Source organism: Microbacterium sp. ZXT2-5, assembly GCF_055329545.1.
The window spans coordinates 1146162-1261504 of the sequence record NZ_JBUZWD010000001.1 but is presented as its reverse complement, the minus strand read 5'-3'; the positions used below and the strand labels follow the sequence as shown (position 1 = coordinate 1261504).

Annotated in this window: 97 protein-coding genes and 3 tRNA genes (2 of these 100 cut by a window edge); 67 read left to right on the top strand and 33 right to left on the bottom strand. The window is 72.1% G+C overall.

Annotated features, from left to right (window positions below):
• Positions 1–1717, top strand: partial view of a S8 family serine peptidase gene (locus ACZBH1_RS05445; protein ID WP_463645747.1) — the 3' portion only. It extends 1301 nt beyond the left edge of the window; only the last 1717 of its 3018 coding nucleotides appear in the window; its start codon lies beyond the left edge, outside the window; it ends in the stop codon at positions 1715–1717.
• Between the two features lie 189 nt (positions 1718–1906).
• On the opposite strand, the gene ACZBH1_RS05440 is transcribed toward ACZBH1_RS05445, so the two are convergent.
• Both ACZBH1_RS05440 and ACZBH1_RS05435 read right to left on the bottom strand, forming a co-directional pair.
• Positions 1907–2929: a pirin family protein gene (locus ACZBH1_RS05440; protein ID WP_463645746.1), complete on the bottom strand. Its 1023-nt coding sequence runs from the start codon at positions 2927–2929 to the stop codon at positions 1907–1909.
• A 13-nt stretch (positions 2930–2942) separates the two neighbouring features.
• A complete protein-coding gene (locus ACZBH1_RS05435) occupies positions 2943–3260 on the bottom strand; it encodes a GNAT family N-acetyltransferase (RefSeq protein WP_463645745.1) in 318 nt (105 codons plus the stop codon).
• Between the two features lie 201 nt (positions 3261–3461).
• On the opposite strand from ACZBH1_RS05435, the gene ACZBH1_RS05430 reads away from it, so the two are divergent.
• Both ACZBH1_RS05430 and ACZBH1_RS05425 read left to right on the top strand, forming a co-directional pair.
• On the top strand, positions 3462–4325 hold the full coding sequence (locus ACZBH1_RS05430; RefSeq protein ID WP_378879588.1) for an SGNH/GDSL hydrolase family protein: 864 nt from the start codon (positions 3462–3464) through the stop codon (positions 4323–4325).
• A 99-nt stretch (positions 4326–4424) separates the two neighbouring features.
• Positions 4425–6974 (top strand): DEAD/DEAH box helicase, encoded by a 2550-nt coding sequence (locus ACZBH1_RS05425; protein ID WP_442928082.1) that lies wholly within the window; start codon positions 4425–4427, stop codon positions 6972–6974.
• Between the two features lie 34 nt (positions 6975–7008).
• On the opposite strand, the gene ACZBH1_RS05420 is transcribed toward ACZBH1_RS05425, so the two are convergent.
• A complete protein-coding gene (locus ACZBH1_RS05420) occupies positions 7009–7881 on the bottom strand; it encodes an SDR family oxidoreductase (protein WP_452323867.1) in 873 nt (290 codons plus the stop codon).
• Between the two features lie 154 nt (positions 7882–8035).
• On the opposite strand from ACZBH1_RS05420, the gene ACZBH1_RS05415 reads away from it, so the two are divergent.
• Both ACZBH1_RS05415 and recQ read left to right on the top strand, forming a co-directional pair.
• The gene (locus tag ACZBH1_RS05415; protein WP_463645744.1) at positions 8036–8572 is read left to right on the top strand and encodes a DUF1697 domain-containing protein; all 537 of its coding nucleotides are present in this window, start codon (positions 8036–8038) and stop codon (positions 8570–8572) included.
• A gap of 106 nt (positions 8573–8678) precedes the next feature.
• The gene (gene recQ, locus ACZBH1_RS05410; protein ID WP_463645743.1) at positions 8679–10673 is read left to right on the top strand and encodes a DNA helicase RecQ; all 1995 of its coding nucleotides are present in this window, start codon (positions 8679–8681) and stop codon (positions 10671–10673) included.
• A gap of 262 nt (positions 10674–10935) precedes the next feature.
• Here the strand turns inward: recQ and ACZBH1_RS05405 are convergent, their stop codons facing one another.
• Positions 10936–11397 (bottom strand): GNAT family N-acetyltransferase, encoded by a 462-nt coding sequence (locus tag ACZBH1_RS05405; RefSeq protein ID WP_463645742.1) that lies wholly within the window; start codon positions 11395–11397, stop codon positions 10936–10938.
• A gap of 427 nt (positions 11398–11824) precedes the next feature.
• On the opposite strand from ACZBH1_RS05405, the gene ACZBH1_RS05400 reads away from it, so the two are divergent.
• Positions 11825–13510 (top strand): formate--tetrahydrofolate ligase, encoded by a 1686-nt coding sequence (locus tag ACZBH1_RS05400; protein WP_463645741.1) that lies wholly within the window; start codon positions 11825–11827, stop codon positions 13508–13510.
• A 58-nt stretch (positions 13511–13568) separates the two neighbouring features.
• Here the strand turns inward: ACZBH1_RS05400 and ACZBH1_RS05395 are convergent, their stop codons facing one another.
• Together ACZBH1_RS05395 and ACZBH1_RS05390 are read right to left on the bottom strand one after the other, a co-directional pair.
• On the bottom strand, positions 13569–14843 hold the full coding sequence (locus ACZBH1_RS05395; protein ID WP_463645740.1) for a GNAT family N-acetyltransferase: 1275 nt from the start codon (positions 14841–14843) through the stop codon (positions 13569–13571).
• 57 nt (positions 14844–14900) lie between these two features.
• On the bottom strand, positions 14901–15260 hold the full coding sequence (locus ACZBH1_RS05390) for a VOC family protein (RefSeq protein WP_336393859.1): 360 nt from the start codon (positions 15258–15260) through the stop codon (positions 14901–14903).
• Between the two features lie 196 nt (positions 15261–15456).
• Here ACZBH1_RS05390 and ACZBH1_RS05385 point away from each other — a divergent pair, with 196 nt between their 5' ends.
• A complete protein-coding gene (locus tag ACZBH1_RS05385; protein ID WP_336393858.1) occupies positions 15457–17562 on the top strand; it encodes an acyl-CoA dehydrogenase family protein in 2106 nt (701 codons plus the stop codon).
• Between the two features lie 9 nt (positions 17563–17571).
• Here the strand turns inward: ACZBH1_RS05385 and ACZBH1_RS05380 are convergent, their stop codons facing one another.
• Entirely contained in the window at positions 17572–17970 is a 399-nt protein-coding gene (locus ACZBH1_RS05380) for a glucose-6-phosphate dehydrogenase (protein WP_336393857.1), read from the bottom strand.
• Positions 17971–18170: 200 nt separating this feature from the next.
• Complete coding sequence (locus tag ACZBH1_RS05375; protein WP_336393856.1) at positions 18171–18719, bottom strand: type 1 glutamine amidotransferase domain-containing protein; 549 nt, start codon at positions 18717–18719, stop codon at positions 18171–18173.
• A 73-nt stretch (positions 18720–18792) separates the two neighbouring features.
• Between ACZBH1_RS05375 and ACZBH1_RS05370 the strand changes: the two genes are divergently transcribed.
• From ACZBH1_RS05370 to ACZBH1_RS05310, 13 genes are all read left to right on the top strand, one after another.
• A complete protein-coding gene (locus ACZBH1_RS05370) occupies positions 18793–19368 on the top strand; it encodes a DNA-3-methyladenine glycosylase I (RefSeq protein WP_463645739.1) in 576 nt (191 codons plus the stop codon).
• A 31-nt stretch (positions 19369–19399) separates the two neighbouring features.
• Positions 19400–19630, top strand: coding sequence for a hypothetical protein (locus ACZBH1_RS05365; protein ID WP_336393853.1), 231 nt, complete (start codon positions 19400–19402; stop codon positions 19628–19630).
• Positions 19627–20055 carry a TA system VapC family ribonuclease toxin gene (locus tag ACZBH1_RS05360; RefSeq protein WP_336393852.1) on the top strand — a complete coding sequence of 143 codons (429 nt, stop codon included), beginning with the start codon at positions 19627–19629 and terminating at the stop codon, positions 20053–20055. The genes ACZBH1_RS05365 and ACZBH1_RS05360 overlap by 4 nt, the downstream gene beginning before the upstream one ends.
• A gap of 300 nt (positions 20056–20355) precedes the next feature.
• Complete coding sequence (locus ACZBH1_RS05355; protein ID WP_378879628.1) at positions 20356–22704, top strand: ATP-binding cassette domain-containing protein; 2349 nt, start codon at positions 20356–20358, stop codon at positions 22702–22704.
• Between the two features lie 207 nt (positions 22705–22911).
• Positions 22912–28971 (top strand): Ig-like domain-containing protein, encoded by a 6060-nt coding sequence (locus ACZBH1_RS05350; RefSeq protein ID WP_463645738.1) that lies wholly within the window; start codon positions 22912–22914, stop codon positions 28969–28971.
• 49 nt (positions 28972–29020) lie between these two features.
• A complete protein-coding gene (locus ACZBH1_RS05345; RefSeq protein WP_336393849.1) occupies positions 29021–29992 on the top strand; it encodes an AAA family ATPase in 972 nt (323 codons plus the stop codon).
• On the top strand, positions 29992–31254 hold the full coding sequence (locus tag ACZBH1_RS05340) for a DUF58 domain-containing protein (protein WP_463645737.1): 1263 nt from the start codon (positions 29992–29994) through the stop codon (positions 31252–31254). Before ACZBH1_RS05345 ends, ACZBH1_RS05340 begins: the two co-directional genes overlap by 1 nt.
• Positions 31251–33812, top strand: coding sequence for a transglutaminase-like domain-containing protein (locus ACZBH1_RS05335; protein WP_463645736.1), 2562 nt, complete (start codon positions 31251–31253; stop codon positions 33810–33812). The genes ACZBH1_RS05340 and ACZBH1_RS05335 overlap by 4 nt, the downstream gene beginning before the upstream one ends.
• Positions 33809–35224 (top strand): RDD family protein, encoded by a 1416-nt coding sequence (locus ACZBH1_RS05330; protein WP_463645735.1) that lies wholly within the window; start codon positions 33809–33811, stop codon positions 35222–35224. Before ACZBH1_RS05335 ends, ACZBH1_RS05330 begins: the two co-directional genes overlap by 4 nt.
• Positions 35221–36075 (top strand): PP2C family protein-serine/threonine phosphatase, encoded by an 855-nt coding sequence (locus tag ACZBH1_RS05325; RefSeq protein ID WP_336393845.1) that lies wholly within the window; start codon positions 35221–35223, stop codon positions 36073–36075. The genes ACZBH1_RS05330 and ACZBH1_RS05325 overlap by 4 nt, the downstream gene beginning before the upstream one ends.
• Positions 36075–37565, top strand: coding sequence for an FHA domain-containing protein (locus ACZBH1_RS05320; RefSeq protein WP_463645734.1), 1491 nt, complete (start codon positions 36075–36077; stop codon positions 37563–37565). Before ACZBH1_RS05325 ends, ACZBH1_RS05320 begins: the two co-directional genes overlap by 1 nt.
• A complete protein-coding gene (locus ACZBH1_RS05315) occupies positions 37562–39229 on the top strand; it encodes a serine/threonine-protein kinase (protein WP_463645733.1) in 1668 nt (555 codons plus the stop codon). Before ACZBH1_RS05320 ends, ACZBH1_RS05315 begins: the two co-directional genes overlap by 4 nt.
• A complete protein-coding gene (locus ACZBH1_RS05310) occupies positions 39226–39975 on the top strand; it encodes a hypothetical protein (protein ID WP_336393842.1) in 750 nt (249 codons plus the stop codon). The genes ACZBH1_RS05315 and ACZBH1_RS05310 overlap by 4 nt, the downstream gene beginning before the upstream one ends.
• 45 nt (positions 39976–40020) lie before the next feature.
• Here ACZBH1_RS05310 and ACZBH1_RS05305 read toward each other — a convergent pair whose 3' ends face one another.
• Both ACZBH1_RS05305 and ACZBH1_RS05300 read right to left on the bottom strand, forming a co-directional pair.
• Positions 40021–40512: a recombinase family protein gene (locus tag ACZBH1_RS05305; protein WP_336393841.1), complete on the bottom strand. Its 492-nt coding sequence runs from the start codon at positions 40510–40512 to the stop codon at positions 40021–40023.
• 128 nt (positions 40513–40640) lie between these two features.
• Positions 40641–41675, bottom strand: coding sequence for a malate dehydrogenase (locus ACZBH1_RS05300; protein ID WP_463645732.1), 1035 nt, complete (start codon positions 41673–41675; stop codon positions 40641–40643).
• A 92-nt stretch (positions 41676–41767) separates the two neighbouring features.
• On the opposite strand from ACZBH1_RS05300, the gene ypfJ reads away from it, so the two are divergent.
• From ypfJ to ACZBH1_RS05285, 3 genes are all read left to right on the top strand, one after another.
• A complete protein-coding gene (gene ypfJ / locus ACZBH1_RS05295) occupies positions 41768–42634 on the top strand; it encodes a KPN_02809 family neutral zinc metallopeptidase (protein ID WP_452323886.1) in 867 nt (288 codons plus the stop codon).
• Entirely contained in the window at positions 42631–43749 is a 1119-nt protein-coding gene (gene pip / locus ACZBH1_RS05290; RefSeq protein WP_463645731.1) for a prolyl aminopeptidase, read from the top strand. Before ypfJ ends, pip begins: the two co-directional genes overlap by 4 nt.
• A 212-nt stretch (positions 43750–43961) precedes the next feature.
• Positions 43962–45548 carry a DEAD/DEAH box helicase gene (locus ACZBH1_RS05285; protein WP_463645730.1) on the top strand — a complete coding sequence of 529 codons (1587 nt, stop codon included), beginning with the start codon at positions 43962–43964 and terminating at the stop codon, positions 45546–45548.
• Positions 45549–45791: 243 nt separating this feature from the next.
• Here the strand turns inward: ACZBH1_RS05285 and ACZBH1_RS05280 are convergent, their stop codons facing one another.
• From ACZBH1_RS05280 to ACZBH1_RS05255, 6 genes are all read right to left on the bottom strand, one after another.
• The gene (locus tag ACZBH1_RS05280) at positions 45792–47408 is read right to left on the bottom strand and encodes a GMC family oxidoreductase (protein ID WP_463646659.1); all 1617 of its coding nucleotides are present in this window, start codon (positions 47406–47408) and stop codon (positions 45792–45794) included.
• A gap of 71 nt (positions 47409–47479) precedes the next feature.
• Positions 47480–49300 carry an aldehyde dehydrogenase family protein gene (locus ACZBH1_RS05275; protein ID WP_463645729.1) on the bottom strand — a complete coding sequence of 607 codons (1821 nt, stop codon included), beginning with the start codon at positions 49298–49300 and terminating at the stop codon, positions 47480–47482.
• 163 nt (positions 49301–49463) lie between these two features.
• On the bottom strand, positions 49464–50837 hold the full coding sequence (locus ACZBH1_RS05270) for a kynureninase (RefSeq protein WP_463645728.1): 1374 nt from the start codon (positions 50835–50837) through the stop codon (positions 49464–49466).
• Positions 50824–51804 carry a hypothetical protein gene (locus ACZBH1_RS05265; protein ID WP_463645727.1) on the bottom strand — a complete coding sequence of 327 codons (981 nt, stop codon included), beginning with the start codon at positions 51802–51804 and terminating at the stop codon, positions 50824–50826. The genes ACZBH1_RS05270 and ACZBH1_RS05265 overlap by 14 nt, the downstream gene beginning before the upstream one ends.
• The gene (gene kynA / locus ACZBH1_RS05260) at positions 51804–52652 is read right to left on the bottom strand and encodes a tryptophan 2,3-dioxygenase (RefSeq protein ID WP_463645726.1); all 849 of its coding nucleotides are present in this window, start codon (positions 52650–52652) and stop codon (positions 51804–51806) included. Before kynA ends, ACZBH1_RS05265 begins: the two co-directional genes overlap by 1 nt.
• Before the next feature lie 56 nt (positions 52653–52708).
• Positions 52709–52966, bottom strand: coding sequence for a glutaredoxin family protein (locus ACZBH1_RS05255; protein WP_336393831.1), 258 nt, complete (start codon positions 52964–52966; stop codon positions 52709–52711).
• 125 nt (positions 52967–53091) lie between these two features.
• Here ACZBH1_RS05255 and ACZBH1_RS05250 point away from each other — a divergent pair, with 125 nt between their 5' ends.
• Positions 53092–54249: a glycosyltransferase gene (locus ACZBH1_RS05250; protein ID WP_336393830.1), complete on the top strand. Its 1158-nt coding sequence runs from the start codon at positions 53092–53094 to the stop codon at positions 54247–54249.
• Between the two features lie 31 nt (positions 54250–54280).
• Here ACZBH1_RS05250 and ACZBH1_RS05245 read toward each other — a convergent pair whose 3' ends face one another.
• Entirely contained in the window at positions 54281–55444 is a 1164-nt protein-coding gene (locus ACZBH1_RS05245; RefSeq protein ID WP_463645725.1) for a polysaccharide deacetylase family protein, read from the bottom strand.
• A gap of 150 nt (positions 55445–55594) precedes the next feature.
• On the opposite strand from ACZBH1_RS05245, the gene ACZBH1_RS05240 reads away from it, so the two are divergent.
• Positions 55595–55963: a hypothetical protein gene (locus ACZBH1_RS05240; RefSeq protein WP_336393828.1), complete on the top strand. Its 369-nt coding sequence runs from the start codon at positions 55595–55597 to the stop codon at positions 55961–55963.
• 71 nt (positions 55964–56034) lie between these two features.
• On the top strand, positions 56035–56547 hold the full coding sequence (locus tag ACZBH1_RS05235) for a glycine cleavage system transcriptional repressor (RefSeq protein ID WP_336393827.1): 513 nt from the start codon (positions 56035–56037) through the stop codon (positions 56545–56547).
• A 121-nt stretch (positions 56548–56668) separates the two neighbouring features.
• On the opposite strand, the gene ACZBH1_RS05230 is transcribed toward ACZBH1_RS05235, so the two are convergent.
• Entirely contained in the window at positions 56669–58630 is a 1962-nt protein-coding gene (locus tag ACZBH1_RS05230; protein ID WP_463645724.1) for an acid phosphatase, read from the bottom strand.
• A 226-nt stretch (positions 58631–58856) separates the two neighbouring features.
• On the opposite strand from ACZBH1_RS05230, the gene ACZBH1_RS05225 reads away from it, so the two are divergent.
• Positions 58857–59414 carry a dihydrofolate reductase family protein gene (locus ACZBH1_RS05225; protein WP_463645723.1) on the top strand — a complete coding sequence of 186 codons (558 nt, stop codon included), beginning with the start codon at positions 58857–58859 and terminating at the stop codon, positions 59412–59414.
• Between the two features lie 85 nt (positions 59415–59499).
• Here the strand turns inward: ACZBH1_RS05225 and ACZBH1_RS05220 are convergent, their stop codons facing one another.
• Together ACZBH1_RS05220 and ACZBH1_RS05215 are read right to left on the bottom strand one after the other, a co-directional pair.
• Positions 59500–60381, bottom strand: a complete 882-nt coding sequence (locus ACZBH1_RS05220; RefSeq protein ID WP_463645722.1) for a nucleoside hydrolase — start codon at positions 60379–60381, stop codon at positions 59500–59502.
• Position 60382: 1 nt separating this feature from the next.
• Positions 60383–61384, bottom strand: a complete 1002-nt coding sequence (locus tag ACZBH1_RS05215; protein WP_336393823.1) for a LacI family DNA-binding transcriptional regulator — start codon at positions 61382–61384, stop codon at positions 60383–60385.
• 270 nt (positions 61385–61654) lie between these two features.
• Between ACZBH1_RS05215 and ACZBH1_RS05210 the strand changes: the two genes are divergently transcribed.
• The 6 genes from ACZBH1_RS05210 to ACZBH1_RS05185 all read left to right on the top strand — a co-directional run bounded on the left by ACZBH1_RS05210 (position 61655) and on the right by ACZBH1_RS05185 (position 69074).
• Positions 61655–62935: an ABC transporter substrate-binding protein gene (locus ACZBH1_RS05210; protein ID WP_378879698.1), complete on the top strand. Its 1281-nt coding sequence runs from the start codon at positions 61655–61657 to the stop codon at positions 62933–62935.
• A 62-nt stretch (positions 62936–62997) separates the two neighbouring features.
• The gene (locus ACZBH1_RS05205) at positions 62998–63975 is read left to right on the top strand and encodes a carbohydrate ABC transporter permease (RefSeq protein ID WP_336393821.1); all 978 of its coding nucleotides are present in this window, start codon (positions 62998–63000) and stop codon (positions 63973–63975) included.
• Positions 63975–64883 carry a carbohydrate ABC transporter permease gene (locus tag ACZBH1_RS05200; RefSeq protein WP_336393820.1) on the top strand — a complete coding sequence of 303 codons (909 nt, stop codon included), beginning with the start codon at positions 63975–63977 and terminating at the stop codon, positions 64881–64883. The genes ACZBH1_RS05205 and ACZBH1_RS05200 overlap by 1 nt, the downstream gene beginning before the upstream one ends.
• A complete protein-coding gene (locus ACZBH1_RS05195; protein WP_463645721.1) occupies positions 64883–67204 on the top strand; it encodes a beta-glucosidase family protein in 2322 nt (773 codons plus the stop codon). The genes ACZBH1_RS05200 and ACZBH1_RS05195 overlap by 1 nt, the downstream gene beginning before the upstream one ends.
• A complete protein-coding gene (locus tag ACZBH1_RS05190; protein WP_463645720.1) occupies positions 67201–67995 on the top strand; it encodes a ThuA domain-containing protein in 795 nt (264 codons plus the stop codon). Before ACZBH1_RS05195 ends, ACZBH1_RS05190 begins: the two co-directional genes overlap by 4 nt.
• Complete coding sequence (locus ACZBH1_RS05185; RefSeq protein ID WP_463645719.1) at positions 67992–69074, top strand: Gfo/Idh/MocA family protein; 1083 nt, start codon at positions 67992–67994, stop codon at positions 69072–69074. Before ACZBH1_RS05190 ends, ACZBH1_RS05185 begins: the two co-directional genes overlap by 4 nt.
• A gap of 6 nt (positions 69075–69080) precedes the next feature.
• Here the strand turns inward: ACZBH1_RS05185 and ACZBH1_RS05180 are convergent, their stop codons facing one another.
• Positions 69081–71267, bottom strand: a complete 2187-nt coding sequence (locus ACZBH1_RS05180; protein ID WP_463645718.1) for an alpha-galactosidase — start codon at positions 71265–71267, stop codon at positions 69081–69083.
• 67 nt (positions 71268–71334) lie between these two features.
• Here ACZBH1_RS05180 and ACZBH1_RS05175 point away from each other — a divergent pair, with 67 nt between their 5' ends.
• Positions 71335–73218 (top strand): beta-L-arabinofuranosidase domain-containing protein, encoded by a 1884-nt coding sequence (locus tag ACZBH1_RS05175; protein ID WP_463645717.1) that lies wholly within the window; start codon positions 71335–71337, stop codon positions 73216–73218.
• Positions 73219–73228: 10 nt separating this feature from the next.
• Here ACZBH1_RS05175 and ACZBH1_RS05170 read toward each other — a convergent pair whose 3' ends face one another.
• On the bottom strand, positions 73229–74248 hold the full coding sequence (locus ACZBH1_RS05170; RefSeq protein ID WP_463645716.1) for a LacI family DNA-binding transcriptional regulator: 1020 nt from the start codon (positions 74246–74248) through the stop codon (positions 73229–73231).
• Positions 74249–74338: 90 nt separating this feature from the next.
• Between ACZBH1_RS05170 and ACZBH1_RS05165 the strand changes: the two genes are divergently transcribed.
• Positions 74339–75052 carry a ThuA domain-containing protein gene (locus tag ACZBH1_RS05165; protein ID WP_463645715.1) on the top strand — a complete coding sequence of 238 codons (714 nt, stop codon included), beginning with the start codon at positions 74339–74341 and terminating at the stop codon, positions 75050–75052.
• Between the two features lie 86 nt (positions 75053–75138).
• On the opposite strand, the gene ACZBH1_RS05160 is transcribed toward ACZBH1_RS05165, so the two are convergent.
• The 3 genes from ACZBH1_RS05160 to ACZBH1_RS05150 form a co-directional block, all read right to left on the bottom strand.
• A tRNA-Phe gene (locus ACZBH1_RS05160) sits at positions 75139–75211 on the bottom strand.
• Positions 75212–75289: 78 nt separating this feature from the next.
• Positions 75290–75363, bottom strand: a tRNA-Asp gene (locus tag ACZBH1_RS05155).
• Positions 75364–75385: 22 nt separating this feature from the next.
• A tRNA-Glu gene (locus tag ACZBH1_RS05150) sits at positions 75386–75458 on the bottom strand.
• A gap of 218 nt (positions 75459–75676) precedes the next feature.
• On the opposite strand from ACZBH1_RS05150, the gene ACZBH1_RS05145 reads away from it, so the two are divergent.
• Positions 75677–77098 carry a M23 family metallopeptidase gene (locus ACZBH1_RS05145; RefSeq protein ID WP_378879719.1) on the top strand — a complete coding sequence of 474 codons (1422 nt, stop codon included), beginning with the start codon at positions 75677–75679 and terminating at the stop codon, positions 77096–77098.
• A 65-nt stretch (positions 77099–77163) separates the two neighbouring features.
• Here ACZBH1_RS05145 and ppa read toward each other — a convergent pair whose 3' ends face one another.
• The gene (gene ppa, locus ACZBH1_RS05140; protein ID WP_336393812.1) at positions 77164–77697 is read right to left on the bottom strand and encodes an inorganic diphosphatase; all 534 of its coding nucleotides are present in this window, start codon (positions 77695–77697) and stop codon (positions 77164–77166) included.
• 170 nt (positions 77698–77867) lie between these two features.
• Here ppa and tilS point away from each other — a divergent pair, with 170 nt between their 5' ends.
• The 17 genes from tilS to lysS all read left to right on the top strand — a co-directional run bounded on the left by tilS (position 77868) and on the right by lysS (position 93572).
• Positions 77868–78863: a tRNA lysidine(34) synthetase TilS gene (tilS, locus tag ACZBH1_RS05135; RefSeq protein WP_452323903.1), complete on the top strand. Its 996-nt coding sequence runs from the start codon at positions 77868–77870 to the stop codon at positions 78861–78863.
• Positions 78864–78955: 92 nt separating this feature from the next.
• A complete protein-coding gene (locus tag ACZBH1_RS05130; RefSeq protein WP_452323904.1) occupies positions 78956–79225 on the top strand; it encodes a hypothetical protein in 270 nt (89 codons plus the stop codon).
• On the top strand, positions 79222–81120 hold the full coding sequence (locus tag ACZBH1_RS05125; RefSeq protein ID WP_452323905.1) for an alpha/beta hydrolase family protein: 1899 nt from the start codon (positions 79222–79224) through the stop codon (positions 81118–81120). The genes ACZBH1_RS05130 and ACZBH1_RS05125 overlap by 4 nt, the downstream gene beginning before the upstream one ends.
• Positions 81121–81186: 66 nt before the next feature.
• A complete protein-coding gene (locus ACZBH1_RS05120; RefSeq protein WP_378879728.1) occupies positions 81187–81639 on the top strand; it encodes a hypothetical protein in 453 nt (150 codons plus the stop codon).
• Between the two features lie 9 nt (positions 81640–81648).
• Positions 81649–82200 (top strand): hypoxanthine phosphoribosyltransferase, encoded by a 552-nt coding sequence (gene hpt / locus ACZBH1_RS05115; protein ID WP_463645714.1) that lies wholly within the window; start codon positions 81649–81651, stop codon positions 82198–82200.
• A gap of 136 nt (positions 82201–82336) precedes the next feature.
• The gene (gene ftsH, locus ACZBH1_RS05110; RefSeq protein ID WP_336393806.1) at positions 82337–84343 is read left to right on the top strand and encodes an ATP-dependent zinc metalloprotease FtsH; all 2007 of its coding nucleotides are present in this window, start codon (positions 82337–82339) and stop codon (positions 84341–84343) included.
• Positions 84344–84352: 9 nt separating this feature from the next.
• Positions 84353–84955, top strand: a complete 603-nt coding sequence (gene folE / locus ACZBH1_RS05105) for a GTP cyclohydrolase I (RefSeq protein ID WP_336393805.1) — start codon at positions 84353–84355, stop codon at positions 84953–84955.
• Positions 84952–85788 carry a dihydropteroate synthase gene (folP, locus tag ACZBH1_RS05100; protein WP_378879734.1) on the top strand — a complete coding sequence of 279 codons (837 nt, stop codon included), beginning with the start codon at positions 84952–84954 and terminating at the stop codon, positions 85786–85788. The genes folE and folP overlap by 4 nt, the downstream gene beginning before the upstream one ends.
• Entirely contained in the window at positions 85761–86156 is a 396-nt protein-coding gene (gene folB / locus ACZBH1_RS05095; protein WP_378879737.1) for a dihydroneopterin aldolase, read from the top strand. The genes folP and folB overlap by 28 nt, the downstream gene beginning before the upstream one ends.
• Positions 86153–86734, top strand: a complete 582-nt coding sequence (gene folK / locus ACZBH1_RS05090) for a 2-amino-4-hydroxy-6-hydroxymethyldihydropteridine diphosphokinase (RefSeq protein WP_336393802.1) — start codon at positions 86153–86155, stop codon at positions 86732–86734. Before folB ends, folK begins: the two co-directional genes overlap by 4 nt.
• A complete protein-coding gene (locus ACZBH1_RS05085; protein WP_463645713.1) occupies positions 86731–87228 on the top strand; it encodes a DUF3180 domain-containing protein in 498 nt (165 codons plus the stop codon). The genes folK and ACZBH1_RS05085 overlap by 4 nt, the downstream gene beginning before the upstream one ends.
• The gene (locus tag ACZBH1_RS05080) at positions 87170–87748 is read left to right on the top strand and encodes a PH domain-containing protein (protein ID WP_336393800.1); all 579 of its coding nucleotides are present in this window, start codon (positions 87170–87172) and stop codon (positions 87746–87748) included. Before ACZBH1_RS05085 ends, ACZBH1_RS05080 begins: the two co-directional genes overlap by 59 nt.
• Positions 87745–89388 (top strand): PH domain-containing protein, encoded by a 1644-nt coding sequence (locus ACZBH1_RS05075; protein WP_463645712.1) that lies wholly within the window; start codon positions 87745–87747, stop codon positions 89386–89388. Before ACZBH1_RS05080 ends, ACZBH1_RS05075 begins: the two co-directional genes overlap by 4 nt.
• Entirely contained in the window at positions 89385–90101 is a 717-nt protein-coding gene (locus tag ACZBH1_RS05070; protein ID WP_463645711.1) for a DUF2520 domain-containing protein, read from the top strand. Before ACZBH1_RS05075 ends, ACZBH1_RS05070 begins: the two co-directional genes overlap by 4 nt.
• Positions 90098–90943 carry a pantoate--beta-alanine ligase gene (gene panC / locus ACZBH1_RS05065; RefSeq protein ID WP_463645710.1) on the top strand — a complete coding sequence of 282 codons (846 nt, stop codon included), beginning with the start codon at positions 90098–90100 and terminating at the stop codon, positions 90941–90943. Before ACZBH1_RS05070 ends, panC begins: the two co-directional genes overlap by 4 nt.
• A gap of 136 nt (positions 90944–91079) precedes the next feature.
• On the top strand, positions 91080–91976 hold the full coding sequence (locus ACZBH1_RS05060) for a glycosyltransferase (RefSeq protein ID WP_463645709.1): 897 nt from the start codon (positions 91080–91082) through the stop codon (positions 91974–91976).
• Positions 91977–92057: 81 nt separating this feature from the next.
• Entirely contained in the window at positions 92058–93572 is a 1515-nt protein-coding gene (gene lysS / locus ACZBH1_RS05055; protein ID WP_463645708.1) for a lysine--tRNA ligase, read from the top strand.
• Between the two features lie 34 nt (positions 93573–93606).
• Here lysS and ACZBH1_RS05050 read toward each other — a convergent pair whose 3' ends face one another.
• Entirely contained in the window at positions 93607–94917 is a 1311-nt protein-coding gene (locus tag ACZBH1_RS05050) for a DUF4192 family protein (RefSeq protein WP_452323910.1), read from the bottom strand.
• A 151-nt stretch (positions 94918–95068) separates the two neighbouring features.
• On the opposite strand from ACZBH1_RS05050, the gene ACZBH1_RS05045 reads away from it, so the two are divergent.
• Together ACZBH1_RS05045 and cls are read left to right on the top strand one after the other, a co-directional pair.
• Entirely contained in the window at positions 95069–95263 is a 195-nt protein-coding gene (locus tag ACZBH1_RS05045; protein ID WP_463645707.1) for a hypothetical protein, read from the top strand.
• Positions 95264–95458: 195 nt separating this feature from the next.
• The gene (gene cls, locus ACZBH1_RS05040; protein WP_336393791.1) at positions 95459–96925 is read left to right on the top strand and encodes a cardiolipin synthase; all 1467 of its coding nucleotides are present in this window, start codon (positions 95459–95461) and stop codon (positions 96923–96925) included.
• Here the strand turns inward: cls and ACZBH1_RS05035 are convergent.
• Positions 96906–98015 carry a hypothetical protein gene (locus tag ACZBH1_RS05035; RefSeq protein ID WP_336393790.1) on the bottom strand — a complete coding sequence of 370 codons (1110 nt, stop codon included), beginning with the start codon at positions 98013–98015 and terminating at the stop codon, positions 96906–96908. The genes cls and ACZBH1_RS05035 overlap by 20 nt on opposite strands.
• Before the next feature lie 90 nt (positions 98016–98105).
• On the opposite strand from ACZBH1_RS05035, the gene ACZBH1_RS05030 reads away from it, so the two are divergent.
• Both ACZBH1_RS05030 and ACZBH1_RS05025 read left to right on the top strand, forming a co-directional pair.
• Positions 98106–99362 carry an acyltransferase family protein gene (locus tag ACZBH1_RS05030; RefSeq protein ID WP_463645706.1) on the top strand — a complete coding sequence of 419 codons (1257 nt, stop codon included), beginning with the start codon at positions 98106–98108 and terminating at the stop codon, positions 99360–99362.
• Positions 99363–99375: 13 nt separating this feature from the next.
• Positions 99376–100215, top strand: a complete 840-nt coding sequence (locus ACZBH1_RS05025; RefSeq protein ID WP_463645705.1) for a glycosyltransferase family 2 protein — start codon at positions 99376–99378, stop codon at positions 100213–100215.
• Between the two features lie 15 nt (positions 100216–100230).
• Here the strand turns inward: ACZBH1_RS05025 and ACZBH1_RS05020 are convergent, their stop codons facing one another.
• Both ACZBH1_RS05020 and ACZBH1_RS05015 read right to left on the bottom strand, forming a co-directional pair.
• Positions 100231–101241: a polysaccharide pyruvyl transferase family protein gene (locus ACZBH1_RS05020; protein ID WP_463645704.1), complete on the bottom strand. Its 1011-nt coding sequence runs from the start codon at positions 101239–101241 to the stop codon at positions 100231–100233.
• Entirely contained in the window at positions 101238–102140 is a 903-nt protein-coding gene (locus ACZBH1_RS05015) for a glycosyltransferase family 2 protein (RefSeq protein WP_463645703.1), read from the bottom strand. The genes ACZBH1_RS05020 and ACZBH1_RS05015 overlap by 4 nt, the downstream gene beginning before the upstream one ends.
• 77 nt (positions 102141–102217) lie before the next feature.
• On the opposite strand from ACZBH1_RS05015, the gene ACZBH1_RS05010 reads away from it, so the two are divergent.
• The 8 genes from ACZBH1_RS05010 (at position 102218) to ACZBH1_RS04975 (ending at position 110637) form a co-directional block, all read left to right on the top strand.
• The gene (locus ACZBH1_RS05010) at positions 102218–103129 is read left to right on the top strand and encodes an alpha-1,2-fucosyltransferase (RefSeq protein ID WP_452323914.1); all 912 of its coding nucleotides are present in this window, start codon (positions 102218–102220) and stop codon (positions 103127–103129) included.
• Between the two features lie 9 nt (positions 103130–103138).
• Positions 103139–104008, top strand: a complete 870-nt coding sequence (locus ACZBH1_RS05005; protein ID WP_336393784.1) for a 2-nitropropane dioxygenase — start codon at positions 103139–103141, stop codon at positions 104006–104008.
• The gene (locus tag ACZBH1_RS05000) at positions 104008–104268 is read left to right on the top strand and encodes a PqqD family protein (RefSeq protein ID WP_336395015.1); all 261 of its coding nucleotides are present in this window, start codon (positions 104008–104010) and stop codon (positions 104266–104268) included. Before ACZBH1_RS05005 ends, ACZBH1_RS05000 begins: the two co-directional genes overlap by 1 nt.
• Positions 104265–105470: a glycosyltransferase family protein gene (locus tag ACZBH1_RS04995; RefSeq protein WP_463645702.1), complete on the top strand. Its 1206-nt coding sequence runs from the start codon at positions 104265–104267 to the stop codon at positions 105468–105470. Before ACZBH1_RS05000 ends, ACZBH1_RS04995 begins: the two co-directional genes overlap by 4 nt.
• Positions 105471–105544: 74 nt before the next feature.
• Positions 105545–106924, top strand: a complete 1380-nt coding sequence (locus ACZBH1_RS04990) for an O-antigen ligase family protein (protein WP_378879781.1) — start codon at positions 105545–105547, stop codon at positions 106922–106924.
• On the top strand, positions 106911–108575 hold the full coding sequence (locus ACZBH1_RS04985) for a tyrosine-protein kinase domain-containing protein (protein WP_463645701.1): 1665 nt from the start codon (positions 106911–106913) through the stop codon (positions 108573–108575). The genes ACZBH1_RS04990 and ACZBH1_RS04985 overlap by 14 nt, the downstream gene beginning before the upstream one ends.
• 8 nt (positions 108576–108583) lie before the next feature.
• The gene (locus ACZBH1_RS04980) at positions 108584–109750 is read left to right on the top strand and encodes a glycosyltransferase family 4 protein (protein WP_463645700.1); all 1167 of its coding nucleotides are present in this window, start codon (positions 108584–108586) and stop codon (positions 109748–109750) included.
• Positions 109747–110637, top strand: coding sequence for a polysaccharide pyruvyl transferase family protein (locus ACZBH1_RS04975; protein ID WP_463645699.1), 891 nt, complete (start codon positions 109747–109749; stop codon positions 110635–110637). The genes ACZBH1_RS04980 and ACZBH1_RS04975 overlap by 4 nt, the downstream gene beginning before the upstream one ends.
• Before the next feature lie 6 nt (positions 110638–110643).
• On the opposite strand, the gene ACZBH1_RS04970 is transcribed toward ACZBH1_RS04975, so the two are convergent.
• Both ACZBH1_RS04970 and ACZBH1_RS04965 read right to left on the bottom strand, forming a co-directional pair.
• Positions 110644–111474, bottom strand: a complete 831-nt coding sequence (locus ACZBH1_RS04970; protein WP_463645698.1) for a glycosyltransferase family 2 protein — start codon at positions 111472–111474, stop codon at positions 110644–110646.
• 8 nt (positions 111475–111482) lie between these two features.
• Positions 111483–112496: a glycosyltransferase gene (locus ACZBH1_RS04965; protein ID WP_463645697.1), complete on the bottom strand. Its 1014-nt coding sequence runs from the start codon at positions 112494–112496 to the stop codon at positions 111483–111485.
• Between the two features lie 166 nt (positions 112497–112662).
• On the opposite strand from ACZBH1_RS04965, the gene ACZBH1_RS04960 reads away from it, so the two are divergent.
• Together ACZBH1_RS04960 and ACZBH1_RS04955 are read left to right on the top strand one after the other, a co-directional pair.
• Complete coding sequence (locus ACZBH1_RS04960) at positions 112663–113616, top strand: glycosyltransferase family 2 protein (protein WP_463645696.1); 954 nt, start codon at positions 112663–112665, stop codon at positions 113614–113616.
• A complete protein-coding gene (locus tag ACZBH1_RS04955; RefSeq protein ID WP_463645695.1) occupies positions 113613–114464 on the top strand; it encodes a glycosyltransferase family protein in 852 nt (283 codons plus the stop codon). The genes ACZBH1_RS04960 and ACZBH1_RS04955 overlap by 4 nt, the downstream gene beginning before the upstream one ends.
• A 3-nt stretch (positions 114465–114467) precedes the next feature.
• Here the strand turns inward: ACZBH1_RS04955 and ACZBH1_RS04950 are convergent, their stop codons facing one another.
• Positions 114468–115343 carry the end of an ABC transporter ATP-binding protein gene (locus tag ACZBH1_RS04950; protein WP_463645694.1) on the bottom strand. 936 nt of this gene lie beyond the right edge of the window, so 876 of the gene's 1812 nt are visible here — the last part of the coding sequence; the start codon falls outside the window, past its right edge; its stop codon occupies positions 114468–114470.

Below are 115343 nucleotides of genomic sequence, written 5' to 3'. Positions count from 1 at the left end.
GCCGTTCGGCGAGAGCCTGACCGGTCCGGTCGTGTACTCGGGCGACGTCGCCAAGGCGGGCGCCGCTCCGAACGAGGCGGCCCTGTGCTTCCTCGGCACGCTCGACCCGGCCAAGGTCGCCGGCAAGATCGTGGTCTGCGACCGCGGCACGAACGCTCGCGTCGAGAAGTCGCAGGAGGTCGCCGCTGCCGGCGGCACGGGCATGATCCTCGTGAACGTGACCCCGGGCTCGCTCGACAACGACTTCCACTCGGTCCCCACCGTGCACATCGACGCGCAGCACCGCACGGCGCTGCTGGACTACGTGCGCGGCACCGCGGACGCCACGGCGACCCTCGTGGGTGACAACATCACCGGCAAGGAGACCCCGACCCCGCAGGTCGCGGGCTTCTCGAGCCGCGGTCCGATGCTCGCCGACGGCGCCGACGTCATCAAGCCCGACGTCTCGGCTCCGGGTGTCGCGATCGTCGCCGCCACCCACAACGGTCCGACCGAGGCGCCGACGTTCGGCTTCAAGTCGGGCACGTCGATGTCGTCGCCGCACGTCGCCGGCCTCGGCGCGCTGTACCTCGGTGAGCGCCCGACGGCCACGCCGGCCGAGATCAAGTCCGCGCTCATGACGACCGCGTACAACACGGTCAAGGCCGACGGCACCGACAGCACCGACCCGTTCGCGCAGGGTGCCGGCCACGTCGACCCGACGAAGTACTTCGAGCCCGGGCTGCTGTACCTCAACGGTCCCGCGGACTGGGCGGGGTACCTCGAGGGCGCGCTCGGCGAGGACCTCTTCGGCGAGATCGAGCCCACCGATCCCAGCGACCTGAACCTCGCGTCGTTCGGCATCGGCACCCTCCCCGGCCCGCAGACGGTGACCCGCACGGTCACCGCGACGCAGGCCGGCACGTTCACCGCCGAGGCATCCGTCCCCGGCATGAACGTGACCGTCGAGCCGAGCACGCTGACCTTCGGCGCGGCGGGCGAGACGCAGTCGTTCACGGTCTCCTTCGCGAAGGGCGACGCCCCGGTCGAGCAGTGGGCCACCGGCTTCCTCACCTGGACGTCGGGCGAGACCGAGGTGCGCTCGCCGATCGCGGTGTTCCCGGTGACGGCCGCCGCTCCCGCGCAGGTCGAGGGCGAGGGTGCCGACGGCAGCGTCGACATCGAGATCACGCCGGGCATCACGGGCGACCTCCCGCTGAACCTGGCCGGCCTCGCTCGCGAGGACGTGCTGATCGACGGCACCGAGGCCACCGGTGCCGAGGATGACGGGTACACCTACGAGCTGGTCCAGGTGGCCGCCGGGACCGAGCTGGCGCGCTTCGCGCTCGACTCGTCCGACGACACCGGGTCCGATCTCGACCTCACGGTCTACCGTGTGGTGGGCCCCACCGATCTGCGCTACTACGAGAACTGGCAGTCCGCGTCGGCTTCGGCCGACGAGGCCGTCCAGATCGTGGCGCCGACCGCGGGCTACTACCTCATCGAGGCGCACGTGTACTCGTACACGGACCCCTTCACCTGGCAGGCCACCTCGGCTCTCGTCACGCCGGACGGACTCGGATCGCTCACCGCGACCCCGAACCCGCTGCCGGTGACCGAGGCCACGCCGACGGAGTTCCAGCTGTCATGGTCGGGACTCGAGAGCGGAAGCTACCTGGGTGTCGTGCGCTACGGCGACTCGCAGGTGCGCACGGTCGTCTCGGTCGACGTGCCGTAACCGTTCCACACCGAAGAGGCGTCCGGGCTGCGGCCCGGGCGCCTCTTCGCGTGCCGGGGCGGGGTCGCCACGACGCGTGCACAGAATCGGAGGCTTCGGGCGGCGCGCCGGGCGACGGATGCCTCGCCCCGACGTGTCGGCGAAAACCTCCGACGCTGTGCACGGCAGGCGATGCCGAGGCCGAAGGGGCTAGAGCCGTCGCCGACGCCGCGTGAGCCTCACGGCGGGCAGCGGCGGGGCGGGGATGCGCTCGTCGCCATGATCGACGACCCGGCCGAACCGCTCCGAGCCGGCCTCCCACGCCTCGCGCGCCTCGACGATCTCCTCGTGGGAGCGGCCGACGAAGTTCCACCACATCACGACGTCGTCCTCGAACGGCTCGCCGCCGAGCAGGAAGAGCGTCGCGCCGGCCGCGCTCGACAGCACGACGTCGTCGCGCTGGGTTCCGAGGTACAGCAGGTGCTCGGTGTCCAGGACGACGACGGTGCCGGTCCCGTCGCCGACGGCGGACGCCACCTCGGCCTCGCCCGCCACGGCGATGAGCGCGTGCTCCCACGCCGCCTGCAGGGGAACGCGGACCGTCGCGCCGGGCGGGATGCGCAGCTCCGCCCCGACGATCGGCGTGTACACGGTGGCCGGCGACGCGACCCCGGCGAGCTCGCCGAGCACGACGGTCGCCGCGCCCGGGGAGCCGAGGAGCGCCGGAAGCTCGACGTCGGGCAGCACGTCGTGCTGCTCGAACGCCGGCGCGCCGTGGCGGCGGGACTCCGGCAGTGCGATCCACAGCTGCAGCGCGTCGAGCGGGGTGGGGCCGTCGCCGACGGAGTACTCGGAGTGGGAGATGCCCGCGCCGCTGGTCATGAGGTTGAGCGCCCCGCGGCGGACGACGACGTCGCTGCCCACCGAGTCGCGGTGGCGCACATCGCCGAGGTACGGCCACGTCACCGTCTGCAGCCCGATGTGCGGATGCGGCTCCACCCGCATGCGGGCGTCCTGCGGACCGAACCGGTCGAGGAAGCACCAGGCGCCGACCAGCGGCAGGTCGCGCTGCGGCAGCGAGCGATGCACCGACATGGCGCGGACGCCCCCGAGCGGGACCTCCCTCGATTCGAGGAGCAGCGTGCGCGGGCCGGAGCATTCGACGGCGGATGCCACCTCCATCGCGTCCGGACGGAGGCCGCCGGCGGTCGACGAGGCGTCGAGGCGGGTCATCGCCCTGGTCCGCTCACTCGGGGTGCGGCTGGCCGGGCCACTCGATCGTGAGCCCGGGGACCTCGTTCTCGCGCAGGTACTTGGCCACGACAGGGCAGTGCGGCACGACGGTCTCGCCGCGGCGCGCGGCATCCGTCATCGCCTCCGACACGACCGCCTGCGCGAGTCCGCGTCCGCGGAACGCCGGGTCGACCTCGGTGTGCGGGAAGAGCAGGTGCCCGCGGGAGTCGATGCGGAACGTCGTGAAGCCGGCGAGGACGTCTCCGACGTGCACCTCGTAGCGATGCTCCTCGTCGTTGCGGGTCACGGTGATCTGTTCGGTGTCGGTCACTCGGATTCCTTCCGTCGTTCCCTTCAACGTACGTGTCGTGCGCGTGATTCCGCCAGCGCGCGCGGGGGCCTCTGGCGGGACGGATGCCGCGGGTCTATCGTCGGCATCAACTGCGGCGTCCCTCGGGCGAGAAGACGGCGACGAGGCAGCAGCCGATTCACGGGGGAATCGATCGGAACGCTGGGGATTCGAAGGGGAATCATGAAACGACGCATTCTCGCCGCGGTCGCGGCGATGGCACTCGGAATCGGCCTGATCGGAGCGGGAGCGGCAAGCGCGACGGCCGCGCCGCCGCAGCCGGTGGCGAAGTACGTGGCTCTCGGCGACTCAATCGCGGCGGGCCAGGGCGGAGGAGTCCCCCTGGACTCGTGCGTTCGCACCGACGGGGGCTACGCCGCCCAGCTCGACGATGTGCCCAGGATCAATCTGCTCCGCAACCCGGGCTGCTCCGGCGCCACGATCGAAGAGACCTGGGCCCAGCTGTCGCAGGTGAACCGCGGCACCACCCTCGTCACGCTCACCGTGGGCGCGAACGATCTCGGTCTCGATGCGGTGTACGCGCAGTGTGCGGCGGTTCCCGCCGGCGGCGACCTCAATGCGTGCCTGATGGCGGTTCAGACCGTCATCGACGACGCGCCCGGCCTCGTTCAACCGCTCGCGATGCTGATCGGCGAGATCGCGCAGCGCGCGCCCAACGCCACCATCGTCGTCACCGGTTACCCGCACCTGCTCGAGCCGGTCGATGTGCAGGCGTGCGCGCTGGTCGCACCGGTCGAGCAGTGCTTGGCGCTGGCCGCCCTCGCCCAGGCCGTCAACACAGCCACGGACGCCCTCAACGCCGTGATCCAGGCAGCGGTGGCGCTGGCCGCCGCGAACGGTGCGAACGTGGTCTACGCCGATGTCGTCGAGGCGTTCCTCGGGCACGGCGTGCAGCTGGTGCCCGGCGCGCCGAGCGATCCCTGGTTCGGACTGGACCCGGTGAACGATCCGGCCGGCTTCCTCCACCCGACCTACGCGGGGTACACCGCGTACACCCAGGTGATCCAGGCCGTGCTCGCGGGCTGATGACGGTGACGGATGCCGCGGCCCGCGGCATCCGTCCCGCCCCTGCCGTCGGGACGGGAGCGGCCCGCGCCGGCGGCAACGTCGGGCAGACTCGATCGGGTGACGCTACTCGAGACGATCGCGGCCGCGGCCGAGGCATCCGGATCCCCCGACGGCCCGGACGCCGACGCCCTGTACGACGCGTTCGTGGAGTGGGCGGGCGATCGGGGCTTCGCGCTGTACCCCGCGCAGGACGAGGCCGTCATCGAGATCGTGTCGGGCTCGCACGTGATCCTGTCGACGCCGACCGGGACCGGCAAGTCGCTGGTCGCCGTCGCCGCGCACGCCGCGTGCGTCGCCCGCGGCGGTCGCACCTACTACACCGCCCCGATCAAGGCGCTGGTGAGCGAGAAGTTCTTCGCGCTCGTCGACATCTTCGGCGCGGCGAACGTCGGCATGGTCACCGGCGACTCGTCGGTGAATCCCGACGCTCCCATCGTGTGCTGCACCGCGGAGATCCTCGCGAACCTCGCGCTGCGGCAGGGTGCCGACGCCGCCGTCGACCAGGTCGTGATGGACGAGTTCCACTACTACGGCGACCCCGAGCGCGGCTGGGCATGGCAGGTGCCCCTGCTCCTGCTGCCGAGGGCGCAGTTCGTGCTCATGTCGGCCACGCTCGGCGACGTCACGGCGATCGCCGAGGACCTCGAGCGCCGCACCGGCCGCACGGTGTCGCGCATCACCGGCGTGGAGCGCCCCGTGCCGCTGCACTTCTCGTATGCCCGCACGCCCATCCACGAGACCGTCGAGGAGCTGCTGCAGACCGGCGAGTCCCCGGTGTACGTCGTGCACTTCTCGCAGGCCGCCGCGATGGAGCGCGCGCAGGCGCTGTCGTCCATCAAGATCGTGAGCCGCGAGCAGCGCGACGCCATCGCCGAGGCCATCGGCGGCTTCCGGTTCACGACGGCCTTCGGGCGCACCCTCTCGCGCTACGTCCGCGCGGGCATCGGCGTGCACCACGCCGGCATGCTGCCGCGCTACCGCCGCCTCGTCGAGACCCTCGCGCAGCGCGGCCTCCTCCGGGTCATCTGCGGCACCGACACCCTGGGCGTCGGGATCAACGTGCCGATCCGCACCGTGCTCATCACGGCGCTGTCGAAGTTCGACGGCACCCGCATGCGGCAGCTGTCGGCACGCGAGTTCCACCAGGTCGCCGGTCGCGCCGGCCGCGCCGGGTTCGACACATCCGGAACCGTCGTCGTGATGGCGCCGGAGTGGGAGATCGAGAACGAGGCTGCGCTGCGCAAGGCGGGCGACGACCCCGCGAAGCGCAAGAAGATCGTGCGGAAGAAGGCGCCGACCGGCGTCGTGAACTGGGGCATCGGCTCGTTCGAGCGGCTCGTCGACGCCGAACCCGAACCCCTCGTGCCGCACCTCCAGCTCACCGCGGCGATGCTCATCAACGTGATCGCGCGCGGCGGCGACGTGTTCGAGCACGTCCGCTCGCTCGTGTTCGACAACCACGAGCCCCGCGCCCGGCGCTACGAGCTCGCCCGGCGGGCGATCGCGATCTTCCGCACGCTCGTCACCGCCGGCGTCGTCCAGGTCGACCGCAGCGGAGCGGATGCCGCGGCGCCCGGCATCCGTCTCACCGTCGATCTGCAGCCGAACTTCGCACTCAACCAGCCGCTGTCGCCGTTCGCGCTCGCTGCGATCGAGCTCCTCGACCCGGAGGACACCGCCGGTGCCGCCGGGACGGGGCACTACGCGCTGGACGTGGTCAGCGTCATCGAGGCGACGCTCGACGACCCGAGGCCGATCCTCGCGCAGCAGGAGTTCAAGGCGCGCGGCGAGGCGGTGGCCGCGATGAAGCAGGACGGGATCGAGTACGACGAGCGCATGGCGCTGCTCGAGGAGGTCACGTACCCCAAGCCGCTCGAGGAGCTGCTGACCCAGGCGTACGAGGTGTTCGCGGCGAGCCAGCCGTGGGTGCGCGACTTCGCGCTGTCGCCGAAGTCCGTCGTGCGCGACATGTTCGAGCGCGCGCTGTCGTTCTCGGAGCTCATCTCGCAGTACCAGCTGGCCCGCAGCGAGGGCCTCGTCCTGCGCTACCTCTCGGACGCCTATCGCGCCATCCGGCAGACGGTGCCCGCCGAGGCGCAGACCGAGGATCTGCACGACCTCGTCGCGTGGCTCGGCGAGGTGGTGCGGCAGGTCGACTCCAGCCTCGTGGACGAGTGGGAGGCGCTGGTCAATCCCGTCGACGACCCCGCCGCGCCGGTCGTCCCGCCCGCGCCGCCGTCGGTGCTCACCAACCGCCGCGCCTTCCTCGTGCTGGTGCGCAACGAGCTGTTCCGGCGCGTGCAGCTGGCCGCGCTGCAGCGCGACGACGAGCTCGTCGAGCTCGATCCCGACGTCGACTGGCCGGCCGCGCTCGACGCGTACTTCGACGAGCACGACGAGATCCTGACGGGCGGCGCCGCGCGGTCGCCGCGCCTGGTGACGGTGGATGAGACGGATGCCGCGGCATCCGGTCTCTGGCGCGTCGAGCAGACCGTCGACGACCCGGCCGGCGACCACGACTGGCGCATCCGCGGTGTGGTGGACCTGCCCGCCTCGGAGGAGGCGGGGACGGCCGTCGTACGCATCACCGAGGTCGTGCGGCTGTAGCCGACGCGCCGAGGCGTCGTCGACGAGCCCGTCGTCAGCCGAGCCCGAGCCCGCCGTCCGTGGAGAGCACCTGCCCCACGACCCACGCGCCGTCGGGGCTCGCGAGCCAGCCGATCAGGCGCGCCGGGTCGGCCGGCTCGCCGTAGCGGCCGAAGGGCGTCGAGCGCATCCAGGCCTCGATCTCGTCGAGCGGCCGGTCGGTCGTCTCCGGGTCGAGGTAGCCGGTGTTGACGGGGCCGGGGTCGATCGTGTTGAGGATGATGCCGAGCTCGAGCAGCTCCGCCGCCACCGTCTTGGTGATGCCCGCCAGCACCGCCTTGCTCGCGGCGTAGGCGACCTCGCCGCGCATCGGGCCGTGGATCTGGCCGGAGGTCATCCAGAACACCCGGCCGGTGGGCTCGGCGAACGGTCCGCGCCGCTCGATGCGCTCGCCGGGTCGCGCACCCGGTCCGTCGCCGGCGTGGAGGGCGGCGAACTCGCGGGTCAGCAGGATCGTCGAGCGCGCGTTGGCCTGCCAGAACCCGTCGAGCCGGTCCGCGGTCATGTCGAGGATCGACCCGTCGTCGCCGGACTGCGCGTGGTTGCACACGAGGATGTCGAGCCGGCCGGTCAGTGCGCGGGCCGCCTCGATGACACGGGGAACGGATGCCGCGTCCCGCAGGTCCGCGCCGAGGTCGCCGAGCAGGGCGCCGGGGGTGAGCTCGGCACGCAGCGCGTCGCGCACCGCGTCCAGGTCGTCGCCGCCCCACGGCAGGACGGTGTCGTGCGGGCGGAAGTGGTGGATGAAGACGTCGGCGCCGAGGCGCGCGAGCTGCGACGCGACGGCGAACCCGATGCCGCGCCGGCGTGAGACGCCGGTGACGAGGGCGGTCCTGCCGCGCAGCGGCAGGGAGGAGGAGGGGAACATGCGATGCCTTTCGTGGACGCCGTGTCGCGGCATCCGGATCATGCGCCCGCGCGGATCGCAGCGGGCGGCAGGGTGACGGAAGCGGCTCACCGGCATTGCATGACGACGACGATAACGGATGCCGGGTGTCGCCGGCATCCGGAATGATGACGTCATGCCCACCTACGTGGCCTTCCTGCGGGCGATCAACCTCGGCGCGAACCGGAAGTTCCCGAAGGACGACATCCGCCGCGTCGTCGAGGGCGTCGGATTCACCGATGTCGAGACCCACATCAACACCGGCAACGTGCGCTTCACGACGCCGATGCGCTCGCGCGCGAAGATCGAGGCGGTCCTCGAGCGGGCGTTCGCGGCCGACCGCGGCTTCGAGGTCCCCGCGATCGTGTTCACGACGGCGGAGCTCGCCGAGATCGCCCGGGGCGCCACGGCGCTGAGCGCCGAGCGTCCCGGGCTGGAGCGGCACTACGTGTACCTGTTGAAGGACGAGCCGCCGGCGGACGCGGTGGCGCGGATCGAGGCGCTCGCGTCGGCCGAGGGCGAGATGGTCGTGCGCGGGCGGGCCGCGCACGCCCTCCTGGGTCCGGGATACCAGGCGGGGTCCGTCGACCCGCTGAACGCGGCGAAGCTGCTGGGGGTCGCGACCAACCGCAACCTCACGGTGGTCACGGCCCTCGCCGCGAAGTGGTGCTGACGCGGCTTCCTCCACAGGTCACGCCGGGTGCGACGGCCGGCACCGGTTCCCGCCGCATCCGCGGGCGGGCGGTCCCGCGTCGGGGGCCGCGGTTACCCTGGAAGCGATGACGATCCCGCAGGGCGACCCGTACGCCGATCTCGCGTGGGAGGCCGACGAGGTCGCGCCTCCGCCGGACGACTCCTGGGCGCCCCCGGAGGACGGGTGGATGCCTCCGTCCGACCCCCTCGCGGCCGGGTCGGCGCCGATCGATCCCTTCGCCGACGCGGGGCCCCGCCGGGACTTCACCGGCACCGACGCGCGCGCCGTGCTGCGCGAGGTGTACGGCTACGACGCCTTCCGCGGCGAGCAGGACGCCATCGTCGACCACGTGATCGCCGGCGGGGACGCCGTCGTGCTGATGCCCACGGGCGGCGGCAAGAGCGTCTGCTACCAGGTGCCCGCGCTCGTGCGCCCCGGCACCGGCCTCGTCGTCAGCCCGCTCATCGCGCTCATGCACGACCAGGTCGACGCCCTCGTCGCCAACGGCGTCCGGGCGGCCTACCTCAACTCGACCCAGGCGCCCGCGGAGCGGGCGGCGGTCGAACGCGCCTTCCTCGCGGGCGAGCTCGACCTGCTGTACGTCGCCCCGGAGCGGCTCAACACCGAGACGACGCTGCGCTTCCTCGCCCGGGGCCGGCTGAGCGTGATCGCGATCGACGAGGCCCACTGCGTGTCGCAGTGGGGCCACGACTTCCGGCCCGACTACCTCGCGCTGGGCGCGCTCGCCGAGCGGTTCCCCGGCGTCCCGCGTCTCGCGCTGACCGCGACGGCGACCCCTGCCACGCATCGCGAGATGACCGAGCGGCTGCAGCTGCCCCGCGCGCGCCACTTCGTGGCGAGCTTCGACCGCCCGAACATCCAGTACCGCATCGAGGCGAAGTCCGACCCGCGCCGTCAGCTCGTCGCCTTCATCCGCTCCCAGGGCGCCGGTGCCGCCGGCATCGTCTACGCGCTCAGCCGCAAGTCGGTGGAGCAGACGGCCGAGTTCCTCTCCGCGCAGGGCGTCGACGCGCTGCCGTACCACGCGGGCCTGCCGGCCGAGACGCGCAGCGCGAACCAGTCGCGGTTCCTGCGCGAGGACGGCGTGGTCATGGTCGCCACCATCGCGTTCGGCATGGGCATCGACAAGCCCGACGTCCGCTTCGTCGCCCACATCGACCTGCCGAAGTCGGTCGAGGGCTACTACCAGGAGACGGGTCGGGCCGGCCGTGACGGCGAGGCATCCGTCGCCTGGATGGCCTACGGGCTCGGCGACGTCGTGCAGCAGCGCCGCATGATCGACCAGTCGCCCGGCGATCGGGCGTTCAAGACCCGGCTGGGCCAGCACCTCGACGCGATGCTCGGCCTGTGCGAGACGGTCGGATGCCGCCGCCAGAACCTGCTCGCGTACTTCGGCGAGCCCTCCCAGCCGTGCGGCAACTGCGACACCTGCCTCGAGGCTCCCGAGACGTGGGACGGTCTCGTCCCCGCGCAGAAGCTGCTCTCGACGATCGTGCGCCTGCAGCGCGAGCGCGGTCAGGCCTTCGGCGCGGGACATCTCATCGACATCCTTCGCGGCGCCCAGAACGACCGCATCCGCCAGCAGGGGCACGACGCCCTGTCGACCTATGGGCTGGGCGCCGACCTCAGCGAGCAGGACTGGCGCAGCGTGGTCCGTCAGCTGCTGGCGCGCGGCATCCTGGTCGCCCGCGGCGAATACGGCACCCTCGCCCTCGGTGAGCCTGCCGCCGGCGTCCTGCGCGGCGAGACCCCGGTGCCGCTGCGTCGCGACGTGATGGGACGCTCCGGCGGCGTCGCCCGGGTGCGCAAGACCAACGCGCCCGACAGCCTCAACCCGGCCGATGTCGGCGTGTTCGAGGCGCTGCGCGCCTGGCGGGCCGGCGTCGCGAAGGACCTCGGCGTGCCGGCGTACATCGTGTTCGGCGATGCGACGCTGCGAGCTCTCGCCGAGCGGCGGCCCGGATCGCTCGCCGACCTCGATGGGGTCGCGGGCATCGGCGCGAAGAAGCGCGAGGCGTACGGCGAGGCCGTGCTCGGCGTCATCCGCGAGGCCGCGTAGGGCGGCGGCGGACGCTCGTCCCAGCGCTTCGGGTGGCGGCATCCGTCCCCTCCGCCGACCGCATTCCGATGAGGTGCTGGTCGTCGTCGGACCCAACCGCCTCCTGGCGACCGGTGACGACGCCGAGGCGGTCGCGGCCGCGGCGCTGGAGCTCCTGGCGGGCTAGGCCGGTGCGATCGCGGCGTCGGCGGGCGGCATCCGTCAACGTCGCCGAGGTCCGCGCGGCGCGGCTCGCACCGGGCGCTGCGGCGGGCCGTGCGGGTCACAGCTCCTGCGAGAAGTAGAAGGCCCGTTCACCGGTGCCGGGGTCCGCCCCGAGGAATCCATGGCGCTCGTAGAAGCGCTGCGCGTCGACGTCGCCCTCGTCGACGTTGATCTCGATCGCCGACACCCCGCCCCGGCGGCACTCCGCCACGAGACGGTCGACGATCGCGCCGCCGATCCCCGCGCCGCGTGCATGCGGCGCGACGTACATCTCGTCGAGCAGCGCGACCGGTCCGGGGTACCAGACGTTGGAACGCAGCGTCACGAGCGCGACGCCGACCGCGGGGTTGCCGCCGAGCAGCGCGAACGTGTGCGGCTCGGCCAGCAGCTCACGCAGCCGCTCGGCCAGCGCGGGCGCGCCCGGGGACGGCGTGTCGAACTCGGTGTTGAAGGCGTGGAGCAGCTCGGCGACGAGATCGGCGTCGTCGACGGCGGCCCTGCGCACGACTCGATCGGGCATGCCCCCACCGTAGGCCTCGTCCCCCGCCGGCCCCACCCCCTCAGCCCCGTATCCCTCCTGCCCCTCCTGCCCCCTCCTGCCCCCTCCTGCCCCCCGTTTCCGCCGACGAACCGCGATCTCGTCGAACAGCCACGTTGTCGGCGCCGACAGCGGGGCTACTCGCCGACATCGCGGTATCTCGGCGAGGGGGTGGGGGCCCGCGGCAGCCCGGGGTTTCTCGCCGACATCGCGGTTTCTCGTCGAAGAACCACGTCCTCGGCGCCGACAGCGGGGTTACTCGGCGACATCGCGGTTTCTCGGCGCGGGGGTGGGGGCCGCGGCAGCCCGGGCGGGGGGTCGGCGAGACCGCGGTTTCTCGGCGCGGGGGGCGCCCCGCGGTAGCCTGACGCGCAGGAGCGGGCGACGGCGCCCGCCGACGGGGAGCGACGTGGCCACGAGCAACATCGAGATCGCACAGCAGGCCGACCTCTGGCCGATCGCCCGGATCGCCGAGGGCCTCGGCATCCCCGACGACGAGCTCGAGCCGTACGGCCGGTACAAGGCCAAGGTGTCGCTGCGGCACCTGCGCACGCTGCGCGACAAGCCCCGCGGCCGCCTCGTGCTCATGACCGCCGTGTCGCCGACGCCGGCCGGCGAGGGCAAGACGACCACGACGGTGGGCCTGGGCGACGCGCTCACCCGGATCGGCGAGCGCGCCATGATCTGCCTGCGCGAGCCTGCCCTCGGTCCGGTGTTCGGCATGAAGGGCGGCGCCGCCGGCGGCGGATACGCCCAGGTCGTGCCGATGGAAGACATCAACCTCCACTTCACGGGCGACTTCTCGGCCATCGCCATCGCCACGAATCTGCTCGCCGCGCTCATCGACAACCACGTGCACCACGGCAACGAGCTCGGCATCGACGTGCGCCGCGTGACCTGGCGCCGCGTGCTCGACGTGAACGACCGCGCCCTGCGCGACACCGTCGTGGGGCTCGGCGGACCCTCCAACGGCTACCCGCGCGAGGCGGGGTTCGACATCGTCGTGGCCAGCGAGGTGATGGCGATCTTCTGCCTGGCCACCGACCTCGCCGACCTCAAGGAACGGCTCGGTGAGATCGTCGTCGCCTACACGCGCGACCGCCGTGCGATCCGCGCGCGCGACCTGCAAGCGCACGGCGCCATGGCCGCGGTGCTGCGCGACGCGCTCGCGCCCAACCTGGTGCAGACGCTCGAGCACACGCCCGCCTTCGTGCACGGCGGACCGTTCGCCAACATCGCGCACGGCTGCAACTCGTACCTCGCGACGGATTCGGCGCTGCGACTGGCGGACTACGTCGTCACCGAGGCCGGCTTCGGCGCGGATCTCGGCGCCGAGAAGTTCGTCGACATCCTCTGCCGCACCACGGGCCTCCGGCCGGACGTCGCCGTCATCGTCGCGACGGTGCGCGCGATGAAGTACCACGGCGGCGTCGAGGTCGCCGACCTGCCGCACGAGAACGTGGCGGCGCTCCGGCGCGGCACGGCCAACCTCGTCCGGCACCTCGAGACGGTGCGCGACACGTGGGGCATCCCCGCGGTCGTCGCGATCAACCATCGCGCGGAGGACACGGATGCCGAGATCGCGGCGCTCATCGCCGCCGCCGAGGCGGTCGGGGCGAAGGCGGTCGTCGCGAGGCACTTCGCCGAGGGCGGCGCCGGGGCCGAGGACCTCGCCCGCGAGGTCGTGCGGATCTGCGAGGAGCCGCGCGCCGAGGCATCCGCTCTGCACTTCACGTATCCCGACGACGCGACGCTGTGGCAGAAGATGACGGCGATCGCGACGCGGATCTACGGGGCGTCCGAGGTCACCGCATCGACGGCGGTGCGCGCCCAGATCAAGCGCCTGCAGGACGAGGGGTACGGGGGCTACCCGGTGTGCGTCGCCAAGACGCAGTACTCCTTCTCGACCGACCCGAAGCTGCGCGGGGCCCCGACCGGCCACGCCGTCGACATCCGCGAGGTGCGCCTCGCGGCCGGCGCCCGGTTCGTCGTCATGGTGTGCGGCGACATCATGACCATGCCCGGCCTGCCCGCCGTGCCGGCGGCGAACAGCATCGACGTCGACGACGACGGCCGGATCGTCGGGCTCTTCTGACGCGAGTCACGCGCTTCGGTCGTGTCAGGCCCGCGGATGCACGCGGCGCGAGCCGGTTTCAGGCCGGCGGGAAGGACCGCACCCGCTGCACGCGCAGCGCGTGGGGGAGCGCCGCGGCGTCGCGCGTGCCGTCGGCCCGCGGGAACTCGTAGACGTCGAGCATGAGCTGCACCGGGTAGTCGATGGACTGCGCCGCCGTCTTGACCCAGCGCCCATCGACGAAGAAGCGCAGCCGGTCACCCGTCCACTCCACCGCGTAGTCGTGGAACTCGGTGAGGTCGGCGTCGACGCGGATCTTCTCGAAGTCCTCGCGAAGCCGGGGGTCGTTCTGGGGCTTGACGCCGACGCCGACCCAGCCTCCACCTTCGTCGATCTCGCTGCCGAAGATCTCGGCGATGCAGATCTCGCCGCAGTCGTCGGGGCGCTCCTCGAAGCCGATCGGCCAGAACGCCACCATCGCGTCCGGATGCCGGATCGCGGCGAGCCGCACCTCGATGACGCCGTGGTGCACGAGCCACAGCCGGTGCTGCGGCTGCTCCTGGCGCACCCTGAGTCCCGGGCGGAAGCGATGCTGCCCGATCCCGGTGCCGAGGGGGCCCGAGAACTGCCCGGTCTGCAGATGCGAGACGCGCAGGTCGCCGTCGAGGTCGGGCGCCCAGGGTGCGGTGTCGGCGTCGATCCTCAGCTCGAGTCCGCCGGTGTCGACGCGCCACCGCGCGGCCGCCGCATCCCGCGACGACCAGTGCGGTGTGTAGAACGGCCACCAGCGCTCCGCGTCCAGAGCGGGCGACGCGAACGTCTCGTCGACGTCGGGCACACGGCCGGCGAGGTCGAGGGGAGACATGTCGAGCACCCAGACGTTGAAGGCCAGCTCGCCGCCGCGCCAGGGCCCGGTGCCGGTGCCGCGATGCTCGAATCCGGCAGAGCGGCACAGCGCATTCGAGGCGGGATTGTCGACGCCCGGGTATGCCACGAGCAGTTCGCGGTCATCGCGCCGTGCGACCTCGCGGACGACGAGCCGCAGCGCCGCCCGCGCGAGGCCCTGTCCCTGCCATTCGGGGAACACGTTCCATCCGGTCTCCCACGCCGGCGCGCCGTCGTGCTCGACCGGCCAGTACCCGATGCCGCCGACAGCCACCCCGTCGGCCTCGATGCGGTACATCGCCGCGGTGCCCTCGGCGGTCAGGCGCAGATACCGTGCGTGGCGCTCCTCGAGCTCGGCCGGCGTCTCGGGGCCGCCGAGGTACGCGGTCATCTCCGGCGTGTTGGCGCGCTCGAGCAGGGGCAGGTCGTCGGGTCCCCACGGCTCCAGCGTCACGATGCGGTCGGCCATCCGGTCCATTGTCGCCGCCGCTCCCGACACTCCGGGCTCCCACCAGGCCCGGCTGCCTCAGCGGTCGGTGACGAGGAGGGTGTTGCCGTCGGGGTCGGTCGCCGTGAAGAACAGGCACCGCGCCGGATCCCCGAGCACGTCGCCCGGGTGCGCGCCGAGTCGGGCGAGGCGCTCGCGGGCCACGGCGAGGTCGTCGACGCGGAAGTTGCAGGTCGCCCAGCGGAGGCCGGGCGCGGTGTGGATGCCGCTCGCCGGCCCCATCAGGGTCACCTGGCCATGCGAGCCGGCCACGACGCTCGACGCGTCCGACGACTCGACGACGTCGAGCTCGAACGCGTCGGCGTACCAGAGCGCCCCGGCGCGAGGGTCGTGCACCGGGATGAAGGCCGTCGTGATGGCGGTCGGCGGAGGCGTCATGCCGACGAGCCTAGGACTCCCCGGCCCGAGGGGGGAGGCCTGCGACCGGCACGCACCTGTGCGTCTCGCACAACCCGGGCGCGCGACGCCTGGCCCTCGGATTGTAGATATCCACCAGCGGCTTTGATGACCGCTTGTGGGAGTCCTACGGTCGGAGAGAACTTGCTCCTGTCCATTGCACCGAGAGGTGATGCACATGGCCGACGCCGCCGTCCGCACCAAGAAGCCCGCCACCAGCAAGCGCACGCCCGCCGGCGGCGCCCCCACCGCGCCGCACACAGCGGCTGAGGCATCCGAGCCCCGCATCGACGTCGCCGCCGTCACCGATCTGCTGCTGGGCACATGGGGCGAGACCCGCCGCGAGGCCCGCGAGATGATCAAGGACCCGGCGTTCTGGCGCATCGACGGCCTGCCGATGGCCGAGCACCGCGAGCGCGTCCTGACGCAGCTGCACCTGCTCGTCGAGCACGGCGGCTCGCGCCGCGCGATGCCCGAGAAGTTCGGCGGCCTGAACGACAACGGCGCTAACATCGCCGGCTTCCAGGAGCTCGTGCTCGCCGACCCGAGCCTTCAGATCAAGTCGGGCGTGCAGTGGGGCCTCTTCGGGTCCGCGATCTTCCAGCTGGGCACCGAGAAGCACCACGAGGAGTGGCTGCCCGGCGTCATCGACATGTCGCTGCCGGGCGCGTTCGCGATGACCGAGACCGGCCACGGCTCGGACGTCGCCGCCATCGGCACGACGGCCACCTACGACCCCGCCGCCGAGGAGTTCGTGATCCACACGCCGTTCCGCGGCGCGTACAAGGACTACCTCGGCAACGCCGCGCTGCACGGCAGAGCCGCGACGGTTTTCGCGCAGCTCATCACGGGCGGCGTCAACTACGGCGTGCACTGCTTCTTCGTGCCGATCCGCGACGACGAGGGCAACATGCTCCCCGGCATCGTCAGCGAGGACGACGGCGTCAAGGGCGGCCTGAACGGCATCGACAACGGCCGGCTCGCGTTCGACCACGTCCGGGTGCCGCGCTTCAACCTGCTCGACCGCTACGGGCAGGTCGCGGCCGACGGCTCGTACACGTCCGAGATCCCGAGCCCCGGCCGCCGCTTCTTCACCATGCTCGGCGCGCTCGTGCAGGGCCGCGTGTCGCTGGACGGCGCCGCGACGACCGGCACCGCGCTCGCCCTGTACATCGCCCTGACGTACGCGAACCAGCGCCGGCAGTTCGACTCGGGCACCGGCACCGAAGAGGTCGTGCTGCTGGACTACGGCAAGCACCAGCGGCGCCTGCTGCCCCTGCTCGCCCAGAACTACGCGCAGTTCTTCAGCCACGACGAGCTGCTGAAGAAGTTCGACGGCGTCTTCTCGGGCCGCCACGACACCCCCGAGGAGCGCGAGGACCTCGAGACGCTGGCCGCGGCGCTCAAGCCCCTGTCGACGTGGAACGCGCTGGACACCATCCAGGAGGCCCGCGAGGCCTGCGGCGGCTCGGGCTTCCTCGCCGAGAACCGCATGGTGGGGCTGCACCAGGACCTCGACGTCTACGTGACGTTCGAGGGCGACAACAACGTCCTGCTCCAGCTGGTCGGCAAGCGGCTGCTGGCCGACTACGCCAAGCAGTTCAAGGGAGCGGATGCCGCGACCCTCGCCCGCTTCGCCGTCGGGCAGACCGCGGGCAAGCTTTTCCACGGCGCGGGCCTGCGGCAGCTGGGTCAGGCGGTGGCCGACTTCGGCTCCACCGCACGCTCGGTGGAGCTGGGCCTGCGGGCCGACCAGCAGCACGAGCTGCTCGCCGGGCGCGTGCAGCAGATGGTGGCCGACGTGGCCGCGGCCCTGCGCCCCGCGTCCAAGCTGCCGCAGTCCGAGGCCGCGGCCCTGTTCAACAGTCACCAGGCCGAGCTCATCGAGGCTGCTCGGGCGCACGCCGAGCTGCTGCAGTGGGAGGCGTTCACAGACGGCGTGAACCGCGTCTCCGACGAGGGCACGAAGCACGTCCTGCGGTGGCTGCGCGATCTCTTCGGCCTGCACCTGATCGAGAAGCACCTCGCGTGGTACCTCATCAACGGGAGGCTGTCGACGCAGCGTGCGGCATCCGTCTCGCGCTACATCGACCGGCTCGCCGCGCGGCTGCGTCCGCACGCTCAGGATCTCGTGGACGCCTTCGGCTTCGCCCCCGAGCATGTGCGCGCGCCGATCGCGTCGGGGGCCGAGCGCAAGCGCCAGGACGAGGCGCGGGAGTACTACCGCGCGCTCGCGGCGTCCGGCGAGGCGCCGGTGCCGGAGAAGTCCCTCAAGAAGAAGTAGCCCCGGGCCTCAGTCGGCCGACCAGCCGCAGATGCCGCACTCGCCCGTCGCCGACACCTCGACGAAGCAGTTCGGGCACATCGCCCGCTGCCGTTCGGGGATGACGGGCTTGGCGGGGCGCCGCTCGGCTGCGGGGCGCGACGCCCGTGCGCGGGTCGCCGGCGTCGTGGCCGGCTCCGGCCGGCGCTGCGCCTGCGGGACGTGTGCGGCGCAGTAGAACCGCACGTAGCCGTCGTGGTTCTTGGGGTGGCGGTGCTTGAAGGCCCACAGCTCGGTGCGCGCAAGCGGCGCGGAATCCGCCCCGCACGTGAAGCACCGCGTCGGCTCGCCAGGAACGACGTCTGCGACGAGGACCGGGGTCTCGAAGGGGACGGCGTCCCGCCAATCCGATGACGCGACGATCCTCATGCTGTTCCCTCCCGCCGGGGCGAGCGGTGGCCGCCCGACATTCCACCGTAAGCGACGTGCGGCCCGCTCGGGCAATCGCGGGATGACGACCGGGTGGCGAACGGATGCCGCGACCCCGCGATCCCCTCCGGGGTACGCCATCGCGCGGCGGGCGAGCGCCGCCGCACGACTGCCCGTGCAGCGGCGGCCCGTGCCGGGGGTCAGACGGTCTGGCCCGAGTGCGTGCCTTCAGCGATCTCTTCGACGACCTTGGCGTTGAAGGCCGGCAGGTCGTCGGGCGTCCGGCTCGACACGAGTCCCTGGTCGACCACGACCTCCTCGTCCACCCACGTCGCACCCGCGTTGCGCAGGTCGGTCTTGAGGCTCGGATAGCTCGTCAGCGTTCGACCGCCGACGACGTCGGCCTCGACGAGCAGCCAGCCGCCATGGCAGATCACGCCGACAGGCTTGTGCTGCTCGAAGAACGCCCGGCCGAACGCGACGGCGTCCACGTCCATCCGCAGGTGGTCGGCGTTCACGACGCCGCCGGGAAGCACGAGCGCGTCGTACTCGGCGGCGTCCGCCTGCGACGCCGAGAGGTCCACCGACTGCCGGTGTCCGTTCTTGCCCTCGATCTCGCCGCCCTCCGGTGCCACCATCACGGCGGTAGCGCCGGCAGAGGTGACGGCCTCCCAGGGGGAGGTGAGCTCACTGTCTTCGTATCCGTTCGTCGCGAGGAACGCGACCTTCTTTCCGGTGAGATCAGTCATGGCCGCCACGTTACGTGCGGCACCGTTCTCCCCAGAGGGGCTTGACAGTCCAGGCCGGCCCTAGGCTGGCGCGGTGAGCACCGACGTCCGCCTCGGCGCCGACGGCCGCGCGCGCTGCGCGTGGGTCGGCGACGACCTCGAGTACGCCCGCTACCACGACGAGGAGTGGGGCGTCGCGCTCCACGGCGACCGCGCGCTGTTCGAGAAGATGAGCCTCGAGGGGTTCCAGGCCGGCCTGTCGTGGATCACGATCCTGCGCAAGCGACCGCGATTCCGCGAGGTGTTCGCCGGCTTCGAGCCCGAGGTCGTGGCCGCATTCGGCGAGGGTGACGTCGCGCGGTTGATGACGGATGCCGGCATCATCCGCAACCGCGCCAAGATCGAGGCCACGATCTCCAACGCCCGCCTGGTCGCCGACCTCGCGCCGGGGGAGCTCGACGAGTTCATGTGGTCGTTCGCACCGGCATCCCACCGCCGTCCCGTCACCTTCGCGGACGTGCCCGCCACGACCGCCGCGTCCGACGCGCTCAGCAAGGCGCTGCGCAAGCGCGGGTTCCGGTTCGTGGGGCCGACCACGATGTACGCGCTCATGCAATCGGCCGGCATGGTCGACGACCACGTCGGGGGGTGCTGGCGGGCCGCCCGTTGACGCATGATGCGTGATGCATGATGATCGATGCATGCGCACCACTCTCACGATCGACGACGACGTGCTCGCCGCGGCGAAGCAATTCGCGGACGCGCGGGGCATCACGCTCGGCGAGGCCGTGTCGCAGCTGGCCCGGGCGACGCTGACCGAGCGGCAGCGCCACGGCGGCACCCGCAACGGCATCGTGCTGCTGCCCACGCCGCCCGGGGCGGGACGCGCCACCCTGGACGACGTCAACGAGCTGCGGGACGACTCCGCGTGACCCGCCACCTGCTCGACGTGAACGCGGTGATCGCGCTCATCGACCCCCTGCACGTGCACCACGAGCGCGCGCACCGCTGGTTCGCGTCGCGCGGCGGCGCGCCGTGGCACACCTGCCCGCTGGTGCAGAACGGCGTCGTCCGGGTCGTGAGCCACCCGAAGTACTCCAACAGCCAGCCGGCGCCGGTCGTGCTGGCCAGCCTCGCGAGCCTCGCCGCGCGAGAGGACCATGCGTTCCTCCCCGACACCGTCAGCCTGCTCGACAGCTCCGTCCACACCGAGCGGCTGCTGGCCAGCTCGCAGGTGACCGACACCTACCTGCTGCACCTCGCGGCCTCGAACGACGCGCTGCTGGCCACCTTCGACACCCGCATCGTCACGTCGGCGGTCCCGTCAGGGGCGACGGTGCTCTTCCCGATCCCGTAGCCGACCGGGCGTCCGGGCGCCCGTTCTCCCGGGTTTGGGGCGCACCCCGGACGTTCGGGCGCACGCAGCGCGCCCCGAACGGTCGCGACGCGCCCCAAACCCGGAAGAGGGGCCAGGGCGCGGCCACCTGAGCCGCGGCATCCGTCTCCCGTCCTTTCCGGGTTCGGGGCGCATGCCGCGCATTCGGGGCGCACGCCGCGCGCCCCGAACGGTCGCGACGCGCCCCGAACCCGGTGGCGACCCGGGACCGAGCAGGATCGAGGAAGCGGGGTGTCCGGGTCGCCCGGCATACTCGTGCGCATGGCATCCCATATCGCTGACTCGCATGAGGTCATCCGGGTGGTCGGCGCGCGAGAGAACAACCTCAAGAACGTGTCGGTCGAGATCCCCAAGCGGCGGCTCACCGTCTTCACCGGCGTCAGCGGCTCGGGCAAGTCCTCGCTCGTCTTCGGCACCATCGCGAGCGAGTCGCAGCGCCTCATCAACGAGACGTATCCGACCTTCGTGCAGCAGTTCATGGGACAGCTGAGCCGACCCGAGGTCGACGCGCTCGAGAACGTCAGCCCGGCGATCATCGTCGACCAGGAGCGCATGGGCTCCAACGCCCGCTCGACGGTGGGCACCGCGACGGACGCGCACGCGATGCTGCGCCTGCTGTTCAGCCGCATCGGCGTGCCGCACGTCGGCTCGCCGCAGGCCTTCTCGTTCAACATCCCGTCCGTGTCGGGCGCCGGTGCCATCACCCTCGAGAAGGGCGGCAAGAAGGTCAAGGAGCGCCGGTCATTCGAGATCACGGGCGGCATGTGCCCGCGCTGCGAGGGCCTGGGCGAGGTCAGCGACGTCGACCTGGACGAGCTCTACGACAAGACGAAGTCGCTCGCCGACGGGGCCCTGAAGATCCCGGGCTACAGCGTCGACGGGTGGATGGTGAAGGGGTTCACCGAGTCCGGGTTCGTCGACCCCGCCAAGCCGATCCAGGACTACACCGAGCAGGAGCTCGCCGACTTCCTCCACAAGGAGCCGACGAAGGTCAAGATCGCCGGCATCAACATGACCTACGAGGGCCTGGTGCCCAAGATCACCAAGTCGATGCTGCAGAAGGACCGCGACTCGCTGCAGCCGCACATCCGCGCGTTCGTGGATCGCGCCGTGAAGTTCATGCCGTGCCCCGGCTGCGGAGGCACCCGGCTCAACGAGGGCGCCCGCTCGTCGAAGATCGACGGGACCAGCATCGCGGATGCCGCGGCCATGCAGATCACCGATCTGGCGACGTGGCTCGACACGGTCGACGATCCGTCGGTCGCCCCGCTCATGGCGGGACTGCGCCAGACCATCGCCTCGTTCATCGACATCGGCCTCGGCTATCTCTCGCTGGACCGCGCGTCGGGCACGCTGTCGGGCGGCGAGGCACAGCGCACCAAGATGATCCGGCACCTGGGCTCGCCTCTCACCGACATCAGCTACGTCTTCGACGAGCCCACCGCGGGACTGCACCCCCACGACATCGCCCGGATGAACCGTCTGCTGCAGCAGCTGCGCGACAAGGGGAACACCGTCCTGGTCGTGGAGCACAAGCCCGAGGTCATCGAGATCGCCGACCACGTCGTCGACCTCGGCCCCGGAGCCGGCCGCGCGGGCGGCGAGGTGCAGTACGAGGGCGACGTCGCCGGTCTGCGCGCCTCGGGCACCATCACCGGGCGCCACCTCGACGACCGCGCGCGCCTGAAGGCGACGACCCGGCCGGCGAAGGGCGCGCTCGAGATCCGGGGGGCGACCCAGCACAACCTGAAGGACGTCGACGTCGACATCCCGCTCGGCATCCTGACGGTCGTCACGGGGGTCGCCGGGTCGGGCAAGTCGTCGCTCATCCACGGCAACGTCCCGGCGTTCGACGACGTCGTGGTCGTCGACCAGTCGCCCATCAAGGGCAACCGACGGTCGAGTCCGGCGACCTACACCGGCATCCTCGACACGATCCGCTCGGCCTTCGCCAAGGCCAACGGCGTCAAGCCCGCCCTGTTCAGCGCGAACTCCGAAGGCGCCTGCCCGGCGTGCCGGGGTCTCGGCGTCATCATCACCAACCTCGGGTTCACCCAGACGGTCGAGACGCTGTGCGAGCTGTGCGACGGCACCGGCTTCAGCGACGAGGTGCTGGAGTTCACCCTCGACGGGAAGAACATCGCCGAGGTGCTGGCGATGTCGGCGGCGGAGGCATCCGTCTTCTTCTCCAAGGGTCCCGCCCACACCACCCTGACCCGCATGATCGACGTGGGGCTCGGCTACCTCACCCTCGGGCAGGCGCTCAACACGCTGTCGGGCGGCGAGCGGCAGCGGCTCAAGCTCGCCATCTCGATGGCGAAGAAGGGCGCGATCTACGTGCTCGACGAGCCGACGACGGGCCTGCACCTGGCCGACGTCGAGAACATGCTCGGGATGCTCGACCGCCTCGTCGAGGCCGGCAACAGCGTCATCGTCATCGAGCACCACCAGGCGGTGATGGCCCACGCGGACTGGATCATCGATCTCGGCCCTGGTGCCGGGCACGACGGCGGCGCGATCGTGTTCGAAGGGACGCCCGCCGACCTCGTCGCGTCCGCGGACACCCTCACCGCCCACCATCTGCGCGAGTACGTCGCCGCCGTACGCTGAGTCCGCCGGAGGGTGGGTGATTGTCCCCATCGTTAGCCTCTGACCTGGGCGATTAGCATCGACACGATGGCACTGCCCGTCCCATCCCCGTGGTGGCCCGGGTTAGGCTGAATCGTCCCCAGGTCTTCTGTGTGAGCGCCCGATGCCCCACGTCGGGTCCCGACGCCACGTAAAGACGCACGACACCCCGGAGGAGGCCGAGGTTCGATGAGGTCTTTCGCATGGCTTCGTGCGCGCCCGCGCGCATTCGCGTCCGCAGGCGCCGTCACGGCCGCCGCGGTCACGCTGACCACCCTCGCCTTCGTCTACCAGGGCGTTCCCACCACCGAGGTCGACCTCCACGACGGCGGTGTCTGGGTCACGAAGCAGTCGAGCCTCATGGTCGGCCACTTCAACCACGAGTCGCAGGTGCTGGACGGCGGGCTGCGCACCACGAGCGACGACTACGACATCCTGCAGTCCGGCTCGGACGTGCTCCTCGTCGACAGGGCGAACTCCGCCGTCAGCGTGATCGACCCCGGCATGGTCGCCCTCGCGGGGGCCGCAAGCCTGCCGGGCGACGCCGAGGTCGCCCTGGGCGGGTCTACCGTCGCCATCCTCGACCGCGCGTCAGGAGACATCTGGGCGCTCCCCGTGGAGGGCGCGGGCACCTTCCAGATCGAGGGCTCCGACCCCGTCGCCAATGCCGGCAAGGGAGCGGACGTCGCGGTCGGCGTGGACGGCGTCGTCTACGCGGCATCCTCCGAGACCGCCGAGCTCATCACCATCCGCCTGGGGACCGACGACACCCCGGAGGAGCCGGTGCGGACCGGCCTTCCCGGCATCGACGAGAAGGCGGAGCTGACGGTCACGGCCGTCGCCGACAAGCCCGTGGTGCTCGACGCGGCGACCGGCACGGTCATCGTGGACGGTCGCGAGACCCTCGTCGAGGGCGGTCGCAGCGCCGTGCTGCAGCAGCCGTCCGCCGCGGCGGACGCCGTCTCGCTGTCGACCGAGTCCGCGTTCCTTCGCGTGCCCCTCGACGGCTCGGAGCCGACCGCGATCCCCGCGGGCGGCGAGGGCGCGCCCGCGGAGCCGGTGTGGCTCGAGGGCTGCGGCTACGCGGCATGGACGGGTTCCGGCCGCTTCGTGCGCGACTGCGCGGGTGAGGCGGACGACCTCGCCGTCGACATCGAGGGCGTCGAGCCGACGTCCCTGCTGAAGTTCCGCGTCAACCGCGACGTCGTGGTGCTCAACGACATCATCGGCGGCGCCACCTGGATGGCCGCGGAAGACATGCAGCGCGTCGACAACTGGGACGAGATCACCCCGCCCGAGGGCGAGACCGAAGACACCGAGCAGACGACCGAGGAGACCACCGAGACGGTCCTGCCGGAGCGGTCCGAGGTCAACACCCCGCCCGACGCGAACGACGACGACCTCGGCGTGCGACCCGGGCGCACCACGATCCTGCCCATCATGGACAACGACAGCGACCCCGACGGCGACGTGCTTACCGCGCGGGTGCTGGAGGGCGGTCCCTCGGTCGGTGAGGTGCAGTCGATCGACAACGGCCGTTCGCTGCAGATCGCCGTACCCGAGGACGCCTCCGGGTCGGCATCCTTCACCTACGAGGTCTCGGACGGCCGCGGCGGCACCGACACCGCGCGGGTCTCCCTCGCGGTGCGCGGCTGGGACGTCAACGCGGCTCCCGAGCAGAAGCGGGTCACGACGGTGGCCGTCGAGGCCGGCGGCACGATCACCTACAACGTGCTGCCCGACTGGATCGACCCCGACGGCGACGACATCTTCCTCGGCTCGGTCACCCCCGCCGAAGGGGACGAGGCCGACTACACGTCCGACGGCCGCATCACCTATCGTGCGGTCGGCGGCACGCAGGGTCGCAAGGACGTCGAGATCACGGTGTCCGACGGCTCCGACGTCGCCGTGGGCATCATCCGCTTCGACGTGCGACCGGTCGGGTCGATCGACCCGGTCACCAACGCCGACTACATCGCCGTGCGCGCGGGGCAGACCGCGACCGTCGCGCCGCTGGCCAACGACGTCGGCGCCGGCCGCGAGCCGCTGCGCCTCGCCCGGGTCGATCCGGTGTCGGGCGCCGACATCGTTCCGGACTACGCCAACAAGACCTTCACCTTCCGCTCCTCGGCTCCGGGCACCTACTACGTGCAGTACATGGTCGCGGCGGGCGCCGCGGGCGTGCCGGGCATCGTGCGCGTCGACGTGCTTGCCGAGGGCGAGACCGACCTCCCGCCCGTCGCGGTGCGCGACGTCGCCCTTCTGCCGAGCGGCGGGGAGGTGCTCGTGAACGTGCTCACGAACGACTCCGACCCCTCCGGCGGCATCCTCGTCGTGCAGTCCGTGACGGTCGAGCCGAACTCAGGCATCGCGGTGGCTGTGCTCAATCACGAGACGCTCCGCATCAGCGACCAGGCTGCGCTCTCGGAGCAGGTGCGGATCTCGTACCGCATCTCCAACGGATCCAAGTCCGCCGAGGGCGACGTCATCGTCATCCCGATCCCGGCGCCGTCGCAGCTGCGACCGCCCGTGGCCAACGACGACCAGGTCGTGGTGCGCGCCGGCGACGTCGTGACGATCCCCGTGCTCGACAACGACTACCACCCCAACGGCGACACCATCCATGTCGCGCCCGACCTCGTCCCGCCCCTGGTCGAGCCCGAGGACGGCGAGATCTTCGTCTCGCAGGACACCGTCCGCTTCCGCGCCTCGGACGAGCCGGGCACGGTGTACGCCACGTACGAGGCGGTGGACAGCACGGGTCAGAAGGACGCCGGCTACATCACCATCCAGGTGCTGCCGGTGGACGCCGACACCAACGCCGCCCCGCGCCCGCGCGACCTGACGGCCCGCGTGCTCGGCGGCAGCCGCGTCCGTATCGCCGTGCCGCTGGACGGCATCGACTCCGACGGCGACTCCGTCGAGCTCATGGGCCTGGCGTCGTCGCCCGGCAAGGGCCGCGTCGTCGAGACCGGCTCGGACTACCTCATCTACGAGGCGTTCGACGAGACCGCGGGGGTCGACACCTTCACCTACCGCGTGCGCGACCGCCTCGGCGCCGAGGCCACAGCGTCCATCCGCGTCGGCATCGCCCCGCCAGAGGGCGTCAACCAGGCGCCGTACGCCGTCAAGGACGCCGTCGTGATGCGTCCGGGGCGCGCCGTCGCCGTGCCCGTGCTCGCGAACGACTCCGACCCGGACGGCGATGAGTTCGGCCTCGTCCGCGACGGCCTGATCCTCCCCGACGTCTCGGGTCTCAAGGCGAAGGTGGACGGCAACCGGGTGGTCGTCACATCGCCCTCCGAACCGGTGGAGACGTCGCTCCAGTACACGATCCGCGACGCGCGCGGCGCCGAGTCGAAGGCGGTGCTGCAGATCACCGTCGCCGAGGACGTCCCGCTGCAGCGGCCGATCGCGCGGGACGACTACGTCCGCGCCGCCGACGTCGAGGACGGCGTCGTCGACCTCGAAGTGCTCGCGAACGACGAGGATCCGGACGGCACGGTGGACGACCTCGAGCTCACCGTCGACGACGCTGACTCGCGCGTCCTCTCGGACGGCACCGTGCGCATCACGCTCGGCGACCGCGGTCGCCTCGCCGGCTACACCATCACCGACCGCGACGGGAACGAGGCATCCGCCTTCATCCACATCCCCGCGCTGTCGTCGCTGCCGCCCACGCTCGTGAGCGTGAAGCCGGTCGAGGTCAAGAGCGGCGAGACGGTCGAGCTCTCGCTGGACGAGCACGTGCGCGCCGCAGGCGGGGGCCCCGTCATCATCACCGAGGCGGCGAAGGTCACCGCGGCCCACAGCGACGGCTCGTCTCTGGTGAAGGACCAGACGACGCTCGTCTACACCTCCTCCGCGGGCTACTTCGGCCCCGACGCGATCACCTTCGAGGTGACCGACGGATCGGGTCCCGACGACCCCGAGGGCCGCAAGGCGACGCTGACGCTGCCGATCACGGTGCTGCCGCCCGAGAACCAGCAGCCGACGTTCGTCAACGGGCAGATGGACGTCGCGCCCGGCGAGGACGCGGCGGTGCTCGACCTCGCGGGCCTCACGACCGACCCCGACCCCGAGGACGCCGACAAGCTGCGGTTCGAGATCGTCGGCGGGTCGCCGAGCGGCATGTCGGCGCAGATCGAACGGGGCGAGCTGCGCGTGAGCGCGGCGGCCGACACCAAGAAGGGAACCGCCGCGACGATCGAGCTGCGCATCACCGACGGCACGACCGATCCCATCGAGGGCTCCGTCAGCGTGCGTGTCATCGCATCGACGCGCGAGCTGCCGACCGCGAACGACGACATCGTCGACGAGGCGCACCAGGGCAAGACCGTCTCGGTGCCCGTGCTCGGCAACGACGTCAACCCATTCCCCGAGACGCCCCTGAAGATCACCACGGCGGTCATGGAGACCGGCCAGGGCGACGCGGAGGTGTCGGGCAGTGAGGTCCGGGTCACTCCCGACGCCGAGTTCTTCGGCACGATGGTCGTCCGCTACCGCGTGCAGGATGCGACCGGCGACCCCGACCGCGAGGTCGAGGGGCGCATCCGCCTGACGGTGCAGGGCAAGCCCGACGCACCGGGGACCCCGGTCGTCTCGAGCGTGCAGGATCGCACCGTCGTGCTGTCGTGGACGCCGCCGGCGAACAACGGCGCCGAGATCGAGCGCTACCTCGTGAGCTCCACCGCAGGAAACTACGAGAAGGAGTGCCTCGCGACGACGTGCACGCTCGACGGCCTGACCAACAACGTCGAGTACAACTTCGTCGTCGTCGCCGAGAACCGCGTCGGCCCGTCCGACCTGTCGGCACCGTCCGAGACCGCGCGTCCCGACGCACGGCCCGACACCCCGGCGGCCCCCGCGCTGCAGTTCGGCGACCAGAGCCTCACTGTCTCGTGGGTCACCCCCACCACGCCCGGTTCGCCGGTCGAGAAGTACTCGCTCGAGATCTCGCCGGCTCCGCCGTCGGGGATCAGCCAGAAGACCGACGTCGTCGGCAACTCGCTGGTGTGGGACGGACTGCAGAACGGCGTCGCGTACCAGGTGCGCGTGCAGGCGCACAACCGCGCGCCCGAGCCGTCGAGCTGGAGCCCGTGGTCGGTGAGCGAGATCCCGGCCCGCGCGCCCGACGCGCCCGGTGCGCCCTCGGTCAACCGCCTCGACCCGGTCGGCGACCAGGCGCAGCTCGAGGTCGTGTGGAACCCGCCCGCCGACAACGGCGATGCCATCTCGGGCTACGAGCTGCAGGTGATGCAGGGCTCGTCCGTCGTGCGGACGATCACCGGCATCCCCGGTTCGCAGACCCGCCAGGCCGTCAACGTCACCACCTCGACGACGGACTACACGTTCCGCGTCCGCGCCTCGAACAAGGCCGGCTGGGGCGAGTGGGGCGCGTCCTCCGCTCCGCGCCGCGCCTTCGGCGTGCCGGGCGCCCCGACGAACGTGCAGGCGACGACCCCGCGCGGCGACAGCACCATCGACGTGACGTTCACGCCCGCTCCCGGAAACGGCGCGAACGCCGGTGAACTGCAGTACGAGTACTCGCTCAACGGCGGTGGATGGCAGGCGTTCAGCGGCCGCACGATCGGCGGCGTCAGCAACGGCACGACGTACACCGTGCGTCTGCGGGCGTACACCGCGATGGACGGCGTGCGCTACAACGGCGACCCCTCGGCGCAGTCGAACGGAGCGGTCCCGTACGGACCGGTGCGCAACCCCGGTGTCTCGGCGACGCGCGACGGCACGAGCATCACGTTCCAATGGAGCGCACCCGCCGAGAACGGTCGCAAGATCACGCAGATGCAGATCCGCATCGACGGCGGCGGCTGGCAGAACGTGGCGAACAACGGCTCGCGCACGAACAATTACGGCTACAGCGAGCGCCACACGATCGACGCCCGCGCGCAGGACGCCGAAGGCCAGTGGAGCAACGTCGTCTCGGATGCCGCCACCACCGTCGATCGTCCGCGGCCGACCGCGCAGACGGTCAAGGGCGCGTCGGGGAGCTGGAGCGACTGCGGGTCGGCATCGTGCGCCTATATGGCTGTCGACGTGACGAACTTCCCGGCCGGCAACTACGCGCTGCGCTGCAACGACGGCAACAGCTCGTGGGGTGGCGGCAGCACGACGTGGGTGCCGGAGAACGGCCGGGCCCGCGCGAACTGCTACCACGGCTACCCCGGCGCCCGCGTCTGGGTGACCATCGTGGGCTGGGGCGACGCCGCGCCGATGAACTGGTACTAGCCGCGGCATCCGCCATCACCACTTCACGCAACGAGAGAACGAGACGAACATGACGATGACCCCCGAACAGGCGGCCTGGTTCCAGGGCACCTTCTCACGCCTGGTCGACAACGTCGACCAGGCCCTGATGGGCAAGCGCGAGGTCGTGGGACTGGTGCTCTCGGCGATGCTCGCCGAGGGCCACGTGCTGCTCGAGGATGCCCCGGGCACCGGCAAGACGAGCCTTGCGAAGGCGCTGGCCGCCACCGTGCAGGGCACGAGCAGCCGCATCCAGTTCACGCCCGACCTGCTCCCCTCGGACGTGACGGGCGTCACGATCTACGACCAGGCCTCGCACCGCTTCGAGTTCCACCGTGGTCCGGTCTTCGCGTCGATCGTCCTCGCGGACGAGATCAACCGCGCGTCGCCGAAGACCCAGTCGGCGCTGCTGGAGGTCATGGAGGAGTCGCGGGTCACGGTCGACGGCGTCGCGCACGATGTGGGCCGCCCCTTCCTGGTCATCGCGACGCAGAACCCCATCGAGCAGGCGGGCACCTACAAGCTCCCCGAGGCGCAGCTCGACCGCTTCCTCGTGAAGACCTCGATCGGGTACCCCGACCTCGCGGTGGCCGAGCGCATCCTCGCCGGTGCGGCCGACCGCAACCCGTCGGCGCACCTGCCGGCGATCATCACCACGGGCGCCGTCGCCGACATGGCCGACCTCGCCGGCACGGTGCACGTCGACCCCGCCGTGCTCCGGTACACCGCGCAGCTCGCCGAGGCCACCCGCAACGACCCGGCCACGCGCCTGGGCGTCTCGGTGCGCGGCTCGCTGGCGATGATCCGCGTCGCCAAGGTGTACGCCGCGGCGCAGGGCCGCCACTTCGTGCTGCCCGATGACATCAAGGCGCTCGTGGCTCCGGTGTGGACCCACCGCATCGTGCTCGACCCCGAGGCCGAGTTCGCCGGCACGACGGCCGAGGCGGTCGTCGCGCGCGTGCTCGACGCCGTCGCCGCGCCGCAGGCGAGGTCCGCGGCCTGATGGCGACGGAGGCACTCGGGCAGGCGACGGCCGCGGAGGATCGGCGGGCGCAGTACGGCGAGCTGGCGCTCGCGGTGCTGCGGCCCGCCGGTGCGGCGCTCGGCCGCGTCTTCGGGGTCGTGCGCCCCGCCGCCTGGGTGCTGATCGCCGGCGCCGTCGCACTGTGGATCGCGGGGCAGGCGCTCGGATGGTGGGAGCTGACCGTGGCGGCCGTCGTGGTCGCCGCCGTGCTCGTGCTGTGCCTGCTGTTCCTCATCGGTCGCACCGCGTACGACGTGTCGCTCGACCTCAACCGCACGCGGGTCGTCGTCGGGGAGCGCGCTGTGGGGGCGCTGACGCTCGCCAACACGGGGTCCCGCGCGATCCTGCCGTCGCGCGTGCTGCTGCCCGTGGGCAACGGCCGTGGCGTGTTCGACGTCGACCGGCTCGCAGCCGGCCAGTCCGCCGAGGAGCTCTTCGCCATCCCCACCTCCCGCCGGGCGGTGGTGAAGGTCGGTCCGGTCAGCGTCGTGCGCGGCGATCCGCTCGGGCTGTTCGAGCGCGTGCACCGCCGCGACGAGCCCGTCGACCTCTTCGTCCATCCGCGGACCGTGCTCTTCGACGGCCAGTCGCTGGGTTTCCTCCGCGACCTCGAGGGGCTTCCCGCCACCGATCTCTCGCCCGACGACGTCTCGTTCCACGCCCTGCGCGAGTACCAGCCCGGCGACGATCTGCGCCACGTGCACTGGAAGTCGACGGCGCGCACCGGCCGCATGATGGTCCGCCAGTACGAGGAGACCCGTCGCTCGCACTTCGTCATCGGCCTGTCCACGAGCCCCGCCGACTACCGCGACGACGAGGAGTTCGAGCTCGCGATCTCGGCAGCCGGGTCGCTGGGCCTGCGTGCCCTCCGCGACTCCCACCGCGTCGAGGTGCGGGTGCAGGAGCGCGCGCTGCCGTCCGGAACGGGCAAGCAGTTCCTCGACTCGCTCTCGGCGCTGGAGAAGTCCAAGCCCCGGGCCGGCGGCATCGTCGAGCTCGCCGGGTCGGTCGCCGCGACGCTGCCGCTGGCGAGCGTCGTCGTGCTGGTATGCGGCAGCCGGGTCGACACCGGCGACCTGCGCACCGCGTGCAGTCGCCTGCCGTTCGGTGCGCGTGCGCTCGCCGTCGTGGCGGCCTCCGCCGCGGCATCGCCGACACTGCGCCGCATCGGCGATGCGGACGTCGTGACGCTCGGAGCGCTCGAGCAGCTGCCGAACGCGCTGCGGAAGGTGCTCGCATGACCGCCCCCGCGCCCCTGCGCCCCCGCCGCTCCCGCGCGGAGCGCCCGGAGCCGGTCGCCGCACCGGTCGCCGCGCCGGCGTCGCGAACCGCGCGGCCGGAGGCCGAGGCGCTCCCGGTGCGCCGCTGGGTGCTCGACCTCGGGGCGGTGCTCGCCCTCCTGCTGGTGCCGATCATCGGGTTCCAGCCGACCTTCGACAGTCCGCTGTACCTTGTGGCGGCGCTGGGCGGACTCGTCCTCGGCATGTCGCTGGCGGTGCTGGGCCGCGCCTTGCGGTGGGGCATCCTGCTCATCGCGGCCGCGACCGTCGTGGTGTACTTCCTGTTCGGCGGCGCCCTCGCCCTGCCGCACACCACCGTCGCCGGCGTCATCCCCACCCTGGAGACGATCCGCCTCCTCGGGCTCGGCACGTTCATGTCGTGGAAGCAGCTGCTGACCACGGTCGCACCCGTGGCGACCGACGGCGGACACCTCATCGTGCCGTTCCTCCTGGCGCTCGTCGCCGCAGTCCTGACGGCATCGCTGGCGCTGCGCCTGCGCAGCGCCGCGTGGGCGCTCATCCCGGCCGCCGCCTTCCTCGCGATCGAGATCGCGCTGGGCACCTCCGAGCCCATCGTGCCGGTCGTACAGGGCATCGTCTTCGGCCTGGTGGCCGTGGCGTGGCTCGCCGTGCGTCAGGCGTGGCAGCCCCAGACGGCGGCGATCTCGGTGGGCGAGGGCTCGGCAGCGCGCGGCGCCGGCGTCCGCCGGCTGCTGATGGGAGCGGCGGTGATCGCGATCGCCGCGCTCGTCGGCGTGGCCACCAGCGCTTTCGCCGCACCCTCCTCCCCCCGGTACGTGCTGCGCGACGTCGTGATCCCGCCGTTCGACATCCGCGAGTTCCCGAGTCCCCTGCAGTCGTTCCGCGCGTACGTGCGCGACCACCCCGACGAGGCGCTCTTCACCGCGCGCGGTCTGCCGGAAGGTGCGCGCGTGCGCCTGGCGACCATGGACGCCTACAACGGCACCGTCTACAACGTGTCCGACTCGGGCACCGGCACCTCCAGCGCGTTCACGCCTGCTCGCACGAACATGTCCGCCGACGCCGAGGGCACGCCGGCGACGGTCCACGTCGAGATCGGCGCGCTGGAGGGGGTGTGGATGCCGGAGGCCGGCGCCGTCCGCAGCGTCACGTTCGACGGCGACCGTGCCGACGACCTCCGCCGCACCGCGCACTACAACGAGTCGACCACGACCGGTGTGGTGACCGCCGGTCTGCAAGAGGGCGACGAGTACACCCTCCAGGCCGTCATTCCCGAGGTCCCGAGCGACGAGCAGCTGGGCGACCAGTCCTTCGCGCCGCTGAAGATGCCCAAGCAGGAGGGCGTGCCCGAGTCCCTCGCCGAGATCGCGGCGGAGGCCGTCGCAGAGGCCGAGACGCCCGTCGAGCAGGCCCGCGCACTTCAGCAGATGCTCTCGGAGGGCGGCTACTTCAGCCACGGCCTCGCGGGCCAGCCTCTCTCGCGGGCGGGCCACGGCGCCGAGCGCATCCAGACGCTCCTGGGATCGCAGCAGATGGTCGGCGACGATGAGCAGTATGCGACGGCGATGGCGCTGCTGGCCGGTCAGCTCGGCATCCCCGCGCGGGTCGTCATGGGCTTCTACCCCGCGGAGGACGAGGCGGCGGAGAGCTCCTTCACGGCCACCGGCGACACCCTGCACGCCTGGGTCGAGGTCGCGTTCGAGGACGCCGGCTGGGTGCCGTTCGATCCGACCCCGCCCGAGGATCAGGTCCCGAGCGATCAGACGACCAAGCCCAAGGCCGACCCCAAGCCGCAGGTGCTGCAGCCGCCGCCTCCGCCGCAGGAGCAGGTGGACCTGCCGCCCACCGTCGCCGACGACCGCGGGTCCGAGGACGAGAACGGGTTCGATGCGGCGCTGCTGTGGACCATCGTCACCATCGGCGTCGGCGTGCTCGGCATCCTCGCCGTGCTGCTCGCCCCGTTCATCGTCATCGGTGCGCTGAAGGCTGCCCGCCGCCGTCAGCGCCGCGAGGCCGCTCGCGCCGCGGACCGCATCTCGGGCGGCTGGGACGAGCTCGTCGACAGGGCGTCCGACTACGGCGCTCCGGTGCGCGCCGGATCGACCCGTCAAGAGGACGCGGGCGTGCTCACGGCGGCGCTGGCGGAGCCGCGCGTGGCGACGCTCGCCACGCGGGCCGATGCCCAGGTGTTCGGCCCGGTCGAGCCGACGCCCGATGACATCGAGGCGTTCTGGACGCAGGTCGACGAGATCGTCGGCGGCATGGGCAGCGGAAGATCGCTGTGGCAGCGCCTGCGGGCGCGGCTCAGCGTCCGCTCGCTCCTGGAGGGCACGCGGTTCGAGCTGCCTGCGCGGGTGCCGCGCACCGCGTCGCGTCCGCCGGAGGCGGCGGCATCCTCCGGGCCGGCGGCCGCGACGGCGGACGACCCGACGGCGACCGCCGCCGACAGGCCGTCGACGCGCGCATCCCGCCGCCGTGCCGACAAGTCGCGGGGTGCATCGGAGCACTCCGCCCGCCCCGCACAGGAGTCCGAATGACCGTGAGTCCGCCCGGCGACGCCCCCTCGGGCACCATCGGACGCCGCGTCGGGGCGTTCGCGATCGACATCGCCCTCGCGTATCTCGTCGCCGGCGTGATCGTCGGCATCGTGGCCGGTGTCACGGTCGCCCTCGCACGCGCCCTGCAGCCCGACGAGCTCGCGGCGGTCATGCTGTTCGCCTGGTCGGGCCTGGTTCTGCTGCTCCTCGGGTGGTGGCTGGTCTACTCCGGGATGCAGGGCGGGCACGGCTCCATCGGACAGCGTCTGCTCGGCCTGCGGCTGGCGGACGCGGGGTCGGGGGAGCCGATCGGCTTCTGGCGCGCCGTGTGGCGCAACATCGTCTTCGGGCTGGCCGCATCGATCGTCGTCGGCTACTTCACTCCGCTGTTCGACGCGTCTGCGCGCCGGCAGGGTTGGCACGACATGGCCTCCGGCGCGGTCGTCGTCGACGTGCGCGCAGCCCGCGCCGTCGGCTCGGCCGCCTCCCGCCGGCCGACCGGAGCGCCGGCGGCCGCCGGCATCCCGAGCCCCGTCCCGCCGGCACCCGCGCTGCCGATACCGGCGCCGGCGAGCCCACTGCTCGCGGACTGCACCGCGACGGCCTCGCCCGCCTGGCCGCCGGCGACCGCGTCCGCCACGCCGGGATGGCCGTCCGCGTCCGCCGTGCCGGGATGGCCGCCCGCCACCGCGTCCGCTGCGCCGGCGTGGCCGTCGGCGACCGCCGACCGCCCCGCGGCGCCCCCGCTGTCCACCGCCCATCAGCCGACCGGGCCGGTCGCCGATCTGTCGTGGCTGTTTCGCGGCGACGAGGCGGCGCCCGCGGAGCCGGCCACGCGTGCGGAGCCCGTCGACGCGTTCCCGAGCGTCACGACGCCGTTCCCCGCCGCGACGACCACAGAGCCGTTCGGCGCGGCCGTCCCACGCCGGCTCTCACCGGCGGTGACGACCGACGCGCGCCCCGCGCCGCAGCCGGCCATGGCGGCCGCGGGTACGACCATGCTGGCGTGGGCACCCGCCGACGACGTGGACGCCACCCGCGCGGCCGTGCCGCCGCCCGCGCAGCGCGCCGCCCTGTACGCCGATGCCCCCGTGATCGCGGTCCTCACGTGGGACGACGGCACGCGGATGGCCGTCTACGGCCGGACGCTGTACGGCCGCAACCCCGCGTCCGAGCAGGGCGCCGTCGCGATCGCGGTGCGCGACGAGACGCTGTCCCTGTCGAAGACGCATTTCGAGATCGGCGGCGACGTCGCAGGCGCGTGGATCGCCGACCGTCATTCGACGAACGGCACCACGCTCGTGCGCGACGGCAGCCGCATCCCGCTCGTGCCGGGCCTGCCCACGTCCCTCCGTGCGGGTGACAGCCTCGAGCTCGGCGATCGCCGCGTCACGGTGGGAGCAGGCCGATGACCGCCGCGGCGACCCCGATCACGCTGGCCTTCGGGGCGGCGACCGATCCCGGGCTGCGACGGCGGATCAACGAGGACTCGTACCTCGCCGCCGCCCCGCTGTTCCTCGTCGCCGACGGCATGGGCGGACACAACGCGGGCGAGATCGCCAGCGCGACGGTGATCCACGAGTTCGCCGCGCTCGTGGGCCGCGAGAGCCTCGCCATCGACGACGTCCACACCGCCGTGGCGACCGCTCGCCGCCGCGTCGCCGCGCTTCCGGCGGGCGGGGGCGCGGGCGCCGGCACCACGCTGGCCGGCGTGGTCGTCGCCGACGTCGACGGCGAGGGGTACTGGCTGGCGGTCAACCTGGGCGACTCGCGCACCTACCGCCTCAGCGACGGCCGGCTCGAGCAGGTGAGCGTGGACCACTCGGTCGTGCAGGAGCTCGTGGACAGCGGCGAGCTCGCCGCCGACGCCGCGCAGCGCGATGCGCGTCGCAACGTCATCACGCGCGCGATCGGCGCCGGCAGCGACGCCGATCCGGACTACTGGCTGATCCCCGCCGAAGACGGCGACCGTATCCTGGTCTGCTCCGACGGGCTCTCGGGCGAGCTCGAGAAGGACGCGATCCACGGCATCCTCCTCGCCGAGCCCGATCCGCAGGCGGCGGCCACGCGGCTCGTGCACGAGGCCATGGTGCGCGGCGGGCGCGACAACATCACGGCCATCGTCGTCGATGCGCTCTCGGTGCGCAGCCGCGCGAACCGGTCGGTCGAACACGATACGGTGCCGGTGAGCGCCCCCACCGCTCCCGTCGTCGACATCGACGGAGACACGCTGCCGCGCGCAGCGGTCACAGGAGGTCTCTGATGCCGACGCTGTACGCACCCGGCGCCACGCCGGTCGCCGTCACGACGCGCGGGTTCGCCGCGCTCGAAGCGGGCGCCTCGGCGGCGCTGCTCGGGCGGATCCGGTCGCTCCTCGCCGACGGGCGCGGCCTCGGCGGCGTCATCGAGGCGCTCACGGGCGCGTACGGCGCCTCGCTCACCGCCATCCCCGGCTTCGCCGTCGCGCTCGTGGAGGGCGAGAGCGTCCGCGTCGCCGTGCGCGGCGACTTCGCGTTCGAGGTGGCCGCGGGAGCGGCCGAGCGCGTGTCGGGCGCCGGTGTCACGACGTGGACCGAGCGCGTGATCCCCGCGGTCCAGCGCGTCACGCTCACCTCGTCCGAGCCGGATGCCGCGCCCGCCGAGTTCGAGATCGCCGACGGCATCGTTCTCGCCGGAACCATCGTCTGGGATGCCGCGCCCGTGCGCTCCGTCGCGGCCGCGGCCGCCGACGCGCCGGCCCCCGCCGACGCGCCGGCCCCCGCCGACGCGCCGGCCCCCACCGAGGCGCCGGCTCCCACCGCCGCGCCCGCTCCCGCCGACGAGCCTCGGCTTGCCGCCGACGTGCCCGCTCCCGCCCGCCCTGGCGAGCCCGAGGGCCAGGACGATCCGGCCGAGCCGAGCCCCGACGGCGAGGAGGAGCCCGCCGCGCCGGCTCCGGGCCCGCGGCGCGCCGCGCCCCCCGCTGTCGCGGCAGCGTCGGGCATGCTGATCGACTCGAGCTCCGTGCCGTCGGTGGCGGACGCCGAGACGCTGCTGCCCTTCGACTCCGCGCTGCACCCCGTCGCGGTGCCCCCCGGTGCACCGGACACCGCCGGCGCCCAGCCTGATGACTCGGACGACGCCGCGGGCTTCGACGCCGAGGTCGGCGCCACCGTGCTGCGACCCCTCGACGAGCAGGGTTCGCCCCGCGACGCCACCGCGGGCATACCCGGCGTCCCCGCGCCCGTGCCGGGCATCCCGGCCCCCGTCCCGGGCGTCCCTGCGACCGTGATCGGCGACCACGACGGCGCCACCATCTCCCTCGCCCAGGCGCGGGCGCTGCGCGCCGGTGCGTCCGAGGACGCGGCGGGCGCGGCATCCGCTCTCCCGGCCGATTCGGCCCCGGCGCCGCTGGCCCCGCCCCGTCCGCCCGCGCCCGGCCGCGTGCGGCTCTCGACCGGCCAGGTCGTCGCGCTCGACCGCACCGTCGTCATCGGCCGCCGTCCGCGCTCGACTCGCGTCAGCGGCACCGACCTGCCGCACCTCGTCGCCGTCGACAGCCCGCAGCAGGACATCTCCCGCAGCCACGTCGAGCTGCGGGTCGAGGGCGAGAGCATCGTCGCGACCGACCTGCGCACGACCAACGGCACGACGCTGCTGCGGTCCGGCGCCGATCCGGTGCGGCTGCACCCGGGCGAGGGGACCGTCGTCGTCCCGGGCGACGTGCTCGACCTCGGCGACGGCGTGACGGTCCACATCGAGGCGCCGTCGTGAGCGCCAAGCGCGCGCCCATGGCGCCGCCGGACCTCCCCGGCTTCACGTACGTCGACCTGCTCGGCTCCGGCGGCTTCGCCGACGTGTACCTGTACGAGCAGCAGCTGCCGAAGCGGCGCGTCGCGGTCAAGGTGCTGCTCACCGAGCGCATGTCCAGCGGGTCGGTCGAGGAGTTCACCGCCGAGGCAAACGTCATGGCGATGCTCTCGACCCACCCGGCGATCGTCACGATCTACCAGGCGGGCGTGGCCGGCGACGGCCGGCCGTACCTCGTCATGGAGTACTGCCCGCGGCCCAACCTCCAGGTGCGGTACCGGCGGGAGGCGTTCTCGATCGCGGAGTCGCTGCGGGTCGGGGTGCAGGTCGCGGCGGCGGTCGAGACCGCACACCGCGCGGGGGTGCTCCACCGCGACATCAAGCCGGCCAACATCCTGGTGACGGAGTACAACCGGCCGGCGCTGACCGACTTCGGCATCGCCTCGACGACGAGCGCCGCCGCCGAATCGGCGGGACTGTCCATCCCGTGGTCGCCGCCGGAGTCGTTCGCGGACGTACCCCGCAGCGATCCGCGTTCGGACGTCTGGGCGCTCGGGGCCACCGTGTACACCCTGCTCGCCGGCCGCTCGCCGTTCGAGCTGCCCGGTCAGCGCAACGGCGCCGCCGAGCTCATCCATCGCATCGAGTCCCAGCCGCTGCCCGCCCTCGGCCGCGCTGATGTACCGGCGTCGCTGCAGCGCGCGCTCGAGCGGGCGATGGCCAAGAACCCGGCCGATCGGCACGAGAGCGCGCTCGCCTTCGCCCGCGCTCTGCAGACCGTCCAGATCGAGCTGTCGCACTCGGTGACGCCGATCGACATACTCGACGACCAGCTTCCCGAAGACATCGAGGCCGACGAGGACGACGGACTGACGCGGGTGCGCGGCGTCGTCAGCATCAGCCCCGAGACCGCGCCCGCCGCGGGGGCGACCCGCCCCTCGGCGAAGACGGCGCCGAGCGCCGGATACGCCCCGGTGTTCGAACCGGCTGCGATCGACACCGAGACGGTGCTGCGCGCGACGCCCGCGGCGGCCATCGAGCAGACCGTCCGCCGCCGGAGCCCGGGGGAGGCGCTTCCCGACGAGACGATCCTGCGGGCACCGGCGGCACCGCCCGCGGCATCCGTCCCCGTGCCGGCGCCGACCGCGTTCGAGACCGTCGCCGCGCCGGAGGAGGTGACGGGCACGGATGCCGCGCCCCGGCGTCCGCGCACCGGGCTGTGGATCGGGCTCGGCGCCGTCGCCCTCGTCATCGTCGCGGTGATCGTGGCGGTCTCGCTTCCCGGCATGCTCTCCGGGACGGGCCCGTCCACGAGCGAGCCGACGGCCTCGTCGCGCCCGCAGGACCCGATCGCGGCGATCGTCCCGCCGGTCGAGCAGGTCACGGGCACGCCGGTCGAGGGCGGCGTGAGATTCACGTGGACCAACGCCGATCCGCAGGACGGCGACTTCTACATCGTCGAGATCGTCGACCTCGCCGACAGCACGCCCGTCGTCGAGACGGTCGAGACCGCTGAGATCACCGTGCCCGCCGCCGCATCGGCTCAGACCTGCGTCGACGTCACGCTCGTCCGCGCCAACGGCACGCAGCAGCAGGATCCCGAGAAGACCAGGGGGTGCACGCCATGACCGTCGCGGAAGCCGACGCGCTCACCGTCGAGTTCGCCGGCGAGGAGTTCTCGGTCGAGCCCGACACGGTGTTCACGGTGGGCCGCGAGGGCGACCTCGCCATCGACGACAACCTCTTCCTGCATCGCAACTTCCTCACGATCCAGAACGTCGACGGCCTGTGGCTGCTGTCGAACGTCGGATCGCGGCTGTCGGCCACCGTCACCGACTCCGGTGGGCGGGTGCAGGCCTGGCTCGCACCCGGTGCGCGCCTCCCGCTCGTCTTCGCCGCGACATCCGTCATCTTCAGCGCCGGTCCGACGACGTACGAGCTCACGATCCACGCGTCGGAGCCGACGTTCCGCGAGTCGCAGCCCCCGGCCGACGACGAGGGCCTCAGCACCATCGGCGAGGTGCCGCTCACCCACAGTCAGCGCGTCATGATCCTGGCTCTCGCCGAGCCGGTGCTGCGACGCGACGGGACGGGCATGAGCGAGCTGCCCACCTCGGCGCAGGCAGCCGAGCGCCTGGGCTGGACGCTGACCCGCTTCAACCGCAAGCTCGACAACGTGTGCGACAAGCTCGACAAGATCGGCGTGCCCGGCATGCGCGGCGGGGTGCGCTCCTACGCCACCAACCGCCGGGTGCGCCTCGTCGAGCACGCGATCGCCGCGCGCCTCGTCACCCGCGACGACCTCCCGCTGCTCGACATCGAGCGCGAGGACTCGCGCAACGGCGTGAGCGGGAACGCGGACGACGACGCCTGATCCGCCCGCCCGGCGATCCCGCAAGCGGCGCGCCGCAGCGTCGGCTCAGCGCCCCGCGTCGTAGAGGTGGCGTCCGCCATGGCTGACGACCTTGACCACCACGCCGCGGCGGTGGAGCTCGGCGACCGTGCGGGTCTCCTCGTCGATGTCGCGGCCGAGCGCGTGCACGTTGGCGACGACGAGCACGTCGCCCCGCACGAGCGTGCCGAAGAGGCGCACCAGCCGCTCCTCCCACGACTCGAGGGTCTCGGGGGCCGGGTGGCGGAAGCCCTCGATCGGCACACCGAAACGCGTGAGATCGTTGCGCTGCTCGACGACGGAGGGCATGTCGTCGCGGGAGATCACCAGGCCCACCAGGCGCGAGCCGGCGGGCTGGGCCAGCCACCAGTTGCGGTCCTGCTGCAGCTCGGTGAAGCACTTCGGGCACTCGGCGGCGGGGTGGGGGAGGTGCAGCGGCGCGGTGTCGGCGCCGACGGACTGCGCGGTCGCGGCGGCGTGCGTGCGCGCGGCATCCGGCGTCTTCGTCGTGTCGGTCATGGGGGCCCCTTCGCTCGCCCCATTGTCTCACCCGGCGGCGTCAGTCCTGGTCCCCGAGCCGCAGCTCGAAGCTGAGCCGATCCGCGTCGAGCTCGGCCAGCGCGTGCCGCAGCGACTGCCGCCGGGCGTCAGAGTGCGCCGAGCTCCCGCACCGCGTCGCGCTCGGCGACCAGTTCGTCGACGGATGCCGCGAGCCGGCCCCGTGCGCGCTCGTCGAGGTCGAGCCCCTCCACCACCTCGTAGCCGTCCCCCCGCGAGGTCACCGGGAACGAGCACACGATCCCCTCCGGCACGCCGTACTCGCCGCGGGAGACCACGGCCGCCGACGTCCAGCCCCCGCGCGTCCCCTGCTGCTCATCGCGCACGTGGTCGATCGCGGCGTTGGCGGCGGACGCGACCGACGACGAGCCGCGGACCTCGATGATCTCCGCGCCGCGCTTGGCGACGCGCGGGATGAAGACCTCGTCGAGCCACGACGTCGCCGCGTCGCGGCCGCCGAGGCGCTCGGCGAGCACCTCGAGGAGCGGCGTCCGTCCTCCCGATCCCTCCGCCGGCGGCACGGTCGCGTGCGAGACGTCGGGGAACTGCGTCGCCGAGTGGTTGCCCCAGATGGCGACGTCCTCGATCTCGCCGGCCCCGATCCGGAGCGTCTCGGCGAGCTGACCCACGGCCCGGTTGTGGTCGAGGCGGGTGAGCGCGCTGAAGCGCTCCACGGGCACGTCCGGGCCGGCGGATGCCGCCGCGATGAGCGCGTTGGTGTTCGCGGGGTTGCCCACCACGACGACCCGGACGTCGTCGTCGGCGACCGCGCCGATCGCCGCCCCCTGGGGGCCGAAGATGCCGGCGTTCGCCGCGAGGAGGTCCCCGCGCTCCATGCCGGCCGAACGGGGCCGGGCGCCCACGAGCATCGCGATGTGCGTGCCGTCGAACGCGGTGAGGGGATCGTCGGCGATGTCGACCTCGCGCAGCAGCGGGAACGCGCAGTCCTGCAGTTCGAGCGCCGCACCCTCGGCCGAGCGCATCCCCTGCGGGATCTCGAGCAGGCGCAGGCGGATCGGCACGTCGGGGCCGAGCATGTCGCCCGCGGCGATGCGGAACATGAGGGCGTAGCCGATCTGTCCGCCGCCGCCGGTGATGGTCACGGTCCTGGGCGTGTTCGTCATGGCTCGAGCCTATGCCCGCGGCATTTTACCCTTTCGCGGGGATACGGGGAGGCTCCTCGGCGGGAGGCGTGCATCGGGGTACCGTGACTGCCATGACGTTCAATGAGAACGCCAACGTCGGGGGGAACCGGGCGAGGCGTCGGGGAGCCGGGGCGGCGGTCGCCGGCGGCGGCATCGCGGGTATCGGCGCGATCGCGGTGCTGCTGTTCCAGCTGTTCACCGGGCAGGACCTGTCGGGCCTCGTGCCCGCACCGCAGACGGGGTCGGGCACCGAGTCCGAGATCCAGCAGTGCGAGACCGGGGCCGACGCCAACCGCGACGACGCCTGCCGTCTCGCAGCGGGCAGCGTCGTGCTCGACGAGTACTGGGAGACGCAGGTGCAGGGCTATCGGGCGCCCCAGCTCGTCATCGTCGACGGGCAGACCGGCACGCAGTGCGGCACGGCCTCCAACCAGACCGGACCGTTCTACTGCCCGCCCGAGGAGACCGTCTACATCGACCCGACCTTCTTCGGCCTGCTGCGCCAGCAGTTCGACGCCTCCGCGGGCGACCTCGCCCAGCTGTACGTGCTCGCGCACGAGTACGGGCATCACGTCCAGTACATCACCGGCGTCATGGAGCAGCACCCGAACAACGGCACGGGCCCCGACAGCAACGGCGTGCGCACCGAGCTGCAGGCCGACTGCTTCGCCGGGGCCTGGGTCGGCGACATGACCGAGCTGGAGGACGACAACGGGGTGCCGTATCTGAAGGCGCCGACGCAGCAGCAGATCGCCGACGCGATCAACGCCGCGGGGACGGTGGGCGACGACCACATCCAGCAGGAAACCGGCGGCACGGTGAACCCCGAGAGCTGGACCCACGGGTCCAGCGAGCAGCGGCAGCGGTGGTTCGAGACGGGCTACCAGAGCGGTCCGTCCGCCTGCGACACCTTCGGCGTCGCCGGGGGAAGTCTGTGAACGAGCACCTCGACGAGATCCTCTACCCCGCCATCGAGCCCTACGACACCGGCACCCTGATCGCCGGCGAGGGGAACCGCATCTACTACGAGCAGTGCGGCAACCCCGACGGCAAGCCCGTGGTGTTCCTGCACGGCGGCCCGGGGGCCGGGGCATCCGCGTGGCACCGTCGCTTCTTCGACCCGGAGCGCTACCGCATCATCCTCATCGACCAGCGCGGCTGCGGCCGGTCGACTCCGCATGCGAGCGACCCGCACGCCGACCTGCGGCACAACACGACGTGGCACCTCGTGGCCGACATCGAGCTGCTGCGCCGCAACCTCGGCATCGCCAAGTGGCAGGTCTTCGGCGGCTCGTGGGGCAGCGCGCTGGCTCTCGCCTACACCCAGGCGCACCCGCGCGCGGTCAGCGAGATCGTGCTGCGCGGCATCTTCACGCTGCGCCGCCACGAGCTGGAGTGGTTCTACGAGGGTGGCGCCGCGTCGATCGTCCCGGATCTGTGGGAGGACTTCGTCGCCCCCATCCCGATCCTCGAGCGGTCGCAGATGATGCAGGCTTATCACCGCCGCCTCACCGACCCGGACCCCGAGGTGCACGTGCCCGCCGCGATCGCCTGGTCGCGCTGGGAGGCCGCGAACCTCACCCTTCTTCCCGATCCCGCACTGATCGAGTCGATGACCGAGCCTCGCGCGGCCGTCGCGTTCGCACGCATCGAGAACCACTACTTCCTCCACGGCGGCTGGTTCGACGAGGGCCAGCTCATCGCCGGCGTCGAGCGCATCCGGCACATCCCCGCCGTGATCGTGCAGGGCCGGTACGACCTGTGCACGCCCGCGATGACGGCGTGGGACCTTCACCGCGCGTGGCCCGAGGCCGAGTTCACGATGGTTCCGGATGCCGCGCACGCGGCGTCCGAGCCCGGCATCGCCGCCGCCCTGCGCGCCGCCACCGACCGGTTCGCCGCGGACGCGCACGACGCGCACGGCGCCGTCGAGGGCGATGATCCGCGCGACGAGCATGACGACGCCGCGGTCGAGGACGAGGTCGCGGGCGAGGCATCCGTCGCCCCCGGCATCGACACGACGGAACCCGCGCGCGAGTCCGGCGCCGCATAGCCCTGCCTCCGGGCGGCGGGCAACGCTCAGGTGCGCACTGGTAGGGTGGGTAGCCTTGCAGCGCTCCGATGCGCTTCTCGCGTCGTAGAACGCTTCCTTTCCGCCGCCGCGCCCCGCGCGATGCCGGTGATGACATTCGTACGGCGACCCGTGGGCGAGATCCGCCCCCGGCCACCGACAGGGCACCACTGTGCCCGGAGATGTAACCATCCATGACTGAAACCTCCTTCGGCGCGCTCGGCGTGCCGCAGCCCCTCGTCGACGCGCTGGCCGCCGACGGCAAGACCACCGCGTTCCCGATCCAGGTCGACACGCTCCCCGACACCCTCTCCGGCCGCGACGTGCTCGGCCGCGGCAAGACCGGCTCGGGCAAGACCCTGGCCTTCTCGATCCCCATGGCCGCGCGCCTGGGCGGCAAGCTCGCCGGCGGCAACCGCCGCAAGGGCCGCCCGCTCGGCCTCGTGCTCGCGCCGACGCGCGAGCTCGCGACCCAGATCGACGCGGTCCTCGCCCCGCTCGCCAAGGCGTACGGCCTCACGACCACCACGATCTTCGGCGGCGTGAACCAGAACCGCCAGGTGAACGCCCTCAACGCCGGCGTCGACATCGTCGTGGCGTGCCCTGGTCGCCTCGAGGACCTCATGAAGCAGGGCTTCGTGCGCCTCGACGCGGTCGAGATGACCGTCATCGACGAGGCGGACCACATGGCCGACCTCGGCTTCCTGCCGGGCGTCACGCGCATCCTGAACGCCACGCCGGCCGGCGGCCAGCGGCTGCTGTTCAGCGCGACCCTCGACAACGGGGTCGACAAGCTCGTGAACCGCTTCCTGCAGAACGAGGTGCTGCACTCCGTCGACGAGGCGCACTCGCCCGTCGCCGCGATGACGCACCACGTCTTCACGCTGGCCGACGCCGACGCCAAGAAGGACGTCGTCAAGGCGCTCGCCTCCGGCACCGGCCGGCGCATCCTGTTCATGCGCACCAAGCACCAGGCCAAGAAGCTCGCGAAGCAGCTGACCGGCGAGGGCATCCCCGCCGTCGACCTGCACGGCAACCTGTCGCAGGCCGCCCGCGACCGCAACCTCGCGGCGTTCTCGGCGGGCAGCGTCAAGGTGCTCGTCGCGACGGACGTCGCCGCCCGCGGCGTGCACGTCGACGACGTCGAGCTCGTCATCCACGTCGACCCCCCGACCGAGCACAAGGCGTACCTGCACCGCTCCGGCCGCACCGCCCGCGCCGGTGCCGAGGGCGCCGTCGTCACCCTCGTGCTCCCCGAGCAGCGGCGCGACGTGTCGCAGCTGCTGCGCAAGGCCGCGATCTCGGTCGAGCCCGTCGCCGTGACGGCCTCCTCGCCCGAGGTCGTCGAGCTCGTCGGCCAGGTCGCACCGTACGTCAAGCCCGTTCCGGTCGCCGAGACCCCGCGCGGCACCAGCCAGGGTGCGAACGCGCAGCGCAAGCGCGCGGCTCGTGACGCACGCGACACGGATGCCGGCACCCGCTCGGGCGGCTCGGGTTCGGGTGGCTCGGGTTCGGGCGGCGGTCGTCGTCGCCGCGGCTCCGGCCAGGGCGCTCCCGCCGCCGCGGGTCAGCGCACCGGCGCGCCGCGCCGCGATGCCGCCACGGCACGCGACAAGGCCGCGCACCAGCGCCACGACCAGAGCGCCGGTCACACCCGGTCGGCTCAGCCCGCCGGCAACCCGCGCACGCCCGGCCGCCGCGCCTCCTCGGCCGGCACCGGCAAGCTCATGGTCGGCTCGGTCGTCCGCCCCAACGGCACCAACCGCCGCGGCGGCCGCTGACCCGCAGCCAGAACCCCTCGCCCCTGATGGGGCGGGGGGTTCTGTCGTCCCCCGCGCTTCCCCGCGCTTCCGTCGGCGGGGTCGTCGCGCCCTCGGCATCCCAGGGTGAACACCACATCCGCGACGAGACACCGCGATGCAGCGTGGTGTCTCGCCGCGGATGCGGTGTTTCGGGTAAAACGAACGGGCGCGGGGGCCGCAGGGTGGCGGGGCCGCGGCGCGGGTCGCAGGGCGGGGGACGGGTCAGCGGCGGCCGCGCAGCAGGTCGGCGGCGACCTCGCCGATGACGATCGCGGGGGCGTTGGTGTGGCCGCGGATGACGGTGGGCATGACGGATGCGTCGGCCACACGCAGGCCCGTGACCCCGCGGACGCGGAGCTCGGGGTCGACGACGGAGGCGGCATCCGTCCCCATCCGCGCCGTCCCGACCGGGTGGTAGAGCGTATGGGAGTAGCGGCGGAGCGACAGCTCGGCGCGCTCGGCGGCGGTCATGCGCTCGCCTCCCTCGGGCTGCACCCAGCCGCCCGTCGTGACGGCGCGCAGCGCGTCGGTGTCGAGGAGCCGCTCGCACTCCGCCAGGCCCGCGAGCATCGTGGCCTCGTCGAGGCCGTCCGGATCCGACAGGTACGCGGGGTCGATGAGCGGCTTGTCGGCGGGATCGCCCGACGCGAGGCGGATCGTCCCGCGGCTGCGCGGACGCAGCAGGATCGCGCCGACGGTGATGCCGTGGCCGGGTGAGGGCACGAGCCCCTCGCCGATGTAGGGGACCGCCGCGAAGATGAGCTCGATGTCGGGCAGCCCCTCGGGAGTGCCGGACCGCTCGGCGACCTCCGTCCGCACGAACCCGTACGCTTCGGCGACGTTGGAGGTCAGCATCCCTCGCCGCCGCGTGACGTACTTCACCAGCTCGGCGACGCGATCGGCGTCGTGCAGCGTGCCGGCGTCGACGGCGGGGGCGAGGCCGGCCACGAGGTGGTCCTGCAGATTCGCGCCGACGCCCGGCGCGTCGACGACGACGCCGATCCCGTGCTCGGCGAGGTGATCGGCCGGCCCGATCCCGCTCAGCATCAGCAGCTGCGGCGTGTTGATCGCGCCGGCGCACAGCACGACCTCGCGCCGCGCCCGCACGTGACGCGTCACGCCGCCGATGTCGAGGTACACGCCGCTCGCGCGCCGCTCGTCGCCGGCACCACGGGTGCCGAACGTGACGCGGCGCACCAGCGCACCGGTCAGCACCCGCAGGTTGCGGCGCGCGGCGGCCGGCCGCAGGTACGCGTCGGCGGTCGACGCGCGTGCACCGCGGCGCTGGGTCACCATCGTCTGCGAGAAGCCCTGACCGGCGGGCAGGTTGGGAGGAGTGAGCGGATGCCCCGCCTCCGCGGCCGCCGCCAGGAACGCCGCCGTGTGGGGTCGCGGGTCGCGCTGGGGCTCGACGGGCTGTGCGCCGTCGGTGCCCTGCGACGGATCGGCCGGGTCGGTCGTGCGCTCGACGCGCCGGAAGTAGGGGACCAGCGCGTCCCACGACCAGGCTGGGCCGGCGGCATCCGCCCATTCGTCGTAGTCCGCCGCGAACCCGCGGATCCACATGAGCGCGTTGAGCGACGACGAGCCGCCGAGCGTCTTGCCGCGCGGCCAGTAGACGGTGCGGCCGTCGAGCCCGGGCTGCGGCACGGTGTCGTAGCTCCAGTCGTACGGGCCGCGGAACAGTCGCGAGAACGCCGCCGGCACGTGCAGCTCGATCGCCCTGTCGGGCCCACCGGCCTCGAGCAGCAGCACCGAGACCGACGGATCCTCGCTCAGCCGTGCGGCCAGGGCGGCACCGGCGGAACCGGCACCGACGACGACGTAGTCCGCTTCCAGCCCGTCGCGGCCGAAGGCGCCGACGTCCCACCGCCGGGCTGCCCGCCGGCGCGGGGTGGCCACCGCCCCGGTCACGCCCGCATGGCCTTCGCGAGCGTCCTCACGAGCCCGCGGACCCGGCCGTCGATCAGGTAGCGCGTGAGGCCGGCGCTGACCTCGGCGCCGGTGCGCGAGCTCACGAACCACGGCGGCGTGGGCAGCACCGTGCGCCGGGCCAGGCGCACCCGCCGCAGGGTGTCGCCCATCGATCGGGGGAAGGGACGGAACGGACCGCGGCCGATCGAGCGCTCCACCCGGTCCAGCAGCAGCGCGTTGTGCACGATCCCGATTCCGCTCGAGACGTCGGCGAGCGTGGCGCCCGGGAACCCGCCCCACGTGAGACGCGCGGTGAGGAAGTTGAACGCCGTCCACGTGTTGATCGCGATGTCGCCGTAGCGGAGGTCGGCGATGGCGCGCTCGAAACCGTCCCCGAGGGCCTCCTCGGTCGCGGGGTCAATGAGCACGTTGGCGCCGAGGGTCCCGGTCAGCTTCTCGTTGGCGTGGGCGACCGCGGCGTCGAGGAACTCCTGCCCGGTTCCTCTCACCTCCACGACCCCGAGGATGGGCGCGAAGTACTCGACGGTCTCGATCGCGGTGGCATCGGCGTGCGGCCCGACCTCGACGAGGGCGCGGGTGCCGTCCGCGCTCCACACCGCGTCGGGATAGTCGGATGCCGCGGCCGCGAGCCGCTCGTCGCTGCGGGGATACCACACCGGGCGCACGGGGGCGGCGGTGTAGGCGGCGTGGAGCTCGCGCAGGAACTCCTCTCGCTGGGGCCAGTCCGCGCTCAGGATCACCACCTGCCCGGCGATGCAGTTGTGGCCGGCGTTGACCAGGCGCATCGTCGCGACGTGCTGGGCCTGGTATCTCAGGTCGGCGGCCGACCAGCGTCCGGGCACCACGATGATGGGCGACACCCCGCCGAGCTCCGCCGTGATCGGCACGGTGAGCGACGGTTCGCCCTTCTGCGCCGCCGCCGTCGTCCCGGCACCGGCGTCCGAGTCGCTCGCCGGGCGTGCCGGATCGCCCCACACGATCGCGTCGAACGTGCCGGCGGATCCGGTGATGTGCACGTGCGCGATGCCCGGGTGCGACGTCAGGTAGGCGCCGGTCGCGGCGCCGCCGCGCACGATGCGCAGGAAGCCGGGCTCGATGAGCGGCGCGAGGGCCTGCTCGAAGACCGGCAGGAGGGTGTCCTGGGTGGGATTGAGCTTCAGCAGCGCGACGCGGTTGGCGGCGACGAGCTCGTACAGCACGTCGGCGGCCGGGATCGAGGCCACATTCCCGGCGCCGAGGACGAGCCCGACGCCCGCAGGCTCGGTGGGCGTCAGCTGGGCGAGTCCCGCCTCGCGCCGGGCGTCGGCGGCCGTCACCCCCGGTTGGAACCACACCTCGCCGGTGAAGCCGGACAGGAGGAGACGCTCGGTGCCGTTGAGCGGGAAGGTGTGCGCGCGGAGGCGCCCTCCCGGAGCCGTGTCGAGCCTCACGCCGTCGAGCGGGTTCCCGCCCTTCGACAGTGTCTGCAGCGTCTCGCGCAGGGCGTCGAGGAGGCTGATGATCGCGTACGGCCCGCCGAGCCATTCCTCCGCGGACAGCGGATGCCCCGGCTCCAGGCCCTTCGAGGTCGTGGCGATGTCGGCCCAGTCCTCGGCGGCCGCTCCGACGGCGTCGCGCACGCGGCCGAGCAGTCGTGCCCGCTGGTCGAGGGTGAGCGCGGCCCACACGCGCGAGCCGTCCTCCAGACGGGCGATCGCCTCGTCGAGGGCGGCGCGCTCGGCGGCGGGGAGCGCCGCCGGCGTCGCACCCGGGGCGTCACCCGTCGTCTCCGCCTCGGCGGGGGCGCTGCCGGCCATGTGCTCTCCTTCGACGCAGAGGGTGACGGCGCGCGGGGGCGTCCGTCTCGGGCATCCTACGTCACGTCGACCCAGCGACAGGACGCAGTCTCACCCTGCCTGGCACGCGGTCTCGCCGCTGCCTCCGCGTGCCGGGAGACGGCGGCGGGCCCCGCGCGCCGGGTCAGGCCTCGGCCCGGACGGCGGCCTCGACGGCTCGCAGACCCGCGAGCGTCTCGGCGAACGAGGTCGACAGCGGCGACAGGCCGACGCGCAGGCCGCCGGGGTCGCGGTAGTCGGGGATGACGTCCTCGGTCCACAGCCGGGCGGTCACCGCGCGCATCCGCGGGTGCGACAGCGTCACGTGCCCGCCGCGGAGGTTCGGGTCGCGAGGAGACGCGATCTGGACGCCGAGCGGAGAGAGCAGCTCGTCGGCGGCGCGCACGGCGAACTCGGTCAGCGCGACCGACTTCGACCGGACAGCCTCGATCCCCACCTCCTCGATGAGGGCCAGGGTGTCCTGCATCGCCAGCATGCCGACGATCGGCGGCGTGCCCGACAGGAATCGCCGCATGCCCGCGGCCGGCCGGTACTGCGGTCCCATGGCGAACACGTCGGCGGTGCCCATCCAGCCGTGGATCGGCTGGGCGAGGCGATCCTGCAGCCGCGTCGCCACGTAGGCGAACGCCGGCGAGCCGGGACCGCCGTTGAGGTACTTGTACGTGCAGCCGACCGCGACGTCGAATCCCCAGGCGTCCGCCTCGACGGGGACGGAGCCGGCCGAGTGGCACAGGTCCCACACGATGAGCGCGCCGGCGTCATGGGCGATGCGGGTGAGAGCCGGGGCATCCGCCAGATGTCCCGAGCGGTACGCGACGTGCGAGAGAAGCACGACCGCCGTCTCGGGCCCGACCGCCGCCCGCAGGGCCTCGGCCGTCACGCCCGACGCGAGGTCGACCTCGATCCAGCGCACCCGGCCGCCGCGCTCGGCGGCGATGCCCTCGACGAGGTACCGGTCGGTGGGGAAGTTGTCGCGGTCGACGACGATCTCGACTCTGCCGGGGTCGGCCGCCACCGCGGCGTCGAACGCCGCGCGCAGGAGCTTGTACAGCATCACGGTGGTCGAGTCGCCGATGACGGTCTGCCCCGGGGCCGCGCCGATCGCGGCGCGCCCGACGGCGTCGCCGATCTCGAAGGGGAGGTGCATCCAGGACTCGTCCCACCCTCGGATGAGCCGGCCGCCCCATTCGTCGCGCGTGAACGCCGCGAGCCGGTCGACGGTCGCCCGCAGCGGCCGGCCGAGCGAATTGCCGTCGAAGTAGACCAGCGACGACTCGGCTCCGACGAACCCTTCGCGGTGCGTCCGCAGGGGATCGGCCGCGTCGAGGGCCGCGGCATCCGTTTCGAGGTCCGCCGCCGCGCCGGTCCCGGTCCGACCGGGGGTTCGGGGCGCGTCCCGCACGTTCGGGGCGTGCGGCACGCGCCCCGAACGTCCGTCGTGCGCCCCGAACCCGGAAGAGGCCGGGTCCGACGATGCGGCGGGATCAGTGGTCGTCATGGACGAGCTCCTCGGTGGGGACGACGGTCGCGCCGCGCAGCCACTCGGCGACCTCGTCGAGCTGGCCGGGCGGCGGACCCGGGACGAACGTGCGGACGCCCGACGGCGGCTCGGCGAACGGCCACGGGTCGGACATCGCGCGGATCAGCGCCGCTCCGCGCACACCGGCCCGGTCCAGCGCCGAGACCTCCTCGGCGTTCACCCCCAGCGGCTGCTCCCCGTTGCCGAGGTCCGTGCCATAGAGCACGCGTCCGCCGGCCGCGGCGAAGCCCGCCAGATTCACCCGCGCGAACTCCGCCGCCTCGGCGTCGTCCCGGTGGATCGCCAGCGTCGAGATCCACACGTGCCCGGCCGCGGCGGCGTGTGCGACGAAGGCGCGCCCGACGTACTCGCTGAACGGCGTGTGGGCGAAGCCGCTCACTCCGGCATCGAACGCGAGGCGCGGCATCCCCTCGCCCTCGGCGTGCGCGATCACGGGGAGCCCGCGCTCGCGGGCCACCTCGACGACGGCGGACAGCGTCGCCGGATCGAACACGGGCCCTGCAGCGCTGTTGAGCGACGCCTTGATGACGGATGCCCCGAACGAGGCCTGCTCGTCGACCGCGGTGGCGGCGCTCCCGGGAACGCCGGGGTGGGTGGAGGGATCGCTGACCTCGCGGGCGATCTCGGCCGGCGCCCAGGACCGGCCGACGGGGTAGCCGCCGGGGGCGGTCAGGAACGCGCCGGCGTATGCCACGCGGGGAATGCTGTGGTTCTCGCGGCGGGCGAGGGCCACCGGATCGCCGCCGAGGTCCACGACGCCCGCGATCCCGCCCGCCGCGAGGCGGGTCTCGTCGATGAGGTGCAGGTGCACGTGGTGATCGGTGAACGGGGGCAGCGAGACGCCGTGCTCTCCGGTGATCGCCCGGTGGCAGAGGCCTGCCTCGTCGCCGAGGAGGGCGCGGAGCGCATGAGGATCGTGGTTCATCACAGCTCCGTCCGCACCGCGTACAGCTCGGGGAAGAAGGTGAGGTCGAGCGCGCGCTGCAGGAACGGCACACCGCTGGAGCCGCCGGTCCCGGTCTTCAGGCCGATGATCCGCTCGACGGTCTTGAGGTGGCGGAACCGCCAGAGCTGGAAGTTGTCCTCGAGGTCGACCAGCTCCTCGCACGTCTCGTACGCCGCCCAGTGCGCGCCGGGGTCGCGGTAGATGTCCACGAAGACCGGCACGAGCTCGGGCGAGTAGGTCCAGGCGGTGGTCACGTCGCGGTCGAGGAGCGCGGCGGGGACGGGGTAGCCCGAGCGGGCCAGGAGCCGCAGGAACTCGTCGTAGAGGCTCGGCGCCTCCAGCGCCGCCTTCACGAGCGCGTGGGCGCCGGGGTCGGACTCGAAGACCCGCAGCATGCCGGCGTTCTTGTTGCCGAGCGTGAACTCCACCGCGCGGTACTGCGCCGACTGGAAGCCGCTCGCGTTGCCCAGCACGCCCCGGAACTGGCCGTACTCGGCGGGTGTGAGCGTCGCAAGCACCGACCACTGCTCGGTGAGGGTCTTCTGGATGTGCTTCACCCGGGCGATGCACTTGAGCGCGGGGGCGAGCTGATCCTCGCGCAGCAGCCGGCAGGCGGCGCCGAGCTCGTGCAGCACGAGCTTCAGCCACAGCTCGGTGGTCTGGTGCTGCACGATGAACAGCAGCTCATCGTGGTGCTCGGGGTCGCTGAGGGGACGTTGCGCCGACAGCAGCGTGGCGAGTTCGAGGTACCCGCCGTAGCTCATGCGGTCCTGGAAGTCGGTGACCACCGACCCCTCGATCGCCCGGGTGTTGCGTTCGACGCTCACGGCCTCAGCCTAATGAGGAGCGGCGTCGCGCCGTCAGGCCCGTGCGTCGATCCGTGTCAGATGAGGGACAGCTCGCGGAGCTTCGCCTCGACGTCGGAGTTGGACGGCTCGACGTGGTGCGAGGCGTCGGGGTAGACCACGACGGGGATGTTGGTGCGGCCGGAGATGTCACGCGCGACGTCGGCGGCGGACGGGTCGGCGACGAGGTCGACGTACGTGTACGAGACGCCCAGCTCGTCGAGCTGCTTCTTCGTGCGGACGCAGTCGCGGCACCAGTCCGCGCCGAACATGGTGATGGTCGTGGGGGAGGTCATCGTTCCATTCTCCCCCGGGAATCCTGGGTGGGCGCCGCATGCGGGGGCCGGCCCAGCCGCGGTTGCGGCATCCATCTCGCAGAACGTTCACGCCTGATTAGCGGCACGTGGGAGGATATGCGGCAATGCAGCTGTCGATCATCGTCCCGACGTACAACGAGGCTCCGAACGTCACGGAGCTCGTGCGTCGCATCGCGGCCGCGATCGGCGAGGTGCCCGGCGGCGTCGAAGCCGAGATCCTCTTCGTGGACGACAGCACGGATGCCACGCCCGACGTGATCCGCACGGTGGCGGCATCCGCTCCCGTGCCGGTCAGGCTCATCCATCGAGACAGGCCCACCGGCGGTCTCGGCGGTGCCGTGATCCAGGGGCTCGCCGAGGCGGCGGCCGACGCGTGCCTCGTCATAGACGGCGATCTGCAGCATCCGCCCGAGAAGATCCCCGAGATGTGGGAGCGCTTCTCGCACGGCGACGTCGACGTCGTCATCGCGTCGCGGTACGCAGGGGGCGGCACCGCCCACGGCCTCGCCGACCGCACGCGCGTACTGGTCTCCAAGGCCTCGACCGCCCTCACGCGCGCGATGTTCCCCGTCCGCCTGCGCGAGGTCAGCGATCCCATGACCGGCTTCTTCCTGATCGACCGGCGAAGCGTCGATCAGGCGCTGCTGCGACCGCGCGGCTTCAAGATCCTGCTCGAGATCCTCGCGCGGCGTCCGATGCGCATCGCGGAGGTGCCGTTCGACTTCGCCGACCGCCATGCCGGCGAGTCCAAGGCGTCCATCCGGCAGGGCGTGCACTTCCTCACCCAGCTCACCGCGCTGCGCTTCGGCAAGATGTCGCTCTTCGCCGTCATCGGCGGGCTGGGGGCTGTCGCCAACGTGGCGATCGTGTGGGCGCTCACCGGACTCGGGGTCGACTACATCATCGCGGCGATCGTCGCCGCCGAAGTGACGATCATCGGGAACTTCCTGCTGCTCGAGCGCTTCGTCTTCCATGACATGCGCGACCAGGCGTCGGGCGGCTGGGTGCGCTTCGCGAAGTCGTTCACCTTCAACAACGCCGAGGCGCTCATCCGCATCCCGATCATCGCGCTGATGGTCGAGTCGTGGCATTTCTCCGCCGTGGTGGCCACGGCCATCACGCTCGTGGTGGCGTTCTTCGTGCGGTTCGTGTTCCACTCGCTGGTCGTCTACGCGCCCCGCAGGCCCGGAGTCGCGCCCAGCCCTGCGCGGCGCTTCGTCGACGAGCTGGACGCGCAGGCCACGGCGCCCGGCGAGCTCTAGCAGCGGCCCGGCCGGAGGCGCCGGTCGCCCGCTACCCGATGAGGCCGACGAGGGCGTCCAGGCCCATGCCGTAGTTGATGCGCACCGTCGGAAGGGCGAGCTTGTCGGTGCCGATCGTGACGGAGCCCGGCTCGATGGTCCGCGCCATCTCGAAGCCGGCCTGGCGCAGCCCCTCTTTCGCGGTGTCGTCGTAGTGGCCGAACGGATAGGCCATCACCTGCTTGACGCCCAGCACCGCCGCCGAGGCCTCCATGTCGGCGACGATCTCCGGCACCGAGAGGTTCACGATGCGGCCGTCCCCGTCGTCGCCCGCGCGGTGCATGTCGTGCGTGTGCGATCGCTGCTGCACGTAGGGGGAGGGCGAGGGACCCGTCCCGTCGATGGTGATGCAGAAGGCGGTGGTCAGCACCTTCTTCTCGACCACGATCGGAACAGCCATCTGCAGCCACGTCATGTCGCAGTCGTCGTCGGTCACGATCACCGAGTGCGGCGGCAGGAACAGGCGCCCGTCGATGAACGCCGAGAGCTCGTCCCACGTCGGCAGGTAGAACCCGGTCGTCGCGATGTGGTTCATGTGGGCGTCGAAGTCGCCGATGTAGGCGTAGTTGCCGCGCAGCCACCCGCTCTCGCCCTCGGGCTTCGCGGTGAACTGGTGGTACATCAGGATCGGGATGCGGGAATCCGCTGCCGCGTTCTGCTCCGGGCTCATCCACGCGCCGTGCAGCGTCGCGCGCCGATCTGTGCACACCACGGTCTCCGAGCCGTTGATGCGGCCGGGCACGGCCAGCGCCGCCGCATCCTCGGGGTTCGCATACCACCCGGCGAAGACGAGGCCCTCGCGCGCGGGGATCGGCAGGTCGGCGTAGAGCGCCCCCTGCGTCTGCAGCATCGGGGCGTCGGCGACGCCCTCCCCTGTGAAGCTGACGACGCACGCCGCGGGGTCGGAGGTGGTGGCGAGCAGCTCGTGCTCGGGCGTCAGCGGGGTCGGCTCCGGCGTCGCCTCGGGGCTCGGCGCCGTCGGCGGTGCCGCTGCCTGGGTCGCGCGAGCCTCTGCGCCGGCGCGCGCGAAGCTCACGGCCGCGATCGTGCCGCCGACGGCGGCGAGCACGACGACGGCGCCGGCGACGCCTGCGAACAGGCGCCGACGACGAACCCGCGCCGACGGACGGGCGGGACCGGTACCGAATGTGGCCATGCGACTCCCCCAGGAGTCCGCGCCGCGCGTCCCCACGCACGACTCTCGACGCCGATCGTATCGGGATGCCGCGACCGCCGCCCGATGGAACCGCGGGTTGTGGGGAACCGGCGTGACGCCGGGCGGATGCGCTCGCTACGCTCGGATGTCGTGCTGCCTGCCGACTGGATCGAACATCGTCGCGCCGACGGCGAGCTGCTGGGATGGATGCTGCCGCACGGCGAGGGCTTCCGCGTCTTCGACCTGCTCGGGCGCGAGCGCACACCGGCGGGTGCCGAAGGGCCACTGGACTGGCTCGTTGCCGAGGAGCTCCTCGAGGAGCTCGGCATCGGCTACCTCGCGGACCGGTGGACGCTGCGCCTGCCCGACGGCACCGAGCGTCCGGTACGGATCGCCGAGGCGAGCTCCCGCGGCGTCACCGTGGTCGCCGACGAGTACGGGGCGGCGTCGGCTGTCGGCGCGGACCCGGAGCGCTTCCGCCTGCCGTTCCCCGTGACCGACGAGCTCCGCCCCGCCTGAGGCGCGGCGGTCCCGGAGTGCGCCCCGCAACTCCTCTGCACCCGGCGACCCCGGCTGGCTACAGTGAACGCATGACGACGCTCGTGCTCACCGTGGTCGGCGACGACCGCGTCGGACTCGTGGCCGCGGTCGCCGACGTCGTGGACGACCACGGCGGCAACTGGGAGAACAGCCAGCTCGCCGAGCTGGCGGGCGCATTCGCGGGCATCATCGAGGTCTCCGTCGCGCCCGAGCGCGCCACCGAGCTGCGCGAGGCGCTCGCCGTCCTCGACGGCCTGCTCGAGGTCACGGTGCACCCCGGATCGGCCGAGCCGCCGGCGGGGGCGGCGCGACTGCTGCACCTGAAGGTCATCGGCAACGACCATCCCGGGATCGTGCGCGACATCTCCGCGGTCCTTCACCGCCACGACGTCTCGATCGACCGTCTCACCACCACGACGACCGACGCGGCGATGTACGGCGGCCGGCTCTTCGAGGCGTCGGTCGTCGCCCGGGTTCCGGCATCCGTCGACCTGGACGCTCTGACGGCCGAGCTCGAGCGTCTCGCGGCCGAGATCCAGGTCGACGTCACGCTCGAGCCCTGATCCGGCGCCCGGTCGATACCTCCCCCACGCCGGCGGGCCGGCCGAACCGGAGCGGCCCCGCCTCCGGCGCGAACGGGGGCGGGGCCGGCTCCTGTGGGAGCTGCCGCGGTGAGGCGCGGCGCTACGCGATCAACCGCACGGCGCGCGGCAGACCGGGCTCACCGGCGGCTGCCGGCGCGGCGCCCGGAGTAGCGTCAGCCTGTCCGCGCGGTGCGACGGCCACCACGTACACCCCGTCCTTGCGGTAGTCCACGGTGTACTGGGTGCCCTCGGCGCCCCCGGTCACGGCCACCGACGCGAACCGTCCGTTGGACCGGTCGTGCTCGATGACGCGCACGCCGTCCGCCGACGCGCCGAGGCCCGCCACGTCGACCTCGAGCGTGCCCGCGTAGCGCGCCGTCCCCTCGACGGCGAGCGCCGGTGCGGACGCGGTCTCCTGGGTGAGCCGCAGGGTCGCGTCGCGTCCCTGGACGTACGCGTCCGCCACCTGGACCGTCTCTGCGGCGGTGTCGACCAGCGCGCCGGCGCGCACCTCGACCGCGCCCGCGCCGAGCGACTCGGCGAGCGTCGCGACCACGTCGCCGCCCGCCACGAGCACGCCGCCCGCGAACGAGTTCTCTCCGGCCAGGGTGAGGCTGCCGGTGCCGTGCTTAGTCAGCCCGCCCGCGCCGTCGATGTCGTTGAGCCACACATCGGCGGCGGCGGTGCCGCCGGCCGCGGCATCCATCGTCACGCTCACATCGCGGTCGAGCGTGCCGAAGCCGTGGACGGCCGAGTAGAGGTCGATGCGCCCCCATCCTTCGGCGTCGCCCACGAGCGGCAGCGACGAGTCGACGGCGGTCGAGTACAGCACCCAGCGCAGCTGATCGTCACTCAGATACGGGAACCGGGAGCGAAGCAGCGATTCCGCACCCGCCGGCACGTGCACGGGCTCGCCCGAGGCGCCGACCGGGGTGAGCCCGAAGGTCGTCAGGTCGTGATAGCGCGCGAGCTCCGCCTGGTACGCCTCGCGGTCGGCGTCGAGCTGCGGCGTCAGATCGAGCAGCTCGCGGGTGTCGGTCCGCGCCTGGGCGATGAGCGCGGAGTTCTCCGGGTCGGCCAGCGTCGCGCCGGCGAGGCCTGTCGCGAGGATGCGGCCGCCGATCACGTCCAGCGGCGAATGCATGCCCGAGACGACCCGCGTGCGTCCGAGGTCGGCAGCCGTCATGAGCAACTCGTCGTAGTGCTCCGGCGCCGAAGAGGCGAGCGCGAGGCCCGCGATGAAGGCGGCATTGGTGTGGCCGCTCGGGAACCCGCCGTCGGAGGCGGCGTCGGCCTCGGGCACGAGGCGCACGACGAGCTCGGGCACGACCTCCACGTCGGAGCTCCAGCGGAAGGGCCGCATGTACTGGTAGTGGAACTTCGCGTGGTTGCCCGACGCGTACGGGCCGCGCAGCGTGTTCACGAGGCGCACGGCGGAACCGAGGGGCGAGTCGGCGTCGGCCCAGACGCCGTTGGCGTTGCCCTCGTCGCTGTAGCGGACGGTGAGCGCATCGGCCGGCACCTCCGTGATCGTCGTGCCGGCGCCGGTCAGCGACGCGAACTCCTCAGCGTCCTCGCCGAGGCCCGCGATCAGCGAGTAGCTCTGGTGGCGGCGGTCATCGATCCACGCCTGGTCGGACTCGGCGTCGGTGCGGTTCCGGGTGATGTCCTCGACGATGCCGATGTTCTCGGCGTGGAGCTGCGCGTTCAGCACCGTCCCGTCGTTCCATGAGGAGCCCGGGGTGAAGTAGTCGAGCATGGGCGTCAACACCCCGATGGCGGGATTGGCCTGCGGGGTGTCGTTCGCGGAGACGTTCTGACGATAGTTGTCGGTGAACGTGCCGTAGACGCCTGGCCGCGGTTCGATCGCGGTCGCCGGGGTGAACGCGGCCGGGTCTCCGGAGCCGGCAGCCCGTGGCGCGCTGGAATGGGCGGGAGGAGCGGCAGCCCCGGCATGCGCGGCGGCGGGCGGCAGCACCAGCGACGTCAGCACGACGCACCCGACGGTGGTGGCGACGGCGCGTCGCGGGGATCGAGGCCGGTGGGGGGTGGTTCTCACCACGTCAACTCCTTCGTTCGACAGACTCCCGTGACGCGCCGTTGCACGCCGAAGAGGACCCCGGCGAGGTCGTCACGGGGAGGAGATGCGACCTCGTCGTCCTGTCTTCGGCAAGCGCCTTCCGACAACCTAGCCCGGCTTTGTGCGTATGTTCAATAGTCCTGACAAGACTGACTGCCTCTCCCCGGGTGGTGACGCCGCCGATCGGCGGCGAGTAGCGTGCCGACTCATGGGCTCGCTCGTGTATTTCAACTCCGCCTCGCTCGACGGCTACATCGCCGGTCCGGACGGCCGCTGGGACTGGGCCGTGCCCGATGAGGAAGTGCACTCGTTCGTCAACGACCTCGTCGCGCCCGCCCGCACGCACCTGTACGGCCGCAGGGTCTACGACGTGATGAAGGTGTGGGACGAGCTCGACCTCGACGAGCTGTCGCCGCCGGAGCGCGCGTTCGCGCTCGAGTGGCGCGGGAGCGACAAGATCGTGTACTCACGCACGCTCGACGCGGTCACGACGAGCCGCACCGCGCTGCGGCCGGACTTCGACGTGGCCGAGGTGCGACGGATGGCGGATGCCTCGCCCGCACCCGTCGCGATCGGCGGCGGGCGGCTCGGCTCGGCGGCCGCGCGCGCCGGCATCCTCGACGAGGTGCACGTCGTGGTGTCGCCGGCCGTGGTCGGCGGCGGCATCCGATTCCTCGACGAGGGGCTGCGACTCGACCTCGAGCTGATCGACGAGCGCCGCTTCGGCAACGGGGCTGTGTACCTCGGCTACCGCGTTCGGCGGTGACGCGAATCGACCTCGTCCCTCGGCCGCTCCCCGTCATCCCGCCCGCATCATCGATCCAGGCGCGAGAAGGGGGCTGGCGGAACGATCAATCGGGTGTCTCGCGACGGCCGAAGGCCCGCAGCTTGGCGAACATGTCCTCGATGAGCCAGCGGGTGTCGACGGCCTCGCACACGCGGATGCGACGTGAGGCGTCGATGGTGCCGATCACCTCGCCGTCGGCGCTGAACCGCGGCGGCGGGCGGAGGCTCCACCGAGCGCCGAGCGGATTGAGCAGCGCGCCGATGGCCGGGCTGTCGCCGAGCGAGCGGAAGTCCATGGGACCGTAGTCGACCTGCGCGTTGAAGGCGATGACACGCTCGACCAAGTAGTCCGCGAGCGCCCCCGTACCGCCGAGGCGTTCGACGAGCTCCGCGTGCCCGACCCCGATCATCGTGTAGACGGGCATCGGAACCTGCCATACCTCGACGCCGGAGGCCATCACCACGTTCGGCGCGGCGACGTCGTTCGACAGGTTGAACTCGGGTGAGTACCCGACGACGCCCTCGTACGGCGGGCCGCCGATCCACACGATCAGGGGGTCAGCGTCTACGAGTGCCGGGTCCTCGAGCAGCGCAGACGCGACATCGGTGAGCGGCCCCAGCACCGCGATGCGCAGGCGCCGGTCGTCGGATCGCGCCTCGTGCCGGATCAGGGCCGAGGCCGCCGACGGGCGCGGCGTCCGCTCATCCGGGAGCGCCGCGTCCGCGCCGTCGGCGACGACACGGTGCCCGGCGGCTCCGAGCAGCGAGTGCAGGAGGTCCACCTCGGCGCGGGACTCGGCGCAGCTGCCCTCTCGTCCGAAGTGAGCCGGCAGGATCCCCCGCACGTCGAGGACGGGCGAGAGCAGAGCATGCACGACGGCGAACTGGTCGTCGACCTCGTTCGCGGCATCCGTGCTGATGAGCACCTTGTGCGGCGGGACGGGCATCTCAGAGCGACTCGCGACGGACGAGCGACGTGGGCAGCAGCTGCTCCTTCTCGGCAGGCAGTCCCCGGATGGTGGCGAGGAGCGTGTCGGCCGCCGCGCGGCCCATCTCTTCCAAGGGCTGCCGGACCGTCGTGAGCGGGGGGTCGGACGTGCTCGCGATGAGCACGTCGTCGAAGCCGACGACCGACACGTCCGTCGGCACGCGACGACCCGCCGCCTGCAGGACGCGCATCGCACCGGCGGCCATCAGGTCGGACGACGCGAAGACCCCGTCGAGATCGGGGTCGCGCTGAAGCAGACGCGCCATCGCCGCGGTGCCGCTGTCGAGCGTGAAGTCGCCGTGGACGATCGGGCCGGGCTGGATGCCGTGACGGGCGAGTTCGTCCGTCCATCCGCGCGTCCGCTCGCGAGCCTGCTCGAGATCGAGCGGACCGGTGATGATGCCGATCGAACGCCGCCCGCGCTCGACGAGCGCACGCGCGGCGAGGACGCCGCCCCCGTAGTTGTCGGAGTCGATCACGATCGGGTCGGGGCCGATGTCGGCGTGCGGTCTGCCCACCCAGGCGACCGGGATCGGCGACTGGGCGAGGCTCTCGACGAGATGGGTGATCTCGTGCTGCAGGATGACGATCACGCCGTCGAGTGCTCCCGAGCGCAGGAACCGCGGGATCCGATCGAGGTCCTCATGATCGGCGGGAAGCAGAACCGGCTGCACCTCGCCGGCCGACAGGCCCTTCGCCGCCCCCTTGAGCACGGCCGTGAAGAACGTGCCACTGAGACTGCCGAGCTCGTCGAAGGCGATGACCAGGCCGATCGAGCCGGCCCTTCCGCCGCGCAGCACCCGTGCGGCGAAGTTGGTCTCGTAGCCCAGTCGCCGAGCCTCGCGCGCTACGGCCTCCGTCATCGCCGGGTCGACGTTCGTCGCCCCGGCGAGCACGCGAGCGGCGGTGGCGCGTGAGACGCCCGCCGCCTGGGCGACGTCGACGATGGTGGGTCGGGCCATGGCTTCCCCTCCGAAGAAATGCACATCCGCCGTAGATCGATCTCACGATCACGTCGATCATTGCACGTACGCGTGCTCGGGACGTGCTGCGTTCTGACAGCCGCGCCGTGGAAAGGCACCGAACGTCTCTGAGAAGCGCTTTCCGTGAGCAGGCTTGCGCTTTTCAACGTTGCATCGCTACTGTGGCTCGCGGACGAGAGAACGATCTCTCGCACGGTGAGATTCCGTCATCTCCCGCACTCACATGTCCCCCAAGGAAGAGGAGCAGTTGTGAATCGTCGCAAACTGGCCCTGCCCATCGCCGCCGTCGGCGCACTCGCGCTGCTGATCTCAGGATGCTCAGGAGGCTCCGGCTCCGGCTCCGAGGCCGGAGACCCGAACGCCGAGTTCGAGTTCTGGTCATTCACCGGAATCGGTCAGAAGGACTCGGTCGACCGGTACCTCGAGAAGAACCCCGACGCGAAGGTCAAGCTTTCGGAGGTCGGCAGTACCACCGAGACGGCGACCGCGCTGACGGCCGCCCTGGCAGGCGGTCGGGTGCCCGACCTGGTCATGATCCAGAACGACGACCTGCCGAAGTTCGTCGAGAACCCCGGCAACTTCGTCGACCTGCGCACGCTCGGCGGGGACGACATCGGCGACGGATACCTCGACTGGGCCATCGAGGGAGCCACCGCCGAGGACGGATCGATCATCGGCATCCCGACCGACGTCGGCGGCCTGGCCTTCGCCTACCGCGCGGACCTTTTCGAGCAGGCGGGCCTGCCCACCGACCCGGCGGAGGTGGCGGAGATGTGGTCGACGTGGGATGACTTCATCGCCATGGGCGAGCAGTACACCGAGGCCACCGGCGAGCCGTTCGTCGACAACGTCGAGACCTCGGTCTTCTTCTCCACGGTGAACCAGGTGAGCGAGAAGTACTACACGCCTGAAGGGGAGCTCGTCTACGACACCAACCCCGAGGTCGAGGAAGCCTTCGACGTCGCGGTGCGCGCCTACGAGGCCGGTATCAGCGCCGACATCCCGGCATGGTCCTCGGGCTGGGCGCCCGGCAAGGCCAACGGCGCGTTCGCCGTCACCACGGCGCCGTCCTGGATCCTCTCGGGCCTCAAGAACGACGCCCCCGACACCGAGGGCAAGTGGCGCATCGCCTCGATCCCCGGCGTCGGCGGCAACTGGGGCGGCAGCGTCATCGCCATCCCCGCCCGTGCTGAGAACAAAGAGGCGGCCTGGCAGTACATCGAGACGATGCTGTCGCCCGAGGGTCAGACCGAGCACTTCGCCGAGACGGGCACCTTCCCCGCGGCCGAGGCGGCGCTCGAGAGCGACGAGGTCAAGAGCTACACCGACCCGTTCTACGGCGACTCTCCGATCGGTCAGATCATGAGCGACTCGGTGATGAACTTCCAGTCGTTCTACAACGGTCCCGACACCAGTGCTATCGGCGGTGCGCTGCTGAACGCGCTCGTGGACATGCAGGCGGGCAACGTCGCGCCCGAGGATGCCTGGCAGACAGGCCTCGACAGCGCGAAAGCAGCCATCGGGGGCTGACCCCCTTCGACAGACGGTGGCCCGGCGCGCCCGGGCCACCGTCCCGACCGAGGCAGAGGAAGATGACCGTCACCGCTCCCGCGACCGAAACCGCCACCCTCATCTCCGTGCGCAAGACCCGCCGAGCTGACCGACCGCCGTCGCGCATCCGGCAGAGCTTCGGCGAGCGCATCGCGCCGTACGTCTATATCGCGCCGTTCTTCGTCATCTTCGCGATCTTCGGGCTGTTCCCGCTCGTCTTCACCTTCTACGTGGCGCTGTTCGACTGGAACCCCATCGGCGAGCAGACCTTCGTCGGACTCGCCAACTTCGAGCGGCTGTTCCAGGACCCCCGCTTCTGGAACGCGTTCGTGAACACGTTCGGCATCTTCCTCATCTCCACGATCCCGCAGCTCCTGCTGGCGCTCGGGCTCGCCCACCTGCTCAACCACGCCATGCTCAAGTGGGCGAACTTCTTCCGCATGGCCCTGCTGGTGCCCTACATCACCTCGGTGGCGGCCACCGCGCTCGTCTTCGCCCAGATCTTCGACCGCAACTTCGGCCTCATCAACTGGGTGCTCGGCATCTTCGGCATCCCCGCGGTCAATTTCCTGTCCTCGCAGGTCGGGTCGTGGATCGTCATCTCGTCGATGGTGATGTGGCGCTGGTTCGGCTACAACACGCTGCTCTACCTCGCGGGGCTCCAGGCGCTCCCGCGGGAGATGTACGAGGCGGCCTCGGTCGACGGGGCATCCGGGTGGCAGCAGTTCATCCACCTCACCATCCCGTCTCTGCGCCCGATCATCATCTTCACCGTCATCATGTCGACGATCGGCGGGCTGCAGATCTTCACCGAGCCGCTTCTCGTGGCACCCGAGTCCGGACTCACCTGCGGTGGCGGACGCCAGTGCCAGACCCTCGCGCTGTTCCTCTACGAGCAGGGCTTCGGGCAGTTCGAGTTCGGCTACGGCTCGGCGATCGGCGTCGCACTGTTCCTCATCGTCGTCGTCGTGTCGCTCATCAACTTCTACCTGACCACTCGCACCCGGAAGGCGCGCTGATGTCCGACGTCATCGATCAGGCGGTCCCGCAGGCGGGCCAGGAGGCGCTCACTCGTCCGCAGAAGCGTCGCCCCGGGCGCGGGGCCCGGGCAGGCCGCGTGTCGTGGCCCGTCTACCTGATGCTCATCATCGCGGTGCTCGTCAGCGTCTTCCCGCTGTACTACATGTTCGTCATCGCGTCGGTGGGGGCCTCGGCGGTCACCTCGATCCCCCCGCGCCTCTACCCCGGGTTCAACTTCTTCGAAATCGCCGGCAAGGTCTTCGACACCGTGCCGTTCTTCCAATCGCTGCTCAACAGCGTGATCGTGTCGCTGTCGATCGCGGTGATCGCCTCGCTGCTGTGCGCACTGGCCGGCTTCGCCTTCGCCAAACTGCAGTTCCCTGGCCGCAACGCACTGTTCCTGATCGTGCTGCTCACCATGACGGTGCCGGCGCAGCTCAGTGTGATCCCGCAGTACCTGATCATCTCGTGGCTCGACTGGGTCGACACGCTGCAGGCGATCATCGTTCCGGGGCTGGCGAGCGCCTTCGGCATCTTCTGGATGCGTCAGCACATGGCCACGACGCTGAACGACGAGCTCATGCAGGCCGCGCGCATCGACGGGGCCAACAGCTGGCAGATCTTCTGGCGCATCGGCTTCCCCGTCGTGCGTCCGGCGGCGTTCGTGCTCGGGCTCATCACCTTCACGGCGGTGTGGAACGACTTCATGTGGCCGTTCATCGTGCTGAAGTCGCCCGAGCTGTTCACGGTCCAGATCGTGCTGAAGCAGCTGCAGGCCAACCGTACGATCGACCTGGCGCTGACGATGGGCGGGTCGTTCATGGCCACCCTGCCGCTGCTGATCGTCTTCTTCTTCGTCGGCCGTCGCATGGTCGCCGGGATCATGGACGGAGCGTTCAAGGGCTGATGAGCGTGAACGCAGGCGTCGTCGACGAGGGTCGGTGGCGCGATACGACGCTGAGCGCGCGAGAGCGCGCCCAGGCACTCGTCGACGAACTGACTCTGGAAGAGAAGGTCGCGCAGCTGGGGTCGGTGTGGCTCACCGATTCCGCCGACGCCTTCGCCCCCAAGCTCGAGGGCGACGCCGACGCCTCCGACGCCGGTGACCCCTTCACCCACGGCCTGGGCCAGCTGACCCGCGTGTACGGCACGGCGCCGGTGACCGTGCCCGAGGGCGTGGCCCGGCTACGCGAGCTGCAGCGGAAGGTGATCGCGCAGCAGCGGCTCGGCATTCCGGCGCTGGTGCACGAGGAGTGCCTCACCGGTCTCGCCGCGCTCGGCGCCACCGCCTTCCCCACCCCGCTCGCGTGGGCCGCGAGCTTCGACGAAGATCTGGTGCGCGAGATGGCTCGCGCCATCGGCGAGGACATGCGTGCGATCGGCGTGCACCAGGGACTCGCCCCGGTCCTGGACGTCGTGCGCGACTACCGCTGGGGCCGCGTCGAGGAGACCCTCGGCGAGGACCCGTACGTCGTCGGTCAGATCGGTGCGGCCTACGTCGCGGGGCTCGAGAGCGCCGGCGTCATCGCCACACTCAAGCACTTCGCCGGGTACGCCGCCTCGCGCGGAGCCCGCAACCACGCTCCGGTCAGCATGGGCCCGCGCGAATTCGCCGACACGGTGCTGCCCCCGTTCGAAACGGCGCTCCGGCAGGGCGGGGCCCGCAGCGTCATGACCTCGTACACCGACGTCGACGGCATGCCGAGCACCGCCAACCGCGAGCTGCTGGACGGCGTGCTGCGCACCGAGTGGGGTTTCGACGGCACGGTGGTCGCCGACTACTGGGCCGTGCCGTTCCTGGTGTCGATGCACCGGGTGGCCGCCGACGCCGCGGCCGCCGGTGCGCTGGCCCTCCGGGCGGGCGTGGATGTCGAGCTGCCCTCGACGGTGGCATACGCCGCCCTGCCGCGTCTGGTGCGCGAGGGGCTGGTGGACGAGAGTGACATCGACCGTGCCGCCGTCCGGCACCTGCGCCACAAGATCGAGGCGGGACTCCTCGACGGCGGGGCGATCGTCCCGGACGGTGCGGAACAGGTATGCCTGGACGGCGACCGCAATCGCGCGCTGTCGTCGCGGCTGGCCGAGGAATCGATCGTCCTGCTCAAGGACGACGGCACGGTCCCGCTGCGACCGGGGGCGCAGATCGGCCTCATCGGCCCGGCCGCCGCTGAGTACCGCAGCCTGCTCGGCTGCTACGCCTTCCCCAACCACGTCCTCACCAAGTACCCCGGACACGACCCCGGCATCGCGATCCCCACGATCGACGAGGCGGTGCGCGCCGAGTTCGAGGCATCCGTCGTCGTCACCGAGCCCGGGTGCGCGATCGTGGGCGACGAGAACGCCCGGATCGCGCATGCCGTGGACCTGGCCCGCGACAGCGATGCGGTGATCCTCGTCGTCGGCGACGTGGCGGGGCTCTTCGGCGCCGGCACCTCTGGCGAGGGATGCGACGCCGACGATCTGCGACTGCCCGGCCGCCAAGACGAACTCGTGCGGGCGGTCCTCGCGACGGGCACACCGACCGCGCTCGTCGTCGTGTCGGGCCGGCCGTACGCCCTCGGTGACTACGGTGCGGCGGGCATGATCGTGCAGGCGTTCTTCCCCGGAGCCGAGGGGGCCGCCGCCGTCGCCGGGGTCCTCTCGGGGCGTGTGGCCCCGAGCGGAAGGCTGCCGGTGCAGATCCCGCGGTCGCCCGCCGCCGCCGGCACCTACCTGCAGCCGCCTCTGGGCCGGCACAATGCGGGCATCACGGTGGCCGACCCCACCCCGCTGTACCCGTTCGGCTTCGGCATCACTCCCGGTCGGATCGCCTATGAGGACCTCTCCACGCCGCTCATCGTCCCCACGACGGGAGCAGCCGAGGTGGCGGTGACCGTCGGCAACAGCGGCGAGGACTGCATCGAGGTCGTTCAGCTCTACGCATCCTTCCCGTCGTCGTCCGTGGTGCGCCCCGACGTGCAGCTGGTCGGGTTCGCCCGCATCCACGTGCCCGCCGGGCAGCGGCGCACCGTGCGCTTCACCCTCGAGGCGGCACGGCTGGCCGCCACCGGCGCCGATGGCCGCCTGGCCGTCGACCCCGGTGTCGTGGTGCTCTCGGCGGGGCCGTCGGCCGCCGATCGGCCCGTCGAGGCGCGGGTGCGTCTGTCCGGAGACCGGTGCATCCTCCTCGCCCGGGCGGGCCGGACCGCGTGGGCTGAGGACGGCAAGGAAGGAAGGTCAGCGCAGTGACATCAGGACGGACGACATCAGCACCGGACCCAGGGATCCGCGTGCTCGTGTGGGGCGAGAATCACCACGACAAGCACGACGAGACGACGCAGCGGCTGTACCCCGACACCATGCACGGCACGATCGCGGCGGGGCTCCGCCGGCTGCTGCCGGACGACGCGGTCGTCGAGACCGCCACGCTCGACGACCCCGAGCACGGCCTGACCGAGGAGCGACTCGCCGCGACCGACGTGCTGTTCTGGTGGGGTCATCTGCGCCACGACGCGGTCGACGACGTCGTGGTCGAGCGCGTCCAGCGTCACGTCCTCGCCGGGATGGGGCTCGTCGTGCTGCACTCGGGCCATTTCTCGAAGATCTTCATCCGCCTCATGGGCACGACGTGCTCGCTGCGCTGGCGGCAGGGGGACGACCGCGAGCTGGTGTGGACGGTCGCGCCGACGCATCCGATCGCCGTCGGCGTCCCGCATCCGATCGTGATCCCCTCGCAGGAGATGTACGGCGAGTTCTTCGACGTGCCCGTCCCCGACGAGCTGGTGTTCGTCTCCACGTTCACCGGCGGAGAGGTCTTCCGCTCGGGCATGACGTTCTCGCGCGGTCACGGGCGCATCTTCTACTTCTCGCCCGGCGACCAGGAGTACCCCGTCTACCACCAGCCAGAGATCCAGCGGGTGCTCGCCAACGCGGCGGCGTGGGCCAGGCAGGAGCGCCCCCGCGTCGTCCCGCGCCTCACGATGCACCGCGCCGGCGAGTTCGACACGCCCCGCGAGTGGGACGGCGAGGTGCTCGCATGAGGGACGTCGTCGTCGTCGGCGCCGGCGGGATGGGACGCGCGTGGCTCGACACCGTCGCCCGCCGCGACGACCTCCGCGTGAGCGCGATCGTGGACGTATCGGTAGAGACCGCACGTGCGGCCGCCGGCGAGCGCGGATGGGACATCCCGTGCGTCGCGTCGGTCGACGAGGCCTTCGCGGCGGCAGGACACCCGGGGATGCTGCTGAACGTCACCATCCCCGAGGCGCACCGCGCGGTCAGCGAAGCCGCCCTTCGGCAGGGCGTCCCGGTGCTCAGCGAGAAGCCCGTCACTCCGACGGTGTCGGACGCGCTCGCGCTCGCCGCGGTGAGCGAGCTCACCGGTGTGCTGCTCGCCACCAGCCAGTCCCGGCGGTACTCCGCCGGCATCCGCGCCTTCCGCGACGAGGTGGCCGCCGCCGGGGGCGCGGCGCAGCTGACAGCGCTGTTCTTCCAGAACCCGCGCTTCGGCGGATTCCGAGACGAGATGGAATCGCCCCTCCTCATCGACATGGCCATCCACACCTTCGATCAGGCGCGATACGTGCTCGGCGCCGACCCCGTCTCGGTGTACTGCGACGAGTTCTCGCCGCCGTGGAGCTGGTACCGCGGGGGCGCGGCGGCAGAAGCGGTGTTCCGCTTCGACGACGGCGCCCGCTTCTCCTACTCGGGCAGCTGGTGCGCCGACGGCCTGACGACCTCGTGGAACGGATCGTGGCGCGCGAGCGCCGCCGCCGGCTCGGTGACGTGGGACGGCGAAGCCGGGGTGAGCGCCCAGGGTCGCGACGGAGAGCCGCGGACGGTGCCGGTCGGGGACGGGGACGAAGGGCTCGATGCCGCGCTGGCCGAGTTCGTCGCCGCGCTGGACGGCGGCCCGGTCCCCTCCGGCGAAGTGCGGGCCAACATCTGGAGCCTCGCGATGGTCGAGGCCGCCCTCGCCTCGGCTCGGTCCGGTGAGTCGGTGCGCCTCGACGACGTCTTCGCCGCGGCATCCGCACACGCCGCCGAAGCGGCGCGGGGAGCGGGCGACCACGCCGTCGCCGAGGCGATCACGCGCTGGCGCGGGGCACCGCCGCGCTGACGCCCTTCAGTCGACCACCTCGACGTGCAGGACGGCCGCGCGCTCGGGGTGGAAGACGGGGAAGTCGAGCCCCACGATCCCGAGCGCGGCCCCGCTGAGCACGGGCGCCGCGGCGTCGTCGTCGCCGTCGAGCGTCGCCGCGTCGAGCCAGGCCGGCACCTGCCAGGGCGGACCCAGCGACTCGGGCGCGCTCGCCCTCAGCCGGTAGCGGCGGCTCGGGTCCAGCCCGGGAAGACGCAGGTGCGCCATCGCGTCGGCGCTGGTGGCCGGCGTGACGACGGTGTAGATCGCCTCGTCGCCGGTGGGCGACACGACGCCCCGCAGCGACGGGGCGGCGAGGTCGCTCGAGCCCGACACGGCTCGTCCGGTGGAGATGAGGTCGCGGTGACGACGCCAGCGCGCGATCCACATCGAGAGCACCTCCCGCTCGTCGTCGGTCAGCTCGCGGATGTCCCACTCGATGCCGAAGTGCCCGAGGAACGCCACGGCACAGCGATACGCGAGCGTGGAGGTGCGTCCGGTGGTGCTCGAGACCGCCGAGGCCACGTGCGATCCCATCATCTCCGGCGGCACGAGCAGGCCCGTCCAGCCGAGGATGTGGAAACGGTCGACGGGGTCGTGACTGTCGGAGGGATGGATGCGGTCGGTGCGCTCGAGGATGCCGAGGTCGACCCGCCCTCCGCCCGACGCGCAGCTCTCGATCTCGAGCTGTGGATGCCGGTGCCGCAGCTCGTCGAGGAGCCGGTACACCGCCAGAGTCTGCTCGTGGACCGCCGGGGCGCCGGTGGCCGGATGCCCGGCGTCGACGAGATCGCGGTTGTGGTCCCACTTCAGATAGCTCACGCCGATCTCGGTGACGAGGGCGTCCAGCCGGCCGAGGATGTGCGCGTACGCGTCGGGATTGGTGAGGTCCAGCACCTGCTGGAAGCGGTAGCGTGCGGGCAGGGTGTCGCGGGCGCGGAGGATCCAGTCGGGATGGGCGCGGGCGAGGTCGGAGTCCTCGTTGATCATCTCGGGCTCGACCCACAGCCCGAACTCCATCCCCAGCGAGCGCACCCGATCGGCGAGGGGCCGGAGCCCGTCCGGCCACGCGTGCGGATCCGGCTCCCAGTCGCCGAGGCCGGCGCGGTCGTCCCGTCGCCCGCGGAACCAGCCGTCGTCCAGCACGAACCGTTCGACGCCGAGGGCGGCGCCCTGTTCGGCCAGCTCGGTGATGGTTGCGGCATCCTGATCGAAGTACACCGCCTCCCACACGTTCAGGGTGACCGGTCGCGGACGCGTGCCGGCGCGATTGCGCTCCCGCAGGTAGGCGTGGAACCGAGCGGATGCCGCGTCCCACCCGTCGCCGTAGGCGCCGAAGATCCACGGGGACACGTACTGGTCACCGGCCTTCAGGCGCACCTCCCCGGGAAGGAGCAGTTCGCCGCCGCGGAACGCCAGGAAGCCGTCCGTGCGCTCCACGGCGTGCTCGTGGTCGCCGCTGAACCCCACGTGACAGAGCCATGTCTCACCGGTGTCGGCGGCGAATCCCGGCACGCCGAGGGCGAGGACGGTGGTGGCGTCCAGTCCCGTGCGGCCGCGGCGCGAGACCCGCGCATGGGTGCCGCGGACCACGGGGTGACGCTGCGGAATGCGCTCGTGAGCCCATCTGCCGCTGAAGTCGAGGATCTCGCTCGCACGCAGGGGCACCGGGAGTGCGAGCAGCGCTTCGACGACGTCCACCTCGCCCGCTCCGGTGCCGGTGTTGCGCACCCCTACACGTGTGCGCAGCAGGCCGCCAGCAGTGAGATCGATCTCCATGGTGACCGCGATGCCGGCCCACTCGTCGCTCGCCTCGACGGTGATGCCCGCCGCTCCGAGCGAGGTCGCGCCGACGGCGGCCGCGGTTCCCGCCACATGAATCGGCGCGGCGCGGAAGCGCGGAGACCATGCGCGACCCCCGCGGTGCACGCTCAGCCCGGGTCGTCCGAACCAGCCGCGCGAGTGCTCCGGGAGCACGCTGGGTCGGTACGGCACGTCGGAATCCGCCGACAATCCCGGCCGATCGTCGATGGTGGCGAGGGTGCGCAGGTCGTCGTCCGACACGTCCAGGCGTGCGCCCCAGTGCACGATCGCCGGCAGCTCGTCCTCGCGCTGGGCCACCACCAGTGACACGTCGGCGGATGACAGGTGGACCACGCGAAGTTCGCTCATACCGACCATTGTGGTGGTCGAGGTGCAGAGGAGTACAGTCAGAGATCGATCTCACCGAGGAGAAATCGTGACTGCGAACCCTGCCGCGCACCGCTCGGCCGCGCCCCGCCCTGCCGCCGACGCCCCTGGCTCGTCCGCTCCGTCCGCCACCGCCCTCGAGCCCGGCCGGATCCGGCTCACGTCCGGAACGTTCGAGAACCGCCGACGCCTCAACCGCGAGTACGTCGCGTCACTGACCGAGCGGAATCTGCTGCAGAATCACCTTCTCGAGGCCGGAGTCACCGATCAGGCGTGGCACCTGCATCCGTCGCGCGCCGACCTCGCCGACCGCGGCCTCGATCGCCACTGGGGCTGGGAGACCCCGGGGTCGCTCCTGCGCGGGCACTTCCTCGGGCACTGGATGTCGGCCGCGGCGCGCGAGGTCGCCACCACGGGCGACCCGCTGCTGCGCGGTCGCCTCGAGAACGTGGTGGCGGGGCTGGAGCGGTGCCAGGACGAGAACGGCGGCGAGTGGGTGTTCGCCACCCCCGAGTCGTTCCTGCGGCGACTGGGTGAGGGTCGCGAGACGTGGGCACCCCAGTACGCGATCCACAAGACGTTGATGGGACTGGTCGACGTGTGGCGCGATGTGGGTGATGAGCGCGCGCTGGGGATCGCGCACCGCGCGGCGGGGGCGATCGCACGGTGGGCGCGCGGGTTCGACCCCGGGAGATTCCAGCAGATCCTGGACGTCGAGACCGGCGGGATGCTGGAGGTCTGGGCCGATCTCCTCGAGGCCACCGGCGACGAGCGGTACCGGGACCTGCTCGACCGCTACTGGCACGGCACCCTCTTCGACCCGCTTCGGGCCGGAGAGGACGTGCTCACCAACATGCACGCCAACACCACGATTCCCGAGGTGCTCGGAGCCGCTCGCGCGTACGAGGTCACCGGCGACGAGCGGTGGCGCGAGGTCGTTACCGCCTACTGGCGGTCGGCGGTCGTCGAGCGCGGCACCTTCTGCACCGGCGGCCAGACCTCGGGTGAGATCTGGACGCCGCCCTTCGCTTTCGCCGCCCGTCGGGGGCCGAAGACCCAGGAGCACTGCTCGGTGTACAACATGATCCGGCTGGCGGACGTGATCTTCCGCTGGACCGGAGACGTCGAGGCGCTGGACTACATCGAGACCAACCTGCACAACGGCCTGCTCGCCCAGCAGAACCCGCGCACCGGCATGGTGGCGTACTTCCTCCCGTTCGAAGGCGGCGCGCGCAAGGAGTGGGGCAGCCCCACCGAGGACTTCTGGTGCTGCCACGGCACGCTCGTCCAGGCGCACACCCGTCATGCACAGTCAGCGGTGTACGCCGGACCGGGCGCCGCCGTGACGGTGGCGCAGTACGTGCCTGTCCGAGCCGAAATCCCCGAGCGCGACGCGCGCATCGACATCGTCCTCCTCGACGACGCGCGGTACGTCGGCCCCGACGCCAATGCCGGACCCGGCGGCGACCGCCATCGTCCGCGCGCGCTGCGCGTGCGCGTCACCGTCACGGGACGCGCGAACCGGGTGCGTCTGCGCGTGCCGGCGTGGATTTCGGCCGCGCCCCGCGTGCACACCGAGGCGTCTTGGCACCATGCCGACCGGTGGCTCGAGATCGATCATCCCGGGGGCGAGACCGAGATCGCCGTGGAGTTCCCCTTCGCCGTGCGGACGGTGCCGATTCCCGACGAGCCGTCGACGGTCGCCTTCGTCGAGGGCCCGACCGTCCTGGCGGGCCTGGTCGATCGCGAGGTGTCGCTCATCGGGGATTCCGAGGATGCGGCCACGATGCTCGCGCCCGACGACGAGCGGCAGTGGACCCAGTGGCTCGTGCGCTATCGCAGTGTGGGGCAGCCGCAGGCGATCCGGTTCGTGCCGCTGCACGAGGTGGTCGACGAGCGCTACTCGGTGTACTTCCCGGTGCGCCCGGCGTAACCACGGCGATCTAGGTCGCGGCGCGGGTGGAGCCCCGCTCGACGAGCTCGGTCGGCATGACGATCGCGTCGGGTGCCACCTCTTCGCCGGCGGCGGCGCGCGCGAGGAGCCGCACCGCGGTCGCGGCCATCTCGCGGATCGGCTGGCGGATCGTCGTGAGAGACGGATGCAGCCACCGTGCGCCTCGAACATCGTCGAAGCCGACCACGAGCACGTCGCGGGGGATGGTGAGCCTGCTGTCGGCGACGGCCCGATAGGCGCCGGCCGCCATCTCGTCCGAGCAGGCGAAGATCCCCACCGGCCCCTCGCCGCCGAGCTCCGACAGCGCCCGTGCACACGCGCGGCGAGCGTCCCACGCGCTCCAGTCCGCGCTCGTCCGCACGCACGGCGCCTGGGGCGCGAGCTCGCCCAGGGTGGCGGTGAACCCCTCGACGCGCGCTCGGCCGTAGCGGTAGGAGGGGGCGCCGCCGATGACGACGAAGCGACGGGCTCCCCGCGAGATGAGGTGCTCGGCGGCCGCCGAGCCTCCTGCCCGGTCGGTCGTGCGGACGCTCGGCAGGGGCCTCGACGCCTCGGACGGCGGCTCCATCAGCACCAGGGGGATGCCGGCGCGCTGCATCGCGACGATCTGCGCGCTCGTGGGGGTGATGAGACCGGTGACGACGCCGGCGGAGCCGCGGGAGCGGATGCGTTCGGGCCAGTCGTCGGCCGGGTCGTCCCGCTCAGCTGTCAGGACGAGGTCGTAGCCGAGCGACGAGGCGGTGGTGCGGGCGCCGGCGGTGATCTCCTCGGTGTACGGGTCGTGGAAGTGCCCGAGCACGAGGTCGAACATCAACGCGGTGCCGCGGCGCGGTCGGCCCCTCCCTCCGCCGGTGCCGGGATAGCCGAGCTCGGCGGCCGCGCGGAAGACCCTCGCTCGCGTGTCGGCGGACATCTCGCCGCGCGCGCGCAGCGCCCGCGAGGCCGTGGCGATGCTCACCCCCGCGCGCTGGGCCACCGCGCTGAGGGTCACTCGTGCGCCATCGGTCATGCAACCATTTTGCGCAAACTTCATCCGTTTCGTTTTCGTCGGCTGGCATTGTGACGGCGTAGCACCCGTCGATGCGGAGGGATGATGTCGATGACGACGACTCACGAGGGACGCCGCGCCTTGATCGTGCGCGGGGGATGGGAGGGTCACCGACCCGTCGAGGCGACCGAGGTGTTTCTTCCGTTCCTCGAGCAGCGGGGCTTCGACGTGCGCATAGAGGAGTCGAACGAGGTCTACGCCGACCGCGACGAGATGGACCGCACCGACCTGATCGTGCAGTGCGTGACGATGTCCGAGATCTCGGCCGATGCGCTCAAGGGCCTGCGCGGCGCCGTCGAGCGGGGCACGGGACTGGCCGGGTGGCACGGCGGCATCGCCGACTCGTATCGCGACAGCTCCGACTACCTGCAGCTGATCGGCGGTCAGTTCGCCACCCATCCGTCCAAGCACCCCGATGCGCGTGAGGGTGACGAGCGCGACAACTTCCTCTGCTACACCGTGGATCTCACCGAGCTCGGGCGCTCGCACGAGATCATGGCCGGCGTGGAGGACTTCACCCTTCGCACCGAGCAGTACTGGGTGCTGAGCGACGACCTCAACGACGTGCTGGCCACGACCACGCACCCCGTCCAGCCGTATCACCCCTGGCAGCGCCCCATCACCTCGCCGGCCGTGTGGACGCGCGAGTGGGGGCAGGGCCGCGTCTTCGTCGCGACTCCCGGCCACAGCCTGTCGGTCCTCCGCGACGTCAGCGTTCGCACGATCATCGAAAGAGGGATGCTGTGGGCGACTCGCAGCTCCTGACGTCGGCCCGGCTGCGGGAAAAGCGAAACCCCCGCGATGTAGAAGCTACGCGAGGGTTCCTGGGGTGACTGTAACGATCACCCTTGTGGCTCCGACCGGCATCGATCCGGTGACCTTTCGATTTTCAGTCGAACGCTCTACCAACTGAGCTACAGAGCCGCACGGTGGTTTCTCTTGCAAGACCTGCCGCGTCCTAGACGAAAGGCCCTCTTCGAGAAAAGGGCCCGTCGCTCGGAGCGACCCTGACGGGACTTGAACCCGCGACCTCCGCCGTGACAGGGCGGCACGCTAACCAACTGCGCTACAGGGCCATGCTTATTGATTTGTGTGGAGTGACCCCAACGGGATTCGAACCCGTGCTACCGCCGTGAAAGGGCGGCGTCCTAGGCCGCTAAACGATGGGGCCGGGTGAACCTTGGGGGCTCACTGCCGAGGACCAAGCATACGTAATCGCCGGGCAAAACGCGAATCGAGGGCGCGCCGCTCTTGTGGAACGTGCGGCGGAGGCGGAGACTTGCGCAGTGACCGCTGCCCGAAGCGGCGGCGGACGTGCGCAGGTGGGGGTTTGCGCATGTTACCGATGTTGCTAGTGTGAAAAGAGTGACGCCGCGAGGGGAGGGTCCGGTGCAGCTCGACGAAGTCACCGCGAAAGCCTCATCCGACGATGCCGTCGACGACTGCGGCTGCGCTCCCACTCCGCTCGAGCAGCGTCGGCTGTGGCCCTCGATGAACCGCCGCACCGCGCTCGGACTCGGCATCCTCGGCGTCGCCGCGCTCAGCGCAGGCGGCGCAGTGCTCGGGCCGCTCGTGAGCCCCGCGTTCGCCGCGGACTACCCTTCGTGGGACGACGTGGCCGCGGCCAGGGCGAACGAGGCCGCGAAGGCCGCCGAGATCGTCAACATCCAGAACCTGATCGCCGGGCTCGAGGCCGATGTCGCCTCGAAGCGGCAGATCGCGCAGCAGCTGGCCGACGAGTTCTACGTGGCGCAGCAGGAGTACTTCGATGCGGCCCTCCGCGCCGACCAGCTCCAGCAGCAGGCCGACGAGCAGGCGGCGGCTGCGCTGGACGCCACCAACAAGGCCGGACGCGTCGCCGCGCAGCTGTACCGCAACGGCGGCGACGACACGTCGCTCGAGCTCTTCTTCGCCGGGTCGGCCTCCTCGGCCGACGATCTGCTCGCGCGCCTGGGCACGATGGACAAGCTCGTCCAGCGCAACCAGGCGGTGTACGCCCAGGCCGTCACGGCACGGGATTCGGCACAGAGCCTCAGTGACCAGGCCGCCGTGCAGCGCACAGAGCGCGACCGCCTGCAGAAGATCGCCGAAGAGAAGATGGCGGCAGCCCAGAAGGCCGCCGACGAGGCGCAGGCCGCCCTCGACGCACAGAACGCCAAGCGCGGCGAGCTCGAGGCGCAGCTGGCCGCCCTCCAGGACACCACCGCCAAGACGGTCGCCCAGTACGAAGAGGGCGAGCGCGTGCGCAAGGCGGCGGAGGAAGCAGCCCGCGCCGCCGCGGCCGCAGCCGCGCGCGCCGAGGCCGAGCGCATCGCGCGCGAGCAGGCGGCCGCCGGAGGCGGGGGCGGTGGAGGCGGCGGAGGCGGCGGCGGCGGCGGCGGCGCGGTCATCGGGACCGGATGGGCTCGCCCGTCCTCCGGATGGCGCAGCTCCGGATACGGCCCGCGCACCGTGCAGTGCGGCAACAGCTACTGCTCGAGCGGATTCCACTACGGCGTCGACCTCGCCGCCGGGTGCGGGGCCGGCATCTACGCGGCATCAGCAGGACGCGTCGTCTACGCGGGCTGGAACGGCGGCTACGGCAACTACATCAAGATCGACCACGGCGGCGGCATCGGCACCGGCTATGCCCACATCCGCTCGGGCGGCATCTTCGTCGGCGTCGGCCAGTGGGTCGGCGCGGGGCAGCTCATCGCGAGCGAGGGCAACACCGGCAACTCGTTCGGCTGCCACCTCCACTTCGAGACGTACTGGAACGGCTACCCCGTCAACCCGATCTACTTCATGGCCGACCGCGGCATCTCGGTCTGAACCGCAGACCCCCCAGAACGACGAAGAGCGGATGCCTCGGCATCCGCTCTCCGCATGTGCACAGGTCAGAGCGTGTTCGGCGCGACGCCCTCACCCTGGGTCTTGGTCTGGCCTTCGTGCTCGGCGAACCGTGCGAAGGCCTCGTCGACGAGCCGCTCGGCCTCGGCCGCGTCCGCCCACTCGTCGACCTTGACCCACTTGCCGGGCTCGAGATCCTTGTAGTGCTCGAAGAAGTGCGTGATCTCTTTCTGGGTGTACTCCGGGATGTCGGCGACGTCCTGGATGTGCGCCCAGCGCGGGTCCTTGGCGAGCACGGCCACGACCTTGTCGTCACCGCCGGCCTCGTCGCTCATCTTCAGCACGCCGACGGGGCGAACCTGCGCGAGGATGCCGGGGGCCAGGTCGTGGTCGAGCAGCACGAGCACGTCGAGCGGGTCGCCGTCCTCGCCGAGGGTGTTCTCGAAGAAGCCGTAGTTGGTCGGGTAGCCCATCGGCGTGTACAGGATGCGGTCGAGGAACACCCGGCCCGTGCCGTGGTCGACCTCGTACTTGATCTTGCTGTTGCGCGGGATCTCGATGACGGCGTCGTACGCGCCCATAGCGGTGCTCCTTCGAAGACTGTGGATTGCCGCGACAAGCCTAGTTCCGGTGCTCGGCCGGTCCCTAACTGCTCAACGTCGTCGCGAATCCGGGCGACACGCCGGTGCGCACCCCCGCGACGCACGGATCCTCGCGAGCGCGCGCGGCCTCGGCCGGTACCGTGGGTCGCGTGACCGACCGCCGACCCGGACTCGACCCCGCCGTCGCCGAGGTGCGACTGGCGGTCCGCCGCGCCCTCACCGGCCTCGCGCAGGGCTCGACGGTGATCGTGGCGCTGTCCGGCGGGGCCGACTCGCTCGCGCTGGCCGCCGCGACGGCGTTCGAGGCGCCGAAGCTCGGGCTGCGGGTGGCCGCGGTGATCGTGGACCACAGGCTTCAGGACGGATCGGCGGATGCCGCGGCCGCCGCGGCCCGGCAGGCCGAGGCGCTCGGGCTCGGGGCGCACGTCACCCGGGTCGAGGTCGGAGACGCGGGCGGGCCGGAGGCGGCTGCCCGCGACGCGCGCTACGGCGCGCTGCGCGCCCACGCCCGCGCGGCGGGGGCCACGGCCATCCTCACCGGTCACACGCTCGACGACCAGGCCGAGACGGTGCTGCTGGGCCTCGCGCGGGGTGCCGGGGCCACGAGTCTGCAGGGGATGGCGGATGCCGCGGATCTCGACGGCGTCGCGCTCCTGCGCCCGCTGCTGGGCGTGCGGCGGGCCACCACGCACGCGGCCTGCGCGGCCGCGGGGCTGACGCCCTGGCACGACCCGCACAATGCCGACGCCCGCTACGCGCGGGTGCGCGTGCGCCAGACGGTGCTGCCGGTGCTGGAGGCCGAGCTCGGGCCGGGCATCGCCGAGGCGCTCGCGCGCACCGCGGCCCAGCTGCGCGAGGACGCGGAGGCCTTCGACGAGATGATCGACGAGACCATCGAAGACCTCGTCGAGCATGCGGAGGCCGGCATCTCGGTCTCGGCCGCGGCCCTCGCCGCGAATCCCGCCGCTCTCCGCCACCGCATCATCCGTCATGTCGTGTCCAGCGAGTTCCACGAGAGCCTGACGCGCACCCAGACCCTCGAGGTCGCACGGCTCGTGACCGACTGGACGGGTCAGGGCCCGATCGATCTGCCCGGATGCCGCGCCCGCCGCGTGGGCGGCCGGATAGAGTTCACCGCCCGCTGACGCCGCGATCGCGGGGCCGGCGCTACGCCTGCGGACATGGGGAAATGTACCCCTCGGCCGCTGGATCCGACCCCGCTAGCGTGTGTCGAGACATGGCCGACGTCGCATTCGAAGACTCCGACTTCGCCGCGGCGACCTCGCACCTCACGCGGGCGGGAGTCGCCCCGGTCGACCCGTTCTGCCCGTCGCTCGCCGCCGTCGGCTCCGACGTCGTGGCGTCCGCGGTCGGCGACGTCGACGCACTGATCCGCCAGGCCATGAGCGCGCTGGCCGGGGTCGCGGCGGAGCTGTCGGCGGACGTCGACACCGTGCACACCGAGCTGCGCGCCCTGGATGCCCGGATGGCGGGGGCCGGCGCATGAGCCTCCCGGGCCTCGCCGCCGATCCCGGCGAAGGAAGCGTCGACGCCATCCGCGACCTCGCGGGGCTCTTCCGGGGCCGCGCGGCCGTCGAACGGGACCAGAGCGCATCCGCCCGCGCGGCGCTCGCGGCGCTCGCCGCCGTGACGGCTCGGAGCGTCGACGCGCTGCGGCCGCGCGTCACGGTCGCCCAGGGGCGGTTCACGGCCGTCGCCGACGCGGCCGACGAGGCGGCGGGGGTGCTCGACGGCTACGCCGACGCCGTCGCCGACCTCCAGCGCCGCGCGGAAGCCGCGCTCCAGCGGGCCGCGGCCGACCACGCGGCGATCGGCTCGCGGCGGGAGGCGGCTCTCGATGCGGCGTCGGAGTTCGTGGTCGGGTGGGCACTGGACTGGGACGACGTGCTGCCGTCGTGGCTGTACATCGACGACCCGTCGCTGCTCCACAGCTGGCAGGCCGCGATCGACGACTACCGGTCGTCGCGCGCCGCGTACAACGCTCTGCGCGAGGAGCGGGACCGGCTCGACGACGACACGGCCGCCCGGCTCGCGGCGATCCCGCTCATCACCGAGCTCACGCACGACGGCGCGGTGGGCAGGGGCGGGTTCGTGGCGGCGACCGCGCTGTGGGCGGGTGACACCGACGCCGTGACGGCGGAGCAGATCGCCGCGCTCGCCGATCCGGGTCTCGTGCGGCAGGTGTGGGACAGCCTCAGTCACGCCGAGCGGGAAGCGCTGATCGCCGGCGCCCCGCACGTCATCGGCAACCTCGACGGGGTCCCCATCGGCGACCGCGTCGCCGCGAACCGCCTGAACATCGAGGACGAGATCGCCGCCCGGCGCGCCGAGATCGAACGGCTGCAAGCCGCCCGCGACGCGGCGCTCGGCCGCGCGTATCACAGCCGCGACGCCGTCGAGCAGGCGTACGGGGCGCTCATCGCCGAGCAGCAGCGCCTCATCGACGCGTACGAGGGCCTCCTCACGCAGGAGATCCAGGTCATCGACGCGTCCGGTGCGAGCCGCACCGAGATCGGCGCCCGCGTCGTGGTCTTCGACCCGGCGCGTCAGGCGATCGCCACGTATCACGGCCCGCTCGACCCGGTCACCGGTGACATCCCGGCGTGGGTCACGTCCGTCGCCGTCTCGGTTCCCGGCACCGGCTCGGACATGACCGCGTTCGGAGACGCCCGCGCGGCCGACCTGCAGGCGGCGGCCGGTCGCACGTCGGCGGTGTTCCAGTGGGCCGGTGGCGCGTTCCCGCAGTCCATCCCCGAGGCCATGAGCACGTCGTACTCGCACGCCCTCGCTCCGCGCCTGCGGGACTTCACAGCGGGGATCGTGGTCCCGGCGGGCGCGACCACGACGGTGCTCGGGCACAGCTACGGCGGGGCGACGGTCGGCCTCGCCGAAGCCGCCGGCCTCCGCGCCGACCGCGTGCTGTACGTCGCCGCTGCGGGCATGGGCGACGGCGTCTCGGGCGTCGCCGATTTCCCGCATACTTCAGACGTGCCCCACTACGCGATGATGAGCCGCAACGACATGGTCGTGGGGCTCATCCAGGGTCGCGAGGGCGATCTCCACGCGCTGCACGGGCAGTCCACCCTGACCGCCGACGGCGTGATCCGGCTGGAGACGGGCGTGATCGACGCCGCTCGCGCCGACAGCGACGACATCGAGGACTACAACGTCCCGGGCAACGGCACGCCGAGCGCCATCGACAGCCACAGCTCGCTCTACACGCCCGGGTCGACGGCGTTCGAGAACATCGTGGCGGTCATCACCGGCGGCGATGCCGAGGTGTTCGCCGACGACGAGATCGTCGTCGCCGGTGGCCGCCCCATCGTGATCGACGGCATCGACCGCGACGACTACGAGCCGGTCTACACGGAGGTCGACTGAGGCATGCGCCGACTCCTCGCCGCCGCCGCCGCGGTCTTCTTCGCACTCGCCCTCGGAGGATGCAGCATGACGCCAGAAAGCCGGCTCGACGAGTACCACGCTGAGGCCGATCGGCTTCTCGAGGACACCGTCGCGCTGATCCCCGACGACCTCGCTCCCGCCTCGGGCTTCAGCGAGTCCGAGCCGCGCTTCGGCCCGAGCGAGGGATCAGCTGCGGCATCCGATCCCGCCTGGTGGCAGGCGCGCGAGAGCGTCAACCTGGCTCCGCAGACGGATGCCTCCGCCGACGCCGCCGCGGCGATCGCGGCGTCACTGGAGTCCGACGGGTGGCGCCAGGCCCGCGTGCGCGAGACCGAGGGCGGGGACCGCATCGCCGACGGCTTCCGGCGCGAGGTGGACGGCGACCAGTGGTACATCGAGGTCACCTGGGTCAGGACGAGACCCGAGATGGCGGAGGTCGTCGAGGTCCTCGTCGTAAGCCCTCAGACCGTTCGCGGCTCGGCCGCCACCGCCCCGTAGACTCGTCGCATGCGTGCGGCAGACGTCTCCAGCCAGATCACGGAAGTCCTCGTCACCGAGGAGGAGATCCAGGCCAAGCTCGAGGAGGTCGCCGCCCGGGTCGCCGAGGACTACGAGGGCAAGGACCTCCTGCTGGTGGGCGTCCTCAAGGGCGCCGTCATGGTCATGGCCGACTTCTCGCGGGCACTGAAGATGCTCGCGCCGATGGACTGGATGGCCGTGTCGTCCTACGGTGCCGGCACGAAGTCCAGCGGCGTCGTGCAGATCCGCAAGGACCTCGACACCGACATCCTCGGCAAGCACGTGCTCATCGTCGAGGACATCATCGACTCCGGTCTGACCCTCAGCTGGCTGCTGGAGAACTTCGCGGCCCGCGGCGCGGCATCCGTCGAGGTCTTCGCCCTGCTGCGCAAGCCCGAGGCGGCCAAGGTCGAGGTGCGCTGCAAGTACGTCGGCTTCGACATCCCGACCGAGTTCGTCGTCGGCTACGGCCTCGACTACGCCGAGCGGTACCGCAACCTCCGCGACGTCGCCGTGCTGGCCCCGCACGTCTATTCCTGAAGCCCCCGCCGATTACGCCCGGGGCGAATGCACAGTCAGCGCCTAGGAAGCCCGCGATACCCTGATTCAACCGTCGACGGGCCCTTTCCGTCTGCGGCGGAACGTCGACGAAAGGGGTCGGGCTCTCGCCCGCACCATGGACTTCAAGAAGATCACACGCAATCCGCTCTTCTACGTCCTGCTGATCGGGGTCTTCCTCATCGTGGGTTTCTCGCTCATCTCGAGCCTGAACGGCGCGAAGCAGATCTCCACGCAGGAGGGGCTCGAGCTCCTCGCCGGTGACACCGTCGCCGAGGTCGTCAACACCGACGGCGATCAGCGCGTCGACATGACGCTGTCGAAGGAGTACGACGGCGCGAGCGACGTGCAGTTCTACTACGTCTCCGCGCGCGCCGACGAGGTCGTCGAGGCGATCAACGCGGCCGAGCCCGAGGACGGCTTCAACGACGCCGTCCCGCGCGCGACCTGGTTCGACGGCTTCATCTCGCTGCTCCTGCCGATCCTCCTTCTGGGCCTGCTCTTCTGGTTCCTGCTCTCCAGCGCTCAGGGCGGCGGCAGCAAGGTCATGCAGTTCGGCAAGTCGCGCGCCAAGCTCGTGACCAAGGAGATGCCGCAGGTCACCTTCCAGGACGTCGCCGGCTCCGACGAGGCCATCGAGGAGCTCGAGGAGATCAAGGACTTCCTGAAGGACCCGTCGAAGTTCCAGGCCGTCGGCGCCCGCATCCCGAAGGGCGTGCTGCTGTACGGCCCTCCCGGAACCGGCAAGACGCTCCTCGCCCGCGCCGTCGCGGGTGAGGCGGGGGTGCCGTTCTACTCGATCTCGGGTTCGGACTTCGTCGAGATGTTCGTCGGCGTCGGCGCCAGCCGCGTGCGCGACCTGTTCAACACCGCCAAGGACAACTCCCCGGCCATCATCTTCATCGACGAGATCGACGCGGTCGGCCGCCACCGCGGCGCCGGCATGGGCGGCGGTCACGACGAGCGCGAGCAGACGCTCAACCAGATGCTCGTCGAGATGGACGGCTTCGACCCCAAGGTCAACGTCATCGTGATCGCGGCCACCAACCGCCCCGACATCCTCGACCCGGCCCTTCTGCGCCCCGGCCGCTTCGACCGTCAGATCGGCGTCGACGCGCCCGACTTCAAGGGTCGCGCCAAGATCCTCGAGGTGCACGGCCGCGGCAAGCCCCTCGCCGACGGCGTCGACCTCGAGGTCGTCGCCCGCAAGACGCCCGGTTTCACCGGCGCCGACCTCGCCAACGTCCTCAACGAGGCCGCCCTCCTCACCGCCCGCTCGAACGCGCAGCTCATCGACAACCGCGCGCTCGACGAGGCGATCGACCGCGTGCTGGCCGGCCCTCAGCGCCGCACGCGCGTCATGAAGGACAAGGAGAAGCTCATCACGGCCTACCACGAGGGCGGCCACGCCCTCGCGGCGGCGGCGATGAACCACACCGACCCGGTGACGAAGGTCACGATCCTGCCCCGCGGGAAGGCACTCGGCTACACGATGGTGCTGCCGCTGGACGACAAGTACTCCGTCACGCGCAACGAGCTGCAGGACCAGCTCGCGTACGCGATGGGCGGCCGCGTCGCCGAGGAGATCGTCTTCCACGACCCGACCACCGGCGCATCGAACGACATCGAGAAGGCGACCAGCATCGCCCGCAAGATGGTCACCGAGTACGGCATGACCGGCGACATCGGACCGGTCAAGCTGGGTCAGTCCTCGGGCGAGGTCTTCATGGGCCGCGACATGGGTCACGGGCGCGACTTCTCGGAGCGCATCGCCGAGCGGGTGGACGCGCAGGTGCGCGACCTCATCGAGCAGGCCCACAACGAGGCCTACCAGGTGATCAACGACAACCGCGACGTGCTCGACACGCTGGCGCTGGCGCTCCTCGAGAAGGAGACGCTGGACCACATCGAGCTCGCCGAGATCTTCAAGGACGTCAAGCGCCTCCCTCCGCGCCCGCAGTGGCTCTCCAGCGAGCAGCGGCCGCCGTCGTCGCTGCCGCCGGTGGACGTGCCGCACCGCCGCGACGAGGCCGGCCTCGCCGCGAGCGTCGAGGCCGAGCAGCCGGCGGCCGAGAAGGCGCCCAAGCGTCGCCCCAGCGGGCAGGCGCGGCCCGCGACCGCGTAGGCTCGGCCCGTGGCCGTCGATCGTGAGCGCGTCGCCGCGCTCGTGCGTGAGCTGCTCGAGGCGATCGGTGAGGACCCCGAGCGCCCCGGGCTGAAGCTGACCCCGACGCGCGTCTCCGACGCCTACGCGGAGTTCTTCTCGGGCGTCGGAGAGGATGCCTCCGCCCCGCTCGCGCACACCATCTCGGTGACCCGCGGACCGGCACCCGACACGCTCCCGTCCGGCGCCGTCATGCTCCGCGACATCCTGTTCCGATCAGTCTGCGAGCATCACCTGCTGCCCTTCCGCGGCCACGCACACCTGGCGTACCTCCCCGGCGAGCAGGTGGTCGGGCTGGGTGCGCTGCCGAAGGTCGTCGACATCCTGTCGTCTCGGCCGCAGGTGCAGGAGCGCCTCGGCGAGCAGATCGCCGACGTGATCGCCGCGTCCCTCGATGCGCGCGGGGTGCTGGTCGTGCTCGAGGCGACCCACGAATGCGTGACGATGCGCGGTGGACGACAGCCGGATGCCTCGACCGTCACGATCGCCGCGCGCGGCGAGCTCGCCGAGCCTGCCGCCCGCGCCGAGCTGGTCGCGCTGATGGGCGCGGCCAGATCAGGGGCGCGCGGATGACGACGCTCATCATGGGCATCGTGAACGTCACGCCCGACTCGTTCAGCGACGGCGGACGCTATGCGGATGCCGAGGCCGCCGTCGCCCACGGACTGCTGCTGCGCGCACAGGGCGCCGACATCCTCGACGTCGGCGGTGAGTCCACCCGTCCCGGTGCCGAGCGCGTCGACCCGCGGGTGGAGCAGGACCGCGTCCTCCCGGTCGTGCGCGCGCTCGCCGAGGCGGGTGCCGTGGTGAGCATCGACACCATGAACGCGTCGACGGCCGTGGCCGCCGTCGAGGCCGGCGCCCGCATCGTCAACGACGTCTCCGGTGGCCTCGCCGACCCCGACCTCCTCGCCGCGGTCGCGCCGACGGATGCCGACGTCGCGCTCGGCCACTGGCGCGGCCACTCGGCCGACATGTACGCGCGCGCGCAGTACGAGAACGTCGTCGACGAGGTCGTGCGCGAGCTCCGGGGGCGGGTCGAGGCCGCGGCATCCGCCGGCATCGCCCCGTCGCGCGTGATCCTCGATCCCGGAGTCGGGTTCGGCAAGAAGGGCGCGCAGAACTGGGCCGTGCTGCACGACCTCGACCGGCTCGTCGGTCTCGGACCCCGGCTGCTGGTGGGGACGAGCCGCAAGCGGTTCCTCGCGGAGGCGCTCGAGGTCGACCCCGCCGACGTCGACGAGGCCCGCCGCGACCTCGCCACCGCGGTCACCAGCGCCCTGGCCGCCGAGGCGGGGGTGTGGGCCGTGCGCGTGCACGATGTCGCCGCGACCCGCGATGCTCTCATCGTGGCGCGCGGCTGGCGGGAAGGGATCCGATGGACTTCGTCGACGAGATCACCCTGACAGGCGTCCGCGCCTTCGGGTACCACGGGGTGCTCCCCGAGGAGCGGCGTCAGGGCCAGGAGTTCGTGGTCGACGCCACGCTGTACCTGAGCACGGCGGCGGCTGCGGCATCCGATGACGTCACCGACACGGTGCACTACGGCGACGCCGCCGAGCGCATCGCCGCGATCGTGGCGGGCGAGCCCCTCAACCTCCTCGAGAGCGTCGCCGCGCGGATCGCCGACGACCTGCTCGCCTACGACCTCGTGAAGATGGTGTCCGTGACGATCCACAAGCCTCAGGCGCCGATCCCGGTGCCGTTCTCAGACGTATCGGTGACGATCCGCCGCGCGCGACCGGACGATGCCCCTCGGGCGGTGGCACCGTGAGCCGCCGCCTCGCGCAGGGCTTCGAGGGCGACACCGCGCGCCGCCGCCGCGATGCCGTCGAGGCCGTCGTCGCTCTCGGCGCCAACCTCGGCGATCGCGCAGAGACGATGTCCACGGCGATCAAGGAGCTCGCGCGCGTGCCGCTCGTCGGCGCCGTGCGGGTGTCCGAACCCATCGAGACGGTCGCGGTGAAGCAGGACGGGCCGGATGCCGCGGCCCCGGCGTACCTGAACGCGGTGGCGATCCTCACCACGCGCCTGGCGCCCTCGGTGCTGCTGGGCTACCTCCACGCCATCGAGGAGCGGCACGGCCGCACGCGATCCGGGCGGCGATCCGCGAACGAGCCCGGGTGGGAGGACCGCACGCTCGACCTCGACCTGATCGCCTACGGCGACCTGGTCAGCGACGACCCGCGGCTCCTGCTCCCCCACCCCCGGGCGGCCGAGCGCGAGTTCGTGCTCGGGCCGTGGCTCGCCGTGGACCCCGACGCGATACTGCCGGGCACCGGTCGCGTGGACGAGGCTCTCGGTCGGCTGCGGGGGGCGAACCGGCGATCGACCGACGAGGCGGCGCGATGAGGCGCACGAGCGCGGGCGTCCTGCTCCTCGCCGCCGCCCTCGGCGTGGCGGCCGGCTTCCTCCTGGACCAGCTGCTGACGTCGGCGGGCCGCCCGACGTTCACCCCCGCCGTCACCCTGCCGATCCTGCTCCTGCTGCTCGGCGCGGTGGTCGTGGCGCTGGCGGTGCCGATCCGCCGGGCGACGCACGGCGGATCGACGACCGCGGTGAATCCGTTCCGCGCGGTGCGCATCGCGATGCTCGCCAAGTCGTCCAGCATCGTCGGCGCCGTCATCGGCGGGCTCGGCGCGGGCCTGTGGATCTTCCTCGCGACCCGGCCCGTCCCGCCGTCGCTAGGCTCGTTGGGAACGGTCATCGCGACGACCGTGTGCGGCGCCCTGCTGGTCGTCGCCGGTCTGGTCGCGGAGCACCTGTGCACGATCCGGAAGGACGACGATGACGAACAGCCCGGAGGCGACGACCCCGGACTCGAGCCCCGCATCCACGGCCACTGAGGCGGGGACCTACGACCGGATCGTCGAGCCGCGCTCGGAGAACCGCCTCGTCCTCGCGGAGGGCGTCTGGCACCAGATCTCGCCGAAGTACGTCAAGGTGCAGTACATCTCGTCGGGCTCGTTCCTCCTGATCGTGATCGCCGCCACCCTGGTCCTGACGCTGCTCATGCACCAGCTCTGGGCGTGGATCCCCGGGGCGATCATGACGGTGATCCTCGGGTGGACGCTCGCGATCCTGCCGCGGCAGGCCCGCTCGATCGGGTACCAGCTGCGCGAGGACGACCTGGTCTTCCGCCGCGGCATCCTTTGGCAGCGCTTCGTGGCCGTGCCGTACGGCCGCATGCAGCTCATCGACATCACCCACGGTCCGCTCGACCGGGGCTTCGGCATCGCGCAGCTGAAGTTCGTCACCGCGGCCGCGGCCACCGGCGTGACGATCCCCGGTCTGGAGCAGTCGACCGCCGAGACGCTCCGCGACCACCTGGTGCAGGTCGCCGAGAGCCGGCGCACGGGCCTATGACCTCCGTCGGGCCCAGTGCGCCGCCGCCGCAGCTGGTCCGCTCGCCCCTGAGCGACGGCGAATGGCACCGGCTGCATCCGCTCACGCCGCTCCTGCGGGGCGGGCTGTTCCTCATCGTCGTCATCGGCATCGTGCTGGCGAACCTGCGCGACCGGCTCGTCTTCGTCTTCCTGCCCTGGCTCGCCCCCGACATCGAGTCCGAGGTGGGGGAGTGGGAGGGCGCCGGCGGCGACCCGATCGACTTCATCATCGCGAACAACCTCTACGTGATGGCCGGCCTCGCGGTGCTCGCCGTTCTCATCGTCGTCGTGGCGGTGTTCTACACGTCGTGGCGGTTCCACACCTTCCGGATCACCGAGGACGACGTCGAGGTGCGCAGCGGCATCCTGTTCCGCACGCAGCGGCGCGCGCCGCTGGATCGCGTGCAGGGCGTCAACCTGACGCGCCCGATGATCGCCCGTCTCCTGGGCATGGCGAAGCTGGAGGTGGTCGGGGCGGGGACGGATGCCAACGTCAAGCTCGAGTACCTGTCGACCGCGAACGCCGAGGCCGTCCGCGCCGACATCCTCCGCCTGGCCTCGGGGCGCCGGCTCGCCGCGGCGAGCCCGCCGGCGGATCCCCGCCACGAGGGCAGGGCGGCATCCCTCGGGCAGCGGGTCGGACGCGAGCTGACGGGCATGATCGAGGGGCCGGAGGCCCCGGTGGCCGAGGTCGAGTCGGTCGTGAACATCCCGCTCGGCCGGCTCGTGGCATCCCACGTCGTCAGCATGTCCACGCTCGTGCTGGTGCTCGCGGTCATCGCGGTCATGGTCGGCGTCAGCCAGGGCGTGACGTGGCTGCTCTTCGCCTTCGTGCCGGCGATCATCGGCATCGGCGCCTACTGGGTGCGCTCCATTGTCCGCTCCCTGCGGTACTCGATCGCACCCACCCCCGACGGGGTGCGGATCACCTTCGGACTCTTCACCACCATCACCGAGATCGTCCCGCCTGGACGCGTGCACGCCGTGGAGGTGACGCAGCCGATCCTCTGGCGCCCCGCCGGCTGGTGGACCGTCCGCATCAACCGCCTGACCGGCCGCAGCGTCACGGAGTCGTCGACGGACCAGTTCACCACGGTGCTACCGGTCGGCACGGCGGCGGACGTCGAGCGCGTGCTGCGGCTGCTGCAGCCGTCGCTCCCCGACGACGAGAGGGCGCTCGTCGTGCAGGAGGGCATGTTCGGGCCCGGCGAGGACGACACCTTCACGAACACCCCCCGGCGCGCCTGGTGGATCAGGCCGCTGTCGTATCGCCGGAACGGCTTCCGCCTCACCGGCGACGTGCTGCTGATGCGGCGGGGCGTCGTGTGGCGCCGGCTCGTCATCCTGCCGCTGGCACGGCTGCAGAGCTTCGGGCTGTACCAGGGGCCGCTCGACCGCGCCACGCGCGTGACCAACGTGCGGGCGCATGTCGTCGCCGGTCCGGTGTCGCCCTTCCTCGCCGCCGTCGACCGCGACAGCGCGCTGACGCTCTTCGACGACGTCGCACGCGGCTCGGTGCGCGCGGCCCTCGCCGATCGCACGCACCGCTGGGCCCAGGACGAGGCGGACGCGCCGCCCACGCCGGCGATGACGCCCCACGCCGGAGAGGGGGACGCGTGAGGTCGAGAGACGGAAGGCTCGGCGTCGGGATCATCGGCGCCGGGCGGGTCGGGCCGGTGGTGGGCGCCGCCCTGGGCGGCGTCGGGCATGCGGTCGTCGGGATCACCGCGGGCTCCGATCCGGAGCGGGTCGAGGCGGTCCTCCCGGGCGTGCCCGTCCTGGATGCGACGGAGGTCGTCCGCCGCAGCGAGCTCGTCATCATCGCGGTGCCCCACGACCAGCTCGAGGGGCTCGTCGCCGGTCTCGCCGAGATCGGCGCGTGGCAGCCGGGGCAGCTGGTGCTGCACACCGACCCGAGCTGGGGCACGGCCGTCCTCACTCCCGCCGTCGCGCGGGGCGCGATCCCGCTCGCGGTGCACCCCGCGATCGAGTTCACCGGGACGACCATGGACCTCCGTGCGCTGTCGAGCTCGTACGCCGCGGTGACGGCGCCCGGGCCCGTGCTGCCCATCGCGCAGGCGCTGGCGGTCGAACTCGGCTGCGAGCCGGTGGTGGTCGAGGAACAGGCGCGGCCGGCGTACGGGGAGGCGATCGCGACCGCCCGGGACTTCTCCCGGTCCATCGTCCGCCAGGCGGCGGCGCTCCTCGCCCAGGCGGGGATCCCGCAGCCGGGGTCCTACCTGTACTCGCTCGCGCACACGACGATCGACCACGCCCTCGCGGAGGCCGGGTCCGGTCCCGTGGACGAGCCCCCCGCTACGATCCAAGGATGATCAGCACCGTCGACGGGCTGCGCGCCCGGATGGCCGAGGTCCGCGCCGCCAGACCGGAAGCGCGCGTCGCGCTCATCTCCACCATCGGCTCCCTCCACGACGGGCACATCGATCTCGTCCACCGTGCGCGCGAGGTCGCCGACGTCGTCGTGGTCTCGGTGTTCGTCAATCCGCTGCGCTTCGCCACTCCGGCCGAGTATGCCGCCTACCCCCGCACGCCCGACGAGGACGGCGAGCTGCTGCGCTCGCTCGGCGTCGAGATCGTGTTCGCCCCGGACGCGTCCGAGCTGCTGCCGAACGGGTCCGCCACGACGAAGGTCAGCGCCGGCGACCTGGGCCTGCGCTACGAAGGGCGTGCGCGCCCCTTCTACTTCGACGGGCTCCTCACCGTCGAGGCGAAGCTCTTCCACCTCGTGCAGCCGGACGTCGCCGTCTACGGCGAGCGCGACCGGCAGCGGGTGTTCCTGGTGCGCCGCATGATCCGCGACCTCTGCTTCGACGTCGACGTCGCGACCGTCGAGACGGTGCGAGGCGACGACGGGCTGCCGGTGTCCACGCGCATGGGCATGCTCGAGCCGCGCGACCTCGCCGCGGCGGCCCTGCTCCCCGCCGCCCTCGACGCCGCCGCCGCGAACGCCGACCGGGGCGTGGACGCCTGCATCGCGGCCGCGCAGTCGGCGCTCATGGGGGAGCAGCGCATCCGCCTCGAGTACCTCAGCGTGGTCGACCCGTCGACCTTCCTCCCCGTCGACGAAGGCAGCAGCGGGCCGGCGGTCGCGCTCATCGCCGCGACGGTGGCCGGTCACCGCTTCATCGACAACGCGGACATCTATCTGGGCTGAGACGGGGGCGGCCTCACCGATAAAGTCGGTGCTCGTGACGCATGTTCACTTCTGGACTCTCGACCCCGACGCCCCACGACCCTGGGCGCCGGAAGAGGAGCCGCATCGGAATCTTAGCTCTGCCGGGCATGCCCTCGTGGAACTGCACTGGCGAATGCGTGCACTCGGCTATCCCGTTTCCATCGGACCGGTCGTGCCGCGCGGCGCCGATGCTGTGATCGTGCTGCTTCATGACCTCACGGATTGGCACCACGGCACAGTGACGCGAACAACGTGCGGGCTCGCATTGCAGGCTCTGCTCCGCAGACGTCCACCCAGAATCGTCGTGATCCGTGTCGACATGCCGATGAGCGTTCAGCCGCCGCCCTTTGCGAGTCTCACCATCATGCCTACGCGAGCGTGTATCGATCGTGAGGACCAGAAGTGGATTCCGATGCTACCGAACCGAGGGCTGATTCCTCGGGCGGCGGAGCGGGCCGACACTCTCGCCCTCGTCGCATTGAAGGCGTACTCGTACAACATCCCCCCATGGGTTGACGACGACTTCCGCCGAGAACTGGAGAAGCTCGGATATGAGCTCCGTCTGGACACGGAGATGGAGGGTCGCTGGCCTGACTTCCGCGGCGTCGACGTCGTCTTGTGCAGTCATGACGACCGTACGCTCGAGGACGAGCGCCGCAAGCCTGCGACTAAGCTCATCAACGCCTGGAGAGCAGGCGCAATCCCGATCTGCGGACCGTACAGCGCTTACGAGGAGATCGGCCGGGACGGGGAGACGATGCTCGTCAGTGACGGAACGGCCACAGGCTATATTGACCGGCTCCGCCACCTCAGGGAGCACGAGCTCGTCGCACGGCGCCTGCGTTCGAGTATCGCCGTGAAGGCACGCCAGTATGATCCCGAGCGGATCCTCGTCCAGTGGTGGGAGGCGATCCAGTCGGCCGCGTTCACGACGCGGCGTCAACTCGCCCGAACCCTGATCATCACGCTCGCCGGATTGGCGACGCGGAAGTTGCGACGCGGTCGTGTCTGAGCTCTACGAACCGCGAGGCGGCCGTCGATAGACTTGGGGGTCCGCGTTCTGCGGAGAACACCCCCACCGAGGAGCCTATCCGTGACCGACACGACCTCGCCCGTCGAGCCGACCGAAGCCGAAGTCTTCGAGCAGAAGGCCGTGCGGCTGGCCAAGCGCGAGCGACTGATCGCCGAGCGGACGGATGCCTCGGGCGGCGCGTACCCGGTGAGCCTTCCGATCACCGACACCATCCCCGCGCTCCGCGAGCGCTTCGGCGACCTCGAGGCGGGTGCCGAGACCGGCGTCACGGCAGCCGTTGCGGGTCGTATCGTCTTCAGCCGCAACACCGGCAAGCTGTGCTTCGCGTCGCTCCAGTCCGGGGACGGCAGCCGCATCCAGGCGATGGTCTCGCTCGCCGCCGTCGGTGACGAGTCCCTGCAGGCGTGGAAGGAGCTCGTCGACCTCGGGGACCACGTCTTCGTGTCGGGCGAGGTCATCTCGAGCCGGCGGGGTGAGCTGTCGATCATGGTGTCGGAGTGGCGCGTGGCGTCCAAGGCCGTGCTGCCGCTTCCGAACCTGCACTCCGAGCTCAGCGAGGAGACGCGCGTGCGCAGCCGCTTCCTCGATCTCATCGTGCGCGACCGTGCGCGCGACACCGTGGTGGCGCGCGCGAAGGTGAACGCCAGCCTGCGGGAGACGTTCGGGTCGCACGGCTTCCTCGAGGTCGAGACGCCGATGCTGCAGGTGCAGCACGGCGGGGCATCCGCTCGCCCGTTCATCACCCACTCCAACGCGTTCGACACCGACCTGTACCTGCGCATCGCGCCGGAGCTGTTCCTCAAGCGCGCCGTCGTCGGCGGCATCGACCGCGTGTACGAGATCAACCGCAACTTCCGCAACGAGGGCGCGGACTCCACGCACAGCCCCGAGTTCGCGATGCTCGAGGCCTACCTGGCGTACAGCGACTACAACGGGATCGCCGACCTGACGCAGGAGCTCATCCAGAACGCCGCGGTGGCGGTGGCCGGCTCGACGACCGTGACCTGGGCGGACGGGACCGAGTACGACCTGGGCGGCCAGTGGGACCGCCTGTCGATGTACGACTCGCTGTCGGAGGCGGTGGGGCGCAGCATCACCCCCGAGACGTCGTTCGCTGAGCTCGTCGCGCTCGCCGAGGCGGAGGGCGTCGACCTTCCGCCGCACGCCATCCACGGCAAGCTCGTCGAGGAGCTGTGGGAGCACTTCGTCAAGCCGGGCCTGGACCGCCCCACGTTCGTCATGGACTTCCCGCTCGACACCAGCCCCCTCGTGCGCGAGCACCGCTCGATCCCCGGCGTGGTCGAGAAGTGGGACCTCTACACGCGCGGCTTCGAGCTGGCCACCGGGTACTCCGAACTCGTCGACCCGGTCATCCAGCGCGAGCGGTTCGTGGAGCAGGCCAAGCTCGCGGCGCGCGGCGACCTCGAGGCGATGCGCATCGACGAGGAGTTCCTGCGCGCGCTCGAGCACGGTATGCCGCCCACCGGTGGCATGGGCATGGGCATCGACCGCCTGCTGATGGCGATCACGGGGCTCGGCATCCGCGAGACGATCCTCTTCCCGCTGGTCAAGTAGATCCGTCGGGTCTCGGCGCGTCGCGTCGCCGTCGTCATCGGGGTGCGCCACGGCGGAACGCCCAGTCGGGCAGATGCCCGGCCTGCACGAACGACAGCACGATCTGCGACAGGCCGTGCTCCGGCTCGATCTCGCACGCCATCCCCGCGTACGCCGCGGCGTGCGTAGACCGGCCGAGCGCCCACGACAGCCACGCGCACATGGCGAGCGCACCGGGTCGCGCCTCGCGCGGGGCCACGGCGGCGGCGTGACGGCACACCTCCAGCGCCACCTCCAGGCGGGCGACGTCGGGAGTGTCGCCCTCCCCCCACATCCGCATCGCGAGGTGCGCCGGGTACTCCTCGCCGGACTCCCACCGCAGCTGGGCGTCCAGCGCCTCATCCCCGTCGGCGAGGTTCCCGCTCCACTGCACGAGCGCGACATCCCGCAGCGACGGCCGTGCGAGGCACCACACCAGGGCCGCGGAGTCGTAGGCGTCGCGCCCTGCGGGCCGCTGTTCGAGCGCGTCCTCGAAGAGGCCCGGGAGGTCGTCGAGCCGACATGCGGTGCCGAGGGCGCGCGGGTCGATCCGGGTGTTCGAATCCGGTGCCGGGTCGCCCTCGTCGGCGTCGCCGAAGATCGGGCCGGGCACCGGCCCGAGGTCGCACGCGTGCCCGGCCGCCGGAGCGCGATCGTCGGGTGCGGGCGCCGCCTCGGGTGCGTGCGCCGCCTCCGGGAGGGGTGCCGTCGACACCCCGGGCGCTCCGCGGAGGCGACCGCCGGCGACGGCATCCGGCCCGCACAGCACCTCGACCGCGTCGTCGAGCGCCGTCAGCGCGCGCGCCACCCGCTCCTGCTCGCCCGGTGGACACTCAGGCAGCTCGGCGCCGCTCGCCTGATCGCCGTCCGCCGCACGCATCCCCTGCAGCTGCGTGCCGGCGCCCTCGAGATCCGACAGCGGCCGTCCGGACGCAGGGAGGTGGGAGTCGAGCGCCGAGCCCCAGCCGTCGGCGGCCACGCACAGCAGGTCGGTGACGCGCAGCCCGCAGGCATGCGCGCGGCGGTCGAGGGCGTCCAAGAGCTCGCGGTGCGGCATCCTGTCGCGGTCTTCGAACCGTGCGCCGGTGTACGCGATCGCGGCGACGGCGTCGGCCTCGGGCAGGCGGCATGCCAGGCCGATGACGGTGGCGGCGACGCCGTCGGTCTCGCCCCCGGCAGGCAGATCGAATCGCATGGCGCCCAGGCTGCGGGCGCCCTGGAACGGGATCACGACGAGGCTCTCGGAAGGGTGGTAGCCCAGCATGAGGGGGACGAACGACAGGAACTGCGCCGCGTCGGCGGCCTTGACGACTGTTGCGGGGGTCATGCGGACGACTCTCGCGGGACGCGCAGAGGGGCAGGAGCCGGATCCGCCGCTCGGGGAAACTCCGCGCCGGTGCCGCCTGCGCACAGGCCTGGGGAGGAGCCCCGGTCGGCCGGCGGCAGGAGGCCGCGGGGGACGGCGTATCCTGGATGGCATGGATTACTGGGTCGCGGTGCTGTGGACGCTCCTGCCGACCGTCGTCGTCTCGCTGATCTTCTTCTACGTCATGCGCAGCGCGATGCGCGCGGACCGCAACGAGCGGCGTCTGTACGCCAAGGTGGAGGCGCAGGAGCGCGCCAAGCGCGGACTGCCGCCGGCGTCGACCGGCGCCGCCTCCGCGGACCACTGACCCTCCGGGCCCCTTTCGGCCGGCTGCCGCCGCGGACGTGCCGGCAACGGGTGCCCTGGTGGGATCCACCACCCTAAGCGCGAGGCGACGGGCAGGGCTTCGATCCCATGCCGGTTGCTGTATGCCGGGGATGTCGTCCGGCCCCCGATACGCTGGCCTCACCCGTCCCGACCGCGATGCGAGAGGCCTCCGCCGATGATCACCATCACGTTCGATGCGACGTGGTGGGCGGTGCTCGTCCTCCTGCTCGATCTGACGATCCGCATCGCGGCGATCATCATCGTGCCGCGCAACCGGCGTCCGACCGCGGCGATGGCATGGCTCCTCGCGATCTACTTCATTCCGATCATCGGTGTGTTCCTGTTCCTGCTGATCGGCAACCCCCGGCTGCCGCGCAAACGCCGGCGCAAGCAGGAGCGCATCAACGAGTACATCCACGACACCAGCGCCTCGCTGGACTTCGGCACGCTGCGCCCGCACGCCCCGTCGTGGTTCACGTCGCTGGTCACGCTCAACCGCAACCTCGGCGCGATGCCGCTCGCGGGCGACAACTCCGCGCAGATCATCTCCGACTACCAGGAGAGCCTGGATGCCATGGCCGACGCGATCCGCGCGGCCGAGAGGTACGTGCACGTCGAGTTCTACATCCTCCAGGCGGACGAGTCGACCGACAACTTCTTCCGCGCGCTCGAGGAGGTCGCGGCGCGCGGCGTGCCGGTGCGGGTGCTGCTGGACCACTGGGCCAACCGCGGCAAGCCGAAGTACCGGCAGACGATCAAGCGCCTGGACGCGATGGGGGCGCACTGGCGCCTCATGCTCCCGGTCCAGCCGCTGAAGGGCAAGTATCAGCGACCCGACCTGCGCAACCACCGCAAGCTCGTCGTCGTCGACGGACGGGTCGCGTTCACCGGCTCGCAGAACGTGACCGACTCGACCTACAACCTGCGCAAGAACATCCGGCGCGGCCTTCACTGGGTCGACCTGATGGCGCGCATCGAGGGCCCGGTCGTGGCATCCGTCAACGCCGTCTTCCTGAGCGACTGGTACAGCGAGACCGACGAGGTGCTCACCGACGACGTCGACCTCTTCGACGTCAGGAGCGGTCCGGGGGACCTCGACTGCCAGATCGTGCCGTCGGGCCCCGGGTTCGAGTTCCAGAACAACCTCAAGCTGTTCGCGGGTCTGCTCTACGCGGCGCAGCGCAAGATCATCGTGGTCAGCCCGTACTTCGTGCCCGACGAGGCGCTGCTGCTGGCGATCACGACGGCGTGCCAGCGCGGCATCCACGTCGAGCTGTTCGTGTCGGAGGAGGGCGACCAGGCGATCGTCTATCACGCGCAGCGCAGCTACTACGAGGCGCTGCTGCGTGCCGGCGTGAAGATCTGGATGTACAAGAGGCCGTACATCCTGCACACCAAGAGCCTCACCATCGACGACGAGGTCGCCATCATCGGCTCGAGCAACATGGACATGCGCTCGTTCGGTCTCAACATGGAGATCTCGATGCTGGTGCGCGGCGAGGAGTTCGTGCGTCAGATGCGCGGCGTCGAGGACATGTACCGGTCGCAGTCGCGTGAGCTCACGCTGGAGGAGTGGGAGAAGCAGCCGCTGCGCTCCACCATCCTCGACAACCTCGCGCGCCTCACGTCCGCGCTGCAGTAGAGACCTTCAGCAGCCCCTCGACCACGAGCCGGTCCACCGCCGCCCGCACGAGTGCGCTGGCATCGGCGCCGTCGGGGGCGCCGTGCGCCGCGGTGGCGGCCGCGACGAGCGCATCGAGGGGGACGCCGGATGCCGCGGCCCACAGTGTCGGCGCGATCCCGTCCAGGACGCGCACGGTGCCGCGGCCGACCGCGTCACTCGTCAGCACGGCGATGCGGTCGGCGCCCGCGAGCTCGAGCTCGTCGACGCACGCCGCACGCGAGAAGAGGACCTCGCCGGGGGAGCCGCCCGGGATGGACGGGGGACCCGCCGGCTCCCGCACTATGGCCGGGGCGACCACCGGTGCGGCCGCTGCGCCGGCGAAGAGACCGGGCACGATCTCGGACAGGTCGCCGGCCTCGCGGTAGCGCACGGCGCGGATGCCGCCGGTCGCCTCCGCGACCGCGGCGATGAACCGCAGCGAGTCGGGGCGCTCGGCGAGGTGGCTGGACTGGGTCACGAGGTCGTCGAGCGCATCCGCCAGCTCGACCCGGCGGACAGCGGGGGCGCCGTCGTGGGCGGCGTCCCGGTGGAGCAGGACGATGGCGCGCACGCGCAGCTCGCCGGGGATCGGACCGAGTCCGACCGACGACGCGGAGCGCTCCACCTTGGGGGCGAACGGCTCCTCGATGATCGACAGCGGCTTGCGGTAGGCGACCACCCCGCCGTCGCGTGCGATGCCGATCGTCTCATCGGAGACGTAGCCGTAGTGCTGCCCCAGCCGACGCGATGCGGTCGTCTTCCCGCGCCCGGACGGCCCGACCAAGGCGACGACGTCTCCCTCTGGTGACGCGATCCCCGCCGCGTGCAGCATCCACAGATCCCTCCGCCGGGCGTCGATCGCGGCGCGCGTGACCTGCTGCGACAGCGCCTGCAGCATGCGGGTGCGGATCCCCGCGCGGGGGACCACGATCGCCGCGGGCTCGTCGGCGGGGTCGGTGGCGGCATCCGCCCACGCCGCCCGCACCGCGTCGGCGTCGCCGGCGTCGAGCCTCGACAGGTCGATGGCGACCGTCGTGCCGATGGCGCTGACGTGAAGCATCGCGGTCATCCTCGCAGTGTAGGCGAGGGCGGACCCGTGCCGATCCCGCCCTTCCCGGACGGAAACAGGCGCGAAAAACCGGTGCTCTACGCTGGTGCGGTGACATCCGCACCTGCTGGGGAGCGAACGGAGCGCATCGCGGCCATCGACGGCCTGCGCGCGTTGGCGTTCCTGCTGGTGTTCGCGTTCCACTCGTGGCAGTTCGCGGGGGCGCCGGACATCCCGGTGATCTCCACCGTGGTGGCCCAGAACATCCGTCCGGACTTCTTCGTGGTCCTGACGGGCTTCGTGCTGTTCCTGCCGTTCGCCCGTGATCCGTCGCGCCTCGGGCGATTCCGGACGCGGCCGTACCTGAATCGGCGCCTGCGCCGGATCGTGCTGCCCTACTACGCCGCTCTCGCGTACGCGATCCTGCTGCCGCAGGCGCTGGTCGTGATGATGAAGGCGCTCGGTCGCGAGGCCTCGTGGCAGCCGTGGCCGAGCATCGGTGACGTGCTGAGCCACGTCACCTTCACGCACATGTTCTTCCCTCAGTACTGGTCGACGATCAACGGCAGCCTGTGGACGATGGCCCTCGAGATGCAGCTGTACCTGCTCTTCCCGCTGGTGATGCTCGCCGCCGCCCGGTGGGGGCTGCGCGCGATCGTGGGCGCCATCGTCGTGTCGGTGCTCTTCCGCATCGGCGTCGACCTCTACCTGGGGGATGCCGGTTTCTCCGTCGTGTTCCTCTGGGCCGCCTCGGGGCTGGGCCGGCTGACCGAGTTCGCCTTCGGCATGCTCGCCGCGGTGGTGGGCTTCCGCGTCGCCGGCCGCGTGCGACCGCCGCACGCCGTCGCGGTGCTCGCCGTCATGGTCGCGGCCTACTTCGTCGCCACCGAGCCCTTCTTCCGCGGGACGGTGCTGCCCATCCGCGACTTCGGGCTGTCGGTGCTGTTCGGCGGACTCATCGTCCTCGTGCTCACAGTGCGCTCGTTCGGGGCGGCTTTCGCATGGCGGCCGGTGTCCTGGCTCGGCTACCGGTCGTACAGCCTCTTCCTCATCCACCAGCCGACCCTCTGGTACGCCTCGGAGTTCCTGCAGAAGTTCCTCCGCGTGCCCGAAGGCGTGCTGCTGCTTATCCTGCTGTGGACCGTCGGCTTCGCCGCGGTGCTCGGGGTCGGTCTGCTGCTCTTCGTCACCGTGGAGCGTCCGTGCATCACGTGGGCGAAGCGGGTGCCCTCCAGTCGGGCACCCGTCCCGGCCCCGGTGGTCGAGGCGCCCGGCGCGGCGGATGCCTCTGCGACCGACATCGCTGCAGACGGCGACGCGGGCGATGCTCCGCGTCCCCCCGGGGGAGATCGGCCGCCGAGTGCCTGAACTGTCGGTACTCATGCCGGTACGCAACGGCCAGGCCACGGTGAGCCATGCGGTGGCCTCGACCCTGCGGGCCCTGCCGCGCGACGCGGAGCTCGTGGTCTGGGACGACGCGTCCACCGACGCGACGGTGAGCGTGATCGAGCGGATCCGGGACCGGCGCGTCCGGCTGATCCGCAGCGATCGCCCGCTCGGGGTCGGCGCGGCGCTGCGCGAGCTGTCCGATCGCACCGACAGCCGGCTCGTGGCACGCATGGATGCCGATGACATCTGCCTGCCGTGGCGGTTCGCCGTGCAGTCGGCGGCGCTCCGAGAAGGGCGCAGCGGCATCCTGTTCTCGTCCGTCGTGCGGTTCCGCACGTCGCCGCTGCGGGTGTCGCCGTCGGCGCCCGTCGGGATCGCCACCGCGGCGCTCCCCCTGCACCTGGCCGTCATGTGCGTGGTGATGCATCCGACGATGCTCGCCACGCGGCGAGCGGTCGAGCGGGCCGGCGGCTACCGCGACGTCCTCGCCGAGGACTACGACCTCTGGCTGCGCGCGGCGACCGCCGGCGTGCCGATGCGGCGGATGGCCCTGCCCGCCCTCGCCTACCGGCGCCACGCCGGTCAGGTGTCGGTGTCGGGCGAGTACACGCGACAGGTCAGTGCCGATGCGAGACTCGCACAGTCCTACCGCGAGTTCGTGCGGACGACGCTCGATCTCGACACGACCTGGCTTCCGGCCCTCGGCGCGGACTCGCCCGAGAGCGAGGCCGCGGGCCGGGAGCTCCGCGAACGCCTCACGGCTCGATCGGCGGGCCTGTCCGCGTGGCAGCGGACACTGCTCGAGCGCACGATGCGGCGTCTCCCGACGTAGCCGGCATCCGGCGGATCACCCGGCGCGGCGCAGCAGTTCGTCCACGGCGGCGGCGGCGTCGGCGGCGCTGCGGGCGAACCGGACCGTCGGGAACCGCGCCAGGTAGTCGCCGAAGGCGGCCGCCAGCTTGCCGTTGGCATTGTCTCTGGCCACGACCGGCCTTCCGAGGATGGTGGCGAGCACTGCCGCGTGAAGCCGGTCGGTGACGACCACCCGGCCCTGCAGCAGGGTGCGCTCGGCGGCGCGCACAAGCGTTCGGGCGGCCAGCGCGTACCCGGGGTCGACCAGCGCGCGGTAGAACCGGGGCATCGTCGCGGGAACGCGTTTGGCCACCGACCCGGGTGCCTTGGCGAGGCTCCATGTCGCCCTCTCGAGCGGCGAGTAGTTCCAGTCGACGGTGCGCCGCGACCACGACCCGACGGAGTCGACGAGCGTCTCACCCGTCGATTCGCCGTCGCGGCGGCGCAGCTCCAGGACGTCGACGCGCGGGCGCTGCGCCCTGCTCGTCTCGTATCCGAACGCGAGGTCGGGGCAGTACACCGCGTTCACACCGGGGAGCAGCTCCGCGGCGCGTGTCATGCTGCGCGTGTCCCGAAGGAGCACCGTGAGGTCCGGATGTGCGAGGTAGGCGGCGCGCACGCGCTCCGCGGTGCCGGGGGTCATCTCGATGCTCTGCGGAAGCTGGACGATGCGACGGCCGGGGAAGTCGGCGATCACCCGCTCGCGGAAGTGCTGGAACAGCGCCCACCGGTCGCCGAAGTTCCCGCCGCCGTGGAGGAGGATCGGCCCGTCGGGGTGCAGCGCCGAGAGATCGGCCGGCCGGTATCTCCCGGCCGTCGTCTGGTAGCGCAACGGCAGACCGAGCCGTCGCAGGTAGGCGCGCTCACCCAGGTAGATGAGTGAGTCGCCGGCGTTGTCGTGCAGCGGGAAGTCGACCAGCGCCACGGGACGCCCCGCTTCGAGCAGGCCGCCGAGTGCGCTCAGCGAATCCCGCTGGAGATCTTCCTGGACCTGACGGCCGCTCACGCGGACGCCTTGCGGCCGCGCACCCGGAGCACGACCGCCTCGGCCGACTCGAGCGGCGCGCTCCCGACCGCCCACCAGGACAGCGCGGCGACATAGCGCCCGCGTCCTGCCCGCGCGGCCGCGGCGAGCTCGCCGAGGTTCTCCGCCGCGGCATGACGCCGATAGCGCCGGAGGTTCTGCCTGAGCAGGGTCGCCAGCTCGCGGTCACCGCGCCGCGCGGCGCGAAGCTGCCCGCGCAGGCCGCGCACGGCGGCCTTCCTCCCCGGCAGCCCGCGGTTGGTGACGTTGGCGCTGTGCCGTCGGTAGCCGACGAGCTGCCGGTCGACGGCGGCGAACTCCCCGCGCTGCAGCAGCCGCAGGATGAGCTCGTTGTCTTCGGCGGGCTCCATCTCGGAGCGGCATCCGCCGACGCCCGTGTACGCGCTGCGGCTGATCAGCAGGGTCGTGATGCGGGGGAAGGTCACCGCGCCCGAGAGCATGTCACGAGCGGATGCCGCGGGCGCGGGCCACCCCGCGCCGAACGGCCGCCCTTCGGCGTCCATGTACCACCCGCCGGTGTATGCGGCGATGGCCTCCGGAGCCGCGGCGAGCGCATCGAGCTGGCTCCGGATGCGCTCGGGATGCCACACGTCGTCGTCGTCGAGGAACGCGATCCAGTCGCCGTGCGCGGCCGCGACGCCGGTATTGCGGGCGACGGACAGGCCCGAGGCACCCTGTCGCACGTACGTCACGCCCAGTTCCGCCGCGATGGTGGCCAGGCCCGGAGCAGGAGCGCCGTCGTCGACGAGCACGATCTCACCCACCGGCGCGGTCTGCGCGCGCACGGAGGCCACCGTCTCGCGCAGGTACCGGCCGTCGCGGTTCGTCGGGATGATGACGCTGACCGACCGCGAGTCCACGCGTCCTCCCCGGTTGCTCCCGCCTCGCGCGACTCCCGCGGCGAGTCCTGCATAGTGTAGACGGGAGGACGAACCGGATGGGTGCAGTCAAGCAGTCGGTGTGGCGGGCGTCCCGGCCGCTGCGGAGGGCCATCGCCCATGTCCGCTGGCGTGCGCGGCGGACGACGGCGGACGTCGTGGACCGGTTCCGCCGGGGCGACCGCACCGTGATCGCCACCCCGGGCGGCATGCGCTTCGGCAACTGGCTGTACCTCTGGCTCGCCGCCCATCAGCGCACCGCCGAGGGCCGCCCGACGCTCGTGCTCGAGGTTCCGGGCATGACTCCCTGGCTGGAGCGGTTCCCCGCGCTGTCCGCACTCACCATCCGCACGCAGGATCTCCGCTTCCACGATCGACGCGAATGGAAGGGCGGCGCCGCGCTTCAGCGCTTCGGCACCGACTTCACGCGCGAGGCGCTGCAGCGGTTCGTCCGCGAGGTGCTGGCCCCCGGCATCCCGACGACACCCCCGGCGCCCGTCGCCGTCAACGTCCGGCGGGGCGACTATTACGCCTACGACGGCTTCCGGGCGATGTACGGCATGGACATCGAGGGCTTCGTCCGCGAGGCGCTCGCCGAGATCGGGCCGGCTTCCGCCATCCTCGTGGTCTCGGACGATCCGCAGTGGTGCCGGGAGCATCTGGGTGGGATGCTGTGCGCCGCGGCGCAGGAGGTCTCGTACGCCGAGCGCGACCCGGTCGGGAACTTCCTGGCGATCGCCTCCGCCCCCACGCTGATCGGGACCAACTCGACGTTCTCGTACTGGGGCGGCTACGTCACCGACGCGATCCACGATGATGCGCACGTGGTCATGCCGAGGTTCCACGCGCGGATGGACGACGGGTGGGACGCATACCAGCTCGACCCGGCATGGACGGCGCTCGAGGGCTTCGACGGGCGTGAGGATCCCGCCGCCGGATCGCCCTCCGGCGGCGCGCGAGGCGCTGGATAGAGTGTGACGGTGAAGCAGTCCGAGGCGGCCGAGATTTCGGTGCCGCTCGCGGTGCGGCTGCTGCTCGGACGCGCGGCCGTGCAGGTGATCGCATCGGATGCCGGGGCCGACCTGCTCCACATCAAGGGGAACGCCGTCGACACGTCGCTGCGGGTGCGAGAGGCGCCGGGGACCGACATCGACGTCATGGCGCGACCCACCCACGTGCCCCGGTTGCACGACGAGCTCGTGCGGCACGGCTGGGTGGTGTACAGCTCGTTCCGCTACGGGTCCCCGTTCGGCCACGCGCAGACCTATCGCCATCCCGACTGGGGGTACCTCGACCTTCATCGCATGTTCCCCGGCATCCGGCTCGACCCCGAGGCGGCGTTCGACGAGCTCTGGCGCGACCACGGCACACGCGATTTCGCGGGGACCGACGGCGCCGTCCCCTCCCTGACCGGCCAGGCGGTGCTCCTGGTGCTCAACGACGTGCGCTCCCGCAGGGCGGCCCGGGCGATCGCCACCTGGGTCGACCGGCCGGGGCTGGATCGCTCGGAGGTGTCGGCGCTGGTGGAGCGACTCGACGCGCGCGTGGCCTTCGCCGCGGCGACCGGCGATCTCGAGCGGTATCGCGGCGAGCGCGACTACCGCCTGTGGAAGGGCATCACCCAGGGCAGCACGCGCACGGGGGAATGGTGGGCGCGCGTGCGGGCGGCCCGCACGCTGCCGGAGGCGCTCGGCATCGTGGTGCGCGCACCGCTGGCCAACGTCGAGCGACTCACGCATCAGCTCGGACGCAGCCCCACGCGTGCCGAGGTGCTGCGCGCGACGGCGATGCGCCCCGTGCGCGCGGTGCGCGAGCTCGTGGCAGGCGTGCGACGGCGGGTCCGGCCGTGATGCGCGTCGGCCCTCGCGTGGCGGCCACCGCGTACGAAGGCAAGCTGTTCATCGCGCAGCTGCCGGACGGCCCGATCCGGGTACTCGAGGGCACGGCCGCGCTGATCTGGACGCATGCCCTCGCCGTGCCGCGCTCCGGCCTGGTGGCGGCGCTGGCGGAAGAGGTCGTCGGAGACCCCGCGACGGTCGAGGCCGAGGTGTCGGCGTTCGTCGACGCGCTGCTGCAGCAGCGGCTGCTGGTCGAGGACGGGGAGGCATGATGCCCGCGCGCGTCACCGCGATCGCGATCGGCGTCCTCGCGGTCGTGGCCGGCCTCCTCGCGATGACGGCGGCCCTCGTGGTGCCGGCGGGGCTGCCCTACGACGAGCCGGCGCACTGGTCGAACGTCCTCTTCTACGCCGAGCACCTCGGACCTCCGGTGCTCGGAGACCCCGGGGTGTCGTACCAGGGCCAGCAGACGCCGCTCTACTACGCGCTCGCCGCGGTCCTCGTGCGCGTGGTCGGCGATGCGGATGCCGCATTCCTCGCGGTCCGGCTGCTCGGGGTCGCGGGTGCCGTCGCGCTGACCCTGCTGACGGCGGGGATCCTGGCGCGCAGCATCCCGGGCCGTCCCGTGGTGATACTGACCGGCACCGCCTTCATCGCGCTGAATCCGATGTTCGCCGTCATTGCGGGTTCGGTGCAGAACGACACGTGGACCCTGGTGTGGGCGTTCGTGCTGCTGTGGGCGGCGCTGCCCTTCGTCGATCCGTCGCACCCCGCTCCCCGTCCATGGGCGTGGGGACTGCTGCTGGGCGCCCTCGGCTCGGCGGCGATCCTCACGAAGCTGAGCATCGCGCCGCTGGTCGCGATCGTGCTCGTCCTGCTGCTGGTGCGGCGCCGGATCGTCATGGCGCTCACCGCGGGCGCGGTCGTGCTCGCCGCGTGCGGCTGGTGGATCGTGCGAAACCTCCTGCTCTACGGCGATCTGACCGGCCAGGCCGGCGTCGAGCAGGCCGGGTACGAGTTCGGACAGGGTGCCCTCGGCCCGCTGCACCTGGCGCGGTCGGCGCTGACCTACCTCTTCCTCCCGACGGAGTACCTGCGCAACTCGATCTCGGCGCCCTGGTGGATCGACGCCGTCGTGGTCGTGCTCGGACTGGCAATCGCAGCCGGCGGCGTCTTGCTCGCCGTGCGCGCGCGGCGCGACTGCGCTCCCGGTGCCGTGCTGCTCTTGGTCGTAGTCGGGGCGGTCTCGGTCGCGGCCTGGCTCGTGCAGGTGACGTTCGGCTGGCACGTCGCCTTCCGCACGGCGTACGGCGTGCTGCCGCTGGTGGCCCTGGCGTTCGGGTGCGCCACGCAGGCGATCCCCTCCCGCCGCGGCGGCATCGCCATCGGCGTGATGCTCGGGATGCTGCTGCTCGTCGTCGCCGGATGGGTGGCGGTCGCGGCATCCGCTGAACCCGCCCAGCTGGTCCCCTGATCGAGTGCGATACTGAATCGACGATCGGGAGGACCGTGGTCCAGGTTTCGGAGCGCACGCAACGAATCCGCGACATGCTCGGCCGCTGGTGGCCGGCGGCGTGGCGGTTCGTCCTGCTCGCCTTCGGAGCGGCGCTCAGCAGCTACCTGGTGCTCGATCGAGGCCTGCGCGACGGCGTGATCTCGGCCGTGATCATCGGTCTCCTGGTGATCGGCGTCTCGCTCATGCCCCGGCTCCCGCTCGCGATCGCGCTGCTGGCCACGCCGGGCCTCATCGTCGTGCAGCGCGTCGGACTCGGCGGGACCGATCTGACGGTGTCCGACGTGGCGCTGGCAGCGGCGTTCGGCTCGGCGGTGCTGTTCGGGACCTATCCGCTGAGCCGGCCCATGAAGCAGCTCCTCGCGCTGAACCTCGTCTACCAGTTCGCGACGCTGCTGACGGTGATCGTCAACCCGTTCCCGCAGAACACGGTGGAGTGGTTCCACGCGTGGCTGCTCATCTCGGGCGCACTGCTCGTGGGATGGGCGCTGGGCAGAGCCGGGCTCGCACACGCCGCCTTCGGGCTGCTGATCGGCGCGATGCTCGTGGTGGCCGTCGGCGTGCTCGTCACGGCCGTCCTCACATTCGCGCAGGGACAGTTCGTGGGAATCGCGCCCAAGTGGCCGCTGCCGATGCACAAGAACGCCGCGGGTGACCTCCTGGCGATCGGCGCGGTGGTGGCGCTGGTGAACCCGCGCTGGGCGGGCTGGTCCGACGGCGCGGCGCGGCTGGCGTTCTGGACGCTCACGACCGCGGTCGTGCTCACCCAGTCCCGGCAGGCGATCATCGGGCTGGTCGTCGCCGTCCTCGTCGTGACGCTGCGGCGTGGCGCCTCGCGGCGCTCGCGGCTGATCCTGCTGCTCGTGCTGCCGGCCGTGTGGTTCGTGGTCTCGATGGTCATCGACCAGATCGAGACGGGGAACCGGTTCAACTCGTTCTACGTGCGGATCGAGTGGATGCAGCAGGTCTACGCGCTGTGGAAGCACTCGCCGATCTTCGGACACGGCCTTCGCTACTGGTACGTCCATGAGTGGGCGCTCTTCCAGCCGCCGCAGGCCGAGCTGGAGGTGGTCGCCTCCGCGGGCGTGGTCGGGCTCCTGGCGTTCCTGGTGATGTGGGCGGGGTTCATCGTCGTGCTCTGGCGGGTGGATCCCGTCTTCGGCACGCTCGCGGTCGCCGCGGTGCTCAGTCGTATCGTGCAGGCGCAGTTCGACCTCTTCTGGGTGGCGGCTCAGGTGTCGGTGCCCTTCGTGGTCGCCGGGATCTGTCTCGGGGCGCAGGCGCTGCTCGCCTCAGAAGGGTCGGACGCCAGACGGGCGGATGACTTAGCATGGAGCATCCGTCCGAGCGGCCGGCAGGCGGTGCCCGCTCGGACCGGGAAGACGTGGGGGGAAGGCGCCGATGGAACTGCGTGACTACATGCGCGGATTGCGGCGCCATTGGCTCGCGATCGTGCTCATCACCCTGATCGGTCTCGGCACGGGGTACGCCTGGACGCTCATCCAGACTCCCGTCTACGAGGGGTCGGCGAGCGGCCTGCTGAAGACGACCGTGGCCATCGAGGGCGGATCGACCACGACCATCTCCGTCGCGGAGGACTCCGCGGCGCGCGCCAAGGTGCCGACGTTCCTGGACCTCGCGCAATCCGAGCGCGTGGCCCAGGGTGCGATCGACGAGCTGGGACTGAGCACCACTCCGGCCGCGGTGATCAACCGGATCACGGTGACCAACCCGACCAGCACCTCGATCCTCAAGGTGAACGCGCAGGCCGCCACCCCCGACGAGGCCAGCGAGCTGGCGTCCGCGTGGATCGGCTCCCTCGCCGTCGTCGCCGACGACGTGCTCGGCGACGGGTCGGACGGCTCCTCCGCCGTGACGGTGGTCGCCTACGAAGCAGCCGGCAAGCCGACGAGCCCGATCTTCCCCGACGTGAACACCGCGCTGGTCGTGGGCGGCGTGCTCGGCTTCGGGTTCGGCGTGGCGTTCGCGCTCGTGCGTACCGTGTCGGACCGCAGGATCCGCATCAACGACGACATCGAGGCGCGCGTGGGCGCGCCGGTGGTCGGCACGATCCCGATCGCCGACGGCCTCACCCGTGAGTCGCGCATCGTCGCGCGCGCCGAGCCGAACGCGAAGGGCAACCGGTTCGCGGTGTCGGAGGCGTTCCGGTCGCTGCGGACCAACCTGCAGTTCATGGACGTCGACGATCCGCCCCGCACGATCGTCGTGACCAGCCCGCTGCCGGGCGATGGCAAGTCGATGGTCGCGGCGAACATCGCGGTGGCGCTCGCCGAGAGCGGGCGGCCCGTCGTGCTCGTCGACGGCGACCTGCGGCGCTCGACCGTGGCGAAGACCTTCGGGCTGCCCGACGGCGCCGGGCTCACCGACGTGCTCGCCGGCCGCGCGGACCTCATCGACGTGATGCACCGCACGCCGGTCTCCGAGAACCTCGTCGTGCTCACCGCGGGCAGCGTTCCGCCGAACCCCAGCGAGGTGCTCGGCTCGGCGAAGATGCGCACGGTCCTGAACGACCTCGCCCAGCACGCCATGGTCATCGTCGACGCCCCGCCGCTGCTCCCCGTCACCGACAGCGCGGTGCTGGCTCATCAGGCCGACGGCGCGATCCTCGTCGTCGGGCTCGGGAAGACGACGTACGACCTCGTCACCAGGGCCGAGGACGCCCTCGCCAAGGCGTCCGGTCGACTGCTGGGCATCGTGCTCAACCGCGCGCCGCTCAAGGGCGCCGACGCGTCGCCGTACTACGACTACCGCAAGGGCTACGACGGCACCCGCTCGCGGGGCGGGACGGATGCCACATCGGCCGAGCCCGCTGCGACGGCTGCGCCCGCCGCCGAGACGCCGGCCGCCGAGGCCGGTCCGGCGCGCCCGGCGTCCAAGAAGCGGTCGGCAGCCGCCAAGTCCGCCGCACCGGCGGCGTCCGCGGGTGAGGGGGATGCCTCCTCCCCGGCCTCCGCCGACGCGGCGAACCAGGACTTCGAGTCGTTCATCGCCGGGATCGACGGGACCCCGCAGGGCGAGCCGCGCCGTCGCGCGGGGCGGAGCTGACCGGCTCGATGCCGCGAGCCGCCCGCCGAGTCGCGCTGATCTCGTCGTCGTTCGCGCCGTACGTCGGGGGTGTCGAGACGCACGTCGATCGCGTGGCGCGGGCGCTGCGCGACAGCGGGTGGACGGCGGAGGTCTGGACCGTGGATCGCGGTGAGGCTCTGGGCGTGGTCGACCGGGACGGCATCCGCATCCGCCACCTGCCGACGCCGCTGCCCGCGCGCTCCGTCGCCGCCATGGCGCGCTTCGCCCGCGAGGGCGGGGCCGCGCGCCGGGCGTGGGCCGGGGCGCACCGGGCCTTCCGCCCCGACCTCCTGAACATCCAGTGCTTCGGGCCGAACGGGCTGTACGGTGCCCGGCTGGCCCGCAGGACGGGGACCCCGCTGGTGGTGACCTCGCACGGCGAGACGCTCGCCGACGATCGCGGGGCGTTCCAGCGTTCCCACCAGCTGCGCGACGGACTGCGCCGGGCGATCGGGGAGGCGGCGTCGGTCACGGCGCCGTCGGACTACGTGCTCGACGATCTCCGGCGCCACTACGGACTGGGCCGGCTGGACGGCCGGATCGTGCGCAACGGCGTCGACCCGCTCCCGCCCGCGTCGGGACGGCAGCCGCTCAGCGGTGCGTACCTGCTCGGGGTCGGACGCCTGGGCCGGATGAAGGGCTTCGACCTGCTCATCGAGGCCTTCGCCGATGCCGGTCTGGACCCCGCCGTCCGGCTGATCATCGGCGGCGACGGGCCGGAGCGCGGTGACCTCGTCGCTCTTGCGGCGGCGCGCGGGGTCGCCGACCGGGTGACGCTGCTCGGAGCGCTCGACCCCGCGCTGGTGGCGCAGAGCATGGCCGGCGCGCTGGCGGTCGTGGTGCCGAGCCGCGCCGAGTCGTTCGGAATCGTGGCGCTGGAGGCCTGGCGTGCCGGCACCGCGCTGGTGATGACGAGTCGCGGCGGCGCCGTCGAGTTCGTCCACGACGAGCGGGATGCGCTGCTGGTCGATCCGCTGGACCGGGCCGAGCTTGCCGGCGCGCTGCGGCGCGTGGTCGCCGACGAGGCGCTGCGGACGCGTCTGGCGGCGGCGGGCCACGCGCGCGTGGGCGAGTTCGCGTGGCCGGCGGTGGCTCGCGCCTACGCCGCGCTGTTCGACGAGATCGTCGACGCGAAGACGGGAGCCCAGCGGTGAGCTATCACGATCCTTGGCCGCGGCGCCTGCGCGCGGCGCGGCGGCTGGCGCAGGCGGCCCTCGTCCCGGAGGTGTGGCGGCACGGCCGCGTCGTGCCGGCGTACTGGTGGGACGGCCACCCGAACTTCGGCGACGACCTCACGCCGTGGCTCCTTCCCGCCTACGGCGTGGTGCCCGTGCACCGGATGCCGCAGCACGCGCGTCTCGCCGGCGTCGGAAGCGTCCTGGAGTTCCTCCCGCCCGAGTTCGACGGCGTGGTGTGGGGGAGCGGGCTGATGAGCGACGCGCCGCATGCGCTGCCGCACGCGCGCGTGCTGGCGGTGCGCGGCGCGCTCACCCGCGACCTGATCGGCGCCACCGGCGAGACCGCTTTCGGCGACCCCGGGCTGCTGGTGTCGCGCCGGACACGGCGACCGGCGCCCCGATGGGACGTGGGCTTCGTGCCGCACGGCCATCATCGCTCCCACGCGGGGTTCGCCGCCGTGGCGGCCGCGACCCCCGGCTCGCGCGTCGTGAACGTGCATCAGAGCGCCCGCCGCACGGTGCGGGAGATCGCGGCGTGCCGGGTCGTCGTCACGACCTCGCTGCACGGCCTGGTGACCGCGGACGCCTTCGGCATCCCCGCGGTGTGGACGACCCTCGACCCGCCCCTCGGCGGCGGAGACTTCAAGTTCCGCGACTACGAGTCGGTGGTGACGCCCGGCCGCACGCGGCAGGTCGCCTGGGACGACGCCATGGCACCCGCCGAGCTGGCCGGAGTCGCATGGTCGGCCGATGCCGAGACGGTGACGCACCTCGCTGACGGCCTGGTGCGCGCGATCGGGCGGCTGGACGACGAGGTGCCGGGGCTGCGCCGCTTCCCGCTGGGTGCGCTGCTCTCCGGCTGACGCCGCTCAGCGTCGCCAGGGGAGACGCTCCACGACGGCGCGCCGGCTGGGCAGCACCGCACGAGCGACCGGACCGAGGCGGGGCGGGGTCGCCGCGATGCCGAACTCCGCCGCGAGTCGCTTCGAGACGGGGCGGCCGAGCCCGCCGAGCGAGACGCCGGAGTGGTTCTCGCCCGTGCCGACCCGGTACAGCGCGCCCGCGAACGGAACCGGCGCGAGCGGGTGACCCGCCGCGGCGAGGTCGTCGGCGACATGCAGGTGCGATCCGAACCACCGCTCGAGACGGTCGCCCAGCCGGTCCTCGAGCTGCGCCTGCGACGCCCCCGCGTCCAGGTCGCGCGGCAGATCGTACAGATCGGTGCTGACCACGCAGCCGCTGCCGCAGTGGCGGTGGAAGTCGGGCTGACGGCGGAGGGCCCCGCGGTCGGCGGCCCAGCGGTACCCGTGCTCGATCCGCCACCCGGGGGCATCCGGCTGCTCCGCCGAGAGCTGGGCGAGGCGTCGCGAGACGAGGTCGTCCGCATCGAGGAACATCACGTGATCGGGCGAGCTCTCGCGGGCGGCGAGCAGTCCGGCGGCGAGCTTGGAGCCCTTGTCGCGCAGCACCGCCGCGACTCCGGTGCGCGGCCCGCCGAGGGTGCTGGGGGCCTCGAAGTCGACCTGCACCCAGTGCACGTCCGGTGCCAGCCGCGTCGGCCGCCGGTTGCCGACCACCCAGACGCTGTACGGGGCGGTCTGGCGCGACACCGATGCGAGCGTCTCGGCGAGAAGCGCCTCCACGCGGGCGTAATCGGCGCTGTTGCGGGGGTGCCGCAGCGAGGTGATGAATGCGAGCATCGGATGCCTCAGCCCAGGCGGGCCCACACCCGGGCATGGGCGGCGACGCAGCGCTCCCACGTGAAGTCGGCGGCCCGGGCGCGTGCGACCTCGACCATGCGCTCGACGTCGGCGTCGCCCGAGGTCACTGCGAGGAGCCCGTCGGCGATGGCCGGCCCCTCCGGCGCCACCAGCAGACCGCCCTCGCCGACGACCTCGGGAAGCGAGCTGGTCGCCGCGGCCACCACCGGAACGCGGGCGGCCATCGCCTCGAGGGCGGGAAGTCCGAACCCCTCGTACGTGGACGGGACGACGACGGCCTGCGCGCTCGCCAGCACGCGGGGCATGACAGCGTCGGCCAGGCGCCCCGCCAGGACCGTGCCCTCGAGTCCCGCGAACAGGGCGCTGCGCCGCGGGTGCGGCGGCCCGCTGAGGACCAGGCTCAGTCCCGGCCGCTCCCGCCGCACGGCAGGCCACGCGGCCGCGAGGGCATCGAGGTTCTTGCGCTGCGCGGCGCCCCCGGCGTGGAGCACGAACCGTTCGGGCAGTCCCAGCGCGGTCAACTCGCCCGCCGACAACGGCACGGCGTCGAAGAAGCGCTCGTCGACCCCGTTCGGGATGACGTGGACGTCCGACAGGCCGAGCAGGTCGTGCGCCTCCTGCGCCGTGAACGCCGAGACGCAGATGACCGCGGCCGCGCGTCGCAGCTCCTCGGGAGCGGCCGGCACCGGGGCGGACTCGTCGGGGAACCGCCAGGCCACCACGTCGTGCAGCGTGACGACGTCGGCACCCGGCGCAGGCGGGAGCTCGAGGTTCATCCGGTGGGTGACGTCGTCCGCGCCGAAGAGCAAGCGGCCGATCGCGCGGCGCACGCGGGGGTCGGCGCGGGTCACCCGGGCGAGCGGGAGTCGGCGCGTCCCCGCGAGCGGTGACCGCAGGGATCGCACGATGACGCGCCGGACGGCCCAGGGCACGTCCGCGGTGGCATCCAACGCGGCCTGTGCGCGCCCGGCCACCTGCTCCTGGTACACCTGCGCGCCCATCGGCGCGTCGGTCGCGATGGTGGCGATGCTCAGGCGTCGATGCGATGCGATGCGGTGCCTCCGGAGGATCGGGGGACGCGGACGGTGCGCATCCGCCCACGAATCTAGTTGAATGGGTGCTCGGCGGCGATCAGGTCGCCTCGGACCGCGTTGGGAAGATCGCCGAATGACAGACCTGCGAGCGGTGGTCGTCGTCGCCACCTACCGGCGACCCGACCACGTGCGCACGTGCCTGGAGCATCTGGCCGCTCAGACCGTGAAGCCCGCGCGGACGATCGTCGTGGATGCCTCGCCCGACGAGCTCACGCGGACAGTGGTCGCCGACTTCGAGGGCGTCGAGTACCGCCGCAACGACCACGGCGCCGGCACGCTCGCGACGTCGCGCGCGATCGGCATCGACGGCGTGGATGCCGACGTCGTGGCCTTCATCGACGATGACGCGTACGCCTTCCCGGAGTGGCTCGAGGAGCTCCTGCGCCCCTACGACGACCTGACGGTCGGAGCGGTGGGCGGGCGTGCCCTCAACGGGCAGCCCGACGAGGCCGAGGAAGGCATCGGCCAGATCGGACTCCTGCTGCCCGACGGCCGGCTGACGGGCTTCTTCGCCGCGGATCCCGGCCGGGTCGTCGAGACGGATCACATGCTGGGCGCGAACATGTCCTACCGGCTGGATGCCGCACGCAAGGTCGGCGGTGTGCACGACTTCTATCCCGGCACCTGCCTGCGCGAGGACGCCGACATGCCGCTGCGGCTGGGGCGCGCCGGGTGGCGCGTCGTGTTCGCACCTCGCGCGGTCGTGCGGCACGTCGCCGGGCAGTACGCCAAGGGCGTGCGCTTCGACTCCCGCTACCGGTACTACGGCGCCCGCAACCACGTGGTGCTGCTGGCCACGACGCTCGGCTACCGCGCCCCCGTCTTCCGCCGCTACCTCGGCACCGCGCTCCGCGCCGCGGGTCGCGACCTGCGCAGCGCCGTGACCGCGCTGAAGCGGCCGGGCTGGCGCGCGAAGCTCAAGGGCGTCGCGGGAGGATGCCGCCGCGCCGCGATCGGGATCGGCGGCACCGTCGCCGGCCTCGTGGCGAGCGTGGGTGCCGTGCGCGCCCAGACGCGGGCATCGTGAAGATCCACGCGTACGTGCTCGCCGGCGATCCCGCGTGGATCGGCGAGAGCATCGGCTCGTTCTACGGGCTCGTCGACCGGATCGTCGTCTCGTACGACGCGGACGGCCTGTCGTGGTCGGGGCATCCGCTCTCCACCGCCGAGTCGCTGTCGCGCATCGCCGCCGCCGACCCGGACGGCAAAGTCGTCCTGCGCCCCGGCCGCTTCAGCAACCCCGAGCTCATGGCGATGTGGGCCGAGACCGCGCAGCGGCAGGATGCGCTGGATGCCGCGTCCGAGGGGGCCAACTGGGTACTGCAGCTCGACACCGACGAGGTCGTCGCCGACACGGGAGCGTTCCTCGCCGCGATCGAGACGGCCGACGGGCGCGCCGCGTCGGCCGTGGAGTATCCCGCGCGCGTGCTCTACGCCCGCGCCCGGTCGGGGCGCTTCCTGGAGACGTGCGGTCGATTCTGGTCCACGCAGTCGAGCTACCCCGGCCCCGTCGCGGTGCGGGCCGGAACCACGCTGAGCCATGCCCGCCAGGCGGCGGGGGTGCCGGTGTACCGCGTCGACGTGGCGCCGTGGAACACCGATCCCGCGCGCCCGGCGACGACGCCCGTCCACCGGGTGATCCGCCGGGATCAGGCGATCCTGCACTTGAGCTGGGTGCGCACCGAGGCCCAGATGGCAGAGAAGCGCACCGTCTCCGGTCATGCGCGCGACCGTGACTGGGACGGCGAGCTGGGTCGCTGGCGGCGGCGGATGCGGCATCCGTTCGTCACCGCCGCAACCGCGCCGCTCGCGCGCAAGCCGTTCGAGCGGTACCGGGTCGCCTCGCTGCCGGCGTTCGCGCGCCTCGACCCGTAGGCGTCAGTTCAGCTCGCCGAGCGCCACCAGCCGGGCGAACTCGGCGCTGGCGTCTCGCACCTCGGTGAAGGTGCCGGTCGCTTCGATGTGGCCGTCCTTGAGGAAGACGAGGGTGTCGGCGCCCCGGACGGTCGAGAGCCGGTGCGCGACGATGAGGATCGTCATGCTGCCCTGGAGGCCACGGAGGGTCTCGGCGATCTCGTACTCGGTGGCGTTGTCGAGCGCGGAGGTCGCCTCGTCGAGCACCAGCACCCGGGGGCGGCGGTAGAGCGCGCGCGCGAGTCCGAGGCGCTGGCGCTGGCCTCCGGACAGCCGCACGCCGCGCTCGCCCACGACCGTGTCGAGGCCGTCGGGCAGCATGTCGATGAGCTCGCCGAGCTGTGCCATCCGGATGACCTCGGCGATGCGCTCGTCGTCGATGCGATCGGCCGGGACGCCGAACGCGATGTTCGACCGCATCGTGTCGTTGACCAGGAAGACGTCCTGCGGCACGACGCCGAGACCGGCGTACCACGCGGCGCGGTCGGCGAAGATCGAGCGCCCGCCGCACTCGATGGTGCCCGACGTCGGGTCCTGCAGGGCGAGCACGAGGTCCAGCAGCGTGCTCTTGCCGGCGCCGCTGGAGCCGACGAAGGCGGTCGTCGCGTTCTCGCGGATCGTCAGCGACAGGTCGGTGAGCACGTCGGTGGCGGAATCCGCGTAACGGAAGGAGAGATTCCGCAGCTCGATGTCGCCGCGGTAGGGAGTGTCGTCGATCGGCGTCTCGACGTGGGCGCCGCGCTGGTCGAGCTCGGCCGTGGAGTTCAGGACGATATCGAGTCCCACGTGGCCGGTGCGGATCGTCGCCATGTTGGCGCTGACGCGGTTCAGGGTGGGCAG

Excerpts from the sequence above, each read along its gene's own strand:
- ACZBH1_RS05440 (WP_463645746.1), bottom strand. The coding sequence starts at position 2,929 with ATGACCCGCCTCGACGCCTCGTCGACCGCCGGCGGCCTCCGTCCGGAC.
- ACZBH1_RS05430 (WP_378879588.1), top strand. The coding sequence starts at position 3,462 with ATGAAACGACGCATTCTCGCCGCGGTCGCGGCGATGGCACTCGGAATC.
- ACZBH1_RS05420 (WP_452323867.1), bottom strand. The coding sequence starts at position 7,881 with ATGTTCCCCTCCTCCTCCCTGCCGCTGCGCGGCAGGACCGCCCTCGTC.
- ACZBH1_RS05415 (WP_463645744.1), top strand. The coding sequence starts at position 8,036 with ATGCCCACCTACGTGGCCTTCCTGCGGGCGATCAACCTCGGCGCGAAC.
- recQ (WP_463645743.1), top strand. The coding sequence starts at position 8,679 with ATGACGATCCCGCAGGGCGACCCGTACGCCGATCTCGCGTGGGAGGCC.
- ACZBH1_RS05405 (WP_463645742.1), bottom strand. The coding sequence starts at position 11,397 with ATGCCCGATCGAGTCGTGCGCAGGGCCGCCGTCGACGACGCCGATCTC.
- ACZBH1_RS05395 (WP_463645740.1), bottom strand. The coding sequence starts at position 14,843 with ATGGCCGACCGCATCGTGACGCTGGAGCCGTGGGGACCCGACGACCTG.
- ACZBH1_RS05390 (WP_336393859.1), bottom strand. The coding sequence starts at position 15,260 with ATGACGCCTCCGCCGACCGCCATCACGACGGCCTTCATCCCGGTGCAC.
- ACZBH1_RS05385 (WP_336393858.1), top strand. The coding sequence starts at position 15,457 with ATGGCCGACGCCGCCGTCCGCACCAAGAAGCCCGCCACCAGCAAGCGC.
- ACZBH1_RS05380 (WP_336393857.1), bottom strand. The coding sequence starts at position 17,970 with ATGAGGATCGTCGCGTCATCGGATTGGCGGGACGCCGTCCCCTTCGAG.
- ACZBH1_RS05375 (WP_336393856.1), bottom strand. The coding sequence starts at position 18,719 with ATGACTGATCTCACCGGAAAGAAGGTCGCGTTCCTCGCGACGAACGGA.
- ACZBH1_RS05365 (WP_336393853.1), top strand. The coding sequence starts at position 19,400 with ATGCGCACCACTCTCACGATCGACGACGACGTGCTCGCCGCGGCGAAG.
- ACZBH1_RS05355 (WP_378879628.1), top strand. The coding sequence starts at position 20,356 with ATGGCATCCCATATCGCTGACTCGCATGAGGTCATCCGGGTGGTCGGC.
- ACZBH1_RS05350 (WP_463645738.1), top strand. The coding sequence starts at position 22,912 with ATGAGGTCTTTCGCATGGCTTCGTGCGCGCCCGCGCGCATTCGCGTCC.
- ACZBH1_RS05345 (WP_336393849.1), top strand. The coding sequence starts at position 29,021 with ATGACGATGACCCCCGAACAGGCGGCCTGGTTCCAGGGCACCTTCTCA.
- ACZBH1_RS05340 (WP_463645737.1), top strand. The coding sequence starts at position 29,992 with ATGGCGACGGAGGCACTCGGGCAGGCGACGGCCGCGGAGGATCGGCGG.
- ACZBH1_RS05335 (WP_463645736.1), top strand. The coding sequence starts at position 31,251 with ATGACCGCCCCCGCGCCCCTGCGCCCCCGCCGCTCCCGCGCGGAGCGC.
- ACZBH1_RS05330 (WP_463645735.1), top strand. The coding sequence starts at position 33,809 with ATGACCGTGAGTCCGCCCGGCGACGCCCCCTCGGGCACCATCGGACGC.
- ACZBH1_RS05325 (WP_336393845.1), top strand. The coding sequence starts at position 35,221 with ATGACCGCCGCGGCGACCCCGATCACGCTGGCCTTCGGGGCGGCGACC.
- ACZBH1_RS05320 (WP_463645734.1), top strand. The coding sequence starts at position 36,075 with ATGCCGACGCTGTACGCACCCGGCGCCACGCCGGTCGCCGTCACGACG.
- ACZBH1_RS05310 (WP_336393842.1), top strand. The coding sequence starts at position 39,226 with ATGACCGTCGCGGAAGCCGACGCGCTCACCGTCGAGTTCGCCGGCGAG.
- ACZBH1_RS05305 (WP_336393841.1), bottom strand. The coding sequence starts at position 40,512 with ATGACCGACACGACGAAGACGCCGGATGCCGCGCGCACGCACGCCGCC.
- ACZBH1_RS05300 (WP_463645732.1), bottom strand. The coding sequence starts at position 41,675 with ATGACGAACACGCCCAGGACCGTGACCATCACCGGCGGCGGCGGACAG.
- ypfJ (WP_452323886.1), top strand. The coding sequence starts at position 41,768 with ATGACGTTCAATGAGAACGCCAACGTCGGGGGGAACCGGGCGAGGCGT.
- ACZBH1_RS05285 (WP_463645730.1), top strand. The coding sequence starts at position 43,962 with ATGACTGAAACCTCCTTCGGCGCGCTCGGCGTGCCGCAGCCCCTCGTC.
- ACZBH1_RS05275 (WP_463645729.1), bottom strand. The coding sequence starts at position 49,300 with ATGGCCGGCAGCGCCCCCGCCGAGGCGGAGACGACGGGTGACGCCCCG.
- ACZBH1_RS05270 (WP_463645728.1), bottom strand. The coding sequence starts at position 50,837 with ATGACGACCACTGATCCCGCCGCATCGTCGGACCCGGCCTCTTCCGGG.
- ACZBH1_RS05265 (WP_463645727.1), bottom strand. The coding sequence starts at position 51,804 with ATGAACCACGATCCTCATGCGCTCCGCGCCCTCCTCGGCGACGAGGCA.
- ACZBH1_RS05255 (WP_336393831.1), bottom strand. The coding sequence starts at position 52,966 with ATGACCTCCCCCACGACCATCACCATGTTCGGCGCGGACTGGTGCCGC.
- ACZBH1_RS05250 (WP_336393830.1), top strand. The coding sequence starts at position 53,092 with ATGCAGCTGTCGATCATCGTCCCGACGTACAACGAGGCTCCGAACGTC.
- ACZBH1_RS05245 (WP_463645725.1), bottom strand. The coding sequence starts at position 55,444 with ATGGCCACATTCGGTACCGGTCCCGCCCGTCCGTCGGCGCGGGTTCGT.
- ACZBH1_RS05235 (WP_336393827.1), top strand. The coding sequence starts at position 56,035 with ATGACGACGCTCGTGCTCACCGTGGTCGGCGACGACCGCGTCGGACTC.
- ACZBH1_RS05225 (WP_463645723.1), top strand. The coding sequence starts at position 58,857 with ATGGGCTCGCTCGTGTATTTCAACTCCGCCTCGCTCGACGGCTACATC.
- ACZBH1_RS05220 (WP_463645722.1), bottom strand. The coding sequence starts at position 60,381 with ATGCCCGTCCCGCCGCACAAGGTGCTCATCAGCACGGATGCCGCGAAC.
- ACZBH1_RS05215 (WP_336393823.1), bottom strand. The coding sequence starts at position 61,384 with ATGGCCCGACCCACCATCGTCGACGTCGCCCAGGCGGCGGGCGTCTCA.
- ACZBH1_RS05205 (WP_336393821.1), top strand. The coding sequence starts at position 62,998 with ATGACCGTCACCGCTCCCGCGACCGAAACCGCCACCCTCATCTCCGTG.
- ACZBH1_RS05200 (WP_336393820.1), top strand. The coding sequence starts at position 63,975 with ATGTCCGACGTCATCGATCAGGCGGTCCCGCAGGCGGGCCAGGAGGCG.
- ACZBH1_RS05195 (WP_463645721.1), top strand. The coding sequence starts at position 64,883 with ATGAGCGTGAACGCAGGCGTCGTCGACGAGGGTCGGTGGCGCGATACG.
- ACZBH1_RS05185 (WP_463645719.1), top strand. The coding sequence starts at position 67,992 with ATGAGGGACGTCGTCGTCGTCGGCGCCGGCGGGATGGGACGCGCGTGG.
- ACZBH1_RS05180 (WP_463645718.1), bottom strand. The coding sequence starts at position 71,267 with ATGAGCGAACTTCGCGTGGTCCACCTGTCATCCGCCGACGTGTCACTG.
- ACZBH1_RS05170 (WP_463645716.1), bottom strand. The coding sequence starts at position 74,248 with ATGACCGATGGCGCACGAGTGACCCTCAGCGCGGTGGCCCAGCGCGCG.
- ACZBH1_RS05165 (WP_463645715.1), top strand. The coding sequence starts at position 74,339 with ATGACGACGACTCACGAGGGACGCCGCGCCTTGATCGTGCGCGGGGGA.
- ppa (WP_336393812.1), bottom strand. The coding sequence starts at position 77,697 with ATGGGCGCGTACGACGCCGTCATCGAGATCCCGCGCAACAGCAAGATC.
- ACZBH1_RS05130 (WP_452323904.1), top strand. The coding sequence starts at position 78,956 with ATGGCCGACGTCGCATTCGAAGACTCCGACTTCGCCGCGGCGACCTCG.
- ACZBH1_RS05125 (WP_452323905.1), top strand. The coding sequence starts at position 79,222 with ATGAGCCTCCCGGGCCTCGCCGCCGATCCCGGCGAAGGAAGCGTCGAC.
- ACZBH1_RS05120 (WP_378879728.1), top strand. The coding sequence starts at position 81,187 with ATGACGCCAGAAAGCCGGCTCGACGAGTACCACGCTGAGGCCGATCGG.
- hpt (WP_463645714.1), top strand. The coding sequence starts at position 81,649 with ATGCGTGCGGCAGACGTCTCCAGCCAGATCACGGAAGTCCTCGTCACC.
- ftsH (WP_336393806.1), top strand. The coding sequence starts at position 82,337 with ATGGACTTCAAGAAGATCACACGCAATCCGCTCTTCTACGTCCTGCTG.
- folP (WP_378879734.1), top strand. The coding sequence starts at position 84,952 with ATGACGACGCTCATCATGGGCATCGTGAACGTCACGCCCGACTCGTTC.
- folB (WP_378879737.1), top strand. The coding sequence starts at position 85,761 with ATGGACTTCGTCGACGAGATCACCCTGACAGGCGTCCGCGCCTTCGGG.
- ACZBH1_RS05085 (WP_463645713.1), top strand. The coding sequence starts at position 86,731 with ATGAGGCGCACGAGCGCGGGCGTCCTGCTCCTCGCCGCCGCCCTCGGC.
- ACZBH1_RS05080 (WP_336393800.1), top strand. The coding sequence starts at position 87,170 with ATGACGAACAGCCCGGAGGCGACGACCCCGGACTCGAGCCCCGCATCC.
- ACZBH1_RS05075 (WP_463645712.1), top strand. The coding sequence starts at position 87,745 with ATGACCTCCGTCGGGCCCAGTGCGCCGCCGCCGCAGCTGGTCCGCTCG.
- panC (WP_463645710.1), top strand. The coding sequence starts at position 90,098 with ATGATCAGCACCGTCGACGGGCTGCGCGCCCGGATGGCCGAGGTCCGC.
- ACZBH1_RS05050 (WP_452323910.1), bottom strand. The coding sequence starts at position 94,917 with ATGACCCCCGCAACAGTCGTCAAGGCCGCCGACGCGGCGCAGTTCCTG.
- ACZBH1_RS05045 (WP_463645707.1), top strand. The coding sequence starts at position 95,069 with ATGGATTACTGGGTCGCGGTGCTGTGGACGCTCCTGCCGACCGTCGTC.
- cls (WP_336393791.1), top strand. The coding sequence starts at position 95,459 with ATGATCACCATCACGTTCGATGCGACGTGGTGGGCGGTGCTCGTCCTC.
- ACZBH1_RS05035 (WP_336393790.1), bottom strand. The coding sequence starts at position 98,015 with ATGACCGCGATGCTTCACGTCAGCGCCATCGGCACGACGGTCGCCATC.
- ACZBH1_RS05025 (WP_463645705.1), top strand. The coding sequence starts at position 99,376 with ATGCCGGTACGCAACGGCCAGGCCACGGTGAGCCATGCGGTGGCCTCG.
- ACZBH1_RS05010 (WP_452323914.1), top strand. The coding sequence starts at position 102,218 with ATGGGTGCAGTCAAGCAGTCGGTGTGGCGGGCGTCCCGGCCGCTGCGG.
- ACZBH1_RS05000 (WP_336395015.1), top strand. The coding sequence starts at position 104,008 with ATGCGCGTCGGCCCTCGCGTGGCGGCCACCGCGTACGAAGGCAAGCTG.
- ACZBH1_RS04995 (WP_463645702.1), top strand. The coding sequence starts at position 104,265 with ATGATGCCCGCGCGCGTCACCGCGATCGCGATCGGCGTCCTCGCGGTC.
- ACZBH1_RS04990 (WP_378879781.1), top strand. The coding sequence starts at position 105,545 with ATGCTCGGCCGCTGGTGGCCGGCGGCGTGGCGGTTCGTCCTGCTCGCC.
- ACZBH1_RS04985 (WP_463645701.1), top strand. The coding sequence starts at position 106,911 with ATGGAACTGCGTGACTACATGCGCGGATTGCGGCGCCATTGGCTCGCG.
- ACZBH1_RS04980 (WP_463645700.1), top strand. The coding sequence starts at position 108,584 with ATGCCGCGAGCCGCCCGCCGAGTCGCGCTGATCTCGTCGTCGTTCGCG.
- ACZBH1_RS04970 (WP_463645698.1), bottom strand. The coding sequence starts at position 111,474 with ATGCTCGCATTCATCACCTCGCTGCGGCACCCCCGCAACAGCGCCGAT.
- ACZBH1_RS04965 (WP_463645697.1), bottom strand. The coding sequence starts at position 112,496 with ATGGGCGCGCAGGTGTACCAGGAGCAGGTGGCCGGGCGCGCACAGGCC.
- ACZBH1_RS04960 (WP_463645696.1), top strand. The coding sequence starts at position 112,663 with ATGACAGACCTGCGAGCGGTGGTCGTCGTCGCCACCTACCGGCGACCC.